This window comes from Nonomuraea sp. NPDC003707 (genome assembly GCF_053587055.1).
Genome location: NZ_JBSFNK010000010.1, coordinates 284015 through 396293, shown reverse-complemented (window position 1 = coordinate 396293; position 112279 = coordinate 284015). Strand labels below are relative to the sequence as shown.

Annotated in this window: 104 protein-coding genes and 2 pseudogenes (1 of these 106 only partly in view); 60 read left to right on the top strand and 46 right to left on the bottom strand. The window is 71.8% G+C overall.

Going from position 1 to position 112279, the window contains the following annotated elements; genetic code table 11:
* Positions 1–212: 212 nt before the first annotated feature.
* Entirely contained in the window at positions 213–728 is a 516-nt protein-coding gene (locus ACWDRB_RS27780; protein ID WP_449898385.1) for a LysR substrate-binding domain-containing protein, read from the bottom strand.
* Positions 729–1172 carry a LysR family transcriptional regulator gene (locus ACWDRB_RS27775; protein WP_449898348.1) on the bottom strand — a complete coding sequence of 148 codons (444 nt, stop codon included), beginning with the start codon at positions 1170–1172 and terminating at the stop codon, positions 729–731. It abuts the gene before it with no gap.
* A gap of 754 nt (positions 1173–1926) precedes the next feature.
* Between ACWDRB_RS27775 and ACWDRB_RS27770 the strand changes: the two are divergent.
* The 7 genes and pseudogenes from ACWDRB_RS27770 to ACWDRB_RS27740 form a co-directional block, all read left to right on the top strand.
* A pseudogene (locus tag ACWDRB_RS27770) lies at positions 1927–2286 on the top strand (helix-turn-helix domain-containing protein); the annotation flags it as partial.
* Positions 2265–2597 (top strand): hypothetical protein, encoded by a 333-nt coding sequence (locus tag ACWDRB_RS27765; protein ID WP_449898389.1) that lies wholly within the window; start codon positions 2265–2267, stop codon positions 2595–2597. The pseudogene ACWDRB_RS27770 and the gene ACWDRB_RS27765, both read left to right, overlap by 22 nt.
* 46 nt (positions 2598–2643) lie before the next feature.
* Complete coding sequence (locus ACWDRB_RS27760) at positions 2644–2790, top strand: hypothetical protein (RefSeq protein WP_449898345.1); 147 nt, start codon at positions 2644–2646, stop codon at positions 2788–2790.
* Positions 2781–2837, top strand: a complete 57-nt coding sequence (locus tag ACWDRB_RS27755; RefSeq protein WP_449898383.1) for a hypothetical protein — start codon at positions 2781–2783, stop codon at positions 2835–2837. Before ACWDRB_RS27760 ends, ACWDRB_RS27755 begins: the two co-directional genes overlap by 10 nt.
* Before the next feature lie 14 nt (positions 2838–2851).
* Positions 2852–3142 carry a hypothetical protein gene (locus ACWDRB_RS27750; protein ID WP_449898342.1) on the top strand — a complete coding sequence of 97 codons (291 nt, stop codon included), beginning with the start codon at positions 2852–2854 and terminating at the stop codon, positions 3140–3142.
* Positions 3143–3730: 588 nt separating this feature from the next.
* Positions 3731–5341 carry a phospholipase A2 gene (locus ACWDRB_RS27745; protein ID WP_449898340.1) on the top strand — a complete coding sequence of 537 codons (1611 nt, stop codon included), beginning with the start codon at positions 3731–3733 and terminating at the stop codon, positions 5339–5341.
* A 62-nt stretch (positions 5342–5403) separates the two neighbouring features.
* Entirely contained in the window at positions 5404–7818 is a 2415-nt protein-coding gene (locus ACWDRB_RS27740; protein WP_449898338.1) for a S8 family peptidase, read from the top strand.
* Positions 7819–8158: 340 nt separating this feature from the next.
* On the opposite strand, the pseudogene ACWDRB_RS27735 reads toward ACWDRB_RS27740, so the two are convergent.
* The 3 genes and pseudogenes from ACWDRB_RS27735 to ACWDRB_RS27725 all read right to left on the bottom strand — a co-directional run.
* Positions 8159–8356: pseudogene (locus ACWDRB_RS27735) on the bottom strand (response regulator transcription factor); the annotation flags it as partial.
* Between the two features lie 33 nt (positions 8357–8389).
* The gene (locus tag ACWDRB_RS27730; RefSeq protein ID WP_449898336.1) at positions 8390–9643 is read right to left on the bottom strand and encodes an acetamidase/formamidase family protein; all 1254 of its coding nucleotides are present in this window, start codon (positions 9641–9643) and stop codon (positions 8390–8392) included.
* The gene (locus ACWDRB_RS27725; RefSeq protein ID WP_449898334.1) at positions 9592–10917 is read right to left on the bottom strand and encodes an aminotransferase class I/II-fold pyridoxal phosphate-dependent enzyme; all 1326 of its coding nucleotides are present in this window, start codon (positions 10915–10917) and stop codon (positions 9592–9594) included. The genes ACWDRB_RS27730 and ACWDRB_RS27725 overlap by 52 nt, the downstream gene beginning before the upstream one ends.
* A 134-nt stretch (positions 10918–11051) precedes the next feature.
* Between ACWDRB_RS27725 and ACWDRB_RS27720 the strand changes: the two genes are divergently transcribed.
* Together ACWDRB_RS27720 and ACWDRB_RS27715 are read left to right on the top strand one after the other, a co-directional pair.
* Entirely contained in the window at positions 11052–12182 is a 1131-nt protein-coding gene (locus tag ACWDRB_RS27720) for a PucR family transcriptional regulator (RefSeq protein WP_449898332.1), read from the top strand.
* Positions 12183–12756: 574 nt separating this feature from the next.
* A complete protein-coding gene (locus ACWDRB_RS27715; protein ID WP_449898330.1) occupies positions 12757–13173 on the top strand; it encodes a DUF4189 domain-containing protein in 417 nt (138 codons plus the stop codon).
* Between the two features lie 466 nt (positions 13174–13639).
* Here ACWDRB_RS27715 and ACWDRB_RS27710 read toward each other — a convergent pair whose 3' ends face one another.
* Positions 13640–14665, bottom strand: coding sequence for a M36 family metallopeptidase (locus ACWDRB_RS27710; protein ID WP_449898327.1), 1026 nt, complete (start codon positions 14663–14665; stop codon positions 13640–13642).
* A 276-nt stretch (positions 14666–14941) separates the two neighbouring features.
* Here ACWDRB_RS27710 and ACWDRB_RS27705 point away from each other — a divergent pair, with 276 nt between their 5' ends.
* Together ACWDRB_RS27705 and ACWDRB_RS27700 are read left to right on the top strand one after the other, a co-directional pair.
* Positions 14942–16201, top strand: coding sequence for a cytochrome P450 (locus ACWDRB_RS27705; protein ID WP_449898325.1), 1260 nt, complete (start codon positions 14942–14944; stop codon positions 16199–16201).
* A 41-nt stretch (positions 16202–16242) separates the two neighbouring features.
* Positions 16243–16656: a hypothetical protein gene (locus tag ACWDRB_RS27700; RefSeq protein WP_449898323.1), complete on the top strand. Its 414-nt coding sequence runs from the start codon at positions 16243–16245 to the stop codon at positions 16654–16656.
* 309 nt (positions 16657–16965) lie between these two features.
* On the opposite strand, the gene ACWDRB_RS27695 is transcribed toward ACWDRB_RS27700, so the two are convergent.
* The 5 genes from ACWDRB_RS27695 to ACWDRB_RS27675 form a co-directional block, all read right to left on the bottom strand.
* Complete coding sequence (locus tag ACWDRB_RS27695; RefSeq protein WP_449898321.1) at positions 16966–17373, bottom strand: RNA-binding S4 domain-containing protein; 408 nt, start codon at positions 17371–17373, stop codon at positions 16966–16968.
* A 52-nt stretch (positions 17374–17425) separates the two neighbouring features.
* Positions 17426–18688, bottom strand: coding sequence for a WD40 repeat domain-containing protein (locus ACWDRB_RS27690; protein WP_449898319.1), 1263 nt, complete (start codon positions 18686–18688; stop codon positions 17426–17428).
* On the bottom strand, positions 18640–19608 hold the full coding sequence (locus ACWDRB_RS27685) for a hypothetical protein (protein WP_449898317.1): 969 nt from the start codon (positions 19606–19608) through the stop codon (positions 18640–18642). Before ACWDRB_RS27685 ends, ACWDRB_RS27690 begins: the two co-directional genes overlap by 49 nt.
* Positions 19609–19814: 206 nt before the next feature.
* Positions 19815–20423, bottom strand: a complete 609-nt coding sequence (locus tag ACWDRB_RS27680) for a TetR/AcrR family transcriptional regulator (RefSeq protein WP_449898315.1) — start codon at positions 20421–20423, stop codon at positions 19815–19817.
* 49 nt (positions 20424–20472) lie between these two features.
* Entirely contained in the window at positions 20473–21195 is a 723-nt protein-coding gene (locus ACWDRB_RS27675; protein WP_449898313.1) for a sulfotransferase family protein, read from the bottom strand.
* 213 nt (positions 21196–21408) lie between these two features.
* Here ACWDRB_RS27675 and ACWDRB_RS27670 point away from each other — a divergent pair, with 213 nt between their 5' ends.
* Positions 21409–22062 (top strand): hypothetical protein, encoded by a 654-nt coding sequence (locus ACWDRB_RS27670; protein WP_449898311.1) that lies wholly within the window; start codon positions 21409–21411, stop codon positions 22060–22062.
* A gap of 15 nt (positions 22063–22077) precedes the next feature.
* Here the strand turns inward: ACWDRB_RS27670 and ACWDRB_RS27665 are convergent, their stop codons facing one another.
* Positions 22078–24768 (bottom strand): LuxR C-terminal-related transcriptional regulator, encoded by a 2691-nt coding sequence (locus tag ACWDRB_RS27665; RefSeq protein ID WP_449898308.1) that lies wholly within the window; start codon positions 24766–24768, stop codon positions 22078–22080.
* A 160-nt stretch (positions 24769–24928) separates the two neighbouring features.
* On the opposite strand from ACWDRB_RS27665, the gene ACWDRB_RS27660 reads away from it, so the two are divergent.
* Positions 24929–34534: a LamG-like jellyroll fold domain-containing protein gene (locus ACWDRB_RS27660; protein ID WP_449898305.1), complete on the top strand. Its 9606-nt coding sequence runs from the start codon at positions 24929–24931 to the stop codon at positions 34532–34534.
* Positions 34535–34540: 6 nt separating this feature from the next.
* On the top strand, positions 34541–34897 hold the full coding sequence (locus tag ACWDRB_RS27655) for a hypothetical protein (RefSeq protein ID WP_350727313.1): 357 nt from the start codon (positions 34541–34543) through the stop codon (positions 34895–34897).
* Here the strand turns inward: ACWDRB_RS27655 and ACWDRB_RS27650 are convergent.
* Positions 34894–35583, bottom strand: a complete 690-nt coding sequence (locus tag ACWDRB_RS27650) for a DUF899 domain-containing protein (RefSeq protein ID WP_449898301.1) — start codon at positions 35581–35583, stop codon at positions 34894–34896. The two genes, ACWDRB_RS27655 and ACWDRB_RS27650, sit on opposite strands and share 4 nt — an antisense overlap.
* A gap of 66 nt (positions 35584–35649) precedes the next feature.
* Positions 35650–36240, bottom strand: coding sequence for a DinB family protein (locus ACWDRB_RS27645; RefSeq protein WP_449898299.1), 591 nt, complete (start codon positions 36238–36240; stop codon positions 35650–35652).
* 93 nt (positions 36241–36333) lie between these two features.
* Here ACWDRB_RS27645 and ACWDRB_RS27640 point away from each other — a divergent pair, with 93 nt between their 5' ends.
* Positions 36334–37611: a sensor histidine kinase gene (locus tag ACWDRB_RS27640; protein ID WP_449898296.1), complete on the top strand. Its 1278-nt coding sequence runs from the start codon at positions 36334–36336 to the stop codon at positions 37609–37611.
* On the top strand, positions 37608–38294 hold the full coding sequence (locus ACWDRB_RS27635) for a response regulator transcription factor (protein WP_449898294.1): 687 nt from the start codon (positions 37608–37610) through the stop codon (positions 38292–38294). Before ACWDRB_RS27640 ends, ACWDRB_RS27635 begins: the two co-directional genes overlap by 4 nt.
* On the opposite strand, the gene ACWDRB_RS27630 is transcribed toward ACWDRB_RS27635, so the two are convergent.
* Entirely contained in the window at positions 38260–39054 is a 795-nt protein-coding gene (locus ACWDRB_RS27630; protein ID WP_449898292.1) for a CPBP family intramembrane glutamic endopeptidase, read from the bottom strand. The genes ACWDRB_RS27635 and ACWDRB_RS27630 overlap by 35 nt on opposite strands.
* Positions 39055–39215: 161 nt before the next feature.
* Here ACWDRB_RS27630 and ACWDRB_RS27625 point away from each other — a divergent pair, with 161 nt between their 5' ends.
* The 8 genes from ACWDRB_RS27625 to ACWDRB_RS27590 all read left to right on the top strand — a co-directional run bounded on the left by ACWDRB_RS27625 (position 39216) and on the right by ACWDRB_RS27590 (position 47456).
* Positions 39216–39581 (top strand): DoxX family protein, encoded by a 366-nt coding sequence (locus tag ACWDRB_RS27625; RefSeq protein WP_449898290.1) that lies wholly within the window; start codon positions 39216–39218, stop codon positions 39579–39581.
* Between the two features lie 145 nt (positions 39582–39726).
* Entirely contained in the window at positions 39727–41217 is a 1491-nt protein-coding gene (locus ACWDRB_RS27620; protein ID WP_449898287.1) for a serine hydrolase domain-containing protein, read from the top strand.
* Between the two features lie 120 nt (positions 41218–41337).
* Positions 41338–42504, top strand: a complete 1167-nt coding sequence (locus ACWDRB_RS27615) for an erythromycin esterase family protein (protein ID WP_449898285.1) — start codon at positions 41338–41340, stop codon at positions 42502–42504.
* Positions 42505–42671: 167 nt separating this feature from the next.
* The gene (locus ACWDRB_RS27610; RefSeq protein WP_449898282.1) at positions 42672–43466 is read left to right on the top strand and encodes a S1C family serine protease; all 795 of its coding nucleotides are present in this window, start codon (positions 42672–42674) and stop codon (positions 43464–43466) included.
* 26 nt (positions 43467–43492) lie between these two features.
* Positions 43493–44482: an AAA family ATPase gene (locus tag ACWDRB_RS27605; protein ID WP_449898280.1), complete on the top strand. Its 990-nt coding sequence runs from the start codon at positions 43493–43495 to the stop codon at positions 44480–44482.
* 6 nt (positions 44483–44488) lie between these two features.
* The gene (locus ACWDRB_RS27600) at positions 44489–45376 is read left to right on the top strand and encodes a DUF58 domain-containing protein (protein WP_449898278.1); all 888 of its coding nucleotides are present in this window, start codon (positions 44489–44491) and stop codon (positions 45374–45376) included.
* Positions 45377–45407: 31 nt separating this feature from the next.
* Complete coding sequence (locus ACWDRB_RS27595) at positions 45408–46370, top strand: VWA domain-containing protein (protein WP_449898276.1); 963 nt, start codon at positions 45408–45410, stop codon at positions 46368–46370.
* Positions 46371–47456, top strand: coding sequence for a VWA domain-containing protein (locus ACWDRB_RS27590; protein ID WP_449898274.1), 1086 nt, complete (start codon positions 46371–46373; stop codon positions 47454–47456). It abuts the gene before it with no gap.
* On the opposite strand, the gene ACWDRB_RS27585 is transcribed toward ACWDRB_RS27590, so the two are convergent.
* Positions 47451–48368, bottom strand: coding sequence for an NAD-dependent epimerase/dehydratase family protein (locus ACWDRB_RS27585; protein ID WP_449898271.1), 918 nt, complete (start codon positions 48366–48368; stop codon positions 47451–47453). The genes ACWDRB_RS27590 and ACWDRB_RS27585 overlap by 6 nt on opposite strands.
* A 22-nt stretch (positions 48369–48390) precedes the next feature.
* Here ACWDRB_RS27585 and ACWDRB_RS27580 point away from each other — a divergent pair, with 22 nt between their 5' ends.
* The 4 genes from ACWDRB_RS27580 to ACWDRB_RS27565 all read left to right on the top strand — a co-directional run bounded on the left by ACWDRB_RS27580 (position 48391) and on the right by ACWDRB_RS27565 (position 49969).
* Complete coding sequence (locus ACWDRB_RS27580) at positions 48391–49002, top strand: TetR/AcrR family transcriptional regulator (protein ID WP_350727325.1); 612 nt, start codon at positions 48391–48393, stop codon at positions 49000–49002.
* A 90-nt stretch (positions 49003–49092) separates the two neighbouring features.
* Positions 49093–49242: a hypothetical protein gene (locus tag ACWDRB_RS27575; protein ID WP_449898269.1), complete on the top strand. Its 150-nt coding sequence runs from the start codon at positions 49093–49095 to the stop codon at positions 49240–49242.
* A gap of 74 nt (positions 49243–49316) precedes the next feature.
* Positions 49317–49529 carry a hypothetical protein gene (locus tag ACWDRB_RS27570; RefSeq protein ID WP_350727326.1) on the top strand — a complete coding sequence of 71 codons (213 nt, stop codon included), beginning with the start codon at positions 49317–49319 and terminating at the stop codon, positions 49527–49529.
* Positions 49526–49969 carry a MarR family winged helix-turn-helix transcriptional regulator gene (locus ACWDRB_RS27565; protein ID WP_363971507.1) on the top strand — a complete coding sequence of 148 codons (444 nt, stop codon included), beginning with the start codon at positions 49526–49528 and terminating at the stop codon, positions 49967–49969. Before ACWDRB_RS27570 ends, ACWDRB_RS27565 begins: the two co-directional genes overlap by 4 nt.
* A gap of 18 nt (positions 49970–49987) precedes the next feature.
* Here the strand turns inward: ACWDRB_RS27565 and ACWDRB_RS27560 are convergent, their stop codons facing one another.
* The 3 genes from ACWDRB_RS27560 to ACWDRB_RS27550 all read right to left on the bottom strand — a co-directional run bounded on the left by ACWDRB_RS27560 (position 49988) and on the right by ACWDRB_RS27550 (position 53335).
* The gene (locus ACWDRB_RS27560) at positions 49988–50752 is read right to left on the bottom strand and encodes an SDR family NAD(P)-dependent oxidoreductase (protein ID WP_449898265.1); all 765 of its coding nucleotides are present in this window, start codon (positions 50750–50752) and stop codon (positions 49988–49990) included.
* 16 nt (positions 50753–50768) lie between these two features.
* Entirely contained in the window at positions 50769–51851 is a 1083-nt protein-coding gene (locus ACWDRB_RS27555; protein ID WP_449898263.1) for an alanine racemase, read from the bottom strand.
* A 569-nt stretch (positions 51852–52420) separates the two neighbouring features.
* Positions 52421–53335 (bottom strand): endo alpha-1,4 polygalactosaminidase, encoded by a 915-nt coding sequence (locus ACWDRB_RS27550; RefSeq protein ID WP_449898261.1) that lies wholly within the window; start codon positions 53333–53335, stop codon positions 52421–52423.
* Between the two features lie 274 nt (positions 53336–53609).
* On the opposite strand from ACWDRB_RS27550, the gene melA reads away from it, so the two are divergent.
* Genes melA through ACWDRB_RS27530 form a run of 4 tightly spaced genes read left to right on the top strand, consistent with a single transcriptional unit; the run spans position 53610 to position 57911 of the window.
* Positions 53610–54899, top strand: a complete 1290-nt coding sequence (gene melA, locus ACWDRB_RS27545; protein WP_449898258.1) for an alpha-galactosidase — start codon at positions 53610–53612, stop codon at positions 54897–54899.
* Positions 54896–56182, top strand: coding sequence for an ABC transporter substrate-binding protein (locus ACWDRB_RS27540; protein WP_449898256.1), 1287 nt, complete (start codon positions 54896–54898; stop codon positions 56180–56182). Before melA ends, ACWDRB_RS27540 begins: the two co-directional genes overlap by 4 nt.
* Positions 56179–57105 (top strand): carbohydrate ABC transporter permease, encoded by a 927-nt coding sequence (locus ACWDRB_RS27535; RefSeq protein ID WP_355200389.1) that lies wholly within the window; start codon positions 56179–56181, stop codon positions 57103–57105. Before ACWDRB_RS27540 ends, ACWDRB_RS27535 begins: the two co-directional genes overlap by 4 nt.
* Positions 57102–57911 (top strand): carbohydrate ABC transporter permease, encoded by an 810-nt coding sequence (locus tag ACWDRB_RS27530; RefSeq protein WP_350727334.1) that lies wholly within the window; start codon positions 57102–57104, stop codon positions 57909–57911. The genes ACWDRB_RS27535 and ACWDRB_RS27530 overlap by 4 nt, the downstream gene beginning before the upstream one ends.
* 63 nt (positions 57912–57974) lie before the next feature.
* On the opposite strand, the gene ACWDRB_RS27525 is transcribed toward ACWDRB_RS27530, so the two are convergent.
* The 3 genes from ACWDRB_RS27525 to ACWDRB_RS27515 all read right to left on the bottom strand — a co-directional run bounded on the left by ACWDRB_RS27525 (position 57975) and on the right by ACWDRB_RS27515 (position 60016).
* Positions 57975–58712, bottom strand: coding sequence for an IclR family transcriptional regulator (locus tag ACWDRB_RS27525; RefSeq protein WP_350727335.1), 738 nt, complete (start codon positions 58710–58712; stop codon positions 57975–57977).
* Between the two features lie 81 nt (positions 58713–58793).
* Positions 58794–59603: an NAD-dependent epimerase/dehydratase family protein gene (locus ACWDRB_RS27520; protein WP_449898252.1), complete on the bottom strand. Its 810-nt coding sequence runs from the start codon at positions 59601–59603 to the stop codon at positions 58794–58796.
* A gap of 5 nt (positions 59604–59608) precedes the next feature.
* Entirely contained in the window at positions 59609–60016 is a 408-nt protein-coding gene (locus tag ACWDRB_RS27515) for a MerR family transcriptional regulator (protein WP_355200386.1), read from the bottom strand.
* A gap of 27 nt (positions 60017–60043) precedes the next feature.
* Between ACWDRB_RS27515 and ACWDRB_RS27510 the strand changes: the two genes are divergently transcribed.
* Positions 60044–60790 carry an MBL fold metallo-hydrolase gene (locus ACWDRB_RS27510; RefSeq protein ID WP_449898249.1) on the top strand — a complete coding sequence of 249 codons (747 nt, stop codon included), beginning with the start codon at positions 60044–60046 and terminating at the stop codon, positions 60788–60790.
* Between the two features lie 46 nt (positions 60791–60836).
* Here ACWDRB_RS27510 and ACWDRB_RS27505 read toward each other — a convergent pair whose 3' ends face one another.
* The 3 genes from ACWDRB_RS27505 to ACWDRB_RS27495 are packed head-to-tail and all read right to left on the bottom strand — an operon-like array spanning position 60837 to position 62298.
* Positions 60837–61550: a phosphatase PAP2 family protein gene (locus ACWDRB_RS27505; RefSeq protein WP_449898246.1), complete on the bottom strand. Its 714-nt coding sequence runs from the start codon at positions 61548–61550 to the stop codon at positions 60837–60839.
* 35 nt (positions 61551–61585) lie between these two features.
* Positions 61586–61828 (bottom strand): hypothetical protein, encoded by a 243-nt coding sequence (locus ACWDRB_RS27500; protein WP_350727340.1) that lies wholly within the window; start codon positions 61826–61828, stop codon positions 61586–61588.
* A gap of 5 nt (positions 61829–61833) precedes the next feature.
* On the bottom strand, positions 61834–62298 hold the full coding sequence (locus ACWDRB_RS27495) for a hypothetical protein (protein WP_449898243.1): 465 nt from the start codon (positions 62296–62298) through the stop codon (positions 61834–61836).
* A 177-nt stretch (positions 62299–62475) separates the two neighbouring features.
* On the opposite strand from ACWDRB_RS27495, the gene ACWDRB_RS27490 reads away from it, so the two are divergent.
* The 3 genes from ACWDRB_RS27490 to ACWDRB_RS27480 are packed head-to-tail and all read left to right on the top strand — an operon-like array spanning position 62476 to position 66968.
* Positions 62476–63246 (top strand): IclR family transcriptional regulator, encoded by a 771-nt coding sequence (locus ACWDRB_RS27490; protein WP_449898241.1) that lies wholly within the window; start codon positions 62476–62478, stop codon positions 63244–63246.
* Between the two features lie 49 nt (positions 63247–63295).
* A complete protein-coding gene (locus ACWDRB_RS27485; RefSeq protein WP_449898381.1) occupies positions 63296–64135 on the top strand; it encodes a fumarylacetoacetate hydrolase family protein in 840 nt (279 codons plus the stop codon).
* A gap of 22 nt (positions 64136–64157) precedes the next feature.
* Positions 64158–66968, top strand: a complete 2811-nt coding sequence (locus ACWDRB_RS27480) for an FAD-binding and (Fe-S)-binding domain-containing protein (RefSeq protein ID WP_449898239.1) — start codon at positions 64158–64160, stop codon at positions 66966–66968.
* Here the strand turns inward: ACWDRB_RS27480 and ACWDRB_RS27475 are convergent.
* From ACWDRB_RS27475 to ACWDRB_RS27460, 4 genes are all read right to left on the bottom strand, one after another.
* The gene (locus tag ACWDRB_RS27475; RefSeq protein WP_449898237.1) at positions 66958–69549 is read right to left on the bottom strand and encodes a M14 family zinc carboxypeptidase; all 2592 of its coding nucleotides are present in this window, start codon (positions 69547–69549) and stop codon (positions 66958–66960) included. The two genes, ACWDRB_RS27480 and ACWDRB_RS27475, sit on opposite strands and share 11 nt — an antisense overlap.
* Positions 69550–69572: 23 nt before the next feature.
* On the bottom strand, positions 69573–71570 hold the full coding sequence (locus tag ACWDRB_RS27470; protein WP_449898235.1) for a M14 family zinc carboxypeptidase: 1998 nt from the start codon (positions 71568–71570) through the stop codon (positions 69573–69575).
* 118 nt (positions 71571–71688) lie between these two features.
* Positions 71689–72489, bottom strand: a complete 801-nt coding sequence (locus tag ACWDRB_RS27465; protein ID WP_350727347.1) for an IclR family transcriptional regulator domain-containing protein — start codon at positions 72487–72489, stop codon at positions 71689–71691.
* Between the two features lie 70 nt (positions 72490–72559).
* A complete protein-coding gene (locus ACWDRB_RS27460) occupies positions 72560–74002 on the bottom strand; it encodes an amidohydrolase family protein (protein WP_449898233.1) in 1443 nt (480 codons plus the stop codon).
* 162 nt (positions 74003–74164) lie between these two features.
* On the opposite strand from ACWDRB_RS27460, the gene ACWDRB_RS27455 reads away from it, so the two are divergent.
* The 5 genes from ACWDRB_RS27455 to ACWDRB_RS27435 are packed head-to-tail and all read left to right on the top strand — an operon-like array spanning position 74165 to position 78446.
* Positions 74165–75373: a CaiB/BaiF CoA transferase family protein gene (locus ACWDRB_RS27455; RefSeq protein WP_449898231.1), complete on the top strand. Its 1209-nt coding sequence runs from the start codon at positions 74165–74167 to the stop codon at positions 75371–75373.
* A complete protein-coding gene (locus tag ACWDRB_RS27450; protein ID WP_449898228.1) occupies positions 75370–76257 on the top strand; it encodes a citryl-CoA lyase in 888 nt (295 codons plus the stop codon). The genes ACWDRB_RS27455 and ACWDRB_RS27450 overlap by 4 nt, the downstream gene beginning before the upstream one ends.
* Positions 76250–77113 carry a DODA-type extradiol aromatic ring-opening family dioxygenase gene (locus tag ACWDRB_RS27445; protein WP_363971463.1) on the top strand — a complete coding sequence of 288 codons (864 nt, stop codon included), beginning with the start codon at positions 76250–76252 and terminating at the stop codon, positions 77111–77113. Before ACWDRB_RS27450 ends, ACWDRB_RS27445 begins: the two co-directional genes overlap by 8 nt.
* Positions 77110–77469, top strand: coding sequence for a hypothetical protein (locus ACWDRB_RS27440; RefSeq protein ID WP_387569378.1), 360 nt, complete (start codon positions 77110–77112; stop codon positions 77467–77469). Before ACWDRB_RS27445 ends, ACWDRB_RS27440 begins: the two co-directional genes overlap by 4 nt.
* Entirely contained in the window at positions 77469–78446 is a 978-nt protein-coding gene (locus ACWDRB_RS27435; RefSeq protein WP_449898223.1) for a quinone oxidoreductase family protein, read from the top strand. The genes ACWDRB_RS27440 and ACWDRB_RS27435 overlap by 1 nt, the downstream gene beginning before the upstream one ends.
* Positions 78447–78483: 37 nt before the next feature.
* Here ACWDRB_RS27435 and ACWDRB_RS27430 read toward each other — a convergent pair whose 3' ends face one another.
* Positions 78484–79890 (bottom strand): FGGY-family carbohydrate kinase, encoded by a 1407-nt coding sequence (locus ACWDRB_RS27430; RefSeq protein WP_449898221.1) that lies wholly within the window; start codon positions 79888–79890, stop codon positions 78484–78486.
* A gap of 234 nt (positions 79891–80124) precedes the next feature.
* On the opposite strand from ACWDRB_RS27430, the gene ACWDRB_RS27425 reads away from it, so the two are divergent.
* Both ACWDRB_RS27425 and ACWDRB_RS27420 read left to right on the top strand, forming a co-directional pair.
* On the top strand, positions 80125–81906 hold the full coding sequence (locus ACWDRB_RS27425) for a serine/threonine-protein kinase (RefSeq protein ID WP_449898219.1): 1782 nt from the start codon (positions 80125–80127) through the stop codon (positions 81904–81906).
* Between the two features lie 53 nt (positions 81907–81959).
* A complete protein-coding gene (locus tag ACWDRB_RS27420) occupies positions 81960–83486 on the top strand; it encodes a serine/threonine-protein kinase (RefSeq protein WP_449898217.1) in 1527 nt (508 codons plus the stop codon).
* A gap of 9 nt (positions 83487–83495) precedes the next feature.
* Here ACWDRB_RS27420 and ACWDRB_RS27415 read toward each other — a convergent pair whose 3' ends face one another.
* Positions 83496–84095: a hypothetical protein gene (locus tag ACWDRB_RS27415; protein ID WP_449898215.1), complete on the bottom strand. Its 600-nt coding sequence runs from the start codon at positions 84093–84095 to the stop codon at positions 83496–83498.
* Between the two features lie 66 nt (positions 84096–84161).
* Between ACWDRB_RS27415 and ACWDRB_RS27410 the strand changes: the two genes are divergently transcribed.
* Positions 84162–84746 (top strand): O-methyltransferase, encoded by a 585-nt coding sequence (locus ACWDRB_RS27410; RefSeq protein WP_449898213.1) that lies wholly within the window; start codon positions 84162–84164, stop codon positions 84744–84746.
* 109 nt (positions 84747–84855) lie between these two features.
* On the opposite strand, the gene fusA is transcribed toward ACWDRB_RS27410, so the two are convergent.
* Positions 84856–86922, bottom strand: coding sequence for an elongation factor G (gene fusA, locus ACWDRB_RS27405; protein WP_449898211.1), 2067 nt, complete (start codon positions 86920–86922; stop codon positions 84856–84858).
* A 375-nt stretch (positions 86923–87297) separates the two neighbouring features.
* Here fusA and ACWDRB_RS27400 point away from each other — a divergent pair, with 375 nt between their 5' ends.
* The 5 genes from ACWDRB_RS27400 to ACWDRB_RS27380 all read left to right on the top strand — a co-directional run bounded on the left by ACWDRB_RS27400 (position 87298) and on the right by ACWDRB_RS27380 (position 91070).
* Entirely contained in the window at positions 87298–88014 is a 717-nt protein-coding gene (locus tag ACWDRB_RS27400; protein WP_449898209.1) for a GNAT family N-acetyltransferase, read from the top strand.
* Positions 88011–88919: a lysophospholipid acyltransferase family protein gene (locus ACWDRB_RS27395; RefSeq protein ID WP_449898207.1), complete on the top strand. Its 909-nt coding sequence runs from the start codon at positions 88011–88013 to the stop codon at positions 88917–88919. Before ACWDRB_RS27400 ends, ACWDRB_RS27395 begins: the two co-directional genes overlap by 4 nt.
* A gap of 254 nt (positions 88920–89173) precedes the next feature.
* Positions 89174–89713 carry an SRPBCC domain-containing protein gene (locus tag ACWDRB_RS27390; RefSeq protein ID WP_449898205.1) on the top strand — a complete coding sequence of 180 codons (540 nt, stop codon included), beginning with the start codon at positions 89174–89176 and terminating at the stop codon, positions 89711–89713.
* Positions 89710–90885 carry an MFS transporter gene (locus tag ACWDRB_RS27385; RefSeq protein ID WP_449898203.1) on the top strand — a complete coding sequence of 392 codons (1176 nt, stop codon included), beginning with the start codon at positions 89710–89712 and terminating at the stop codon, positions 90883–90885. The genes ACWDRB_RS27390 and ACWDRB_RS27385 overlap by 4 nt, the downstream gene beginning before the upstream one ends.
* 14 nt (positions 90886–90899) lie before the next feature.
* Positions 90900–91070, top strand: a complete 171-nt coding sequence (locus ACWDRB_RS27380; RefSeq protein WP_449898201.1) for a hypothetical protein — start codon at positions 90900–90902, stop codon at positions 91068–91070.
* Here the strand turns inward: ACWDRB_RS27380 and ACWDRB_RS27375 are convergent.
* The 3 genes from ACWDRB_RS27375 to ACWDRB_RS27365 form a co-directional block, all read right to left on the bottom strand.
* The gene (locus ACWDRB_RS27375) at positions 91048–91449 is read right to left on the bottom strand and encodes a hypothetical protein (protein WP_449898199.1); all 402 of its coding nucleotides are present in this window, start codon (positions 91447–91449) and stop codon (positions 91048–91050) included. The genes ACWDRB_RS27380 and ACWDRB_RS27375 overlap by 23 nt on opposite strands.
* Before the next feature lie 101 nt (positions 91450–91550).
* Positions 91551–92396 (bottom strand): hypothetical protein, encoded by an 846-nt coding sequence (locus ACWDRB_RS27370; RefSeq protein WP_449898197.1) that lies wholly within the window; start codon positions 92394–92396, stop codon positions 91551–91553.
* 3 nt (positions 92397–92399) lie between these two features.
* Positions 92400–93326, bottom strand: coding sequence for a hypothetical protein (locus ACWDRB_RS27365; RefSeq protein WP_449898195.1), 927 nt, complete (start codon positions 93324–93326; stop codon positions 92400–92402).
* Positions 93327–93409: 83 nt separating this feature from the next.
* On the opposite strand from ACWDRB_RS27365, the gene ACWDRB_RS27360 reads away from it, so the two are divergent.
* Positions 93410–94633, top strand: a complete 1224-nt coding sequence (locus ACWDRB_RS27360; protein ID WP_449898193.1) for a hypothetical protein — start codon at positions 93410–93412, stop codon at positions 94631–94633.
* Here the strand turns inward: ACWDRB_RS27360 and ACWDRB_RS27355 are convergent.
* Positions 94614–95363 carry an AMP-binding enzyme gene (locus tag ACWDRB_RS27355; RefSeq protein WP_449898190.1) on the bottom strand — a complete coding sequence of 250 codons (750 nt, stop codon included), beginning with the start codon at positions 95361–95363 and terminating at the stop codon, positions 94614–94616. The genes ACWDRB_RS27360 and ACWDRB_RS27355 overlap by 20 nt on opposite strands.
* A 94-nt stretch (positions 95364–95457) precedes the next feature.
* Here ACWDRB_RS27355 and ACWDRB_RS27350 point away from each other — a divergent pair, with 94 nt between their 5' ends.
* The 3 genes from ACWDRB_RS27350 to ACWDRB_RS27340 all read left to right on the top strand — a co-directional run bounded on the left by ACWDRB_RS27350 (position 95458) and on the right by ACWDRB_RS27340 (position 98434).
* A complete protein-coding gene (locus ACWDRB_RS27350) occupies positions 95458–95994 on the top strand; it encodes a DUF3592 domain-containing protein (protein WP_449898188.1) in 537 nt (178 codons plus the stop codon).
* A 95-nt stretch (positions 95995–96089) separates the two neighbouring features.
* Entirely contained in the window at positions 96090–96881 is a 792-nt protein-coding gene (locus ACWDRB_RS27345) for a DUF1206 domain-containing protein (RefSeq protein WP_449898185.1), read from the top strand.
* The gene (locus tag ACWDRB_RS27340) at positions 96878–98434 is read left to right on the top strand and encodes a phospholipase D family protein (protein WP_449898182.1); all 1557 of its coding nucleotides are present in this window, start codon (positions 96878–96880) and stop codon (positions 98432–98434) included. Before ACWDRB_RS27345 ends, ACWDRB_RS27340 begins: the two co-directional genes overlap by 4 nt.
* Here ACWDRB_RS27340 and ACWDRB_RS27335 read toward each other — a convergent pair.
* Positions 98411–99061 (bottom strand): phosphatase PAP2 family protein, encoded by a 651-nt coding sequence (locus ACWDRB_RS27335; protein WP_449898180.1) that lies wholly within the window; start codon positions 99059–99061, stop codon positions 98411–98413. The two genes, ACWDRB_RS27340 and ACWDRB_RS27335, sit on opposite strands and share 24 nt — an antisense overlap.
* Positions 99058–99783: a phosphatase PAP2 family protein gene (locus ACWDRB_RS27330; protein ID WP_449898177.1), complete on the bottom strand. Its 726-nt coding sequence runs from the start codon at positions 99781–99783 to the stop codon at positions 99058–99060. Before ACWDRB_RS27330 ends, ACWDRB_RS27335 begins: the two co-directional genes overlap by 4 nt.
* A 74-nt stretch (positions 99784–99857) precedes the next feature.
* Here ACWDRB_RS27330 and ACWDRB_RS27325 point away from each other — a divergent pair, with 74 nt between their 5' ends.
* Together ACWDRB_RS27325 and ACWDRB_RS27320 are read left to right on the top strand one after the other, a co-directional pair.
* The gene (locus tag ACWDRB_RS27325; RefSeq protein WP_449898175.1) at positions 99858–100739 is read left to right on the top strand and encodes a diacylglycerol/lipid kinase family protein; all 882 of its coding nucleotides are present in this window, start codon (positions 99858–99860) and stop codon (positions 100737–100739) included.
* A gap of 62 nt (positions 100740–100801) precedes the next feature.
* Positions 100802–102523, top strand: coding sequence for an FAD/NAD(P)-binding protein (locus ACWDRB_RS27320; RefSeq protein ID WP_449898173.1), 1722 nt, complete (start codon positions 100802–100804; stop codon positions 102521–102523).
* Between the two features lie 18 nt (positions 102524–102541).
* On the opposite strand, the gene ACWDRB_RS27315 is transcribed toward ACWDRB_RS27320, so the two are convergent.
* Positions 102542–103450 (bottom strand): LysR family transcriptional regulator, encoded by a 909-nt coding sequence (locus ACWDRB_RS27315; protein WP_449898170.1) that lies wholly within the window; start codon positions 103448–103450, stop codon positions 102542–102544.
* Between the two features lie 106 nt (positions 103451–103556).
* Here ACWDRB_RS27315 and ACWDRB_RS27310 point away from each other — a divergent pair, with 106 nt between their 5' ends.
* Positions 103557–104441 carry an NAD(P)H-binding protein gene (locus ACWDRB_RS27310; protein WP_449898168.1) on the top strand — a complete coding sequence of 295 codons (885 nt, stop codon included), beginning with the start codon at positions 103557–103559 and terminating at the stop codon, positions 104439–104441.
* 9 nt (positions 104442–104450) lie between these two features.
* On the opposite strand, the gene lexA is transcribed toward ACWDRB_RS27310, so the two are convergent.
* Together lexA and ACWDRB_RS27300 are read right to left on the bottom strand one after the other, a co-directional pair.
* A complete protein-coding gene (gene lexA / locus ACWDRB_RS27305; protein WP_449898378.1) occupies positions 104451–105059 on the bottom strand; it encodes a transcriptional repressor LexA in 609 nt (202 codons plus the stop codon).
* A gap of 77 nt (positions 105060–105136) precedes the next feature.
* Positions 105137–106102, bottom strand: a complete 966-nt coding sequence (locus ACWDRB_RS27300; RefSeq protein ID WP_449898166.1) for an NADP-dependent oxidoreductase — start codon at positions 106100–106102, stop codon at positions 105137–105139.
* 95 nt (positions 106103–106197) lie between these two features.
* Here ACWDRB_RS27300 and ACWDRB_RS27295 point away from each other — a divergent pair, with 95 nt between their 5' ends.
* On the top strand, positions 106198–106797 hold the full coding sequence (locus ACWDRB_RS27295; protein WP_449898163.1) for a TetR/AcrR family transcriptional regulator: 600 nt from the start codon (positions 106198–106200) through the stop codon (positions 106795–106797).
* A gap of 10 nt (positions 106798–106807) precedes the next feature.
* Here ACWDRB_RS27295 and ACWDRB_RS27290 read toward each other — a convergent pair whose 3' ends face one another.
* Entirely contained in the window at positions 106808–108097 is a 1290-nt protein-coding gene (locus ACWDRB_RS27290) for an FAD-binding oxidoreductase (protein ID WP_449898161.1), read from the bottom strand.
* 236 nt (positions 108098–108333) lie between these two features.
* Positions 108334–108816 (bottom strand): metallophosphoesterase family protein, encoded by a 483-nt coding sequence (locus ACWDRB_RS27285; RefSeq protein ID WP_449898158.1) that lies wholly within the window; start codon positions 108814–108816, stop codon positions 108334–108336.
* 102 nt (positions 108817–108918) lie between these two features.
* Here ACWDRB_RS27285 and ACWDRB_RS27280 point away from each other — a divergent pair, with 102 nt between their 5' ends.
* Positions 108919–109692: a nucleotidyltransferase domain-containing protein gene (locus ACWDRB_RS27280; RefSeq protein ID WP_449898156.1), complete on the top strand. Its 774-nt coding sequence runs from the start codon at positions 108919–108921 to the stop codon at positions 109690–109692.
* A gap of 41 nt (positions 109693–109733) precedes the next feature.
* Positions 109734–110552, top strand: a complete 819-nt coding sequence (locus ACWDRB_RS27275; protein ID WP_355200349.1) for an LLM class flavin-dependent oxidoreductase — start codon at positions 109734–109736, stop codon at positions 110550–110552.
* 21 nt (positions 110553–110573) lie between these two features.
* Here the strand turns inward: ACWDRB_RS27275 and ACWDRB_RS27270 are convergent, their stop codons facing one another.
* From ACWDRB_RS27270 to ACWDRB_RS27260, 3 genes are read right to left on the bottom strand one after another with little or no spacing between them, the layout of a single operon-like run.
* The gene (locus ACWDRB_RS27270; RefSeq protein ID WP_355200348.1) at positions 110574–110942 is read right to left on the bottom strand and encodes a DUF4180 domain-containing protein; all 369 of its coding nucleotides are present in this window, start codon (positions 110940–110942) and stop codon (positions 110574–110576) included.
* Positions 110935–111075 carry a hypothetical protein gene (locus tag ACWDRB_RS27265; RefSeq protein WP_449898154.1) on the bottom strand — a complete coding sequence of 47 codons (141 nt, stop codon included), beginning with the start codon at positions 111073–111075 and terminating at the stop codon, positions 110935–110937. The genes ACWDRB_RS27270 and ACWDRB_RS27265 overlap by 8 nt, the downstream gene beginning before the upstream one ends.
* Positions 111076–111118: 43 nt before the next feature.
* Positions 111119–111511 (bottom strand): helix-turn-helix domain-containing protein, encoded by a 393-nt coding sequence (locus tag ACWDRB_RS27260; protein ID WP_355200346.1) that lies wholly within the window; start codon positions 111509–111511, stop codon positions 111119–111121.
* Between the two features lie 105 nt (positions 111512–111616).
* Here ACWDRB_RS27260 and ACWDRB_RS27255 point away from each other — a divergent pair, with 105 nt between their 5' ends.
* On the top strand, positions 111617–112279 hold the beginning of the coding sequence (locus ACWDRB_RS27255; protein ID WP_449898150.1) for a phenylacetate--CoA ligase family protein. 882 nt of this gene lie beyond the right edge of the window; only the first 663 of its 1545 coding nucleotides appear in the window; its start codon is at positions 111617–111619; its stop codon lies beyond the right edge, outside the window.

Sequence of the window (112279 nt, the reverse complement as noted above, 5' to 3'; positions counted from 1 at the left end):
GCGGCTGACACACCGCCGGGCCTGGTGGCGTCGGAAGTCCGACCAGGCGAGGACGTGGTCGACCATGCGGGTTGCGGGCAGGAACAGCCGCGGGCCACGACGCGGCGGACCTCGGCGAGGGATAGCTGGATCAGGCCGGGTCGGCTCAGTGAGCCCGCACACCGAACGGCCAACCGAGACCGGCGAACGCGTAGAACCAAAGGAGACTGGAATCACGTCCACCGTGCGGTGACTGCCATGGAGTGCCAGGATGCCGGCGGACGACGAGCGGTGGCGCCGCGCGCGGCAAGGGTGAGCAGCGACCGCGCCGGACCGTCCAGCCGCCGCCCCTCGATCCAGACGGCCCGCAGCTTCCGCTGGAGATCGACGCCCTCGGGGGCGACGGCCACCAGCCTGCCCTCGGCCAGTTCGTCGCCGACGGCGAGCTCGCTGAGCACGGCCGGGCCCGCGCCGGAGGCGAGCGCCACCTTCACCGCGGAGTTCGGCCCGAGTTCCAGGAGCGGCTCGGCGAGCGGTCCGTAACGCGCCATCACCGTCTCGAACGTGATCCGCGTGCCCGATCCGGGCTCTCGGACGATCAGAGGCGTGGCCGCCAGCTCGCGGGGGCGCAGCGGCGTACGGCGGCGGGCCCACGGGTGCCGGGACGAGACCACGACTACCAGGCGGTCCCGGCCCACCAGCCGGGAGGCGAGGTCGACCGGCAGCGAGGGCCCCTCGGCGAAGCCGATCTAGGCCTCGCCGGAGAGCACGAGCTCGGCGACCCGGGCCGAGTTCACAACCTGCAGCCCCACGGTGACATCCGGCTCGATCGGGCGAAGGGCAATGAGCCAGCCCGGCACGAGATATTCGGCGATGGTCATGCCCGCCGCCACCGGGAGCGCGGCGCCGCGCTCGCGCCGCATCGCCGTGACACCGGTCATCAGGACGTCGGCTGCGGCGAGCACCTCGCGCGCCCAGTCGACCACCATCTGCCCCTCGGGGGTCAACCGCGAGCCGATGGGCAGGCGCTGGAGCACCGGCACGCCGAGCCGCCGCTCCAGTGTCCGCAGGCGGCTGCTCGCCGAAGGCTGGGAGATGCCGAGCTGGCGGGCGGCACGGCCGACCCCTCCGAACTCGCTCACCGTGACCAGCAGGGCGAGCGCCTCGAGATCGGGCCAGTTGTTCAGCCTCATAGAGAGACGGTCACGTCCACGGACGTGGTGTATGAATCGATCTTGGTCGACAAGGCTCTTTAGCGGTCAGGCAAGTCCGAGCGCCGCTGAGGCGACGATGGGTATGGTGGGCCGGTAGGGTGCCGTCGTGCTCGGTGCGTGCTCGTACGCCCCGTCACACGCCGTCAGAACCCGGCACTGCCGGACGCACAAAACGCGCTGAGGTGGCACGAACCATCACTCAGCGGCACGGCGCGACACTAAAAGATCTTGCTTCTAATCCGATGGCTGCTGTGCTCGTAAATCCGCTGCCTGTGTTGTCAAGGCGAGTCGAGATGATGCTTGATCTAGTCCTTGCGTTCGACAGCGTTGGCGGGCAAAGCTTGATTTATCGAAAAGTGGCGCATTGTCAATTATTTGCGGAACATGCCCGGAACTCTTTGTCCCTTGTCTCGACGGGGTTGGCCCAAGATCCTGGGGGCATCGACCGCCTAATCCGATGGCCACGTGTTCGAATCCCGTAGGGCAGCTCGCAATCATGATGCTGAGCTGGAGTAACGTGAGGCTGAGCCCTGAGCGGAATGAAGTTCTAGAGGTATGGCGCTCCATCTGTGCTCGTCTGCTCCAGGCGCCCTCAGATCCCCCCTTTTCATCCCTGGCGGCGGCTTGCTGATCACAGCATGATCGCGGGCCTGCCGTTCGTCTGACGATGTAGAGAAACTCCTGGTAGACGGGTTGATCACCACAGTCCATCCGTCACAACCAGGGGCCTCGGATGCTGTTTTATCGTGCTGTCGTCGATTGTCGCGCTCAACCCTGAATTGCGTGGCCTGTCTGATCCGCTGGTGCCGCAAGACGATCGGGTCGGCCTGGCGGCTACTCAACCCGGGACAGCAAGTCCTGCTGGTCCTGGCCTACCTGCGCAAAGGAGAGACGTTCGACGAGCTGGGCGCCGGTTTCGGAGTGTCGACGGCGACCGCTTGGCGCTACGTGGAAGAGACGGTCATGCTGTTGTCGGCTCGCTCGCCCAAGCTCCGGTAGGCCCTGCGCAAAGCGCAGAGGGACGGACTGCACCACCTGGTCCTGGACGGCACGCTGATCCACACCGACCGCGTGAAAGCCGACCGCCGGTACCTCTCCGCCCGACGGGACGATCCTGTGACCTCGGGGGCACCGCCGGGCAAGGCCCATGACCTGAGCGCCGCCCGCATCTGGGGCATCCTGCGCGCGCTGGATCAGGCCGGCATTATCACCCTGGCCGACAAGGCGTATCAAGGCGCGGCTCCGGTTCATGATCTGATGGTGTTCGTCCTGATCGCGAGCGGTGTGGCAGCAGTCGTCATTGTCTTCGTCCTGGCTGCCTGGGTGGATGGAGGCGGCGATGTCGATGCAGCCGGAGCCGGCGCCCGAGGTTGCTGCGGCGATCCGGGCCATCTACCGGGGTAAGCGGCAGGTGCCGTTACCGGTGCGGGTGCGTGATGAATGAGGCGAGGTGTTCGCCGATGAGGCGTTCGCGGGCGCCTTCGGTAGGGAGGGCCGGCCGGGCTGGTCGCCGGGACGGCTGGTGTTGATCACGGTGTTGCAGCGGGTGGACACCCTTCCGACCGGCAGGCCGCTGAGGCCGTCGCCATGGATCTGACCTGGAAGTATGCGCTCGGTCTGAGCTTGGATGACCCGGGGCTTTGATGCCAGTGTGCTGAGTGAGTTCCGCTTCCGGGTTCGCGTATGAGCTGGAGGACAAGCCGCTGGATCTGCTGTTGGCGGCGTTGCCGGAGCGGGGGTTGTCGGCCGCGGGTGGCCGGCAGCGCACCGACTCCACCCATGTGATCTCCGCGGTGCGGGATGTGAACCGGGTGGGGCTGGCGGGGGAATGCGTGCGGGCCGCGTTGGAGGCGCTGGCGGTGGCCGCGCCCGGCTGGGTGCGGCAGGTGCTGGAGGTTCCCGGCTGGGAAGGCCAAGCAGGAGGAACTCGCGCAGGTCTGCGGGGCTGATGATATGCGCTGGTCGAGGCCGTATATGCGCCGTTCTCTCCGACCTGGCTTCGGCATTTGCCGGCCATCGATGCGCTGCGCGTCATGCTGATTCAGCACTATGTGCGCCGTACCGGCCGGCGGGGACGGCAGGTGATCAAACGGCGGCAGGACCTCGCATCGGGCGGCGAGGGCCCGCCGCCGGGCAGATACCGGCTGGCCTCGCCCCACGACCTCAACCCGCTGGGTGGCCAAGGGCAGCGAACTGCTGTGGAACGGCTACAAGGTGCACATCAGCCAAACCTGCCACCCCGCCGCCGACACCCGCAGCACCGACCCCGCCATGAGAGCGCCGAACCTGATCACGAACGTGGCCACGGGACCTGGCTTGAATTCGCGTGGACCTGATCCGCTCGAAACAGCGCGAATTTCGTGTACGGCGTTCGACGGTAGGTCGGAAGTGTATTTCGCCTCCGGAGTAAACGGGTGGCGTAGAAATGACTACCACGGATGGTGGACTTCCGGCTCTAACCAGGGGTTGAAGACCGGCCGCTGATCTCTCCTTAGATTTTTAGCACCGTTTCAGTGCTGCGACGTAAGGAGAGCATCATGAGGCGATTAACCATCGTCACGGCGGTCACCACGGTGATTTTCCCGCTGTTGGCCGTCGTCCCCGGGCTGTCGGCCGTCGCCGCGGCGGCGGCCGACAGCGACCAGCCCGTCGGGCCGGGCCAGTACTTCGCCGACGCCAAGACCTTCGAGATCAGCGAGATTGACGCCGCGTCGGGCGCGATCGGCCGCAAGCACGGCGTGGCCGCCGTGGACGGCGCACTGGCCCAGCCGAAGGCGGTCCCCGCCTCCCGCGTCGACCTGTCGGTGTTCGGGCCGGGCTGGCAGGCCGAGTTCCTCGGCGGGATGACCGGCCGCAAACTGGAGACCCAGAGTGGCGCCGTCCTCGTCACCGACCTCGACTCCGGGCAGTCCGTCCGCTACGCGTTCAAGAGCGGCGCCACCTTCCCGGGCGGCGGCGGGGTGGAACGTTACCAGGCCGACGACGGCTCGAAACTCACCCAGACGACCCGCTGGGACTCGACGGCGGGCGCGATGCGCACCACGATCAGCGAGACGGTCGCGACCGACTTCGGAACGCCGGAAGCGGACGACACCGGGTTCACCGACGACGCCGGCAACCCGATCGGCGCGGCCGACCTCAACCAGACCTACACCTGGGAACAGGTGGGAGTCTCCCAGGGCGACACCTGGAGGGTGACCGGCGTCGGCACGACCGCCTTCGGGAACTCCACGGTGACCTACGACCCGCAAGGCCGCGTCTCCACCGTCACGGAACCCGCCGCGGGTGAGGACCCGCAGAGCGCGCTGTCCTTCACCTACGCCACCTCCACCACGGCCACCGGCTCGACCTCCGGCGATTACGCGGGACGGCTCAAGCAGATCAAGCAGACAACCGGCTCGGGAACGCCCGAGACCGTGGCCGCGTACGGCTACGACGCCTCCGGCCTGCTGCGGAGCATGAGCGACCCGCGCGAGAGCGGCAACGAGCCGGCGACCTACGCCTACGACGGGGCCGGACGCCTGACGGCCGTCGACTCGCACCTCAACGGCGAGTGGACACTGGCCTACAGCGGAGACTCCGCGCTGCCCAGCGCCACGGCGGCCGACGGTACCAGGCCGCCGGACGTCTCCGAGCCGCCGGCCATGGAGGTCACCCCGCCGACGGGCACGCCCGGAGGCGAGGTCTCCGGGCCGACGGCCTACCCCTCCTACTGCTGGGCCGCCGTGCACTGGATGTACTACAGCCGCAGCGGCTGCGCCGCCTACGCCGCACACTACGGCTGGCAGAAGCCGGCCTGGCGGCAGCTTCCGAGCCGCCGCTGGGTCGTGGGCATCTACTTCAGAAAGGACATCTGCGACAGCTCGCCGGACGCTCCGTCGGGCTTCAACTTCCGCGCGGCCTGCATGATGCACGACTACGGCTACGGGCTGATCGGAAACACCTGGAAGAGCTCGTACTACCCGTACCACCTCGACCGGAGCCGTAAGAACGACGTGGACGTGCTCTTCTACACGACCCTGCGCGACTGGACGTGCAACGCCTACGCCTGGTACAAGCGCGGCCTGTGCAAGTCCATCGCGTGGACCTACCGCCAGGGTGTGCGCAAGGGCAACCCCAAGAACGGCGCCAACGCGACCAGGCCCTGACCATGTGAATTCCGCGGACGTCGCCACGGCGGCGTCCGCGGAGCTTATGAGCGGAGATTGTGATGAACCGATCCCCGATTCGCCGTATCGCCGCCGTGGCGGCGGTCCTGCTCTCCTCCCTGGCGGTCATCTTCTCCTCCCTGGCGGTCACCGCCGGTGTCTCCGCCGCGTCGTCGGCGGACCCGCGGGTGGAGCCGGGCCTCGCGCGGAAGCTCGCCGGCGGAGGCCGCGTCAGGGTGAACGTGGTGACCAAGGCCACGTCCGATCTCGCGGCGGCGGCAAGCGCCGGACAGGTGCTCCAGAAACTGTCTCGATTACCGGTGGTCACGCTGCGCGCCGACCAGGCGGCGCTGGAGCGGCTGGCCGGCCAGCCGGGCGTGGTCAGCGTGTCCGAGGACCGGCCGGTGCCACCCGTGCTGGCGCAGAGTGTCCCGCTCATCGGCGGCGACCGCACCCGGGCCGCCGGTTTGACCGGCGAGGGCAGCGTGGTCGCCGTGCTCGACACGGGCGTGGCGGTCAACCATCCCTTCCTGGGCGGCCGCGTCGTCGACGAGGCGTGCTTCTCCCCGATCGACGAGGACTACGCGGCGACCAGCCTGTGCCCGGACGGCACCGACCGGCAGGAGGGGCCGGGCTCGGCCGACTCCGAGAGTGGCCCGTGCGCGGGCGGGCAACTGGACTGCGCGCACGGGACCCACGTGGCCGGTATCGTCGCGGGCGACGGTGAAGGCGTGGAGGGCGACGGCGGCAGCGGGGTCGCCCCGTCGGCCGACCTCGTCGCCGTCCAGGTCTTCAGCAAGGTCGACTCCGAGGACTACTGCGGGCTCGGCGCCGCGCCGTGCGTCCTGAGCTTCACCAGCGCCCAGCTCGCCGGGCTGGAGAAGGTCCTGGAGCTGAAGGACTCCGGGATACCCGTGGCCGCAGCGAACCTCAGCCTGGGCGGCGGCTACTACACCGCCCCCTGCGACAGCGATCCGCGCAAGCTCGCCATCGACAAGCTGCTGGCGGCCGGGGTCGCCACGGTGATCGCGGCCGGCAACAACGGCTACACCGACGCGGTCAGCGCCCCCGCCTGCGTCTCCTCGGCCGTCGCCGTCGGCAGTGTCACCGACGAGGATGCGGTGTCCGGCTTCAGCAATCGCGGCACGCTGCTGGACCTGTTCGCTCCCGGCACCGGCATCGTCTCCTCGGTGCCCGGCGACCGGTGGGCCTCCATGAGCGGCACCTCCATGGCCGCCCCGCACGTCGCCGGGGCCTTCGCGGTCATGCGCCAGGCGTTCCCCGGCCAGCCGGTGGGTGAGCTGGAGTCGGCGCTGGAGAGCACCGGCAAGAGCATCGCCTACCAGGGGGCGACGACGCCGCGGGTGCAGCTCGACGACGCCGCTCTCGGCCCGACGCTGCGGCCGGGCCCGCACCAGCTCTTCTACGCCCGGGCACGCATCGCCGACAACGTCCAGATCACCGCGAACTCCACCATGACGGTCCCGGTCGCCGGCAAGTCAGGGCTGCCCGCGCAAGGGATCGCCGCCGTCGCGCTCAACGTCAGCGCCAAGGGTGCCTGGTTCAACACCGGCTCGGTGGCGGTCTACCCGTCGGGTGAGGCGGAGCCGCAGGGCGACGCCGTCTTCTACGACACCACGCGGACCGCCTCCACCATGATCATCGCGAAGGTGGGCGCCGACGGGAAGATCAAGGTGGTCAACCGGAGCAACCAGGCCGTCCAGGTCTACCTCGACGTCCACGGCTACACCCTCGACCACGCGGCGGCCACGATCGGCGCCACGTACATGCCGCTCGCGCCGGCCAGGATCGCGAGCAAGGTCGTCGTACCGTCGTGGGGCAACTACGAGCTGGCGACCGGCGGCGCCGGCGCCATCCCCACGACCGGCGTGGACGCGGTCGCCCTCACGGCCACGCTGAGGAGCACCGGGACCGGCACCATCCGGGCGTACGCCGCCGGCGACGTCTTCCCCGCCGAGGCCAACATCGACTATCCAGCCAACACGTCGGCCCAGTTCTTCACCATCGTGAAACCCGGCACCGGCGGGAAGGTCAACATCCACAATCTGGGCGGGCAACCGGTGGAGCTGTCCGTCGACGTGTCCGGCTACTACACCTCCACACAACGCGGAGCGACCATCAGGGCGATCAACCCGGCGCCGCTGGCCGGGGAGGTGACGATCGCGCCGGGAGGCACGCGCACGCTGACGCCCGCGGGCACGGGCGGGATCCCCTCGTCCGGGGTGTCGGCGCTCGGACTCACCGTCGCCGCGCGGGGGAGCGCGGACGGCGCCGTCGCGGTCATACCGGCCGGGAGCACGAGCGGGGTCCGGGTCGTGGCCTACGGCGGCGGCAAGGACACCATCGGCTCCGCCACGGCCGCGCTGCGGCCGGACGGCACGGTCGTGCTGAAGAATGAAGGCACCTCGCAGGTGACGGTCTCGGTTGGCGCGTACGCGTACTTCGGAACGAGGTGACCGTTCGGGAGTCCCCACTGCCGGGGCGGCCGGAAGCGTGCAACGCGGGAGCTGCCTGCTCTGCGCCACCAGCACACCGTCCGGCCGCCCCAGCGGACCGTCGATCCGTCGACATGGGAGACGCCGCGATCTCGCGCCAGAAGGGCCAGTCGGCGGTGTCAAGCCCCTTGGTCATGGTCCTCGATCTGTTCAGCGGTGTAGGTGTAGCTGAACGGTCTTGTCTGACAGGCACATCGTGGGTGCCATGGACGCGATGATCGATCCAGCGGCGTGGCGATCGACGAAGAACGTTCCCATCGAACGCAAGTACTGCGGTCCCAGGTTTGGGTCTTGTATGTGATCAGCCGGTGGCCGGTTTGACCAGGCCGGAGTCGTACGAGAGGACCACCACCTGGGCGCGGCTGGTCAGCCCCAGCTTGGCCATGAGCCGGTTGAGGTGGGTCTTGACGGTGCCCTCGCTGACCGACAGGCGCTCGGCGATCTCCTTGTTGGACAAGGCGTGGCCGACCAGGCGCAGCACCTCGTTCTCGCGGGCGGTGAGGCGGTCGAGTTGCGGATGAGGGGCTGGATGTCAGCTCGGCAAGACGTCCCGGTCGAAGATGTCGATCGGCAGGTAGAGCGTCACCGTCGGATTGGGAATGGTGACGATGCAGCTGACGCGGATCTCGACGGGTGCGACGCTCAGGATCACGTACGCCTGCTCGCCGCTGTAGCCCAGCCCTGTCAGGTAGTCCACGGCCCGGCGCACCGCCTCTTGGGCGGCGAAGCTCGCGTCCTGATACCGCTGCTCCTTGCCGCGGAAGCAGAAACCGGTGAAGCCGAGATAGCGGTCGGCACCGAACTGCGCGACCAGGGGCGCCGGACGGACGATCGGCGTGGTGATTCGGTGACGGGCCATGCCGTCCTTGATCAGACGCAGCCGTAGCCAGGTGCGGCCGTCCATCTCCATCGCGTTGAAGCTGCACTCCCCGTCCGCTGCCGCGAGATGGTGGTCGCCGAGCGACAGTAGTGCGCCCTCCACGAACACGGGGAAGTAGACCGTGGCCCCCGGACCGAGGGTGTTGATATCCATGTTGCCGCCGTTCTCCCGGGGCGGCTGGGTTCGGGCCGCCATCCGGGCGGCGTCGGCTCCGAGGCCGCGCAGCAACGCGTTGCGCGGATCCGGGGGGAAGGCGCGATCGTCGGCGTACAGGGGCTTCTCGCGCTCGTTCCACAGGCGCATCAGCTCGTACGATGGCGCGACCCCCATGGTTCCGGCATGGGGCTGGGCGGGGATGCGCACGCCTGGCACCTCCGGCGACTCGGCGATGCCGCCGCGGGCGTACCACGTCGAGCGATAACCGTCAGGGAAGATCTCGCCAAGTAGCCCGGGCGTGCCGGGCAGGATGTTGGCGAAGGCGATGCCGCTCAGCGGTTCGACGCCGAGCACCTCCGCGACCAGCACGTCACCGGGCCGTGCGCCGTCGACGTGCACCGGGCCGGTCAGCGGATGCATGCGGGACAGATCGACGTGGCGCAACTCGTCGAGACTGCCGTTGTCGTGGATCTGGTAGTCGTCATAAGCGGCTGACTCCAGGATCACCTCGCCGCCTGGATCCACCGTCACGGCCGGTGGGATCTCGGGATGCCAGCGGTTGTGCCCGATCTTGGGCTGATCGGCGAGCGGGACCCCGACCTGGCAGGTCAGCCGGGGCACATCCAAATAGCGGTCGCTGTAACGTGAAAGCGGCTCCATCATGGTCCTTACTGGTCGAAAGAGGCGTGACGCGGTCCTTACCGGTGAGGGACCGCTGTGAAGCGCACTTTGGTGAAGGGCGCACGCCATGCGGTGACCTCGGCCGCCAGCGTGGCCGGCACGCTGTCGGAGGCGAGAGCACGGGCGATGAAGGCGGCCAGAGCGGGCATGTCGTCCTCGTCCATGCCGATACGGGTGATCTCCGGGGTGCCGAGCCGCAGGCCGTTCAGGTCGCCGGCCACCGGCGCCATAGGCAGGCCGATGCCGCATGCGAGCAGGTTGGCGACTCGCAGTCGGCGGGAGGCGCACTGCCCTCCGCCGAAGCGGTGGGCGGGCACGGCGAACTGGTGCGACCTGGTCCCATCCGCGAACACCGGCACATCCAGTGCTCGCAGTTCGGCCGCGAGCCGGGCCGCGTTCGCCACCATTGCCTGCGCGTAGGCGGCCCCCTCCGCCTGCCAGTCGAGCATCGTGACGGCCAATGCGGCGATGCGACCGGCGTCGGAGTTGGCGGTCAACCCGGGGTAGGCGATGGCGTCAAGACGCTGCGCCAGTTCCTCGTCGTCCGTGACCACCAGCCCGCCGGGCGGCCCCCCAAGGCTCTTGTACGTGCTCATCGTGACCAGGTGCGCGCCCTCGCGCAGCGGGTTCGGCCAGACCCCACCGGCGATGATGCCGCACATGTGGGCGGCATCGCAGAGCACGCGTGCTCCGGCGGAGTCGGCGATCTCCCGCACGGCCGCGATCGGGTGGGGGAAGAGGTTGAGGCTGCCACCAATGGTGATCAACTTCGGACGGAGCCGCACGGCCATTTCCCGCAGCCCAGTCAGGTCGACCGTGTAGCCGCCCACGTCGGTGGGGGCGGGGACGGTGGTGAGTCCGTACAGTCCGGCGGCGCCCTCAGCGTGGTGGGTGACGTGGCCGCCGACGCTCGTGGGTGGAACGATGATCGTGTCGCCGGGGCGGCAGGTCGCCATGAAGGCGTACAGGTTGGCAAGCGCGCCGGAGCCGACGCGGACCTCGGCGTAGTCGGCGTTGAAGACCTGCGCGGCCAGCTCGGCGGCGATGATCTCGATCCGTTCGATGGCCTCCAGGCCCGTCTCGTACTTCTCCGCCGGATGGCCGAGTGAGGGACGTGTGCCGAGCCCAGCCGACAGCAGCGCCTCGGCCCGGGGATTCATGACGTTCGTCGCAGGATTGAGATTGACCGCCTCAGCCTGGTGAATGCGGTCATTCCAGGCCACCAGGCGGCCGATCTCCTCCAACGTGGCGGCGGGGGATCGCCCAGCCACGGCGCCGGCCACCTCGCGCGTCAGCCGTTCGGTCGCGGCGGAGATCCAGGGACGGGGAAAGCGGGCACGCATCACGGTCTCATCTCCCGGTTCGGGCTCGTGCGGTTCGACGGTAAGCAGCGACAGGCGGCCGGCACATCGGATCGACGCCGAGATCGTGCCGTATCGGTCTCGACATTTGTCGCACGGTGGAGGGAGAGTCATGCATGGATCTTCAAGACCTGCTCGAAGACCTCGCTCAGCGGCTGGGCCGCGGACTGTTCGTCGACTCGACGGATGGCCGAATGCTCGGCTACAGCAAGCAGGACGCGCACGCGGACCCGGCCCGCGTCGCCTCGGTCATGTCGCGCCGGGTTGCGCCTGAGATTCGTGAGTGGCAGAACCGGTACGGGATCTCCAAGGCCACGGAGGTCGTCCGCCTGCCCCCGAACGCCGAGCTCGGCATACGGGCTCGCTTCTGTGTCCCCATCCGGCGTGATGGGCGATGCCTCGGCTATCTGTGGGCCTCCGCGGACGGTAAGGCGCTCGACGAGACTGCGCTCGGCGCGCTGCAGGGTGCCGCCGCCGAACTGGCCCGGGTCCTGGCAGGGCGGGGCGACGAGCGCGAGGACTTGATCCGCTGGTTGCTCGATCCGGACCGAACCGGAGAAGGAGCCCGTGATCGGCTGGCCGTGCTCGAGCCGTCGCTGCTCTCCTCCGAGGTTCTCATCTGCGCCGGCGTGCCGATCAGTCGCCACCGCCAACAGGTGCCCGCCTTGTCCGCCGCCGAGCTGGAGCGCCTCGGCACGGCTCTACCGCGGGCGCTTCCTTGCTTCGTCGCTCCCACGCACGTGACCGCCCTGCTCTTGTCCGGTCCCAGCGGTCCCACGGCCTTGGACGAGGCGCTGCGCAAGTCCGCCCGTCGTCCCTTCGCCATCGGGATCGGTGACCCGGTGCCTTTCGAAGTTCGCGCGGTGCGCGAGGCGTACGGACAAGCCAGGGCGGCGGCCGGGGTGGCCGCGCTGGATCCGGCCTTGCCGCGCGTTCTACCGTGGTCGGGCGCCGGGCCGTACCGCATGTTGCTTCCCGTCGCGCCGGGGCCTGATCCCGTGCTCGTCCCGCTTGAAAATGATGAAGAGCTTGTGCGGACCCTGGAGACGTACCTCGATGCCGGCTGTGATGTTCAGCGCACGGCGGCGTCGCTGCATCTGCACCGCACCACGGTGTACTACCGGCTCGACCGGATAGCCACGACCCTCGGGGCGGATCTTCGCGACGGGCTGGTGCGCTCCCACCTGCACCTCGCCTTGAAGGCACGTCGTCTCAGCGGCTGGCCCTCGAACGGGCACTCCTGGTGATCTGAGCGCAGACATTGATCGTGACCGCCACGACGTTCTCCTCCGGCGGGTCGTTGAAGGTCCCCGCTCCGGGAGCGGCGATCACACGCGGGTTTGGGAGCGCCGCCGTGGCTCAGGTCCTGTCACGTGGACAAGAGCCTCCCCATCGCGGTTGATCGCTCCTATGGCGCCGCGACTGCTCCGATCACCTGTTGACCGCGTGATGCCGGCACAATACGGTCCCGCCTGGTTCCGGGAAGACGAGGTTCCAGACCGCTTGGCGCAAGAGTGTCGCGGGGGTGACCAGGAACACCTCCGCGCACAGCAAAACCCCAGTTCAGAGCACGAAATCGTGTTTCTGAGCGGGCACGCATAGGCGCTTTGAAGAACGTGCAGCTCAAGCCCTGTGCAACGGGATTGGCTCGGCGCCGCTCCGCGAGGCGCGCAAGCGGCTCAACTCCTGCCCGTTCCGCTGACGGCCTTCACATGGCTCCCTGGAGCATCTATCGGTTTAAGTGGTTTGCAAGTGGCACAATACAGACTCTCCTCACCAATCACGCTGCCGTCCGCTTGGACGGCACGAAGGGAAGACATCATGCAGCTAGGCAAGAGGCTCACTACTATGGCCGCTTGCGTCTTTATGGCGAGCGGGGTGCTGGCTACGGCGTCCCCCGGGGCAGCTGTTGCGGCTACATCGGCTACTGCGGGGGAAAGTCAAGCACGTTACTATTACGGTGCCATCGCTGTGGCGCGGAACGGTCGGACCGGCAGGTCCTGGGACTACAGGACACTGGCTTCCGCCAAACGGCGGGCACTGAGAGAATGCGGCCGCTCCAGCTGCAAAGTCCTTGTCACCTTCGTCAACGGGTGCGGCGCTGTCGCCTACAATTCCAGGAGAAACGTCTTTTGGGGCGGTAGGGGGAGCACGCCCGCCAGGGCGAAGAGGAACGCCGTAGCCAATGCGGGCGGCGGTCGCTGGATCGCCTATCAATGCACCAGGCGATGGGGATAACGCTGGTACGGCAGCCATTTTTTGGTTGATTGAGCTGGATGTATGCGGTGGTCAGGCGGGGCTCGGTGATGGGATCCGGGACGGCGCTTGGCGGAGCCGCCTGAGCCAGGGCCTGATGGGCCCGATGCCGGTCGTTGAACGCCTCGTTGGCCGCCGATCTGGTACTCGTGGATGAGGCCGCCGAGGATGGCTCTGCGGTGGACTCTTGATGACCCGCAGGCCGGCGTCGGTGAACACGCAGGCCCCGAGTAACGGCGTACGATCCCAGGCGACCCTGACCGGCAGCTTGGCGCTCCTCAGCCTCGTGCTCTTCGGACGAAGGCTTCGCACCGGAAGTGATTCGAGTTTCTGAGCCTCGCAGGTCAAAACAGCGCTCCTCCATGGGCTGGAGGCTGTGTGAGGGCGGAGTAGGCGGAGGTGCCACCGCCTACTCCATCCCGATCTCGATGCCCGCGCTCCGGCAGAGCTAGAGAAGCCCTCTGGAGGTGAACGCGGCACGTACGGCTGCCGCGGCAGTGTCACCGCCGTGCCGCTGTGCCGCGTTCACCGTGGCCTCGGCCGCCGCCTTGAAGGTGGTGTCCTTGGCGAAGTCGAACTGCGCGTCGATGATGACCGTGCTGCCCAGCGTGTCACCAAGCCTGGTGCGGACGTCGTACAGGGCTGACGACCAGATCTCGCCGTCCGCGTGCACCTCGCCGACCATGTCCTCGGGGTAGTGCTTGGTGCCGTCCAGTCGGCGCAGGCAGTGCGGGGCCCTTGACGTGTAGGAGACCGAGTCCCAGTCGGCCACGCATGCCTCGGGAGTCCGCGTGGGTACGCCGGTCTTCCAACTGCTGACGGCCACGGCGAGGTAGTCGCCGAAGGCCTCACCGATCGCGCCCGACTCCAGGGTCGTGCCGAAGCCGGTCACCTGGCCGTCCTGCACGGAGTGGCCGTACTCATGGACGATCACCTCGCCGTCCTCGGCGTCGTCCACGCCACCCTTGCCGAGGGTGATGTTGGCCTTGTCCTCCCTGAAGAAGGAGTTGTCGCCGCCGTACTGGTTGATCCGCAGCTCGATCTGACGCTGGTTCACCGGGCGCAGCCGGGAGCCGAAGCCCAATGACTGGATGTACTGCTGGGCGGTGGTGACCCAGTAGTAGCCCATGACCTGCTCGAACTGGTCGGTGTCGCGGTGCCAGGTCGGGAAGGCACCGTCCACGGTCTTGGCGGCCTTGCCGGTCTCGCTCTTGACCGTGACGTAGCGCCCGGTGAGGGCGCCGGAGCTGTCCAGGTCGGTGAGGGTGACGGTGCGGTACGCCGGGGCGAAGGCCGCGCCGTCGCGGTCGTGGTCGTCGACGAGGGACTCGTCGCCCGTGCTCTGGACCGCGTTGGGGTAGAAGACGGTGGCGGTCGGCTCGGTCGTGGCCTGGGCGGTGCCCGGCGCGAGGAGCGCCGTGATGGTGCCGACCGCCAAGCAGGCCGCAGCCATACGACGTTGGGGGGTGCTCACCGTAGATCCTCCAATTGGTGGGAATCCGGTGAACTTACGGGATCAATGATCCTTTTGTCACCCCCGTGTCGGTGCGGCAACGTTTGTCCCCATCGACGTTCAGAGAGAACCGGGTCAGCAGTCGATCCCTGGTCCTGATCGAATCGACTCCCCGCATGGGAACACGGCGCCGCGGGAATGGCACCTCCTGGCCTGCAGGGCGCCGAAGGGAAGGCACTCCTCCCGGCCGGATGTACTGCCCCCGTCGCGCCACCCGATGAGACAGGAGGCTTCACCGTGAACCCCACCATGTCCGTGAGCGAAGCCGGGCGAACGTTTGCCAGCCCCGCCGCGTACACCGACGAGATCCGCCTTCACGAGGCACTCGCGCTGCTGCGCCGTGAATCTCCCGTCCATCGCGTGGAGGTCCCCGGATACATCCCGTTCTGGGCGGTCACCCGCCACGCCGACGTGCTGGAGATCGAGCGGGACCACACCCTGTGGCTCAGCGCCCCGCGCCCCGTGCTGAGGACCGCGGACCTCGACGCCGCACTCGAAACGCGCCGGGCGCGGGGGACCGCGCTCAGGAGCATCGTCCACATGGACGATCCGGAGCACCGCGTCCTGCGCGCCGTCGGGGCCGACTGGTTCCGCCCCAAGGCCATGCGCGCCCTGGAGGCGCGGGTCCGAGAGCTCGCCCGCCTGCACGTGGACCGGATGGCAGAGTACGGCGGCGCGTGCGACTTCGCCCGTCAGGTCGCCGTGCACTATCCGCTCTACGTCATCCTTACCCTGCTGGGTCTGCCCGAGTCGGACTTCCCACGCATGTTGCGGCTCACGCAGGAGCTGTTCGGCCAGCACGACGAGGAGACCGGGCGCGGCGGCAGCCCGCAGGGCCACACCTCCGTGCTGGAGGACCTCTTCGCCTACTTCCACGAGCTGACGGCCGAACGCAGGGCCAGGCCGACTGGCGACCTCGCCTCGGAGATCGCCAACGCCCGCATCGACGGCCGGCCGCTGGACGACAACACCGCCGCCTCCTACTACATCCTCATTGCCACGGCCGGGCACGACACCACCAGTTCCACCATCGCGGGCGGTCTGGAGGCGCTCATCCGGCACCCGGACGAACTGCGGCGACTGCGGGACGACCCCGGCCTGCTGCCGACGGCCGTCGAGGAGATGATCCGGTGGGTGAGCCCTGTGAAGGAGTTCATGCGCACCGCCTCCGCTGACAGCCAGGTCAACGGCACGCCGATCATGAAGGGCGAATCCGTGCTGCTGTCGTACCCGTCGGCCAACAGGGACGAGGAGGTCTTCGCCGAACCGTTCCGCTTCGACGTCGGCCGCGACCCCAACAGGCACCTGGCCTTCGGCTTCGGCGTCCACTACTGCCTGGGCGCCGCGCTCGCCCGCATGGAGATCCGCGCGCTCTTCGCCGAACTCGTCCCCAGGCTGGCGAGTGTCGAGCTCGACGGCGAGCCCGTGTGGACCGCCACCACATTCGTCGGCGGGCTCAAACGCCTCCCCATCCGCTACGTCATGAAGGACGGCTGAGCGTGCCGACTCGGGCGAGAACCTGCAATGCTGAGCAACCCATGGTGGACAACACGGTCCAGATGACCTGTGAGCGAGCCGGCGCGGTGCTTGCGCACTGCGCCGGTGGCTTCCTCGACACGGTGGCCTTCGCGGCTCTCGGCGAGCGCGACTATCTCGACATAAAGATCGTCCAGACCCTGAAATGGCCGATGGTGAGCCTGCTGCTGGAGGACGTGCGGCACGTCACCGTCGACAAGGGTCCGGACATCGCATCGTCACTCGTCGACGAGATCACTCTCACGCCGCTGTTGCGCACGGCCACGACGTGGCCCAGTGAAGCCGACGGGCTGGTGACTCGTTTCGACGGTCTGCCTGATTTGTACTGGCTAAGGTTGGTCGGGCCGACGATGATCATGGCGGTGGGAGCCATCATGACCGTCTCCACCTCCCCGGACTTCTCAACCCTGGCCTGACCCCGCCGGATCTTCACCCGCGAGCGAAAAACACGAGGAGAGGTTGGCGCAGTCCGAGCGAACGATCAGCCAGTGGTGTAGCGCGTCAAAACTCGCGCGTAGGGTCTGATCTGGGGTTTCGCTGATCGAGCCAGGCGGCTCGGCGGTACTCGTTGATCGCTTCTCCGAGTACCTCTTGGCGTTCGATCTGGCTTTCCATGGACACCACTACCTGTTCGTTTTGATCGGGTGGTCGTTGGCCGTGGTAGTGATCGATAGGTGTGGAGAAAACGCCCTGGTCTCACCCGCTTCAGCGACGCGGCCAACCGTTCACTCGGGGGCGGGCCCCCGCTCCTCGGCCGCCCGGCGTCCGAGCAGCTTGTCGATGCTGCGGCGCTCGCGTTTGGTAGGGCGACCCGCGCCACGAGCCCGGACGGCCACCGTCACAGCCTCCTCGCGCGGAGGAGGCGGAGGGCTCTTGTCGACGTAGCACTCGGTGGCCACGGCGGCGCCGACGCGCTTGGTGATGATCCGGGAGACGACCACAATGCGTTCGCGCCCCTCGTGCCGCAGCCGGACCTCGTCACCGACCCGGACGACGTGCGCGGGCTTGACCCGTACCCCGTTGACCCGGACGTGACCGCCCCGGCAGGCGTCGGACGCGATCGAACGGGTCCTGGTCAGCCGCACCGACCAGATCCAGCTGTCCACCCGCGCACTCACCTGCTCACCTGACACCCCGACACTGTACTGAGTGACGTGACAACCCGTCGATCGCGCGACAGGAGGCTCACGGCTCGGACGGCGTGCCGAGTTCCGGGACGACGCCCTGGATCTCGGTCTCGATGACGGCGATGTCGTTCTGGATCCCGATGACGAGCACGCCGCGCTCGCCGAGGGCGAATCCCCGGCAGGTGTCGGGCAGCCGGATCTCGTCCAGGGCCGTGCCGGTCGTCAGGTCCCACGTGGTCACGGGGCCGTCGTGGCTCGCGGCGAGCACGACGGGACGCCCGTGGAGCACGCCGGCGGCGAGAAAGCGGATGCGGTCCGCGCCGGTCGGGATCGTGCGCAGGGTCTGCCGCCCGGCGGCGTCCCACACGCGGAGGGTTCCCTGCGCGCCGGCCGTGACCACCACCGGCCGGCCGGCGACGGTCGTGGTCGCGACGGCGGGGGAGGCCGCCGGTTCGAGCCAGGCGAGGTGCGAACCGTCCGTGAGGTCCCAGAGGCCGACGAAGAATCTCTCGCCCATGTACTGGTGCCCCGTCAGCACCACGGCGGCCGGCCTGCCGTTCACGGCCAGCAGCGACACGGCCGCCGGCCGGTCCACCGGCTCGCGCTGCTCGTCCTCGACGCTGACGTCGACCGGCGGGCCGAGGACCTCTCCCGTGGCGAGGTCGTAGAGCCGCAGCACTGCTCCCGCCGCCACGAGCGCCGCGACCGGCCCACCGTTGAGCCGTCCGGTCGTTCCCGCCTCCACGGTCATGGCGTAGGGGGGCTCGGCCGGGTCACGGGTCGTGAGGGGTACGCCGGCCCCGGTGCCGGGGTGCTGGACCTCGGCGAAACCGATCCCCGCGAGCACCACCAGGGGATGGCCGTCGAGCTCGTCGATCCCGGCGACCTGGGTGAAGCCGACGGGCGCCCGCGCTATGACACGGCGCGCCTCGAGGTCCCACAGGAACGCGGTCTCGTCCAGGCCGACCGACAGGGCGAGGCGGTGCCGGCCGCGGTCGAGCACGGCCAACTCCATGATGTGCTGCCCGTGTCCGGGTGCCGGGGTGCCGAGCTGCTGGTCGGCGAGGGTCAGGTCCCACAGCCGTACGGTGCCGTCCCACCCGCCTCCGGTCACGGCCACCGGACGGCCCTCGACCTGCGTGACCGCGACGGCCTGGGTCCCCTGGGTGTGCCCGGTCAGCGGCCGGCCCAGGAGACGCCAGTCCAGCAGGTCCCACACCAGCAAGGTGGTGTCTTCGTCGTCGGGACCCGGTTGGTTGTGCCCGGACGAGGTCACCGCGACGGGACGGCCGCCGAGCTCGGTGACGGCGATGCCGGACACCGACCAGCCATGATCGGTCCGGGGCTCGCCCATCGCGCGGCGTTCGCGGAGATCCCAGAGCCGCAGCGTGCCGGAGCCGTCCCCGGGCCGCCGGTGACCACCAGCAGTGGCGGACCGCTCTCGAGCCAGCCACAGACCTCCCGCCGGGCCTCGGTGCGGCCGGTGAAGTACGAGGCGCCGGAGTCCGACTCGACCTCCGACCCGCGGGCCCGGGGCAACCAGTGGGTACGCAGCGCCGGGTCGTGGTCGAGCCGCCACCCCAGCAGGCCGCGCAGCCACGGCCAGGGCTCCAGCAGGGTCGCGAGCGGAAGCACCCGGGCGCCGCCCGAGCCCGGAGCGAGCAGGCCCACGACCGCGTCGGCCTCCCGGTCGAACACCGGCGCCCCGGAGAACCCGGCGTCGGACTGCCACGACGCCGCGACCGGGCGCACGCCGAACCACTGTCCTGCGGGCCCGGCCGGACCGTCGAGGACACCCCGGACCTGGGCGATGTCGTTCCCGCCGCCCGGAAACCCGTGCGTGACGAACTCGTGCCCCTCGCCGAGGGCCGGCGCGGCCAACGGCGCCCCGATGACGTCGACGGGCTCGGTCAACTCCAGCACCGTGGCGGTGGCCCCGCGCAGCGCGACCGTGGCCGAACGCCCGTGTACCCCGCCGAAAGGCAGGTCGACCAGTGTCTCGGCCGACGACGGAGACCCGAGGGCGAGAATCCGGCGCGGGCCCAGCAGTACGCCGGCCGTGCCGTCGGACAGACGGGCCAGCCACGACGGCCGCTCGGCAGCCCGGCTCCGCGGCGAGGCGGAGCGGTGCGACGGCATGTGGACGTGGACGCCGCCGCTGACGGACCCGGCCTGGACGAGGGCCCCGTGTACGTCGCCGGTCACGACGTTGACCGTGTGGTCCTGGCCCCTCCCGTCCATGCGGCCATCGTCGCAGAAAGCACCTCTCCCCGCGGGGGTTTGCGGTCGCGGTGTCCTGCCGGTGCGGCGCCGGCACTCCTCCCCGGGCGTGATCGTTTAGGGGGTAGCGGCTCCATGTTCCGCCCGCTTCGTCGGCGAGTCGTGTGGTGGTCTTGTCGTGGAAGCCGAGCGCCCCACGGTGCGTGAGGACACGCGCGAGCGGGCCGTCAGGGTTCTTGGGTGGCGGTCGCGGGCGGCGGTGCGAGGAGTTCGTGGATGAGCGGGACGGCCAGGCGCAGGACGTCGTCCAGCGGGGCGCCGGCCAGATCGGGAGTGCGCAGCAGGTGGCGGTGGAAGGTGATGCCGAACATGACGGCCCCGGCCAGCGCCGCCCGCAGCCGCGGGTCCGGGCCCTCCAGGTGGAAGGCGATGCGGTCGATGGCCTCGGCGGTGATGTGCCTGCGTAGCAGGTCGGCGGCCTCCTCGCTGGTCAGGCTGGTACGCAGGAGCACGGCCATGGGGCTGTCGGGGGCGGCGGCCCAGCGTTCGAGCATGGCGCGCAGGTACCTTTCCGCCGAGGCCGCCGGGTCGCCGTCCACGGTGAGCGCGTCCACGTTGATGCGGAGGTCGAGGGCCTCGCGGAAGAGTTGCTCCTTGGTGCCGAAATACTGGATCACCGAGGACTTGTCCACCTGCGCCTCGGCGGCGATGGCCCGGATGGTGGCGCGGTCGTAGCCCACCTCGCCGAACACCCGCCGCCCTGCCTCCAGGATGCGGCGGCGGGTGCGCTCGCCCTTTCTCTCACCGTTGCCGGCCTGCTCGATGACATCGGTCACTGCTGGTCACCTCTTCCTGCGCAGGCCGATGCTATCGACTACCGGCCTGTCAGCCGCCGGGCCGGCCGAGCGGGAAGCCGGACATGTCGCCCGCCTTCATCCGCTCGAACGCCTGCCGCATCGACTCGGCGTCGTTCAGATGCGGGAACGGCTCTCCGGCCGGGACGTCCACGCCGAGGAAGGCGCACAGCGGCTCCCACCCCTCCCGCACGTCGAACACCAGCAGCCGATCCGCCGGGATGCTCTGCTTCACCGTCTCCACGTGCCGGTTGAAGGCCGCGACGACCAGCTCCTCGTCGCCGGGGTCGTTCCCGAAGGTCCAGTCGGGGCCGAAAAGGGAGCGCCCCATCTGGTCCAGAGCGGGCCGCATGCGCTGCATGGTCGTGAAGAGCTGGCGGATCTGCTCGGGCATCTCGTCCGAAGGGGCCGGACGGTTCTCGCCGGAGAGCAGCATCCGGATGCTCGGGTGCCACTTGTGCGGGTCACGTACGGTGAGGATGACTTTCGCCTCGGGATAGGCGTCGGCCAGCTCCCGCCAGTAGAAGCTGGCGGGCCAGTCCACCTCCGCCTGGTAGCCGTCCTCGAAGACCCGGTCCCAGTCCTCCCGGGTCCGGACCTTCCCTGCGGCGGCCTCCAGCCAGTGATCGACGTGGCCGGGATGGGTCATCACCTCGACCATGTGGTAGCAGGGGGTGAAGCCCAGCCGCTCCAACGCGGCTTTCATGGACGTGGTGCCGGTGCGTGGAAGGCCCGCACCGATGACTTTCATCATGCCGAGTTCCCCTGTCGTCCGCGATGACGGTCGCCCTCAGGCTAGGAGGACGGGCAACAAAACTCAACGGCTGTACATTTTTCCGCCGGTGGGGGATCATGCCGCGATGCCCGTGATCTTTGTTGCGCTTCGATCACGATTGCCGAATCTGAATGACTCTCCCGCATGACATCGGATGATCAATGGAGTCAAGCTTCGGAGAGAGGACACTTAATGCACTTATCCGCAGTCCGGGCTGCTCTGAGCGGTGCCACCGTCGTCTGCGCGATGCTCCTCACCGCCCTCCCCGCGACCGCCTCCGTCCCACTGGCCCCGACCGCCCAGGCCGGAGTCGACCGCGGCGTGCTGCTGGCCAAGGCGGATCAGCCCCCGGCCGGCGAGTCGTACGGGGACCCATGGGTCAACCCGTACTTCGAGCCCGGCGTCACCGGCCCGACCTGCTGGGAGTACGGGCGCGACACCGGCGCGAGCGCGGGCGTCAGCGCGAGATTCTCCACGCCGACGTGGTTCCACTCCTACAACGACGTCTGGGTCTTCCCGAGCGCGGACGACGCGGCCGCCTTCGAGCGGCAATGGCGGGCCGACCTGGCGACCTGCGTCGACCGCAACCAGCCGGGCGAGAGCGGCTCGGCGGTGTTCGACATCACCCGGGCGGGTGAGGCGGACGGCGTGGAGGTCCTGCGGGTCACCGCCGCCACCAACCCGTACTCGACCCTGACTTACCACTTCTGGGTCGCCGTGGTCCGCCAAGGTCGCGCCGTGTACGCCGTCCAGCTCCTCGACTACCGGCACGGCGACCCGCAGCTCATGCCCTTCGACGGCACCGTCGCCAAGATCAAGGCCAAGCTGGCCGCGTACTACCCCTAAGGCCGCCCGCCGCCCCTACAGCAGATTCGCCAGCTCGGTCCGCGAGGTGATGCCCAGCTTGGGGAAGGCGCGGTAGAGGTGGTAGCCGACGGTCCGCGGGCTGAGGAAGAGCCGGGCGGCGATCTCCCGGTTGGACGCCCCCTGCGCGGCGAGGAACACCACGTGCCGCTCCTGCGGCGTCAGCCCGCGCAGGGCTTCCGGCAGCGGCTCCGCCGGGCTCGGCTCCCCGGCCGCGCTCAGCTCGGTCGCGGCGCGCTCCGCCCAGGGGAGCCCGCCCAGCTGCTCGAACGCGGCATGCGCGGCCCGCAGGTGGGAGCGGGCCTCGGACCTGCGCCTGGTACGGCGGAGCCACTGCCCGTAGGCGAGCTCGGTCCTGGCCCGCTGGAAGGACGCCTGGAGCGGGCCGTGCAGGTCGAGCGCGCCGACGAAGAGCGGTTCCGCCTCGCCGTCCGGCGCGACCAGCGCCCGGCACCGGAGCGCCACCGCGCCTATCCAGCGCTGGCGCGTGTCCTTCGCCCACTGCTCCAGCAGGGCGAGGGGCTCGACGGCGGCGCCGGGCAGGTCGGCCTGGACCGCCGCGTCGACCAGGTCGGCCGCGCAGCGGACCGCGATCACCGGGTGGTGCGCCGGGCCGATGACCACGCGCTCGAGGAGGTCCACAGCGGCGCCCGCCCGGCCCAGCCCCAGCTCCAGCAGGCCGAGCGCCCAGGTGGCCAGCGCCGCGCTGGCCGGCGCGTCGTGGTCGGCGCAGTGGGCCAGGCTCGACTCGGCGTAGGCCCGGCAGCGCTTCTCGTCGCCGTTCATCGCGGCGATCAGCGCGACCACGCCGCTCAGGTGGCCGACCCGGTGGGTCTGGCCGAGGTCGCCGGCGAGCTTCAGCCCCTCGGTGGCCTGCCTGAGGGCTTCGGCGTTGCGGCCGCTCAGCAGGAGCGCGTGGGACTGGAGCTGCAGGGCGTACGGCAGGAGCCCCATCAGGTCCTGGTGACGGCAGTCGGCCACCAGCGTGGAGGTGAGGCGGAGCGCCGCGCCGGCGTCGGCGGCCATCAGGCCCAAAGAGGTGGCGGTGATGGCCTGCTGGGTGGCCAGGGCGGGCGTGTGCTCGACCAGCTCGCCGATGGCGGCGAAGCCGCTGAACGGGCCGCCCGCCATGATCTTCGCCAGCGGGGGGAGCGACCGGGCCAGGGGAGCGGACCAGGTGGGCTGGGTCTCCGGCCACGCGACCTGCGAAGCCGCCGGCGCCGCCCAGACGGCGGCGGCGATCTGGCCGGCCAGCCCCTCGTCGCCGCTGTAGCCGAACAGGCGGATCGCGTCGGCGATCATGACGATGGCCGTCGCGTGGTCGTCGTCGTCGATCCTGGCCACCGAGTCCAGCAGCATCCGTGCGGCCTTGGCCGGCGAGCCGATCTCGGCCTCCACGGTGGCCAGCACGCGGGCGGCCGAGGCCAGCGTCGAGGGTGCGGTACTCAGCTTGGACGCGCGGGTCGCCAGGTCCGCCGCGCGGCGCAGGTGCCCCGCGTCGCACGCGGCGAGCGCGGCGGCGGCATGGTGCCGGGCGCGTGACTCGGGGTCGGCGGTCAGCTCGGCCGCGCGCTCCAGCGCCGACGACGTCCCGATGGCCGCCAGCTCGCGCGCGATCTCCTCGTCCGGCTCCAGCGCGGCGGCGGCGAGATGCCAGACCCGCCGCTCGGGCGACGCCTCGGCCAGGGCCCGGTGCGCGGCGATGCGGGCCGAGACCGGCGCGGACTGGTAGGCGGCGACCAGGATCAGCAGGTGGCGAGGGGTGAGCCCGGTCGGCCGCACCTCGACCAGCTGGGCGGTCTCGGCAGGCTCCAGATCGGCCGGGGTCGCTCGGGCGGCAGCGAGGAGCTCGGAGAGGGAGGCCGCGGGGTCGGCGGCGGCCAGCAGGAGGAGTGAGCGGGTCCGGTCGGGCAGCGCGCGTAAGCGCTCGCCGTACAGCTGGTCGGCCCGCCGCGAACGTCCGGGCCAGCCGGTGTGGAGGCCCAGCGGCGACAGCCTGCCCTCGACCTGCGCGGGGCCGATCCCCGCGGCCAGCTCGCGCAGGGCCAGCGGGTTGCCGCGAGCATCCGCGACGATCCGCTCACGCACCTGCGGGACGATGCCCGGCCGGCACTCGGCGACGATGTCCAGCGCCGCCTGCCTGTCGACACCCCGCAGGTCCAGCTCGTCGATCTCCCGCAGCGCGGGCAGCTCGCCCTCGGCGGCCACCAGGATCACCACGCGCGCGGCGGCGAGGCGGCGGACGCAGAAGGACAGGACCGCCAGGCTCTCCCGGTCCAGCCAGTGCGCGTCGTCGATCAGGCAGAGCACGGGCCGCCGTCCCGCCAGGTGGCGCAGGAGGTCCCAGACCGGCAGGTACGGCGAGCGCGGCCAGGCGGGTTCGCCGGGAACCTGTTCCAGGGGCTCCGGCTCGCCCAGGCGGTCGAGGAGGTCGCGTTGCCCGGCGGGCAGGTGTTTCCAGTGCGAGCGGGTGGTCGCCAGCAGCATGTGCAGGCCGCCGTACGGAAGGTGGGACTCCTCGGGGGCGCCGGAGGCGCGCAGCACGATTTGATCACTGGCGATCTCGGCCGCGAAGTCGAGCAACGCGCTCTTGCCCGCCCCGGCTTCCCCGCGGACCATCAAGGCGCCGCTCTCACCAGCGAGAAGTCGCGTGATTCCGGCCTGCTCCGCGATGCGCCCGTGCAGCACGAGGCGAGAGTACCGGACTCGTAGTGGATCTCATACCTAACCGGGAACATTCAGACGTGCTTGATCCACGTCATCCGTACTGATGTGGGACGGACGGCCCGCGATTACGGTCGCCGCCGTGAGGAACCGTTGGGCCACCCGTCTTTGCGCTGCACTGACGGTGACCACTCTTGTCATCGGCGTAGCAGGTCAGGCAGCCTACGCGGCTCCCAAGGAGCCCACGCTCCCCGAGCAGTTGCTGGGCTCGGCGGCGAACCGCGCCCACCAGGCGACGGCGGAGGCGACCCGGGCGAAGACCGAGCTGCCGGAGCGGGCCACCGCCAAGCCGCCCAAGGGGACCGTGCCGTGGGAGGCCCCGAAGCCGCCCGAGCCCGTCTCCCGGCTGTCGAACACCCCGCAGCGGGTGGGCAAGGCGACCCGTAAGCCGGGCAAGAGGGAAGCCCACGGGTTCGTCGCCGAGCAGAGCAAGGCGGTGCCCACGCTGGGAGACGCGACGTCGAAGGTCTTCCAGAACCCCGACCACACCTACACCGTGCGCACGTACTCCAGGCCAGTGCGTTATCGCACGGCCACGGGGGAGTGGGCGGACATCGACGTCAACCTGACCGGCGCGGACGGACGCTGGCGGCAGGCGGCCAACGACGTCGGGGTCGAGGTGGCCGACGACGCCGCCGACCCCAGGCTCCAATCGCTCACCCTGGACGCGGAGCACAGCCTGTCCTTCGCCCTCCAAGGCGCAAAAAGCACCAAGGCCACTATTTCGCGAAATATCGCGACATATCGGGAGGTGCTGCCTGAGACGGACATCGAGGTCGAGGCGACCTGGAACGGTATCAAGGAGTCGCTGGTCCTGACCTCGCGCCAGGCCGCGACCGGCCCCTGGGACTTCCCCTTCCAGGCCAAGGGCTTGACGGCGCGAAGCTCGTCGCAGGGCGTGGAGTTCGTGGACGAGCGGGGCGCCGTCCGCATCACCGTCCCCGCCGGATTCATGCTCGACGCCAAGGGCGCCCGCTCCGACGCGGTCCGCTACACCCTCGTCGGCGACGTCCTGCGCGTCAGCGCCGACCAGAAGTGGCTGCGCGACAAGGACCGCGCGTTCCCGGTGGTCGTCGACCCCTCCTCGTACGTGCGCACCACCAGCGGCGCCGCCTCCGACACGTACGTCGACAACCACTCCGGCGCGAACCACTCCGGCAGCGACCAGCTCCTGGTCGGCTCCCAGGACGGCACCAAGCGCAACAACACCTACATCAACTTCAACCTCGCCTCCCAGATCCCCCACGCCTACGTGACCGGCGCCGCGCTCTTCCTCTACAACACCCTGTCGAACTCCTGCTCGGCCAACCCCGTCACGGTGAAGGCCATCACCAGCAGCTGGAACGTCGGCACGATCGCCTCCTATCCCGGCGTGACGCTCGGCGACACCTGGGGCTCGGCCAGCTTCACCGGCGGCGTCACCTGCGGCGGCGCCGCCTGGGCGTGGATCGGGATCAACAGCGCGGGCCTGTCCGCCCTGTCGGACTGGGCCAACGGCGCGGGCAACAACGGCCTGGCGCTGACCGCCGACAGCTTCAAGGAGTTCGCCAGCGCCAACTCGGCCAACCCGCCGTATCTGCAGGTGGACTACAGCCCCTGGCGAGCGCTGTACGCGATCGACTCCGGCGCCACGATCGACCCGCCGGTGACCGCCAACAGCGCCGGCCGGCTCCCCGTCACGGTGATCAACAACGGGATGAACTCCTGGTCCCCCGGCACGGTCAAGCTGGGCTACAAGGTCTACACCATCGGCGGCACCTTCGTGGGCAGCTCCACCGCGGCCGCCGCGCTGCCCTCCACGATCGGCAACAACGGCTCGGCGAAGGTGAGCGCCACGATCGACCCGCTCAACCCGGGCTCGTACCAGATCTGCTGGGACATGGTGACGAACGGGCAGTTCTTCTCCGACTGGGGCGTACCCGTCTGGTGCGTGAGCCTGACCGTGCTCAACCTGCCGCCCCAGATCGACTCGATGTGGCCGGGCAGCGGGTACGTGGAGTCCACGCTGACGCCGGAGTTCACGGCCTCCGGCCATGACGGGGACGAGTGGCCCGGCGGGGAGCTGAACTTCATCTTCAACGTCTGCCTGGTCTCCGACCCCGACACGTGCCCCGCGGCCGGTCTGGTCACGGGCGACTCCAACACCGGGGCCCAGACCGCGAGCTGGGCGGTGCCGCAGGGCAAGCTCAAGTGGGGCGAGCAGTACATGTGGCGCGTCCTGGTCACCGACGGCAAGGACTCCAGCCCGGCGTCCGGGTGGAGCACGTTCCGCACGGTCGTGCCGCAGCCCCTGGTGTCCTCACACGTCTCCGACAGCGCGGGCACGGCCGCCGTCAAGGGCATCGACCCGCTGACCGGCCAGTACGCGGCCACCACCACGGACGCGAGCCTCACCAGCGCCGGTCCCGCGCTGGCGGTCACCCGCTCGTACAGCAGCCTGAACTCGCGCACGGGGATGTTCGGCGTGGGCTGGACCACCGCCTACGACATGAAGATCGTCACCGACAACGACTTCACCGGCAACGTCGTGGTCACCTACCCCGACGGGCGGCAGGCGCGCTTCGGCCGCAACCCCGACGGGACGTACGCGCCGCCCGAGGGCCGGTCGGTGAGCCTGGTGAAGACCGATCTGGCCTGGTTCCTCCGCGACAAGTCCGGCGGCGCGTACGTGTTCGACCCGAACGGCCGGCTGACCGCGATCTACGACGACGACCAGCACGCCGAGTACCTCACCTACAACGGCGACGGCACCCTCGCCAAGGTCGTGAACAAGGTCAGCGGCCGCGGCCTCTACTTCACCTGGAACAGCGGGGTGGTGACCTCGGTCGCCACCGATCCCGCCCAGGGGGCGCCCGCGTGGACCTACGGCTACGGCTACGGCCTGCTCGCCCAGGTCTGCCCGCCGGGCACGACGACGGCCTGCACGAAATACTCCTACAAAATGGTGTCGCACTACCGCACGGCCGTCGTGGACGCCGCCCCCGCGATGTACTACCGGCTGCACCAGAGCGCGTCCAACGAGGCCCGGCTGTTCGTCGGCCAGGACGACGCGGAGGCGGTCAACCTCTCCTACGGCGCGGCGGGCGCCCCGGCCGGGACCACGGACGGCTCGGCGACGTTCAACGGCACGAGCTCGTACCTGCGCATGCCGTACAGCGTCACCGACGAGACCACCTACGCGGCGGTCGGCATGTGGTTCAAGACCACGAAGGCCGGCGTGCTGTACGGCGCGCAGCTGAACACGCTGGAGGACTCCCGGGGCCCGCTGCCCTGGGGCTTCCTGCCGATGCTCTACGTCGGGACCGACGGGAAGCTGCACGGCCAGATGGCCGACGACGGCAGCTGCGGCTCGATGGCGTCGACCGCGGCGGTGAACGACGGGGCCTGGCACCACGTGGTGCTCACCTCGAGCGGGACCTGGCAGAGCCTGTACGTGGACGGGTCGATGGTGGCCAGCCGCACCAAGCAGATCAAGGCCACCCATCTGCCGTACGCCAGCGTCGGGGCCGGCTACACGACCACCTCGGGCTGGTGCCCCGCCGCGCCCGCCGACGCGCGCGGTCACTTCACCGGCCAGATCGACGACCCCGCCTTCTACACCCACCCGCTCGGTTCCACGTCGGTCGCCGCCCAGTACGCGGCCGGGCAGTACACGGGCGTGCTGGAGACGGTCAAGCTGCCCTCGGGCAAGCTGCAGGCCACGCTCGCGTACGACGCCCAGAACGACCGCGTCGCCTCGGTCACCGACGCGGGCGGCGGGAAGTGGCGGGTCTACCCCGCCCAGACGCAGGCCAGCACCGAGTACTACCCGAGCGCGGTCCTGGGCGCCCGGCCGCGCGAGTACTACCGCCTGGCCGAGTACTCCGGCACCCGGGCGGCCAGCGCGGCGTACGGCGACGGGCGCGACACCGACGCGACCTACCACAACGTCTCCCTGAACCAGACCGCGCCCATCTTCCTGGCCACCGGTGGCGACACGGCCGCCGGGTTCAACGGCACCACCTCCTACCTGGAGCTCCCCGACGGCGAGATCAAGGGTGGCGGAGATCTGTCGGCCGAGCTGTGGTTCAAGACCGCCAAGCCCGGCGTCCTGCTCGCCTACCAGGCCCAGGCCATCACCGACCCGGCCGGGCCGCAGGCGAACTACACGCCCGCGCTGTACGTCGGGACGGACGGCAAGCTGCGCGGCCAGTTCTGGGACGGCGCCGCGGTCGCGCCGATCACCACGGGCAAGAGCGTGACCGACGCGAGCTGGCACCACGTCGTGCTGACGGCCTCCGGCGGCACCCAGTGGCTCTGGCTGGACGGCGCCGTGGTCGGGACCAGGTCCAAGGGGCCGGTGTCCACCATCGCGCAGAACCACGTCTACGTCGGCGCCGGCTTCATCGCCGGCAACTGGCCCGCCAAGCCCTCGGACACCCTGGGCCACTTCACCGGCACCATCGACGAGGTGGCGATCTACTGGAGCAGCCTGAGCACGGACGCGATCGAGGCGCACTACCAGGACGTCGCGACGTTCGGCATCCCCGCCACCACCGTGCTCGCCGCCGACCCGGGCGACAAGCCGATGGTCTACAGCTTCGACCCCCGGCACGGCGGCCGCCCGACCTCGCTCTACGACGCCTCGGGCGGCACCACGCGGTACGGCTACGACCTCAACGGCAACCTGGCCTCGGTGACCGACCCGGACGGGCACACCACCCAGCTGTTCAACGACGACCGGGGCAACCCGGTCATGAAGGTGACCTGCCGGGGCCCGCGCTCCTGCCAGACCTCCTACTTCACCTACTACCTGGACTCCGGCGACCCGCTGGACCCCCGCAACGACAAGCTCACCGGCGCGTACGACGCCCGGGCCGGCGCCGGGAACGACCCGGCGCACCGTACCAGCTACACCTACGACATCTCGGGTGACCTGCTCAGCGTCACCACGCCTCCCGTGAGCGGATCCGCCGGCCGGACCACGAAATACGCCTACACCGACGGCAGCGAGGCCGCCGTCGACGGCGGCACCACCCCGGACGGGCTGCTCGCCTCCGTGACCACCCCCGGCGGCAAGACGACCCGGTACGGCTACCGCCAGAACGGCGACCTCGCCCAGGTGGTGGACCCGGCCGGGCTCACCACGAAGTACGACTACGACGGCGCCGGCCGGCCCACCGCCGTGACCGAGGTCTCCGACACGTTCCCGAACGGCGTCGTCACCTCGATGGGGTACGACGCGCTCAACCACCTCACCGCCACCGTCGGCCCCGCGACCACGGACGCGATCAGCGGCGTCAAGCACCTGCCGTGGGTCATCTACACCTACGACGTCGACGGCAACGTCTCCAAGGTCGAGCAGACGGACCCCACAGGCAAGGACGCCGCCCGCACCACGAACTACACCTACGACTCCGCGGCCCGCGTCTCGTCCGTCAAGGACGCCGCGGGCAAGACCACCACCTACGGCTATGACTCCTACGGCAACCTCACCAGCACCGTGGACGCCACCGGCGCCGACCACCGGCGCACCTACGGGCCGACCGGCCTGCTGCTGACCACCAGCATCGCCAACTGGGTGGGCGACCCGCTGGACAACGACGCCCCCAAGGAGCTCGTCCTCGAATCCCGCGCCTACGACCCGGCGGGGCGCCTGGCCACGGTCACCGACGCGATGGGCCGTACCACTCGCTACCGCTACTTCGACGACAACCTGCTCGAATCGGTCTGGGCCGAGGGCTTCCGCAACGCCGACGGGACCACCCGGGACATCCCGCTCCAGCAGAACACCTACGACAGCGCGGGCAACCTCATCCAGCGGATCACCGGCAACGGCAAGAGCACGACCGCGTACACCGTGGACGCCGCCAACCGCACCACCGAGGCCCTGCTGGACCCCACCGGCATCAAGCGCAAGACCACGTACGGCTACGACGACGACGATCACCTGATCACCCTGGTCCAGGCCCAGAACAGCGCCTACACATGGACCACGTACGACCTCGACGCGCTGGGCCGGCCCCTCTCTCAGAAGGTCTGGGACGGCGACAAATGGCTCACGACCGCCTGGACCAGGGACCAGCGGGGCCTGCCGCGGACGATGACCGACCCGCGCGGCGCGGTGACCGACTACACCTATGACGAGGCGGGCCGGCTCACCGCGACCAAGGCGCCGACGGTGGCCATCGAGCACTTCGGCGGCGCGCCGTACAACGTCAGGCCGACGACGCGGACCGGCTTCAACAGCTTCGGCGACGTCGTGACGAGCGAGGACGCCGAGGGCTACCGGACCACGATCACCTACGACGCCATGGGCCGGCCGCTCGTCCTCACCCTGCCCGCCTACACGCAGCTCGGCGCCGGAGCCACGGTGACCGGGGGCACCACCAGGACGTACGACGCGCTGGGCCGCATGACGAGCGTCGTGGACGCGCTCGGCCACGGCGACACCTACACCTACAACCAGCTGGGCAACGTGGTCGCCACCACGGACGCGGCGGGCAACCGGTCGCGGTCGGGCTTCGACGCGGCCGGCGAGTGGCTCTGGACGCGCGATCAGGCGGGCCGGGTGACCGGGGCGACGTACGACGACCTCGGCCGCCGGATCTCCACCACCGCCGTCGAACGCACACCGGCCGCGGCCGGGTACACCACGACCTACGAGTACGACGACGCGGGCAACCTGACCTACGTCAACACGCCGTCGGGCGCGCGCAGCCAGTTCGGCTACAACGCGGCGGGCGAGGTCGTGGTCGACGTCAACCCGCTGAACCAGGCCCACTGGTACACCCGCGACCACGCCGGCCGGGTGACCAAGGTCGTCAACCCGGACGGCACCGGCAGCACCCTGGCGTACGACGGCGCCGGCCGGGCGACCGCGATGGCCGACCTCGACGCGTCGGGCGGCCAGTTGCGATCGATGACGATCGGCTACGACGCGGGGGGCAACCCGGTCACCGTCAACCGCCCCGGCGGCGGGGTCGCCACCTACGACTACGACGCGCTGAACCGGATGACCGGCCAGCACGAGAAGACCACGTCCACGCACGCCGTCACCACGACCTTCGGCTACGACGCGGTGGGCAACCGGACCCGCTTCACCGACGGCAACGGCAACGCGACCTCGTACGCCTACAATCCGTGGAACCTCCAGACGGCGATGCTCGTCCCGGCGACCACGGCGTACACCACGCCCGCCCAGCGCCAGACGATCACCGACTACGACGCGGCCGGCCGCCCCTTCCAGGTCGCCAAGCCGGGCGGGGTCACCGTCGCCCGCACCTTCGACGCGCTGGACCGGCTCACCGCGGAGACCGGCGCGGGCGCCGAGAGCGCCACGACCGCCCACAGCTTCGGCTACGACGCCGTGAGCCGGCTCACCTCGGCCGGGGCCGACACCTTCGGCTACGACGATCGCGACCATCTCGTCAGCACGGCGGGGCCGTCCGGCACGGCGTCCTTCACCTACGACGCCGACGGCCGCATGAAGACCCGCACCGACAAGGCGGGCACGGCCACCTACGACTACGACGCGGGCAGCCGCCTCGCCACGGTCCGCGACCCGCTCACCGGCGGGACCGCGACCTACACCTACGACTCGATGGACCAGCTCAAGGGCGTGGACTACGGCGGCGCCAAGCGCTCCTTCGAGTACGACGCGCTGCACCGGCCCACCTCCGACACGCTCAAGACCACCGCGGGCGCGACGCTGGCCGCCATCGGCTACGGCTACGACGACGCCGACCGGCTCACCAGCAAGACCACGGCCGGTACGGCGGGTGCCGGGGCCAACACCTACGGCTACGACCTGGCGGGCAGGCTGACCTCGTGGAACTCGGTCGCCTACGAGTACGACGACGCGGGCAACCGGACCAAGGCCGGCCCGGCCGCCGCCGTCTACGACGCGCGCAACCAACTGGTCTCCGACGGATCGGCCGGCTACGCCTACACGGCGCGCGGCACCCTCAGATCCAGGACGCCGACCGGCGGAAGCGCGAGCGCGACGAGCTACGACGCGTTCGACCGGATGATCAGCGACGGTGCCACGACCTACGCCTACGACGGGCTGGACCGGCTCGCCTCCACCGCGGGGGTCGCGTTCAGCTACTCCGGGCTGGGCAACACCCCGGCCGCGGCGGGCGCCGAGCTCTACGGCAGGGACCCGGCCGGCGACCTCGTCTCCGTCGCGGGCCTGTACGCCTACACCGACCGGCACGGCGACCTCACCGCCACCTTCACCGGCGCGGGCGCGCTGACCGATTCGGTGGCCTACGACCCGTACGGGAAGGTCGTCGCGAGCTCGGGCACCAAGCGGGGCGTCGGCTACCAGGGCGGCTGGACCGACCCCGCCAGCGGCAAGGTCAACATGGCCGCCCGCTGGTACGACCCCGGCACCGGCGCGTTCCCCAGCAGGGACACGCTCGAGGTGGATCCGGTGCCGTCGATGAAGGGCAACCGCTTCACCTACGCGGACGGCGACCCGCTCAACCGGGTGGACCCGACCGGCCACTTCGGCTGCCCCGCCTTCGTGTGCGGCACCGCCAAAGAAGTGATCAAGGTCGTCAAGGTGGACATCGCCAGGCCGATCTGGAACGCGGCCGACTACATCCTCGTCGGCGGCGGGGAGGTCGGCGCGGCCGCGCGCGGCTCACGGGTCTGCGGTCCGGTCTGGCTCTACTGTCTCGCGGCGGTCGGCGTCGGCGCGGGCCTGGGCTACTTCGCGGGCAAGTGGTGGAAGAACAACTGGTGGAAGGGCTGGCCGGACGGCAGCGGGCCGTACATCGAGTATCCGGACGGCGGCAGCTCGCCGGGCAAGGGCAAGACCGGCGGCGGCCCGGGCGAGGACACCCCCGGCACGGGCGGGAAGGGGCCGCACAAGACACCCAAGACGGATCCTCCGCCACCGCCTCCGCCGCCCACGCCCCAGGAGCTCGCCGACATCGCCGCGAAGACGCGCGCGACCAGGCCAGGCCCCATCGACCACGACCGGCTGCCCGGTCCGGCGGGCACCTCGCTGGCCGACGCGCTCGACAAGGGGCTCACGCACAGGGTCGACAACGCCATCGACAAGATCCTGGACAAGGTCGGCGTGGCCTTCACGCCGACCGAGGCCGGGGCGGGCGACGGGCAGCCCAACGGCGGGTTCGCCCCGGCCCCGCACGTCGTCGGCCAGTGCTCGGGGGTGTTCGGCGCGGACGCGATGCAGGACTGCCGCGTCGATCCGGGCCCGGGCGTCCCGCAGGACCCGGCGGTGCGGCTGGACCCCTGCCGCGGCGTGACGGGCGCCGGCTCCTCCTGCCTCTCCACACCCGGTCCGCTCGGGACCGCGAGCGCCGGCGACGGATCCGGCACGGGGGCGCGCGGGCCGCTCGCCGCCGACGACCCCTTCGTGCTGGCACGCGCCGGCGACCGGCCGCGCTGGGCCGCCAGGCTCCCGATGAACATGGACACGGTCCGGAGGGTGGCCCAGGACTGGGACATCCGGATCGACGACCTGACCATCAAGATCGACAAGAGGATGGACGGGCTGGCCGGGGTGACCTATCCCGACCAGACGGTCCTGCTCCGGCGAGCGGCCTTCCGCAGCGAGGAACTGCTGGCCCGCACCCTCGCCCACGAGCGGTACCACGTGGAGGACCTGCGCCAGGGCGGCGTCTATCCGAGGTCCAAGGAAGAAGCGGGACCGTATGAGGACCGGGCCTACGCCTTCGAGGACGAGTGGTGGGCCAACCATCCACGTAACCAGTGACGGAATATGGACGTGTACGCAGAGGACAGCACCGAGGCGGACCCGTTGCCGAACACCCATGACCAGGCGCTCCGATGGGAGAGCTGGCTGCACGCCTACGAGCAGGCCCGTGACGAGCTGCCCGGACCGATCTCCGGGCCTTGCCCGAACTGCGGACGGGCCTGCCTCCGCCTGGTGTACCGGCTCCGGATCCCTCACCTGCTCGTCGGTGAGGCCCACTTCTGGTGTGACCACTGCCTGAAGGGGCCTTACCTCGGCAGCGTCGAGATCCCCGAGGCGGCCGCGGGGGAGGCGGACGAGCAGGCGTACCAGCGGCTGAAAGCCACGATCCCGGACTACGAGCTCGTCCCCCCTGCGGCCTAGGCGGTGTCCGGGCCGTAGAGCGCGGCCAGGTCCTCGGAGGTGGACCACCGGCTGTAGGTGGGCGACTGCGGCCAGCCGTCGGGCGAGTCCTGCCACTCCTCCTGCCGCCCGTACGGCAGCAGGTCGATCAGCGCGAAGGTGTGGGTGAGCTGCTCGGTGCCCCGGCCGTTGGTGTGCCAGGTGCGATAGACGGTGTCGTCGTCACGCAGGAACACGTTGACGGCGAAGCCCTCTCCGGGCGGTGCGCCGACGTCGGCGCCGAACGGGCTGTTCGCGGTGGAGTACCAGGTCATCCTGTTCCCGACCCGCCGCTTGTAGGCGAGCGCCTCGTCGATCGGGCCCTGGGTGACGACGACGAAGCGGGCATCGTAGCTGTCCAGGAACTCCAGCCGGGTGAACTGCGAGGTGAACCCCGTGCAGCCCGGGCACTGCCACTCCTTGCCCGGGAACCACATGTGGTTGTAGACGATCAGCTGCCTCTTGCCTTCGAAGACGTCCGCCAGCCGAACCGGTCCGTCCTCGCCCTCGAGGGTGTAGTCCGGCATCCTCACCATCGGCAGGCGGCGGCGCTGGGCGGCGACGGCGTCGAGTTCCCGGGTCGCGGCCTTCTCCCGGGCACGCAGTGCTTCGAGCTGACGCTGCCAGGTGTCGGCGTCGACGACGGGCGGTAGTGCCTTTGTGCTCATGGTCCCTCACTGATCACGTGCGGAGTTTGCAGGTGCATCGGTAGAGACCTGGCCCGGCCGTCAAACTCATCGGTGGCCGGCCTGCTTCTGGGCGGCCTGTTCGAGGCGTTCGCGGTAGTCAGTCCACCACGTCTCGTCGGCGCCCGGCAGGAGATCGTTGTCCTGGCGGCCGACGGCGCCGTCGATCAGCTCGCGGACGATGTCGGCGTGACCGGCGTGGCGGTTGGTCTCGGCGAGCACGTGGACGAGGACGCGGTGCAGGGAGACGGGGTTGCGCTCGGCCGGCCACCAGGCGACCTCACCGGTCGCGTCCAGGGGCAGCTCCTCGATCGTGGCGTCGGCGTGGGCCCAGGCGCGACGGTAGAGGGCGATGATCTGCTCGCGGGACTCGTCGGGCGTCGCCCACATGTCCGCGTTCTCCTCGGCGTCCTGCTCGAGCCAGGGCAGCGGCTCGCCGGACGGGCGGCCGAAGGTCTCGCCGAAATAGCCGAGCTCGACGCCGGCCAGGTGTTTGACCAGACCGAGGAGATTGGTGCCGGTCGGAGTCAGGGGGCGGCGGACGTCGTACTCGGAGAGGCCGTCGAGCTTCCACAGGAGGGACGCGCGGACGGTCTTGAGATAGTGATGGAGGTCCGCTTTCGGGTCCGATGTCTGCATGTCGGGCATTGTGCCAGGTGTCCGCGTCAGCGGCCGGGCCTCTATCCTGGGGCGGCCGCTTCGGCGGGACGGTCACGAAGGATCGGGAGCCCTTTGAGACAGCGGACTTTCCTCGCCGCACGCATCGACCAGTGGTCACGCGAGCATCCAAGGCGGCTGGATCTGGCACTGACCGGTTCGATGTGGCTGGTTTCCGGCCTGCCGAGCGCTCTTGCGGGGCTGCCCGCCTTCCTCGTCGCGACGGCGGCCATTCTCCCGCTCGTCGTGCGGCGTCGCTTCCCGGCCGCCGTGCTCCTCTGGTCGGCCGCGGTCTTCGGCGTCCAGCTCATGGTGGTGCCGATTCCGTTGCCGGCCGACATCGCGCAAGCGGTCGTCGTCTACACCGTTGCCGCGCACGTCGTCTCTCTGCCGATCCGCCTGCTCGCCCTCGGTGCCGCGCTGGCCGGGAGCGTGCTCGCCGGTCTCCGATGGAGCACGCCGCCGGAATACCTGGTCAACGTGTTCAAGAACGCGGTGGTTCTGGGGATTCTGTCGGTGCTGGTCTGGGTCATCGGCAATCTCGTCCGCGGCCGCCAGGCCAACATGAGTGCGCTGCGTGAGGCGAGTGCCCGGCTCGAGGAGAGCCGGTTGCACCGCGAACGTTTCGTCGTGCAGCAGCAACGTGTCGCCGCGGCACGGGAGATCCACGACATCGTGGCCCACTCTCTCACCGTCGTGATCGTGCAGGCCGACGGCGCGGAGTACGCCGCCGAGCACGCGCACCCCTGGGACCGCGGGGACGCGGGAAGGGTCTTCGCCACCATCGGGCGTACCGCGCGGTCGGCCCTCACCGAGGTGCGTGGCGTCATCGAGGTTCTCCGTGAGGCCGACGCCGACGGGCCGGACGAACTGCGCGGGGCCGGGCCGGGACTCGCCGAGCTGCGGCAGCTCGTCGACTCGGTACGGGCGGCGGGACTCGCCGTGGAGGTCGAAGCCGAGCCGGCCGCGTTCGACGACGTTCCCACCGCGATACGGTTTGCGGTGCTCCGTGTCGTCCGGGAGTCACTGACGAACGTGTTGAAGCACGCCGGCCCGTACGCGGCAGCGCATGTGGTGGTCGCGAGGACGCAGGGAGGGATCATGGTACGAGTCGAGGACGACGGAGTCGGTGTCGCCGACGCGATCACGGACCACGGCTCCAAGCCTGGCTACGGCCTCGACGGCATGCGGGAGCGTCTGCGCGCTCTGGGCGGGGCCCTGGAGGCAGGTCCGCGCCTCGGCGGCGGGTTCGTGGTCGATGCCGCGATCCCCGTCGCTGTTCTGCCGCCCTCCGCGCGACCCGCGGGCTCTGCCGCCGCGCCGGGCGGCACGGGCCGAAGTGGCGAGCGATGAGTCCCGGCCGCTTCGTCCGCGTCTTCCTGGTGGACGACCAGGAGCTGGTACGGACGGGGTTCGAGATGATCCTCGACGCCACCCCGGACCTGCGGGTCGTCGGCTCGGCCGCCGACGGGCAGACGGCCCTGGACGCGCTGCGGCGGCCGGAGCACCGTGCGGACGTCGTCCTGATGGACATCCGCATGCCAGGGCTCGACGGTGTGGAGACCACCAGGCGGCTGCTGGCCACACCCGACCCGCCACACGTCGTCATGCTGACCACGTTCGACGACGATGAGCTCGTCCTGGCCGCCCTTCGAGCCGGGGCGGCCGGGTTCCTGCTCAAGGACGCGGGCGCGGCGGAGCTGCTGGCGGCGATCCGGGCAGCCGCCGCCGGGGAGGCGCCCGTCGCGCCGAGGCTCGTACGTCGCCTGATCGACTCGTTCGTCCTCGCACCGCCCGTGACCACATCCGCCGAGCCCCCGCCCGCCGCCGCGTCCAGACTGGAGCGTCTCACCACCCGCGAACGGGAGATCCTCGCCTCCGTCGGCCTGGGACTCACCAACGCCGAGATCGCCGCGCGGCTTCAGCTGGCGGAGTCGACCGTCAAGACGCATCTCGGTTCGGTGCTGCGCAAGCTCGAGCTACGCGACCGTGTGCAGGCGGTCATCCTCGCGCAGACACAGGGGCTGACCGGCTGATCCCGATCGCGAGGGCGCAGACCGCCGTGCCGGCGAGCACGAACAGCCCGGTGTCACCGGCCAGGTACTCGCGCACCACCACGGGCTGCTCGGTCGAGATCGCGTGCTCCAGCAACAGGGCGAAGGTGGCGTTGTGCGCGAAGTGGGCCAGCACGACCGGCCACACGCTGCCGGACATGACGCGCAGATACCCGAAGAGGAACGAGAACGCGATCACCGAGCCGCCGAACAGCAGGAGCACCAGGCTTCGGTCTCCTTCGCTGTGGTAGTACGGCGTGAACAGGATGTACGGCAGGTGCCAGGCGATCCAGACCAGCCCGACCACGAGCATCGCCGAGCGCTCGCCCAGGAACGCGAGCCGCGGCTGCAGGTAGCCCCGCCAGCCGATCTCTTCCGCGAACGACAGGATCGGCCCGGTGACGGACACGGCGATCACCGACTGAAGCCAGTCCCCCTGCGGCGCGGTGAACCGGCCGAAGCCGAGCGCGACCGCACCCGCGGTGGCGAGCAGGCAGACGCCGGCGGTGGTGGCGAGCGCGAGCGGCCAGGTCCGCAGGCCGAGCCGTCCCATACCGAGTCGGCGCCACCCGTCTCTGGAATACCCCTCTCGGGTGATGACGAGCAGCATGGCCATCACGACGAGCAGCGGCGAGAGGGCGAGGACGAGCCCTCCGGCGATGCCGGCGGTGCCCAGCGAGATCGTGAGCACGAGGACGATGAAGATGATCGACGTAGCGCGATCAGAGAGCCGTTCGAACACAGGCAGACCTTCTTTCGGGGAATCGGCCTGGCCAGTGTTCTCGAACGCGTCGCCGCCGCCATCCACCGGCGATCCGAATTTCGGCCGCCGCTGACCTGCCCCTTCCGCCCGCGGGACTAGACCGCTGGTCCAGGAAGCCGACGCTCACTCGACGACGCCCGGTGTCACTCCGCGTCCGGTGGCAGCGGGACGTCATAGGCGTTGAGCACCATCGAGATGGCGGCGTACTGCGCGATCAGGAAGACGAGTTCCGCCGTGCCGAGTGGGTCGTGAAGCCGTTGACGGACTACGGCGTCCCCCGCTCGTGGTGGACCTGGCTCGGCGCGGCCAAGGCCGCGGGGTCCGTGGGCGTGCTGGCCGGCCTGTTCGTGCCGGTCGTCGGCGTCCTGGCCGGGATCGGCCTGGTGCTGTACTTCGCTGGGGCCGTCGTCACCGTGCTCCGGGCGCGCTCGTACTCGACCGTCGTCTTTCCCCTGCTCTACCTGGGCCCGGTGGTCGCCGCGCTGGCCCTGGGACACGTCGCATGAGGGGCCACCGGCGCGCTCGCCGTCTCGCGTCAGCGGCCGCGTCAGGGCGGCGACGGTCCGGTATCAGAGCGGTCGGGGATGGTGGACGCCATGAACGGTTCAGCGCCTGTCCGTTCAGCTGCCACAGTACTGAAGGAGCCTCCCCATGGCCGTCACCCTCACCGACCAGGACAAGCTCACCCTGCGGACCGCCGCGTACGGTGCCGTCTCGCTGCTGGCCGCGGCCGGCGCCGCAGGCTCGCCCCACAGGATCGCCACCGAGGGCTCCATCGCCCTGGCCTCCGCGACCGGCCTGGTCGGCCACGTGCTCGCCGCGAAGACCCGAGACATCAAGCTGAACGGCAAGTCCGTGGCCGAACTCGCCGACCACGTGCTGCCGGCCCTGACCGCCGCCATGAGCCTGCTCAACAAGCAGGACCCGGCCGAGGCCGGCAACTTCCGCAGCACCGTCGTCGTCGCGCTCGAAGCAGCCACCCACCAGGGCAGGCCCGGCCCCGTCGTGGCGGAGATGGTCCGCAAGATCACCGGAGCCCTCGACGCCGCTTCGGTCACCCTGCCGTCCGGGCCGGATCGCCCGGAGCTGCAGAAGGCCATCCAGGAGATCGTCGATTCCGGTTTCACGGGGGTGACGCTGCGCGTGCACGACGAGCGGGGCGAGTGGGTCGGCAGTGCCGGCCGGCGCAAGCTGGGTCAGACCGCCACACCGCCGGCGAACGGGCACGTCCGGATCGGCAGCAACACCAAGACCTTCACCGCGACCGTGGTGCTGCAGCTGGTGGGCGAGGGCAGGATCGGGCTGGACACTCCGGTGGACGACTACCTGCCCGAGTTCGGGCTGGACCGGCGGATCACGGTGCGGATGCTGCTGCAGCACACCAGCGGGGTGTTCAACTTCACCGGCGACTACTACCCCGAGCACGTGCCGGGGATCGTCTGGTCGGGCCAGGAGTGGGTGGACAACCGGTTCAGGACGTACCGGCCCGAGGAGCTGGTACGGCTGGCGCTGTCCAAGCCGGCGCGGTTCGAGCCGGGGACCGACTGGAGCTACTCCAACACCAACTACGTGCTGGCCAGGCTGCTGATCGAGAAGGTCACCGGCCGCTCGCTGGCCGAGGAGATGCGGCGGCTGATCCTGGGGCCGCTCGGCCTGACGGGCACCGTGGTGCCGGACACCTCGCCGGAGATCCCCGAGCCGCACGCCCACGCCTACTACCGGTACGGGGAGCCCGGCCGGCAGGAGACGGTCGACGTCACCCGCCAGAACCCCTCCTGGATCTCCACCGGCGGTGACATGATCTCGACCACCCAGGACCTGCACACGTTCATCTCCGCGCTGCTGGGCGGCAAGCTCCTGCCGGCCGAGCTGCTGGCCGAGATGTGCACGCCGGAGCCGAAGGTCGGCTACGGGCTGGGGGTGTTCGTGCAGGACACGGAGTGCGGCGGCACCGTCATCACCCACAACGGCGGCATCGCCGGCCACGGGGCGCTGATGTACAGCACGCCCGACGGCGGCAGGACCCTGACCGCCGCGCTGAACTACGTGGACGACGCCGAGCTGTCCCTGGCGGAGGCCTTCCAGAAGGCGACGCGGAGGCTCGTCAACGAGGTGTTCTGCGGCGGGCAGGCCGCGAGCTGAGGAACGCGCGCCGGGTACGCTCGCCTCGCGGATGCATCCTCGATTGAAGGTCCATCGCGACGATAGCGAAGATATCCGGGAAAAAGTTTACACCGAGTGTTCAACGATACGGTTTAAGGCATGGATATCAAGGACACAGCCCGGCCGGTCGATGGCGCGAACATCTCGGCGTTCCTCCGGTCGCTTCCCGCCCAGCCCCTGCTGCTCGGCCTGGGCGAGGCCAGGCACTTCGTGGGGGAGCTCGGCGAGTTGCGCAACGAGATCTTCCGGCATCTGGTCGAGCACGAGGGCTACCGGTCGTTCGCCATCGAGAGCGACTGCCTCATGGGCCTCGTGGTGGACGACTACGTGACGACGGGCGCGGGCACGCTCGACGACGTCATGGAACGCGGCTTCAGCCACGCCTTCGGCACGTCACCGGCCAACCGCGAGCTCGTACGCTGGATGCGGGCCTACAACGAGGAGCATGATGAAAAGCTCCGGTTCTTCGGGTTCGACGGCCCTCTGGAGTACTGGGCGGCGAGCCCCCGCCAGGCGCTCACCGCTCTCCACGACCTCCTCGACGGCCCGCTCCTCTGCAGCAGGGAAACCCTCGACACGCTGCTGGGCCCGGACGAGCGGTGGTCGAACGAGGCCACCGCCATGGACCCGTCCCAGTCGATCGGCCAGTCCGCCGACGCCCAGCGGCTGCGGCTGATCGCCGACGACCTGCTGGCGGCGCTCGACACGCAGGCGCCGCAGCTGAGCGCGGAGGACAGGGAACGGGCGGAACTGTACGGGCGCACCGCGATCGGCCTGCTCCGCTACCACTACTGGATGGCCGACGCCTCCCCGGAACGGTGGACCCGGCTGTCGGCGCTGCGGGCCGTGATGATGGCCGCCAACCTGCGCGCCGTCGCCGAGCACGGCCCGGCCCTGGTCTTCTCCTCCAACCTCCACCTGCAGCGGAACAAGACCCTCATGCCGTTCGGCGACCAGCAGTTGGAGTGGTGGAGCGCGGGGGCGATCGCCGCGACGCATCTGGGAGGCCGGTTCGCCTTCCTGGCCTCGGCCTTCGGCACGGTCGGCGACGACATTCCGTCCCCGGACACCGTCGAGGGCATGCTGTCCACGCTCCCGTGGGACCACTCTCTCATCGACGCCCGCCGCCTGGCCGAGGCCGTCACGACGCCCGCCAAGCGCGTCTCCGATGATTTCGCCTATTTCCCGCTGGACCCGGCCCAGCTCGACACGATCGACGGCGTCGTCTTCCTCCAGCAGGCCGTCAACCTGAAAAAGCTGGGCTGACAGGCGTGGCCTGCCCGTTGATCACGGCAGGCACGACGACCCAGTCGCGGGGCAGCACGCGGACGCCGGATCCGTGCCGGCGTCCGCGTGGGAGGCTCCACCGGTTCTCATGGAGTTCTCAGGTGGATTTTGTGGCACTTTGAGCTCAGTTTTATGACTATGGGGCGATGGAGCACGCGCCGCAGGAGGCCGATGCGGCCGAGGCTCGGGGAGCCGGGGCCGGGAGGGCTCGGCGGTTCGTCGTCGGGGGCGGCGTGCTCGTCCTCGTGGCGGCGCTGGCGTACTGGCTGGGCAGCAGCGGTGGGAACGGCGAAGCAGCCGCGCCCAGGCCGAGCCCGACGCCGACCCCCAGTGCGACGCTCACGACGGCGGAGGTCTTCCAGAGGGTAGGGCCGTCGGTGGTGGTCATCCAGGCCGGGAAGTCGCTCGGAACCGGGGTGATCGCGGCCGAGGACGGGACGATCCTGACCGCGCACCACGTCATCAAGGGCACGAAGGACGTCAACCTGACGTTCGCCGACGGCACCAAGGCGAAGGCCGTGGTCGTGTCGTCGAACCCCAAACGCGACGTCGCGGCCCTCAAGCCCGCGAAGCTGCCGGAGATCGTCGTCCCGGCGACGCTCGGCGGCGCCGTGGCCGTGGGTGCGCCCGTCGTGGCGATCGGCAACCCGCTCGGCCTGACCTACAGCGTCTCCACCGGCGTCGTGTCGGGCCTGAACCGGACCACCGAAGAAGGCGACCGCGCCCTGGGCGGGCTCATCCAGTTCGACGCCTCCGTCAACCCGGGCAGCTCCGGCGGTCCGCTCCTGGACGCTCGCGGGCTGGTCATCGGGATCGTGGTCTCGATCGCCGACCCGGGCGGCGACGAGGCGTTCGCCGGCATCGCGTTCGCGGTGCCGATCGGCGTGGCCCTGGGCGGCGGTGACGGCGACGGCCCGCCGGGCGAAGGACCCCAGATCTGACCGGACACATCTCGAGAAGGAAGACGATGACCTCGACCAAGTCCCCCGAGTCGGCTCATCCGCTCGAACAGGTGCTGTTCGAGGTCAAACGCACGATCGTCGGGCAGGACGTGCTGCTGGAGCGCATGGCCGTCGCGCTGATCGCCGACGGCCACCTGCTCGTTGAGGGCGTGCCGGGCCTGGCCAAGACGCTCGCGGTGAAGTCGCTGGCCGCCGCGATCGCCGGGAGCTTCCAGCGTGTCCAGTTCACCCCCGACCTGGTGCCCGCCGACCTCGTGGGCACGCGGGTCTACCACCAGCACTCCGGGGAGTTCAGGACCGAGCTCGGCCCGGTGTTCGCGAACCTGCTGCTGGCCGACGAGATCAACCGCGCCCCCGCCAAGGTGCAGAGCGCCCTGCTGGAGGTGATGCAGGAACATCAGGTGACGATCGGCCGTGAGACGTTCCGGGTGCCCGAGCCGTTCCTGGTCATGGCGACGGAGAACCCGATCGAGTCGGAGGGCACCTACCCGCTGCCCGAAGCGCAGGTCGACCGGTTCATGATGAAGGTGGTCGTCGACTATCCGACGCAGTCCGAGGAGCAGGCGATCGTCGAACGCGCGCTGCGTCCGCCGGAGCCGCCGCAGGCGATGGTGACGGCCGAGGATCTGATCGCGATGCGGGCCCGCGCTCAGCAGGTGTACGTCGATCCGGCGATCGTCGACTACGCGGTCCGGCTGGTCGCCGTGACGCGTTCGCCGGCGACGGCCGGGCTCGGGGAGCTGGAGCGGTACGTCACCTACGGGGCGAGTCCGCGGGCGTCGATCGCGCTGGTCACGGGTGCCCGGGCGCTGGCGTTCCTGCGCGGCCGCGACTACGTCCTGCCGCACGACCTGTCCGAGCTCGCGCTCGACGTGCTGCGCCACCGCCTCGTGCTGTCGTACGAGGCCCTCGCGGACGACGTCGACGCCGACACGATCATCACCAGGGTGCTCGGGGCCGTCCGGGCGCCCGACGTCGTCCTGCAGAACCGCTGAGCCGCCATGGCCACCGCCCCCGAAAAGCTGCTGCTCCGCCTCGAGTGGAAGGTCGTCCGCAGGCTGGACGGCCGGCTCCAGGGCGCCCACCGCACCGCGCACCGCGGCTCCGGGATCGACTTCACCGGGTTGCGCCCCTACGGCGACGGCGACGACGCCCGGCACATCGACTGGAACGTGACCGCGCGGCTGGACGAGCCGCACCTGCGCGTGTTCACCGAGGACCGCGAGCTGACGGTGTGGCTGGTGCTCGACCGGTCGGCGTCGATGCTGGCGGGCCGGCCGGGGCGAGGCAAGCACGACGTGCTGGCCGAGCTCGCGCTCGTCCTGGCCCGGCTGTTCGGCCGGGGCGGCAACCGCGTCGGCGCCCTGCTGTTCGACACGGGGATGCTGCGCGTCGTGCCGCCCGGCACCTCCCGGCGGCACGCGCTGCGGATCGGCGCCGAGCTGGAACGCACCGCCGGAACGGCGCGTGGCGGCAGCACCACCGACCTGGCGGAGATGCTCGATGCGGCCGGACGGCTCGCGCGCCGCCGCGCGCTCGTCGTCGTGCTGTCGGACTTCATCGGCGACGGCGACTGGGAGCGCTCGCTCCAGCGCCTGGCCCGGCGGCACGAGGTCGTCGCGCTGCGCATCGTGGACACGGCCGACGACGTGCTGCCCGAGGCCGGGCTGATCGTGGTCGAGGACGCCGAGACCGGCGAGCAGCTCGTCGTCGACTCCGCCGACCCGCTGTTGCGGGTGCGCTTCCGCGAGGCCGTCGACGCCCGCGACGCCCGGCTGACGGCGGGCATGCGCCGGGCCGGGGTGCCCGTACACCGCGTCGACACCGACCGCGACCTGGCCGAGGCGCTCGTCGAGGTCGTCGCCCGAACTCGGGACCGGTCGCCATGACAGGGGTTACCAACGGGCACGGAGGAGGCTCATGACCCTGTCCTCCCCGCTGCTGCTGGCCGTCGGGCTGATCGTCACGGCGGCGCTCGCCTGGGCGGCCGTCGTCTCGGCGCGCCGCCGGACGGCCGCGCTCGCCGCCGCCGGCGTCGCCGTACCGGGTGCCCGGCGGGCGTACCTCGGCAGCGGCCTGACGATCGCCGGTGTCGCCGTACTCGCGATCGCCACCGCCGGACCGGCGGCCATGGTGCCGGTGCCGCGCACCGCGGGCACCGTCATCCTCGCCATCGACGTCTCCAACAGCATGGGCGCCGACGACGTCGGGCCCACCCGGCTGGCGGGAGCGCAGCGGGCGGCCCGCGCGTTCGTGGCGGCGCAGCCGGACAGCGTCGACATCGGAGTCGTCGCGTTCGCACGGGGCGGGCTCACCGCCGCCCGTCCCGATGCCGACCACTCCATCGCGCTCAAGGCCATCGACCGGCTGAAGATCACCGGCAGCACCTCGCTGGGGACGGCCATCACAGCGTCGCTGACGCTGATCACCGGCAAGCAGGTGGCCATCGGCCGCGACGGCGCCGCGCCCGACGTCGGCTACTGGCCGTCGGCGACGATCGTGATGTTCTCCGACGGCCAGAACCAGGGCGGGGGCGGCGATCCGGCCGTCGAACAGGCCGCCGCCGTGGCCCAGAAGGCGGGCGTCCACATCCACACCGTCGGGGTCGGCACCACGGCCGGGGCGACGGTGCAGGTCGACGGCTACCGCCTGCAGACCTCGCTGGACGAGGACGCCCTCACCTCGATCGCGCAGGCCACCGGCGGCGGCTACCACCCCGCCTCCGACACCGCGCGGCTCGACGGGATCGCCGACACGATCGATCTGCGGCTCACCGTCTCCGACGAGCCGCTGCCCCTCGCCGGCGCCCTGATCGGGCTCGCCCTCGCGCTGCTCACCGCCGGAGCGGCGCTCACCGTGCTCCGGTCTGGACGGGTGATCTGAATGTCGTTGTCATGGCCGTGGGCGCTGCTGTCCGTCCTGATCATCCCGCTGATCTTCGCCATCCGCTGGTGGGCGGGGCGCCGCCGACGGCGGGCCGCCGTGCGGGTCACCTCGATCGCGCTCGTACGCAGCGCCCTGCCCGGCCGTACGCGCTGGACGCGGAAGATCCCCGCGGCCCTCTTCATCGCCGGACTCGCGCTGCTCGCGGTCGGGGCCGCGCGACCGCAGGCGTCGGTGCCGGTGCCGATGACGTCGGCGACGATCCTGCTCGCGCTCGACACCTCCGGCTCCATGTGTTCCACGGACGTCGACCCCAACCGCATCACCGCCGCGAGGAAGGCCGCCGCGGACTTCATCGAGTCGCAGCGGGGCGGGCCGCGCATCGGCCTGGTCACCTTCGCGGGCAACGCGGGGCTGCTCGTGCCTCCCACCGACGACACCGACTCGCTGATCAAGGCGCTGGACGGCCTCACCGTGTCCCGCGGCACCGCGATCGGGCAGGCCATGCTCACCTCGATCGACGCGATCGCGGAGGTCGACCCGTCGGTCGCCCCCACCGGCGCGAACCCCACCGACGGTGGCGGGGGAGGCTACGCCGGTGCCGCGATCGTCGTGCTCACCGACGGCGCCAACACCCAGGGCGTCGACCCGCAGACCGCCGCCCAGGAGGCGGCCCTGCGCCGCGTTCGCGTCTTCACCATCGGCTTCGGCACCACGAACCCGGCTCCGATGGTCTGCGACAACTCCCAGTTCGACGGCCGCGGCTTCGGCGGCTGGGGCGGCGGCTTCGGTGGCCGCGGCGGATTCGACCGAGGCCGCAACGTCCGCATGATCGACGAGCCCGCACTCAAGCAGATCGCCCAGACCACCGGCGGCTCCTACCACCGCGCCGAGAACGCCGGCCAGCTCCAGAGCGCCCTCGACGCCCTGCCCGGCACCTTCACCGTCATCCACCAGCGGGTCGACACGGCCGCCGCCTTCGCCGCCGGCGGCGCCGTCCTCATTACCGCCGCCCTGTCCCTGTCCCTCTGGTGGAACCGCCCCCGGACCACTGATAGGCCTCGTCGGTCCCCGTCGGCGTCATGAGGTGAGGACGGCGGCGGTGGCCGGCCAGCCCTCGCGGGCGCTGGGGTAGCGCGGGGCCCAGCCCGTGGCCGCGCGGAAGCGGGCGTTGCCGACCCGGAGTGAGCGGGTCAGCGAGGTGAGGCGGTGGCCGAAGAGGTAGGCGGCGCGGCCGGGGACGCTGAGCCACAGGCGGGTGTCGGCGGCGCGGGCCAGCGTGTGGGCGTACTCCCGCTTGGTCAGCGGCTCGTCGTCGACGACGTTGTACGTGCCCGCGGGCGCCCCGAGCGCGGCGACGACGGCTTCGGCGGCGTCGGTCAGATGGATGGAGGACACGTAGCCGTCGGGGTGACCGAGCACCATGCCGACGTGGTGGCGGGCCTGGGCATACATCTCCTCGCTGTGCGCGGCCCCCGGCCCGTAGAACCAGCCGAACCGCAGCACCACGCCCGCGCCGCCGCCCTCCCGGCCGAAGCGGTGCGCGCTCGACTCGGCGGCGAAGTTGCCGCGGGTCATCGGGTAGTGATCGACGGGCGCGTCCTCGTCGATCCAGCGCGCGCCCTGGTCGCGGTAGACCATGCTGACCGACTCCTGGACGACCCGGCCGACCCCGGCGGCCAGCGCGGCGTCCACGACGGCGGCCGAGCCCTCGGCGCGCACCCGGTTGTTCTGGCGGTGCGCGGTGACGCTCATGAATTTGCTCATCGGTGGGATCGCGCTGGCCAGGTTGACCACCGCGTCGAGCCCGGCGAAGGCCGAGGTCAGCGCCTCGCGGTCGAACAGTGACACCGTGACGGGGACGGCCCCCTGGCTGCTGAGGGCGGCCGCCTTCCCCGGCGTGCGGGCAAGAGCGGTCACCGTGTGCCCCGCGGCGAGCAGGGCAGGGACCGTGTGGCGGCCGATCGCGCCGGTGCCGCCCGTGATGAACACTCGCATAGAAAGAGAGTACTCTCTCACTATGGCGAGATCGACCCCGGGGGTCACCCGGCAGCGGCTCATCGACGAGGCGGTGCGGCTGTTCTCCACCCGCGGATACGCCGAGACCTCGGTCGCCGACATCCAGGCGGCGTGCGGGCTGACCACCGGCTCGGGCGCGCTCTACAAGCACTTCCCGTCGAAACGGGCGCTGCTGGAGGAGGCCGTGCGGCAGAACATGGAGGCCGTCGCCCGGCGCGCCGCCGCGGCCACGGCCGAGCGGCCGGCGGACGCGGACGGGCGCGCGGCGCTGGAGCGCATGGCGCGGGTGGTCTGGGAGTCGCTGGAGAGCGACCGCGATCTCATCCGCATCATGCTGCGCGAGTACGACGGGTTTCCCGATCTGTTCGAGCGCATGTGGGAGGGGGTGCTGGCCGGCGTGTACGCCCAGGGGGCCGCCTGGATCGCCGCGCAGAAGGAGCTGGGCAGGGCCGACGTCGACGATCCGGAGGCGGCCGGGGCCGTGCTCCTGGCGTCCCTGACCTACTATCCGCTGCTCCGGGCCATGATCGGCCACACTCCGGGCGGTCTCGACCCGGAGCGGTTCCTCGCGGCCTGGGTCGAGACCGCCGCCGCCACCCTCCGGCTGCGCTGACGGCGGTCGCTGCGCGCGTGCGGCATGCCGGCGATCTCCTCGAAGCGCTGCCGCGACTCCGCCGCTCCCACGCCGTGGGCAGTCCGGCGTGTGACAGCCCCTACTTCACTGGCGGCGTTCCCGGTCCCATTGGACTGGATGGCGGCGGGCGCTCCTGCCTTCGCCTATGACGAGGCCGCCCGCGCCCGGCTGCGGGCGGAGTCCCAGGCCGCCACCGGCCACCCCGACTGGGCCTGGTGACCCCCCCGCGCGATTACATGGCTTGCCATATACAATAGATGGCAAGCCATGTAATCCATCGTCGAGGAGTCGCCATGAAGGCCAGGCAGATCCGTACGATTCAGCGCGCCGTCCACCTGATCGCCGGGTTGGCGATCATCGCTTACGTCTACCTGGCGCCGCCCGCCGACTCGCCTGCCCATGTGGCGATACGCTGGGTCATCCTGCCCGTCCTGCTCGCCTCGGGCGTGGCCATGTGGCAGTGGCCGCGCATCCGCCGGCTGATCCGCGCAAAGGAACGTGTGTGACCTCGTTGCCCCGGCAGTCGTCCCTCGGCTACCAGATCAACCACCTGGCCAGGCTGCTCGGCAACGGGTTGCGGGTCAACATCGCCGACACGGGGGTGACGCCGGGGCAGTTCGCGCAGTTGCTGGCCCTGTTCGAGGAGGACGGGCTCACCCAGCAGGAGCTGTGCGAACGGGTGAGGATCGACCAGTCGACGATGGCCCACACGCTCAAACGCATGCAGCGTGACGGGCTGGTCGTCCGGACCGCCGACCCGCAGGACCGGCGGCGCTCCCACTACCGGCTGACCGAGCGGGCCCGCCAGATCCAGCCCGAGCTCACCCGGGGCGCGCGGGAGGCCAACGCCCGCGCGCTGCGGGGGATCGACCAGGAGGAGTTCGACGCGTTCATGCGCACGCTCGACCGCATGATCGCGAACCTGGAGGAGAGCGATCAGCGGTAGCCGCGAGCGCCCCGTGAGTCACATGATCGCGAGCTGGCCCCCGTCGATGACCAGCTCCGTGCCGTGGATGAAGGCGGCGTCGTCGGAGGCCAGGAAGGCGTAGCCGGCGGCGACCTCCTCCGGCAGCCCCGCCCTGCCGAGGGGGATGTGCTCGCGCTCGTACGAGGTGACGAAGTCGCCCGCGAGCCCGGCCGAGATCGAGGCGTTGAGCGGGGTCTGGATGTAGCCGGGGCAGAGCGCGTTGACGCGGATGCCGTGCCGGCCCAGCTCGACGGCCATCGTCTTGGTGAGCAGCAGCACGCCGCCCTTGGAGGCGTTGTAGTGGGCGTAGTCGGCCTCGCCGCCCAGCCCGTTGGTGGAGGACATGTTGAGGATGACCCCGCCCGTGCCCTGCTCCACCAGGTGGCGGGCCACGGCCTGGGCGACGAGGAACATGCCGCGCAGGTTGACCGCGATGATCCTGTCCCAGTGGCCGGGCGTGATCTCCAGGAACGGCTCGCGCCAGGCCGTACCGGCGTTGTTGATCAGGATGTCGAGGCCGCCCAGCGCCGCGATCGCGCCCGCCACCAGCCGGGTCACGTCGGCCTCCGCGCTGACGTCGCCGGCGAGCCCGTGTACCTCGCCCAGCGCGGACAGCTCCGCCACCGCGCCGTCCACCTCTTCCCGCTGAAGCCCGCCGAGCACGACCCTGGCCCCTTCCTCCAGGAACCTGCGGGCCGTGGCGGCACCGATGCCGCTGCTCCCGCCGCTGATCAGCACCCGCTTGCCGGCCAGTCCCCGCATGATGTCCCTTCCTTCGTCAGCGGACCGCGCCGCGGGCCGCGACGCGGAGTTCGGTGGTGACCTGCCCGTTCTCGACGCCGTAGGCGAGGTCGAAGAGGTTGACGGCCGAGCAGGCGTGGCTGGGGATGAGCTGCGCCCGCGTGCCGACCGGCAGCTCGCCGTGATGCCCGGGCTCCAGGTGGGCGACCGCGTGCTCCTCGTTGAGGAACTCCATGTGCAGGTACGGCAGGCCCACGGCCCTGATCCAGCCGGGCGTGCCGTACCCGTCGGAGGTCAGGCACTTGGTGCCCGCGTCGAAGACGACCCGTTCCGGCGTCGGCCTGGCGATGACAGTGGTCAGCACGCGGGCCGCCGCGGTCTGCTCGGTGGCCACGCCCAGGCGCATCATCGCGGTGTCGTTGAAGATGTACGTGCCCGGCCGGATCTCGGTCACGCCGGCCACGCCGGCCGCGTGCCGGGCGGTGGGGGTGGAGCCGACGCTGATCTCCCGCAGCTCGATGCCGTCCCGGCCGCACAGCTCGGCGGTGGCGACCAGGTCTTCGCCTTCGCGGCGGGCGGTCTCTTCGAGTTCCGCCGGTGTACGCGCGTGGTAGGCGTGACCGGCCAGCGTGAGCAGCCCCACGACCTCGACGCCGGGGACGGCGGCGATCTCGGCGACCAGGTCGGCGGTGGGACGGCCGGGCGGGCGGCCCAGCCGGTGCTGACCCGTGTCCACCTCCACCAGCACCTCCACCGGCGGGCCGCCCAACAGGCCGAGCCCGGCGGCCACCTCGGGGGAGTCGAGGCTGACCCGTATCCTTGCGCGCTCGCGCAGCGCGGCCAGGCGGCGCAGCTTGGGCTCGCCCCAGACGGGAAAGGCCAGCAGGATGTCGTCGATCCCGGCGTCGGCCATCACCTCGGCCTCGCCCAGCTTGGCGCAGGTGATGCCGCCGGCCCCGGCGTCGAGCTGCATCCGCGCCAGCTCGGGCATCTTGTGCGTCTTGATATGGGGCCGCAGCCTGACGCCGTGCCTGGCGGCCGCCTTGGCCATCTCCATGATGTTGGCCCTGACCGCGTCGAGGTCGATGACGAGCGCCGGAGTGTCGAGTTCGGGGTACATCGGTGGACCGCCCCTTCGGAAGATTCCCCGAAAATAGCACCGATTCCGAATCGTGCACCAGCGTTCCGAGATGTGGAACTGCGCTCCCTCTTGACAGCGATCTCGCTTCCTGGTGTTCTGGCACGAATTCGGAACTTCATTCCGCATCACAGAATGAGGAGCGAGGCATGAGAGTCGGCGACCCGTGGGGGCGGCGGCCCCGGCCGGAGGCGCCCGGCCACCGGCTCAGCGGGCCTGCGGCGCACCTGGAACGTTACGACGCCGCCCGGTTCGCCGCCCTCCACCACGCCGACGGGTCACACGCCGCCGAGCGGGGTTGCGACGAGCGGCCGGCTTGCGTCGGATGGACGTCCTGTGCTGGGCGAGCAGGATCCGGTGGGCGGCGTGGCTGCGGCAGGTGGTCGGGCTCCGGTGGGCGGCCGGCTCGCGCGGCCGGCGGTGGTCGGTGGTGCGGTGTGGTGATCGGCCGGTCGTCGATGCGACTGCGTGGCGTGGCCGCTGATGAGCCGGGCCGGTCCTCGCGGGCCGCCGTTACGGCGTGCGGGTCGGGATGTGGCGGTGGGTCGCCGTTACCTGCACGGCTTGTACGGCTTGTCGAAGAGCGAGTAGTCCTCGGGCTTCTTGAGGGAGTTGAACTTCAGCGTCTTCGACCCGGCGCAGAAGCTCGCCGGCGCGGTCTCGTACTCCACATGGAACACAGGCTTGCCCGCCTTCACGAAGACGCTCAGCTCGGAGCACTCGTCGAACTGGAAGCACTCCTCGTTGACCGCGTAGTCGAAGGACGACACCAGCTCCTCGGCCTGGCTGAGGTCGTTCTTCAGCGCCACCGACAGGCCCCGGTCGTGGGCCAGGCCGGCCAGCGCGCGGTTGTAGACGAGCTGGGTGGCGGGGGAGACGGTCCAGCCGGTGACCGACTTGCCCTCCTCGTGGGCGTTGACGACGTCGAACTCGACCCCGTCGAAGCCCGCCTGGACGCACTTGTCGACGCGGGCCGCCATCATCTTCAGCAGGAAGTCGCGCTGGCCCTTGTCGTTGTTGATGTTCGCCCAGCGCTCGTTCGGGAACTCGGCGCTGAACGGCTTGCCCAGCAGGGAGTTGCCGTTCTTCTTGTGGAAGTCCACGAACTGCTGGTAGTCGGGCCGGAAGTCCTCGATCGAGCCGGCGTCGATGTAGCAGATCGCCTTGGCCCCGCGGGCGTGGATGGCCTTGACGGCCGCCGTGTTGAGCGTCTTGTTGTCGCCGGCGACCTCTTCGGCGGCGTACAGGTCGATGTCGAAGACGGTCGGCCGCACGCAGGCGCCGCCGCTCTGCGGGACCCCGCAGATGTCGACGTTGACGCCGCCGGTGGCGGCGTAGGTCTTGCTGCCCTGGAGCTGGTACTGCCAGCGGCTGTCCACCGGCGGACGCCAGATCGCCGCCGACTCGGCCGCCTGGGCGGGGGTCGCGAGGAGTGTCGCGGAGGCCGGTATCAGGGCCGTGGCCACGGCGAGCCGGGTTAAGAGTGTCCGGAGGTTCAATGCATTGGTCCTTCCGCAATACGGAATGCTATTCCATGATAAGGGAAATCCATGGCTGACGAGGTGATCGATCCGATCTTGATGTTGAGAATCCCATAAGAGCAGACACCTCGCCAGCGGTATCCGCCAAACCACTATTTTCCGAATGATGGAATCCTGGTCTGCATGGTGGATGCGTGGTTATACTCACCCGCACGCAGCGGGCCCATGCCCGCCGTGCTCAATGGAGGGAAACAGCCCCATGGCACGCATCGTGTTCATCGGCGCGGGCAGCGTCGAGTTCACCAAGAACGTCCTCTCCGACATCCTGACCTTCCCCGAGCTGGGGGAGTCCACCCTTGTCCTGCACGACATCGACGCCGGGCGGCTGGCCACGGCCGAGGCCATGGCGAACTGGATGGTCGCCGAGCTCGGCCTGGGCGCCAAGGTGGAGGCGCACCTCGACCGGCGAGCCGCCGTGGACGGCGCCGACTACGTGATCAACGAGATCGCGGTCGGCGGGCACGCGGCCACCCGCGTCGACTTCGAGATTCCCCGCAGTTACGGGCTGCGGCAGACGATCGCCGACACCCTCGGCGTCGGCGGCGTCTTCCGCGCGCTGCGGACGATCCCGGTGATGGTGGCCCTGGGCACGGACCTGGCCGAACTGGCCCCGCACGCGCTGCTGCTCAACTACACCAACCCGATGGCGATGATCCCCCGCGCCGTCTACGAGGGGACCGCGTTCAGGAACGTCGTCGGGCTCTGCCATTCCGTACGCGACACCCAGGCCCGGCTGGCCTCGCTCGTCGAGGTGCCGGAGGAAGAGGTGTCGTTCGTCACCGCCGGGGCCAACCACCAGGCGTTCGTGCTGAAGTTCGAGCACAAGGGCAGGAACCTGTACCCGGTGCTCGACGAGGTCATCGCCCGCGACCCGGAGCTGCGCCGTACCGTGCGGGTGGAGATGTACCGCCGGTTCGGTCACTTCCCCACCGAGAGCAGCGAGCACGGCTCGGAGTACCTGCCCTGGTTCCTGCACCACGACGACCAGGTGGAGCACTTCCGCATCCCCGTCGAGATCTACCTGCAGTGGTCGGCGGAGAACCTCGGCACGTACGAGGAGACCAGGCGGCGGCTGGCCGCCGGGGAGGGTGTCGAGATCGCCCCCGCCGGGGAGCTGGCCTCGGACGTCATCCACTCCATCGAGACCGGCACCCCCAGGGTCGTGCACGGCAACGTGCGCAACGGCGGCCTGATCTCCAACCTGCCCGACGACGCCTGCGTCGAGGTGCCGTGCCTGGTGGACCGGGCCGGGATGCGCCCGACCCGCATCGGCGCGCTGCCGCCCCAGCTCGCCGCGCTGAACCGGACGTTCCTCAACGTCGGCGAGCTGACCGTGCGCGCGGCGCTGGAGGGCCGCCGCGACCACGTCTACCACGCCGTCATGCTCGACCCGAACGCCTCGGCCACGCTGACGCTCCAGCAGATCCACGACCTCGTGGACGACATGATCGCCGCCCACGGCGACCTGCTCCCCGAGGGTGTCCGATGAGGCGCGCGCCCGTCGCCGCCGTGCTCCTCGCCCTGGCGGTCACCGGGTGCTCGGGCGGCCGCCAGGAGCAGGCGGCCGGCGGCCCCGTGGAGATCACGATCTGGCACGGCCAGGAGGACAACTCGGCCAAGTCGATCGAGAAGCTGGTCGCGCGGTTCAACCAGAGCCACCCCGACGTCAAGGTGAAGACCGAGTCCGGTGGGGCCACCGCCGACGGGATGCTGCCCAAGCTCACCGCCGCGCTGGCCTCCGACGCCTATCCCGACATCGCCTACCTGTACGGCTCCTGGGCCCCCAACATCGCCAGGAACCCCAAGACGGCCGACCTCACCGAGGTCGTCAAGGACCCGGCGATCAACTGGCAGGACTTCTGGGCCGGCGAGCGGGAGTCCGTCACCGTCAACGGCAAGGTCATCGCCTTCCCCGCCGTGGTCGACAACATGGTGGTCCTCTACAACAGGAAACTGCTGGCCAAGGCCGGCGTCGAGGCGCCCGGACCGGACTGGACCTGGGACGACTTCCGGGCCAAGGCCAAGCAGGTCACCAGCGCCAAGGACGGCGTCTTCGGCGCCACCTGGCCGATCAGCGGCGGCGAGGAGGCGGTCTGGGGCCTGTGGCCGATGCTCTGGCAGGCAGGCGGCGACATCCTCACGCCCGACCACAAGAAGGCCGCCTTCAACTCCGCCGCCGGCCAGCAGGCGCTCGGCAGGCTGCGTGACATGGCCGTGGTCGACAAGTCGGTCTATCTCGACTCCAGCCCGGCGGAGAAGGGCCAGAAGCTGTTCGAGTCGGGGCGCCTCGGCATGTTCATGACCGGTCCGTGGGTGCTGCCCGACCTGCAGGCGGCCAAGGTCGACTACGGCGTCGCGCAGCTGCCCGGCACCGACGGCAACCACGAGACGATCTCGGGGCCGGACAACTGGGTGGTGTTCGAGCACGACGAGCGCCGGGTCAAGGCCGCGGCCACGTTCCTGGCCTGGCTGACGGCGGCCGAGCAGCAGCTGGAGTGGATGGGCGACACCGGCTCGCTGCCGATCCGCGAGTCGATCACCAAGCTGCCCGGCTATAAGGACTATGTCGCGAAATATCCGGGCATTGAGGTGATCTCGGCGAACCTGGCCAACGCCAAACGGGTCCGGCCGCCGACCACCCGATACCCCCGCGTCTCCGCCTTCGTGGCCGAGGCCATCGCCCAGGCGCTGCTCGGCAAGAGCGACGCCAAGACCGCCCTGGACCAGGCGGCCGGCAAGGCGGACGCCGCGCTGGCCGTACCGGGATCATGAGCAGCACCGCGCTCAGCGCCGCCCGCACCGGGCACCGGCAGCCCCGCGACCGGCGCAGGCTCGGCGACAACGTCGCCGGCTGGTCGTTCGCGGGCCCCGCGTCGCTGGTCATCCTCGGCTTCTCGCTCGTGCCCATGGCCTGGGCGCTGGCGTTGTCGTTCACCGACTCCGACCTGATGACACCGGGCACGAACGTGGGGCTCGCCAACTACCGGGCGCTGCTCGACGACCCCGTGTTCCTCCAGGCGGTGGCCAACACCGGGCTGCTGCTGGTGCTCTACATCCCGGCCTCCCTGGTCACCGGGCTGGTCGTGGCCGTGCTGCTGAACCGGAAGGTCCGCGGGATCGGGTTCTACCGGACCTGTTTCCTGGTGCCGTACATCGTCTCTGCCACCGCCACCGGGCTGCTCATGGGCTACATCTTCGACCGCGACTTCGGGTTGATGAACGGCCTGCTCGTCAAGCTCGGGCTGCCGGTGCAGGGGCTGCTGAGCGACCCGTCGCAGGCCATGCCGGTGCTCACGCTGATCTTCTTCTGGACGCGGTTCGGATTCGCCGTGGTCATCTACCTGGCGGCCATCCAGGAGATCAGCAAGGAGGTGCTGGAGGCCGCCGCGATCGACGGAGCGGGGTCGTGGACCACCTTCAGGCACGTCATCGTCCCGTCGGTACGGCCGATGACGATCTTCCTGACGGTGTGGGGCATGATCGACGCGCTGCAGTTCTTCGACCTGGTCATGACCACCACCAAGGGCGGCCCGGCCAACGCGACCGTGACCATCGTCTACTACGTCTGGCAGCTCGCCTTCACCTTCAACACCGCCGGGTACGGCGCGGCCGTGGCGTACGTGCTGTTCGCCGGCACCCTGGTGCTGATCGTCACGGGCCTGCTGATCGCGCGGCGGAGGGGAGCGACCGGATGAGATGGCCCAGCAAGTGGCACCTGGTGCTGGTGCCGATGTCGGCGGTGGTCGTGCTGCCGTTCGTGTGGCTGCTGCTCAGCTCCGTCATGACCCAGGCCGAGCTCAACCGGTTCCCGCCGGCGATCTGGCCCGAGGCCGTGGACCTGGGCGGCTACCGCACCGTCGTCGAGCGCTCGAACTTCCCGCGCTGGTTCCTCAACAGCGTGATCGTCTCGGGCGCCATCGTGGCGGCCCAGCTCGTGCTGTGCAGCATGGCCGGGTACGCCTTCGCCAGGATCAGGTTCGCCGGCTCCAAGACGGTGCTGATCCTGGTCATCGCGACCGCGCTGATCCCGTTCCAGCTCACGGTCATCCCGACGTTCCTGATCTTCAGCGAGGCCGGGCTGACCGACACGCTCGGCGCGCTGATCGTGCCGTCGCTGGCCTCCGCCGTGGGCATCTATCTGATGACCTCGTTCTTCCAGTCGTTCCCCAAGGAGCTGGAGGAGGCCGCGCGGATCGACGGCTGCTCGCGCTTCGGCGTGTTCTTCCGGGTCGTGCTGCCGGTGGCCAGGCCGGCGATGGCGGCGCTGGCCGTGATCACGTTCATCACGGCCTGGAACGACCTGTTCTGGCCGCTGGTGGCGATCAACTCCGAGGCCAACTACACGGTGCAGGCGGGGCTGACCACCTTCCAGGGCCAGCACCGGGCCGACTGGCCGGCCATCATGGCGGGCACGGTGCTGACCACGCTGCCGGTGCTGGCCGTGTTCCTGTTCGGCCAGCGCCGTTTCGTCCAGGCGCTGACCGGCGCGGTCAAGGGCTGAGGTTGCGGCACGGGCCGGCGGGGAGCCCGGTGAAGGCTATCGGGACCGCCGCGCCCGCGCGCGTCAGGCCTGCTCGGCGACCGCCTGGCGCAGCTTCTCGCCGATCTCCTCCATCCTGGCCGGCGACATCCGGTCCTTGAGCGCCGTCACGCTCACCGCCGCGACCGGCGCCGTCCTCCCCAGGAAGACGGGGACCGCCACGCAGCGCACGCCCGGCTCGTTCTCCTCCAGGTCGAGCGCGTAGCCGCGCGTGCGCACCTGGTCCAGGTGGGTGGCCAGCTTGGCGGGGTTGGTCATGGTGTTACGGGTCCTGGTGGCCAGCGGGCCGTACCGGGCGGCCCACGCCTTGACGGCCTCGTCCGTCGGGTACGTCCAGGCCAGCAGCGCCTTGCCGACGCCCGTGCAGTGGGCGGCGTTGCGGCCGCCCACCACGGACGTCATCGTGATCGTCCGCACCGCCTCCACCTTGTCCAGGTAGACGACCTCGCCGCCGTCCAGCATGGCCATGTGCACCGTCTCGGCGAACTCGTCGCTCAGCCGCAGGAGCAGCGGCCGCACCAGGCTGCGCAGGTCCATCGTCTCGTAGAACCTGAAGGCCGTGGCCAGCATCTCCGTGCCGAGGAAGTACGGCCCGCTGGGCTCCGGCTGCGCGGCGAACCCCCGGTGCTTCAGGGCCCCCAGCAGCCGGTGCAGCGAGCTCTTGGGCAGCCCGAGCCTGGTGGCGAGCTCGTCGAGCGTAACGCCTCTGCTGTGTTTGCCGATCTCCTGCAAGATCAGCAGCGCGCGATCGACGCTTCCCACCGGGGACTGCCCGTCCGCCACTACCCTCGCCTCCCTGTTCCGCTTCATGGAAGGCTATCGCGTATCGCGGAACCGCTCCAGTCAGCGGGTGTCGCCGGGCGGGGTCGCCCATCCGCCGTACTCGTAGCGCGTGTACCGGCCTCCCTGATGGGGCTCGGTGTAGGCGCCCAGCTCGGCCGCGAAGTCCTCCGCGTCGTCCATCGGCCGGTATCCGAGGGCGCTCGCCGCCGCGTTCTGCGTCCACCACGACCGCGTGTTGCGCGAGACGCCGTAGACGACCACGTGTCCCGAGCCGGGCGGCGCGGTCAGGCAGGCGCCGTAGAGCCGCGCCGCGTCGTCGTGGCTCAGCCAGGTGTGCAGGTGGCGCGGTTCGGTGGGCCGCTCCTCGAAGGAGCCGACGCGTACGGAGATCACGTCGAGGCCGAAGCGGTCGGCGTACAGGCTGCCCAGCGCCTCCCCGAACGCCTTGGCCGCGCCGTACAGGCCGTCGGGCCGCGCCGCCTCCTCCCCGTCGAGGGTCGCCCCCGCCGGGTGGAAGCCGGTGATGCGATTGGAGCTGGTGTTGACGACGAGCCGGACGCCCTCCCTGCGGCACGCCTCGAAGACGTTGTAGACGCCCTCCAGGTTGGGGCCCTTGATCGCGTCGAAGCCGGCCTCGTCGGAGACGCCCCCGAGGTGGATCACCGCCTCGGTGCCCCGCACGGCCGCCCGCACCTGGTCGAGGTCCAGGAGGTCGGCCGGCGCGAACTCCTCGTGCGCGGCGAGCGGGCCGACGTCGCGGAGGTCGGACAGGCGCACCCGCGCGATCTTCGGCAGCAGGGTGCGCCGCAGCACCTGGCCGATGTTTCCGGCGGCTCCGGTCACGAGGACGTGTTCGGGGAGTCTGGTCATGTTGATCACTTATCCATGATTTCCGGGATGCGGGTGGCGATCTGCTCGCGGGCGTGCTCGCACTCGGCGAAGCTGTGCGGGCAGGCGAGGGCGTGCTCGACGAGCTCCTTGGCGGCCCGGGCCCGCGAGATGCGCCGTTCCAGCTCCTGAACGTGGTGGCGCAGCAGATCACGGTGGTCCATCGGATCGGCGGCGGACAGCAGCACGCGCAACTCGCCCAGCGTGAAGCCGGCCTCCTTGCCCATCAGGATCAGCGCCACCCGCTCGAGATCGCGCTGCCCGTAGGCACGCTGACCACCCGCGCGCCGCGCGGGTGCCAGCAGGCCCATGCTCTCCCAATGGCGCAGGACATGCGTGTCCAGGCCGAACCGCTCCGCCAGCTCTCCGATGGCCATCCCCTCGCTTGACTTCATGTGTACATTAACCGGCACGGTTGCGGCATGATCAAGCCGACCGTTGCGATGACGCGGGTGGTCAACTCCTGCGTCCTGCTCGAACTCGACGGCCACGCCGTCCTCACCGACCCCTGGTTCACCGAACGGTGGTGGCTGCGCCGTGGCGAGCCGCTGGGCCTGCGCGTTCGCGACCTTCCCCCGCTCACCGCCGTCGTGGTCACCAACCTGGCCACCAACCACTGGGACCTGCGCGCGCTGCGCCACTTCCCGGCCAAGGACACCACACCGCTGTACGTGCCCACGCGCGGCATGGCCCGCCGGGCCCGAGCCCTCGGATTCCGGCGGGCGGAGCGCCTGACGTGGGGGCGGAGACTCGACCTCGCGCCCGGCCTGTCCATGACGGTCGTGCCGTCCGGGCGGACCCTCGTATGGCCCAACAACGCCTACGTCTTCACCACGGCGGGCGGCCGGGTCGTCTTCTTCGGAGGGGAGGCGGGGGAGGTCGCGCCGCTGGAGCGATACCGGGCCGATCTGGCCCTGCTGCCCGTGAACGGGCTGCGCCCCCTGTTCGGGCCCCGCCTGGTGATGGGGCCGGAACAGGCCGTCGCGGGGGCGTCCGCGCTCGGCGCCGAGGTCCTGGTCCCCGTGCATGACGCCCATGGCCACGACCCGCTGTCGCGGCTGTTCCGCACCGGCGGCACCGCCTCCGACGCCGTGGCCCTGGCGGGTCCGGAGCTGCGCGTGGTGGACCTGCCGACAGGCAAGCGGTGGGAACTCGACGCGAGTGCCTGATCCGTCCGGTGCGGGTCTTCGACGCCGCGGCGCATCCGGGCGCCGGCTACCGGCTGGAGCACGTGTCCGACGCCGGGGAGACGGCATCGGCGCCGGCCTGCTCCGCCACCGCGGGGCGGGCCGGCCGGCGCCTCCACGGCGGATCGAGCAGCCCCGGCCGGCACGCGTTCAACGCCACGTGGATCGCGGCGGGGGCCACGATGATCGAGCCCAGCGTGTCGGTGGCGTAATGCGCTCCCAGGTAGACCCGCGCCAGCATCTGGACGGCCACGAGCACGAAGCCCGCCGCCAGCACCGGCAGGTGGAAGCGGGTGTGCCTGACCAGGGTTGCGACGGCGATCACGATCGACAGGGTCAGGCACACGTGACCGCTGGGGAAGCTGCCGGAGCCGAGGCCGTACACCAGGGAGTCGGAGACCGGGGGCCGGGAACGGGCGACGACGGTCTTGAGCACCCAGCTGACGCCCCACCCGGCGGCGATCACCACCAGCACGCGCCCGGCGGCCCGCGGCCGGCCCGAGACGGCCACCCCCACGACGAGGGCGGCGGCGAGGAGCGGGCCCATGACCGTGCCGAACCCCACGTTCAGGACCTGCGCCACCGCGGTCGGCCACGGGCTCCGGAGCGACTGGACCCCGTCGCTCACGGCGGCGTCCACGGCGGTCCACGCGGGCGTACGGGCGGCGAAGCCCATCACCGTGCCGAGAACGAGGAGCGCCACCGAAACCGAAACCGGGAACCCCGCTCTGTTCGACCTCATGGTGGAACGATAAAGAGGGCCGGATAAGGCCGAGTTCAGCCTCCGGCGCGGGCGCGCGCGGTCCGCAGGACGAGCAGCCCGCCGATCCCCGGGACGAACGCGAGCAGGCGGGCGGCCGGCTGGACCGTCCAGGTGGCCGCGATCACGGCGAGGTAGGCGGTGCCGTGCAGCGGGCCGCAGAACGTGGTGATCACCTTGGCGTGCACGGTGAACAGGTTGCCGAGCAGGAGCACGAGGGAGGCGGCCTCGACGGCGGCCGCGATCCGGAGCAGGCGCATGGCGGTCAGTCCCCCGCGCCGGGCCGTACAATCATCAGGACCACGACGACCGCCCAGGCCAGGTTGTAGAAGCCGGCCAGCATGGACATCACGCGCAGCGGCCGTTCGTCGCCGGGCTCGCTGAGCGCGGCGCGCTGGCGCGGGTAGATCTGCGTGGCCAGCAGGGCGCCCGCGACGGCCGTGAGGATCATGGAGACGGTGATCCAGATCTCGCCCATCCGGCCCTGCACGCTTGCCAGGATGATCCCGGCCAAGGGGACGATGAGCCCGAAGGCGGCGTAGCCCCCGGTGATGCGGTGCAGCGCGACCGCGACACTCCGGTTGCGCTCGCCCGGATCCGGCGGCGGCTCGCCCTGTCCGCCGGTCGCGACCGGCACGTAGCGGGGGAACAGGCTCGTCGCCACGGCCGAGCCTCCCACGAACACGATGCCGGCCAGGACGTGCACCGACAGCAGGACATGCTCCAGCATTCCTCAACCTCCAACCTTCAGGGTGGCTGAAGCCTAGCGCAAGCTTCAGTCGCCCTGAAGGTCGGGAGAGCTGGGTGTGGTGATGTGTTCAAAGGGGTGGCCGGCGCCGCTGAGGTGAAGGGCCCGGAGAGGGGGGCCAACTTTCACTTTTCGGAACGATAGTCTAACGTTCGGAACATGTCCGAGATGGCTGCCGAGTCCAAGCTCGTCGGATCCGACCGCGTGCTCGCGGTCCTTGCCGAGCTGGCTCGCCACCCCGACGGTATCGGCTTGGAGGAGATGGCCCGAGCGGTGGCCAGCCCCAAGCCGACGGTCCACCGTGCCCTGGCGTCGCTGCGCCGCGCCGGATTCGCGGCGCAGCACGGCCACGGGCGGTACGTGCTCGGCGACGAGTTCCTGCGGATGGCCTTCGCCCACCACGAGGCCCGGCCTGACCACGTGCGGGTCACGCCGATCCTGCGGGCCCTGTGCGACCGCTACGGCGAGACCGTGCACTACGCGGTGCTGGAGGGAACCTCGGTCGTCTACCGCTCCAAGCTCGACCCGTCCGACGGGGCCGTCCGGCTGACCTCCGTCGTCGGGGGCCGGAACCCGGCACACTGCACCGCCGTCGGCAAGGCGCTGCTCGCCGACGCCCTGCGCACCGAGGACGCGGTGCGCGAGTGGGTGGGGGAGCGGCGGCTGGAGCTGCCGACCGAGCGCTCGATCGGCACGGTGGAGCAGCTGCACGCCGAGCTGGTGCGCATCCGCGAGCTGGGCTACGCCGTCGACGACCAGGAGAACGAGCCGGGCGTCAACTGCGTGGCGGTCCTGGCCTACCTGACCTCGCCCACCGTGCCCAGCGGCGCCGTCAGCGTCAGCGGGCTGGCCTACCGGACGTCGCTGAAGTCGCTCGTCGACGACCTGGCCGCCATCCGCGGCATCGTCGCCGGGCGGGACACCTCATGAACCTCGCCCGTACCCTCTCGACCCGAACACGGAGAAAGCGTTGTACCTGATGCGCATCGGCGCGCCCGGCGCCGAGAAGCCCGTCGTCCGCGTGGACGAGTCCCACTACATCGACGTCTCGGACGTCACGCCCGATTTCGACGAGCGTTTCTTCGCCGCGGGCGGCATCGCGTTGCTGGCCGACCGGGTCGCCGGGGGCGAGGTGCGGGCGTTCGCGGGTGAGCGGGTCGGCGCGCCGATCGCCCGGCCGCACCAGATCCTGTGCATCGGGCTGAACTACAGCGACCACGCCGCCGAGACCGGCCAGGCGGTGCCGGACGAGCCGATCCTGTTCACCAAGTCGCCCAACACCCTGATCGGCCCGTACGACGAGGTGCGCATCCCGCGCGGCTCCACCAAGCCCGACTGGGAGGTCGAGCTCGGCATCGTGATCGGCAGGCGCACCTCCTACCTCGACTCGGTCGAGGAGGCCGCCGCCGCCATCGCCGGGTACTGCGTGGTCAACGACGTCAGCGAGCGGGCCTTCCAGATGGAGCGCGGCGGCCAGTGGTCCAAGGGCAAGTCCGCCGAGACCTTCAACCCGGCCGGCCCCTGGCTGGTCACCCCGGACGAGATCCCCGACGTCAAGAACCTGGGCATGTGGCTCGACGTCAACGGCGTACGCCGGCAGACCGGCACCACCAAGACGATGATCTTCGACCCGTACGTCATCGTGCACTACCTGAGCCAGTTCATGGTGCTGGAGCCCGGCGACCTGATCAACACCGGCACCCCGCCCGGCGTCGGCATGGGCCACAACCCGCCCATCTGGCTCCAGCCCGGCGACGTGATCGAACTCGGCATCGACAGGCTCGGCAACCAGCGCCAGCAGGTCCTGGGCCCGCGGTAAGGACAGAGCGGTAAGGACAGATATGAGCGTCACCCATTCCGAGAAGCGGCGGCTGACCGCCCCGGACCCCGCCGTCCTGGCGGCGGTCGAGGCCGCCGTGCCCGGGATCACCCGTACGCGGGCCACCGACCGGCTCGGCATGGCCCATGACGCCTCCCACTACCTGCTCACCCCGCAGGCGGTCCTGGTGCCGGAGAGCGCCGAGCAGGTGGCGGCGCTCATGCGGACCGGGCTGCCGCTGACGTTCCGCTCCGGGGGCACCAGCCTGAGCGGGCAGGGCGTGAGCGAGCACCTGCTGGTCGACACCCGGCGGCACTTCCGCGGCATCGAGGTGCTCGACGGCGGCGACCGGGTCCGCGTGCAGCCGGGCGCCGTGCTGCGCCAGGTCAACGCCCGGCTGGCCGCCCACGGCCGCAAGCTCGGCCCGGACCCGGCCAGCGAGTCGGCCTGCACGATCGGCGGCGTCGTCGCCAACAACTCCAGCGGCATGACGTGCGGCACCCACGCCAACACGTACCGGACGCTGGAGTCGCTGGTCCTGGTGCTGCCCAGCGGCACCGTCGTCGACACCGCCGCCCCCGACGCCGACGCGCGGCTGCGCGCGCTGGAGCCCGAGCTGGCGCAGGGCCTGGAACGGCTGCGCGACCGGGTCCGCGGCAACCCCGAGTCGGTGCGGCGCGTCACCGCCCAGTTCTCCCTGAAGAACACCATGGGGTACGGGCTCAACAGCTTCCTCGACCACGACACGCCCGCGCAGATCCTCGCCCACCTCGCGATCGGCAGCGAGGGGACCCTGGGCTTCGTCGCGCAGGCCGTCCTGGGCACGGTCCCGGCGCACCGCCTGGCCGCGACCGGCCTGCTCGTCTTCCCCACGCTGCGCCGGGCGATGGCGGCGATGCCGCAGCTCATCACCGCCGGCCCCGCCGCCGTCGAGCTGCTGGACGCCGAGTCCCTGCGGGTGGCCCAGCGGGACCCCAGGGCCGACGACGTCCTGCGCACGCTGACCGTACGGGACCACGCCGCGCTCCTGGTCGAGTGGCAGGAGTCGGACCCCGAACCGCTCGCCGAGCACGAGCGCACGGCCGAGCGGCTGTTCGCCACGCTCGACCTGGCCGCCCCGGCGCGGCTGAGCAGGGACGCGGGCGGCCGGGCCGCTCTGTGGCACATCCGCAAGGGCCTGTACGCCTCCGTCGCCGGCGCCCGCCCCAGCGGCACCACCGCGCTCCTGGAGGACGTCGCCGTCCCGGTGCCCGTCCTGGCCGACCTCTGCGACGACCTGGCCGGCCTGTTCGCCAAGCACAGGTACGAGCGCAGCGTGATCTTCGGCCACGCCAAGGACGGCAACCTGCACTTCATGCTCAACGAGCGCTTCGACACCGACCTGGAGCGCTACGCCGACTTCACCGAGGACATGGTCGCCGCCGTGCTCGACCGGGGCGGCACGCTCAAGGCCGAGCACGGCACAGGACGCGTCATGGCCCCCTTCGTCCGCCGCCAGTACGGTGACGAGCTGTTCGAGGTGATGCGCGAGGTCAAGCGCCTGTGCGACCCCGCGGGCACGCTCAACCCCGGCGTCGTCCTCACCGACGACCCGCATGCCCACCTGCGCGATCTCAAGAACGTCGTCACCGTCGAGCCCGAGGTCGACCGGTGCGTGGAGTGCGGCTACTGCGAGCCCGTCTGCCCCAGCCGCGACCTCACCACCACGCCGCGCCAGCGCATCGTGCTCCGGCGGGAGCTGGCCGCCGCCCAGGAGGCGGGCGACCACGCGCTGGCGAAACGGCTGGAGGAGGAGTACGGCTACGACGCCGTGGACACCTGCGCCGTGGACGGCATGTGCGCCACCGCCTGCCCCGTCCTCATCAACACCGGCGACCTGACCAAACGCCTGCGCGAAGAGCGCCACGGCCGCGCCGCCCGCGCGGGCTGGAAGTCCGCCGCCAAGCACTGGGACGGCGTCACCAGGGCCATGAACCTGGCCCTCGACGCCGCCGCCGCGACACCGGCCCCGCTCGCCGAGGGCGCGAGCAAGGCCGCCCGCGCCGTGGCGGGCCAGGACGCCGTCCCGCAGTGGAGCCGCGACCTGCCCCGGGGCGGGACGCCCCGCCGCCCGGCCCCGGCCGAGGACGCCGACGCCGTCTTCGTCCCGTCCTGCCTGAACACCCTGTTCGCCCCGGCCGAGGGCGGCCCCGGCGCGATGGCCGCCCTGCTCAGCCTGGCCGAGCGGGCGGGCGTGCGGCTGCGCGTGCCCGACGGGATCGGCAGCCTGTGCTGCGGCACGCCCTGGTCGTCCAAGGGCCTCGCGGACGGCTACGAGGTGATGCGCCACCGGGTCCGGGACGCGCTGGCGGCGGCCACGGACGGCGGCCGGATCCCGGTCGTCAGCGACGCCGCCTCCTGCACCGAGGGCTTCGAACGCCTCACCGCCGCGGCCTCGCCCGCCATCCGGGTGCTCGACGCGGTCGACTTCACCGCCGAGCACCTCCTGCCGCGCCTGCCCGCCGCCCGCCGGCTGCCCTCGCTGGCCCTGCACCCGACCTGCTCCTCGACCCGGCTCGGCCTCGACGCCGCCATCACCCGCGTCGCCGAGACCGTCGCCGAACGGGTCGTCGTGCCGGACGGCTGGCAGTGCTGCGCCTTCGCCGGCGACCGCGGCCTGCTCCACCCCGAGCTGACCGCCTCCGCCACCCGGGCGGAGGCCGCCGCCGTGGCGCGGGAGGACTTCGCCGCCCACGCCTCGGTCAACCGCACCTGCGAGCTCGGCCTGACCCGCGCCACCGGCAAGCCGTACCACCACCTCCTGGAGCTCCTGGACCGGGTCACTACCCCTTGACGGCCGCGCCGGTGACCGAGGAGGCCCAGTACAGGGCCTTGGCCACCTGCGGGAACAGCCCCTTGGGGTGGTTGCGGAACATCGGCTCCGTGCCGAACAGCACCACGGCCGCGCCTCGCTCGTCCCTGCCGCTCACCACGGCCGCCTGGCCCCTGGCGGCGTCCTGGCCGCCGGTGCCGTCGGCGTCGGGCCGCCAGTGGCCGGAGACCAGCGGGCCCTCGGCCGCGTACGACTGCTCGACCGTGACCTCCGGCCCGAGGCCGGTGAACCAGCGCGGCGAGTACACGAACGAGTGGTCCGGCGATCCGCCTCCGACCTGACCGCCCGAGGAGAGCACGCGGACGACGCCGTTGGCGTCGCCGCGGCCCGCGACGGCGGTCGCGGTGAGCAGCCCGGCGGCGGCGTTGAAGGCCGCTCCGGTGCCGCCACGGGTGATCACGCCGCCGGTGGTCAGGAACGCGTCGAGCGCCGTCCTGGCCGCCGGGTTGAGCGCGATGTAGCTCAGCCCGCTGGAGACGAACAGCACGTCGGTCCCGCTCCAGTCGTAGCCCGCGTTGAGGGCCGCCGTGGAGACGGGGGTGACGGCGAAGCCCAGCTCGCGCAGCGTGAACAGCTCGTCGGCCGAGGCGGCGGCGGCGATCCTGACCTGCGAGAGCGGCGCACCGGACGCCGTGCCCGCCGGGGTGCCCGCCGGGGTGCCCGCCGGGGTGAAGACGACGCCGTAGCGCTCGGAGACCGCGCGGGCGGCCTGTCGCGCCGAGGCGGGCACGATGGCCGCGCCGTCCGCCCAGGTCACCGCCGTGCCCTGGGCCAGGAGGTCGTTCAGCGCGAGGACGTCCTTGGGGTCGGTCACCTTGAGCGCGAGCGCCCCGGGCGTGCGCGGCACGGACCCGGTCGGCGCGGCGGCCTTGACCGGGTCGGCCTGCACCCGCAGGGACGTGACGCCGTCCACGCCGGCGCCCCAGAGCAGGCCGTGGCTCCAGCCGGAGATGTCGTACATGGCGTCCACCCTGGGCGAGATGTCCGCACCCGCCTCCAGCATGACGTTGGCCAGTCCGCGCTTCGGCTGGCGCATGTCCACCACGTACGAACCGGCCGGATACGTCCTGCCGTCCGCCCGGAAGGCGTGCCTGGCCCGTTCGACCCGCACGTCGTTCGCGATCAGGTGGTCCACCAGGCGCGCGGCGGCCGCCTCCGAGCGCCGGCCGGTGATGACGTACGCCCGGGGGAAGGTGGTGGTGTAGACGTCCTCCGGCCCGAACCCCGGCACGATGCCGAGCGGCACCGTCTTGGACGGCTCCCCGGCCGCGCCGCGCCGGAACACCTCGATCTGGTCGGCGATCAGCCGGTCGTGCCGGTCGCGCACGAAGGCGTAGGTGGACCGGATGGCGGCGGCGGCCACGTCGGTGTTGATCGCGGCGCGGCGGCGCAGCTCCTCGACCGGCAGCTGGGTGTAGTCGGAGCCGTTGACCCGCAGCGGGATCTCGACGGTGTGCGCGGCCACCGCGCCGTGGAAGGGCGCGTACTGCGGGGTGAAGATCGGCGGCCAGTCGTCCCAGCCCTCCGCGGAGTCGCGGAACGGGATCTGCGCCGGGTACACGCCGTCCTTCTCGACGGTGTAGCCCAGCCCGTTCACGGCGGCCTCCATGCCGAGGCCGTTGGCGTAGGTGTTCTGGATGAACAGGTCGTACTCGTAGTTGGCGCCGTGCGGCGGCGTGGTCGGCTCGATGAGCGTGCCGTTGACGTAGCCGTGCAGGTCGATCATGGTGACCGGCTGGGCGTCGATCATGATCTGGCGCATCGCCCGCACCTCGGGCTGGGAGGCGGTGACGAAGTCGCGGTTCAGGTCGAAGCCGGCGCCGTTCTGGCGCACGCCGGTGACGCGGCCGTCGGGGTTGGCGGTGATGTTGAAGTACAGGCGGGTGCGCGCCAGCAGGTCGGCGACCTTGGGATCCTTGCTGGTGGCGAGCTCCTCGATGACGCGCAGGGCGGCGTCGGTGCCCTCCCACTCGTTGCCGTGGATGTTGGCGTTGACGAACACCGGCGCCTTGTACCTCTTGACCAGCTTCCGGTCGCGGGCGGCGGCGGCCGGGTCGTTCTCGATGCGGTCGCGGATGCGCTCCTGCTCGCGCGTCTCGGCGGCGCTCTCCGGCGCGGTGACGGTCACCAGGTAGAGGTCGCGGCCCCCGTACGAGCGGCCGATGACCTGCGCGCTGACCCGGTCGCCGCGCTGCTGCAGGTCGTTCAGCCGTGGCGCGATGCCGTGGTGGGGCACCAGGCCCAGCTTGATCGAGGCGTCGGCCGGGTTCTCGGGGGGCACCGGCAGCCGGGTCCGGCGGGGGTAGCCCCGGTCGTGCGACAGGATGCCGGGCTGCTCGGCCTGCTCGGACCGGGCGGCCGCGCGCGCCTCGGCCCGCTCGGGCACGTCGGCGGCGACCTCGTTCCGCTCCGGGCCGTTGCCGAAGTCGCGCACGGCCGGGGCCGGCGGCGCGACCGGGTCGGCCGACACCGCGTGCGGGACGAGCGGGATCACGAGGAGCCCGGTGAGCAGAGCCGGGAGCAGGGCAGGGGGCAGGCGCAAGGGAGTCCTCCAGAGGGTGCGGATCAGGGTTCCCGGTAGTCGGCGGCGACCCCCACCAGGGAGATCAGCCCGGACGCGAACTCCAGCGCCTCCGCGTGCCCCTCCGCGAACGGCGGCTGGAAGCCCACGGCCTGCCACGTCCGCGTGCCGGGGTCCCACAGGTCGGCGCCCACCTCGAAGTCCCACCCGTAGACGCCGTGGTCGTACCAGAGCTCGTCGGCGGAGTTGCCGGCCGCGGAGTAGAGCACGTCCGTCACGGGCCCGGTCTGCTGGGGCCAGATGACGGTGCCGCGCTCGGCGGCGATGGCCTGCTCGATCGTGCGGGCCGAGCGCAGGAAGTACGCCTCCTGCTGCGCCGTGGGCCTGGGCAGGGTGACGCGGCCGTCGAGCCGGTACGCGCCGGGCGGCCACATGAAGTAGCCGCCGTAGCTGTGCACGTTCATGGCGAACCTGATGTTGCGGTGCTTCTCGGCCAGCCACATGACGTTGCGGCTCTCGGGCTCGGAGTGCTCGGCGGGGCCCGCGTACGTGCCGCTCTGGCAGTTGGCCGAGGCGCCGAAGTACCCGTCGGACAGCGAGCCGACGGCGTAGTTGCGGTTGACGTCCACACCCCAGGTGTTGCGCAGCGCCGGGTCGGACTGCTGCGCCGGGCAGTGGTTCGTCATGTTCTTCCGCTGGCCGTTGAAGTCGTAGAAGCTGTAGTTGGCGCCGTCCGGGTTGACGGTCGGCACGATGAAGACGTCGGTGCGCTCCAGCAGCCTGCGGGTGGCCTTGTCGCGGGCGTAGTTGCGCAGCAGCCGCTCGGCCGCCTCGACCACGACGAGGGGCGCCACCCACTCGCGGGCGTGCTCCTGGGCGTAGGCCAGCACGCCGGTGCGGCTGCCGTCGCGGTGCGCGCCGATCCGCAGGGCCAGCACCCGGGCGGGCGCGCGGGAGACGCTCGCGGGTGCGTTGAGGAAGTCGCTGAGCTGGGTGAGCGGCGCCGTTGCCATGACGCCGTCGCCCGCGTTGGCGCGGTAGGTCGTGGCCTTGACGCCGGTGCCTGCGGTGGCGTTGATCGCGGCGGTGACCTGCGCGGCGGTGCTGGCGGGGGCGCCCGAGGCGTCGGTGGCCAGGCTGACCGTGATGAGCTTGCCGTTCACGGTGACCTGCAGCGGGCGGCCGGGCGCGCCGGGGTTCACCAGCTCGGCGGCCAGGTCGTTGCCGCCCTCGGAGCCGTACGCGTCCGAGGTGATCACGACGGCGGCGGCGGGCGGCGTGCCGATCAGCGCCTGGGCGCGCCGCCGGTAGCCGTTGGTCGGGTACGGCAGCGTGATCAGCTCGGTGAGCTTGGGGTAGCGCTGGTGCAGCGCCTTGATCCGCTCGTTGAGCTGCGCGGGCGGCATGTACTGGGTGACGAAGTCCTTCTGGTAGCCGGGGCCGGCGCGGTCCGGCTGGTCGCCGTCGGGCCACTCCCTGACCCTCGCCTCGGCCGTGCCGCCGCCGGCGGAGGTCACGGTGACCCACTGCGGCCGGGCGTCGGCGGGCACCGGGGTGCTGAACTGGTGGCCCAGGTACGCGCCCGCGTCCACGTACGCGACCATCGGCGCCTGGCCGGTCGAGCCGCCCTTGCCCTTCCACGTCACGGTGAGCGTGGCCGCCTCGCCCGCGCTGCTGGCCGCCTCCACCGACAGGAAGTAGCCGTCGCGGGACTTCATCCAGACGGCCCGTTCGATGACGAGCCGGTCCTGGGCGGTGGTGGCCTTGGCCTTCGCCTGGGGCGGCGTGCCCGGCGCCAGGGTCGCGCCGAGCGCGGCGTAGGAGGTGAGCTGGCTGGGCGTGGCCACCGCGTCCACCTGGACGCTGCCGTCCGCCTGCGGGCGCACCCGCTCGGTGAGGTCGGCTCCCGAGGCCACCAGCCGCTCCATCGCGGCGCGGTCGGGCACGGAGAGCGTGACCAGCGAGGCCGGCTCCGGGTCACCCGGCCCGGCGACCGCCGGGACGGATGGCTCCGCGGCCACGAACGTCGTGAGAACGATCAACAGAACGACTGCGGACGCCCGTAAACCACGCATCGGCCCCTCCTGGATCACCCGTATGGGGCACATTCAAGGCGGAGTTGCCCCAACCGGCAAGACCCAGGCGGGGCGGGGATGGATCTCAGGAGGCCGTGACGTGCGGGACCGCCTGGTAGAGCGCCCAGTCGGCGCTGATCGCGCCGGCCGTCGTCAGCAGCAGCGGCAGGTATTCCTCGGTCAGCTTCTCCATGGACGTCTCGGCGGCGTGGGCGTTGACGTTGACGGCCGCGATGACGTTGCCGAGCCCGTCCCTGAGCGGCGCCGCCACCGACCGGATCCCCAGCGCGAGCTGCTCGTCCGTGGCGGCCCACCCCTTGGCGCGGACCGCGCGCAGCGCCGCCTCGCGCTCCTTGGCGTCCGGGCGCCAGCGCGGCTCGATGCCCGAGCGGCCCGGCTCGGCCAGCACCCGCTCCACCTCGGCCGGTGGCAGCGCGGCCAGGAGCACCTTGCCCAGCGACGTCTGGAGCGCGGGGAAGCGGGTGCCGATCTGCACCTGGAGCGACACGATCTTCGGCACCGCGACCCGGGCTACGTAGACGATGTCGGAGCCGTCGAGCTGGGCGATCGAGGACGACTCGTTGGTCTGGGTGACGAGCCGCTCCAGGTGCGGCCTGGCCACCTCCCACAGCCCCATCGAGCGGACGTAGGTGACGCCCAGCTCCAGCACCCTCGGCGTGAGCGCGAACCCGCCCTGCTCCGACCTGGCGTACCCCAGCTCCTGGAGGGTGAGCAGGATGCGGCGGGCCGTCGGCCGGGCCAGGCCGGCGGCCGTCGCCACCTCCGTCAGGGACATGACCGGGCGCCCCGGCTGGAATGCCCTGATGACATCGAGGCCGCGGGCCAGCGCCTCGATGAAGTCAGGTCCGGTGTCACCACGTGCCATCTACGCCCTCGCCTCGCTCGGAATCCGTTCGATCAGACTCTAGACGGTCGCCCGTCCGCAGAGCGGCCGATCAGAGGCGGTGGGTGGCGTCGCTGCGGTAGTCGGTGTACGTGTACGGGTTGTCGAGGACCTTCGCCGAGGGGATGTCCGGGTTCATGCCCTTCTCCCAGGCCTCGTCGCCCATCGTCGAGCGCAGATGCTCGACCGTGCGCTCGACCTGCGCGCGGGCCCCGGCGAGGTCGACGCCGAGCAGGCGGTGCTCGTGCTTGACCACGCGCCCGTTGACGATCACGGTGTGCACGTCGCCGCGCTGGGCCTGGAACGCGACGTGCCCGAACGGGTTGAGGATCGGGAACGACACCGGCGAGTGCTCGTTCTTGACGAGCACGAGGTCGGCCTTCTTACCGGGCTCGATGACGCCCAGGTCGTCGCGGCCCAGCGCCCGGGCGCCGCCCCGGGTCGCCCACTCCACGACCTGGTCGGCGCGCAGGCCGCAGTGCGTGACCGTCTCGCCCTTGGCGTGCGCCTCCAGGTGCTCGCGCGAGCGGTCGGCGCCGAGCGTGGTGCGCATGGCCGAGAACAGGTCGCCGCTCCACCACACGCTGGTGTCCATGGACAACGACACCGGGATGCCGTGGGCGCGGACCGCCCAGGTGGGCGGGTAACCCTGGCCGGCGCTCTGCTCGCTCTCCGTGGAGACCGAGATCGAGCCGCCGGTGGCCGCGATGCGGTGGTAGGAGTCGGCCGACAGCGAGGCGGCGTGCACGTAGATCGTCTCCGGCGTCATGAAGCCGTGCTCGTGCATCAGGCGGATGCCGTCGTCGCTGGTGGCGCCCCACACGCCGGCGTGCGTGGTGACGGCGGCGCCGAGCTCGCGGGCGGCCTCGAACGCGGGCCTCTCCGGGAAGGAGGGGTCGCCGAGCACGTCGAAGGCGATCTGGAAGCCGAGCATGTCGCCGCCGGAGACACGCCGGCGCACGAAGTCGCGGAACTCGGGCGCGGCCGTCCACTCGGCGGGCGGCTGCTGGATGTTGCCGTAGGCGAGCACGTACCGGCCGGGCACGGACTCCAGCGCGTCGGCCGCGGCGTCGGCGTGGTCGACGGTCCGCAGGCCGTGCGACCAGTCCACGACGGTGGTGACGCCGGCGTCCAGCGCCTCGATCGCGGCCAGGGTGTTGCCCGCGTGGATGTCCTCGGGCCGGAACAGCTTGCCGTGCTCCAGGTAGAACCAGACGAAGTACTGGGTGAGCGTCCAGTCGGCGCCGTAGCCGCGCAGCGCCGTCTGCCACATGTGCCGGTGGGTGTCGATCATGCCCGGCATGACCAGGCCGCCGGACGCGTCGATCACGACCGCGTCCTCGGGCGCCTCCAGCTCGGGGCCGACGGCGGCGATCCTGTCCCCGGTCACGAGGACGTCCGTACGGGGCAGAACCCGCCTGCTCCCACTGGGTGACATGGGCAGCACGGTGCCGCCGCGCAGCACCACGGGCCGTCCGGCCTCGAACTCGTTCATGGCACACGCTCCTTGCGAACGATTGTCCGCTATACGGTCACAGCCACTGTGATGAGCGCTCGCCTACGTGTCAAGACGGTTGACGCGGGCTCGCGTCGGTGATGGGATCGGGGCTCAGCGGACAGATGTCCGTTGAACGGACGCGGGAAGGGGAGTTCCATCGTGCCTGAGGGGCCGCTGTCCGGCCTGCTGGTGGCCGACTTCTCCAGGGTCCTGGCGGGGCCGTACGCCACGATGCTCCTGGCCGACCTGGGGGCCGACGTCGTCAAGGTCGAGTCTCCCGGCGGGGACGACACCCGGTCGTGGACGCCGCCCGCGCGGGGCGAGGTGTCCACGTACTACCTCGGGGTCAACCGGGGGAAGCGGTCGATCGCCCTCGACCTGCGCGACCCGGCCGACGCGGAGGCGGCCAGGGAGCTGGCCCGGCGCGCGGACGTGCTGGTGGAGAACTTCCGGCCGGGCGGGCTCGCCAAGTACGGGCTGGACTTCCCGGCCGTGCGGGCCCTGAACCCCGGCGTCGTGTACGCCTCCATCAGCGGGTTCGGCGCCGGGGCGGGCGCGCGGGTGCCGGGGTACGACCTGATGGTGCAGGCCATGTCGGGGCTGATGAGCCTGACCGGCGATCCCGGCGGGCCACCGTACCGGGCCGGGATCTCGGTGTTCGACGTGATGGCGGGCAACCACGCCGTCATCGGCATCCTCGCCGCGCTGCGGCACCGGGAGGCCACCGGGCAGGGGCAGCACGTCGAGGTCAACCTGCTGTCGTCGGCGCTGACGGGGCTGGTCAACCAGAGCTCGGCGTACGTGGCCGGGGGCGTGGTGCCGTACCGGATGGGCAACGCGCATCCGAGCGTGTTCCCGTACGAGCCGTTGCCGACGGCGGACCACGAGCTGATCGTCGCGGCCGCCAACGACGGGCAGTTCCGCAAGCTGTGCGAGGTGCTGGGCATCCCCGAGGTGGCCGACGACCCGCGCTTCGCCCGCAACGCCGACCGGACCGCGCGGCGGGAGGAGCTGAGGCCGATCCTCGTGGAGCGGCTCGTGACCCGGCGGGCGGAGGAGTGGTTCGACCTGCTGGTGGAGGCGGGGGTGCCGAGCGGGCCGATCAACACGATCGACGGCGGGTTCGCGGTGGCCGAGCGGTTCGGGCTCGAACCGGTGGTCGTGGTGGGGGAGGGGGAGCGGGCCGTGCCGACGACGCGGCATCCGATCCGGTTCTCGGAGACGCCCGCGGGCTACCGGCTGCCACCGCCGGAGCTCGACGAGCACGGCACAGAACTCCGCAAATGGCTCACCGAGCCACCCACCGACCCTTCCGGTTCCGCGCCTGCGAGCGCCCCCGCCGACCCTTCCGAGGAGGGGCGGTCGTGAGCGGCGGCGACGGGGTCGGCACCGGCGGGAACGCGGAGGAGGCGGTCGTCGGGGTCGGCGGTCGTGGCGGGGAGTCGAAGGAGTATCCGACCGCGCTCGGGGCGTCCTCGCTGAAGACGATCACCCTGCTCGGCCATGACCTGGCCGCCGACGTCATGGGCGAGGTGGGCTTCGGGGAGCTGGCGTTCTGGCTGGCCACGCAGCGCCGCCCGGCCCGCGGCGAGGTGCGCGTGTTCGAGGCCGTGCTGGCCGCGCTGGCCGACCACGGGTTCACGCCCACCGCGATCGTGACGCGGCTGACGTACCTGTCGGCGCCCGACTCCGTCCAGGGAGCGCTGGCGGCCGGGCTGCTCGGCGGCGGCTCCCGCTTCCTCGGCGTCACCGAGGACTGCGGCCGCTTCCTCAACGACGTGCTGCGGGACCAGGACCCCCTCCCGGCCGACGACGCCGGCTGGGACGCCCTGGCGCTGGAGACCGTACGGGCCCGGCGCGCGGCGGGCGGGCGCATTCCCGGCCTCGGCCACCACGTGCACAAGGACGGCGACCCGCGCACGGCCCGGCTGTTCCAGATCGCGGCCGAGGAGGGCCTGTCCGGGCCGCATCTGTCGCTCTTCGCCGCCGTCGGCCGCGTGCACCCCCAGATCCTGGGCCGGACGCTGCCGCTCAACGGGGCGGGCGCGTGCGGCGCGGCGCTGGCCGACCTGGGGCTGCCGCTGGAGCTGCTGCGCGGCTTCGCGCTGCTGGCCAGGACGGCCGGGCTGATCGGGCAGCTCGCCGAGGAGCTGCGCCGTCCCGTGGCCAACGACATCTTCCTCTCGGTGGACCTCAACAACCGTCCCGTCCCGCCCGAGCCGTATGCCGCCAACGGAGGTACGCATGGCTGAACTCGTCGCGGTCATCGCATCCACCCACCACCCCTTCTACTACCGCGCCAGCACCTCCACCGGCGAGGACCGCCCGCCGTTCGCCGACGAGTGGGTGCGCAAGGTGGAGGCGTTCAGGGAGACCCTCACGAAGGCGCGGCCCGACGTGCTGGTGATGGTCGGCTCCGACCACTTCCACCAGCTGTGGCTGGACAACATGCCGCAGTTCCTGGTCGGCAAGGCGCCCTTCTACGACGCGAACTTCTACAACGAGGAACGCGAGTTCGGGTTGCCGCGGATGGTGCTGAAGGGCCAGGAGGACCTGTCGGCGTACATCCTGCGCGAGGGCCTGGACGCCGGCTTCGACCTCGCCTTCAGCAACGAGCTGCGCATCGACCACTCGATCACGTGCCCGATCATCACCCTGCGCCCCGAGGCCGACCTGCCGATCGTGCCCGTCTACACCAACATCTTCGCCCCGCCGCTGCCGCGTCCCCAGCGGTTCGTGCAGCTCGGGCGGACGATCAGGCAGCTCGTGGAGTCCTGGCCGGCGGACCGGCGGGTGGCGGTCATCGGCACCGGGCACCTGTCGCTGGAGCTCGGCGGGCCGCGCCAGTTCGGGCCGCACGGGCCCGACCCGGAGTTCGACCGCAAGGCCGTCGAGTGGATCTCCACCGGGGACATCGAGGGCTGCCTGTCGGAGGTCACCCTGGACAGCCTCCACCAGCCGGGGAACGCCACGCACGGGTTCATGGACTTCATGCTGATGATGGGGGTGGCGGGGGAGGGCCGCAAGGCCGACTACGTGGACACGTACGACCTGTTCCACACCATGGAGGCGTACTTCACCTGGTATCCGAGCGGAGGGTCTTCGTGAGCAAATATCTGCTGAACAAGTTCCTCTTCACCGTCGACCGCGACCCCGAGCTGGTCGAGCGTTACCGCGAGGAGCCGCGCGCCACCGTCGAGTGGTGGGAGTCCGAGTACGCCAACCGCATCCTCGGCTGCCACACCGGCGAGTCCTCCACCTGGTTGCGCCTCGACGACGCCGAGCGCGAGGCGCTGGCCGCGCACGACTACCCGAAGCTGTTCGAGCTGGGGGCGCACCCGTTCCTCACGCTGACCCTGTTCATCGCGATGTTCGAGCGCGACCACCCGCCGCTGGGCTTCCAGACGGAGTACGCGCGGCGGCTGGCGGGTTTTCGGCTTCCGTACCCGGACATCGCGACCTGATGACCGGCGAGCACGGCCGGATGCGCGCGGCCCGGGTCGAGACGTGCGGCCGGCCTCCCGTGGTCGGCGACGTCCCCGTGCCGGTGGCCGGGCCGGGGGAGAGCCTGGTGCGCGTACGTGCCGCCCCGGTCACGCCGCTGGACCTGCTGTGCGCGGGCGGCGCCTCCTACTTCGGCACGCCCGCCGTCCCCTACGTGCCCGGCGTCCAGGGCGTCGGGGCCGTCGGGGAGACGGCCGTGTGGTTCCCGACCTCGGCGGGGATGGCGCCCGGCGACGGGAGCATGGCCGGGCTGGCGGTGGTGCGTTCGGAGGACCTGGTGGAGCTGCCCGCCGGCGCCGACCCGTACGAAGTCGCCGCGCTCGGCCTGTCGGCCGTGGCCGCCCACATGGCGCTGACCTGGCGCGGCGAGCTCGCGGTGGGGGAGCAGGTGGTGGTGCTGGGCGCCGGGGGCGTGGTGGGCCAGGCGGCCGTCCAGCTCGCCCGCCTCGCCGGAGCGCGCCGGGTCGTCGCGGCCGCCCGCTCTCCTGAAGGCCGGGAACGGGCGAAGCGGGCGGGCGCGGACGCGGTGGTGGAGCTCGGCACGCAGGACGTGGCCGGCCTCGCCGCCCGCCTCTCGGCCGCCTGCGACGGGCCGGTGGACCTGGTGCTCGACCCGCTCTTCGGCGCCCCGGCCGCCGCGGCGGCCCGCACTCTCCGGCCGGGCGGCCGGCTCGTCAACCTCGGCGGCTCGGCCTCCGAGACGTGCCCGCTCGACTCCTCCACCCTGCGCGGCCGGTCGCTGCGGGTGCTCGGGTACACCAACAACGAGCTGACCCGGGAGCAACGCGCCCAGGCCATCACGCTGATCGCGGAACACGCGGCGCGGGGGCGGCTGTCGGTGGCCCACGAGGTGGTGCCGCTGGAGGAGGCGGGAGCGGCCTGGCGGCTCCAGGCGGCGGGCGCGGCCGGCGGCCGGATCGTCCTGCGCGTCACCTGAGGCGCCGGTCCGTCATCGGGGTGTGAGGCGCGGTCCGTCATCGGGGTGTGCGGGCCGAGGCCAGGAAGCGCTCGTAGAGGGGGACGTAGGCGGCGGCGAGCTCGGGTTCGGGCGGCAGGCGATCACGGGGGAGCACGGGTACGTCGTCGAGCGACCCGCCCGCCTGCCCGGCGACGAGCGCCGCGCCCGCGCAGACCGCGTCATCGGATCGCACCACCTCGACCGGGACAGGCGAGACCGCGGCCTTGACCCGCATCCACAGCGGGATCCTGACCTGCCCGCCGAGGACCACGAGGCGCTCGGGGGTGGTGCCGGTGACGGCGGCGAGCTCGTCGAGCATCCAGCGGGCGTGCAGGCAGGTGCCCTCGACGGCCGCCGCCAGCAGGTCGCCCGGGGTGTGCTCGGTCCCGAGCCCCGACACCGTCACGCGCCGGGCCGGGTCGGGCGCGGGCGCGACCCGGCCCCGCAGGTACGGCTCCACCACGATCCCCGTCGGCAACCGCACCCCACTCAGCAGCCCGGGCAGCGCCGCGTACCCGGCCTCGCCGTTCCCCGTGAGGGAGAGCAGCCAGTCGAGCATGGCCCCGCTGGTGGGCAGGCCGCCGACCACCACCTTGCGGGTCCCGTCCAGCGACGGGTCGGTCGTGATGCCGAGGGCCAGTCCCGTACGCGCGTCCGGGCGGGAGTCCGACAGCACCATCACCGCCTCCGCCGTGCCGAGGGAGTCGGCCACGTCGCCGGGCCGCCGCACCCCCGCCGCCCACGACCCCACCGCGTGGTCGTGGCCCGCGATCACCACGGGGACCCCGGCCGTCACCCCGCTCACCTCCGCGGTCAGCGGCCCGACCGGCTCCACGGACCCGGCCGGAGCCGGCAGCTGCCCGCCGCGCAGCCCGGCCCGCGCGAGCAGCTCCGGGTCGTAGTCTCCGGCCTCCAGGTCGTAGGCCAGGGTGCGGGCGGCCAGCGTCCCGTGCGTCCGCAGACGCCCCGTGAGCGCGTACGCCACGGCGTCCGGCACGTGCGCCCACCACCGCATCGACTCCAGCACCTCGGGCGAGTGGGCCCGCAGCCACAGCCACTTGGCCAGCGGCGATTTGGGGTCGGCGCGGCGGCCGGTCAGCGCGTACAACCGCACGGCGTCCCGGGCCAGCTCGGCGGCCTCGTGCGCGGCCCGGGGGTCGTTCCACCACAGCAGCGGGGTGAGCGGCCGCCCCGCGCGGTCGAGGGGCACGCCGGTCTCGGCCATGCCCGCGACCCCGATCGCCTCCGGCCCCCGCCCGGCCCGCGCGGCGCACTCGCCGAGCGCCCCCGTCACCGCGGCGACGAGGGCGGGCAGCTCGCGCGGGGTCGGCTGCCGCACGGCCGCGACGCAGCCGCCCCGCTCGTCGAAGAAGCCCACCTTGACATGCGTGGTCCCCACGTCGACCCCGGCCAGCAACCTCATGCTGCCACTATGGCGGACCTGATCACCCAGCCCGGCCACCACGCTCGAGATCGCCAGCCCGTCCCCCGCGACCGTCCCCCCCGCGAGCGCCGCCCGCCCCCTGTAGGGGCCAGGGCGAACACCGCGGCCGTGGCGAGGCGGTTCCCGCGGCACGTGGCGCCGACCGCGGCCTGTCCACCGGAATCATGACGTCACTCTGGCCGGTAGGTTGAACGACCACTACCCTGTGCGGTGATGAGCGTTGAAGGGCTGCTTCCTGGCGACCCGAAGCACGTCGGGCGTTATGTGTTGACGGGACGGCTGGGAGCCGGCGGCCAAGGCATCGTCTATCTGGCCGGTGCGCCAGACGGCGCCCAGGTGGCGTTGAAGGTCATCAACGCCGAGGTCGGCTCTGATGCGCGCCGCCTGTTCGAGCGCGAGTTCGCCGTTCTGCGGCGCGTCTCCAGCTTCTGCACCGCGCAGGTCCTCGACGCCGATGTGACGGCCGACCCGCCCTACATCGTCAGCGAGTACGTCGCCGGTCCATCTCTCCACGCCTTCGTCGCCGAACACGGGCCTCTCACGGGAGGCGAGCTCGACCGGCTCGCGGTGGCGACGGCCACGGCTCTCATCGCGATCCACCGGGCGGGCATCGTCCACCGCGACTTCAAGCCGCAGAACGTCCTGCTGGGGCGCGACGGGCCGCGCGTCATCGACTTCGGCATCGCCCGCGTTCTCCAGGACGGTGCCGCCCTCGCCAGCGCCCACGTGGGCACGCCCCGATACATGGCTCCCGAGCAGATCAGGGGCGAGGAGTTCGGCCCCGCCGCCGACGTCTTCGCCTGGGGTGCCACCATCGTCTACGCCGCCACCGGCCGTTCCCCGTTCGAGGCCGACACGCTTCCGGCCGTCCTGTTCCGCGTGCTCCACGAGCCGCCCGACCTCGGCCTCCTTCCAGGCCATCTCCGCTCCCTGGTAGGGCGCTGCCTTTCCAAGGACCCCGCCGACCGTCCCACGGCTTCCGAGCTCCCGCTTTCCATCATGGATCTCGGCGCCCAAGCCGAGCCACGTCACACCGGACGATTACCGACGCGAACAAAGCCGCGACGGGTGCGGCGCCGGGCGATGCTGGCATCGGGTGCCATCGTCACGGCGATCGCGCTGACGGTGGGCGCGGTCTGGCTGGCGAGAGGAAAGGAGCCGACGACGGTCACGCAGACCGTCACGGGCGACGAGCCTCCCGGGTATGCCCAGGCGGCGGCGGGGACGGCACGGACGGCCTTCGAGGCGTGGTACAGCCTCGACTACACGGACTACGACGGCGGAGCGCGGCGTACGCTGGCTCTGCTCTCCGGGGTGGCGGCGCAGGACTACCAGCACCTGGCCGGCAATTCCAAGAACGCGGTGGTGGCCGCGAAGGCGAAGCAGACGGCACGGGCGACCGCCGCGGGCATCGTATGGGCCTCGCCGCAGCGGGTGTCCGTCATCATCACCGGGCTCAGCACCATCACCCGGAACGGAACTCCCGCGCAGTCGGAGGATCCCCTGCTGTTCGCCGAGATGGTGCCCTCCGGCGCAGGCTGGAAGATGGACTACGCGCGGACCACGCCGTCCGGCTCCGCCGTTCCCGCCGACGCCGCCTGGCCGTCCGCGGACGTCCGCCGGATGGTCGCCGACGCGGCCCGCTGCCAGACCGAAGCCTTCATCAACGGGCCCCGCCTGGAAGAGCGCCCGGACTTCTTCGACCGCTGCACCACGGGACGGGCCGAGCAGTGGTGGCGAGAGCTGGCCGCGGTCCCCGACGCTCAGGTTCCTGACTGGTGGACCTGGCAGTACCGGGAGATCGGCACGGCCTTCGAACGGTTCGACGGGCCCGACGTCGCGACCTTGATCCACCTCGGAGACTCGGCCAAAGCCCCCGACCACAAGGTCGTCGGCTACCGCCTGCACCTGCGCCGGGTCGACGGGCGATGGAGGCTGGAGGACGTCACGTCGCCGAAGGACAACCGGTCCATGTTCGAGCGGCGTACGAAATGAGCCCTTTGGCCAAGCTTCGTCAAGGTGATCCGGAAGGGATCGGACGATACCGGGTGCTCGGACGGCTCGGCGCGGGCGGCCAGGGTGTCGTCTTTCTCGCGGTGGGGGACGACGGACGGCGGGTCGCCGTGAAAACGCTGCCCCGGATCTCCGACGAGGCCGCGCGGCACCGCTTGGCCGCCGAGCTCGACCTGCTTCGCAGGGTCTCCGGGTTCTGTACGGCCCAGGTGCTCGACGCCGATCTGACCGCCGACCTGCCACACATCGTCACCGAGTACGTCCCCGGCCCGTCGCTGGCCGAGCTCGTCGGGCACGAGGGCCCACGTCGCGGAGAGGCGCTGGAGCGGCTGGCCGTCGCCACCGCCACCGCGTTGACCGCGATCCACCGCGAGGGCGTCGCCCATCTCGACCTGACCCCCCGCAATGTGATCATCGGCCCGGACGGGCCCCGCGTCGTCGACTTCGGTCTTGCCCGCGCGATCCGCGGCCCCACCGCGGATGCCCTCGTCGCCGGCACTCCCGCGTTCATCGCGCCCGAGCAACTGGCCGGGCATCCGCCGACCACCGCCGCCGACGTCTTCTCCTGGGCCGCGACACTCGCCTATGCCGCGACGGGCCGTCCCCCTTTCGGCGACGACGCGGTGCCGACCGTCGTCTACCGCGTTCTCCATCAGGAACCCGACCTGGGCACGCCCACCGAGCTGGGCGGCTTCCTGCGCGCGATCCTCCAGACCTGCCTGGCCAAGGACCCGGCCCTCCGTCCGTCCGCCCAGGACCTCCTCTATCACCTTGTCGACCGCGCCCCGATCAAGCCGGCGCGGGCGCGTGCCCGGCGGCGGGGATGGATCGTGGCGGCGGCGGTGGCGGTGGCGGCGGCCGCGGTGATCGCGGGTGGGGGCGGTGCGGCGATCTGGCAAGGGTGGACCGGCGGCGGAGGCGGGCAGGCGAGCATGGAGACAGGGGGCGTGCTGCCCCCGCCGCTCTACGCCCAGGAGGCCGAAGAAGCGGCACGGCGCGCCTACGGCATCATCAACAGCTTCGACTACAAGACGCTCAACAAGGATCTTCGGGCGGTGGAGGACGCGACCACGGGACGCGCGGCCGTGGAGTACACCGGCCGGCTTCAGGACGAGGCGCGGCAGATCCGCGACGAGAAGATCGTGCAGAAGGCGGTGCCGTCCGAGAGCGGGATCGTCGCCGCACGCAGTGATCGGGTCGTCGTGCTGGTCTGGGGCCAGACGGTCACGACCAGGGATGCCACCAGCGGTTACCGTCGCGGCGGTGTGGTCATGGAGATGCGCGGCGTCGGGACCATGTGGAAGCTGGACCACGTCTGGCCGGCGAGCCCGCGGCCGGACTCGGCCGAGATGACCACAGGGGAGTGGCCGTCCGGCCGGGCGACCGCGCTGCTGTCGGCCGCATCAGGCAATGGTGCGCGCGCCGTCGCCCTGGAGGCGGTCACCTCCGCGGGCGCACGGGTGTTCCGCCTCGGCGCGGACGGGACCGTAAGCAGGCTCAACCTGGTCCCCGACGGCAGCTCCTTCCGGGTCGAGAGCAGCCGAGAGCTCGGGGCGTCCTGACCCGGTCCGCTATGACGTCAACCAGGTGGTGAACGCGACGGCGGCCTCTCGCAGATCGTCGTCGCGGCGCTCCTCGCTCAACTGATCGACGGTGAGCCGGAACTGCGGGGCGACGACCACGAACACCTGGTTGTACAGGGATCGGGCGCCGATGGCGATCTCGGTGCCGCCGGACTGCGCCTTCACGCCGAGCGCGGTCAGCTCGGGGACCTCGACCTCGGGGAAGTCCTTGTTGTACTTGGTCGGCGCCGACGGAAGGCCGATCGTCACCGCGGCGGTGGGCACCTTCTTCCCCCACGAGCAGGTCAGCTTGTCGGCCGCGTCATACCGCTTGTCGAACTTCTTGCCCTTGATCAACGCCCCCATGGCCGCGACCAGCCGGGGATCGTCGCAGTCCTTCGGCAGGGTGAAGGCCCGTGCCGGTGTGGCCGGCGCGGTCGTGGTGACCGATGCGGTCGGCGCGGTCGCCGTGGCGGACGCCGCAGGTGAGCCGGTCGTCGTGGCGGACTCAGCAGGTGAGCCGGTCGCGGCAGGGCTGCCGGCACCGCACCCCGTGAGCAGGCCGCCGAGGAGTGTCATCCCTAACGAGACCCTGGCAATCATGGACATGGGCCAAGTATCCAAGAACGCCAGGAGCCCCGCCCGGAAAGCCTTCCACCGGGGCAGAATCCGTCTATGGACGCCGCACTGCGCAAGATCATCGCTGAGCTGAACGAGGCCGCCGCCCGGCACGACGCCGGTCAGCAGGACCGGCTGGACCGGTGGCGGGTGCTCGAGCCCGACGCCGGGGAGTTCCTCTGGTTCCTGGCCCAGAGCGCCGGAGCTCGAATCGTCGTGGAGATCGGCACCTCTCGCGGCGTGTCCACCTTGTGGCTGGCCGACGCCGCCCGGGCGGTCGGCGGTCACGTCCTCAGCCTCGACACTGACGCCGATGCCCAGGGGCACGCCCGGCGCACGGTCACCGACGCCGGACTGGCCCATCACGTCGAGTTCCGGGTCGAGGACGGCGGCGCCGCGCTCGCCCGCATGCCGGACGGCTCCGTCGACCTCCTCTTCCTCGACGCCGAACGGGTCGAGTACGCCTCCTGGTGGCCGCACCCGTACCGGGTGCTGAGCCAGGGCGGGCTGCTCGTGGCCGACAACGCCCTGTCCCATCCCGAGGAGATCGCCCCGCTGCGCGAACTTCTTCTTGGGGAGCCGCGCCTTACCTGCACGACGATCAACGTGGGCAAGGGCGAACTGGTCGCCCTGCGCCGCTGAAGACGTGGACCGCCGGGCCCGCAGGTCCGGGGCCGGCCTGCGGGCCGTCCGCCGTGTGGACCCCGTTCCAGGCAGGTGGCCCCGCCCGGTGTACGGACGGGGCCACCCCCTACCGGGAGGGGGCGTAACCGGCGGGCCGGGTGGTGAACGTGCCACGGCCCTGCGTACGGCTGCGCAGCCGGGTCGCGTACCCGAACACCTCGGCCAGCGGCACCACGGCGGTGATCACCACCGTCCCGGCCCGTGCCGACGAGCCCGAGATCCGGCCGCGCCTGGCGGCCAGGTCGCCGAGCACGGCGCCGGCCGCGTCGTCGGGCACGGTGACCGTGACCTCCACCACCGGCTCCAGCAGCTCCATGGCGCTGGCCCGCAGCGCCTCGCGCAGCGCGAGCCGCCCGGCCGTGCGGAACGCCAGGTCCGAGGAGTCCTTCGGATGGGTGGCCCCGTCGGTCAGCGTGACCCGCAGGCCGGTCACCGGGTGGCCGCCGAGCGGGCCGTCGGCCAGGGCGTCCCGGCAACCGGCCTCCACCGCGCGCACGTACTCGCGCGGCACCCGGCCGCCGACGACGGTCGAGGCGAACGCGAAACCGCCTCCGTCCAAGGCACTGTCCAAGGCGCCGTCCAGCGGCTCCACGTCCAGCACGACGTGGGCGAACTGCCCGGCGCCGCCGTCCTGCTTGACGTGCCGGTACAGCAGCCCGGACACGCCGCGCACGACCGTCTCCCGGTGGGCCACCTGCGGCCGGCCCACGGCGACGTCCAGGACGTGCTCGCGCCGGAGCTTGTCCACCGCGACCTCCAGGTGCAGCTCGCCCATCCCGGACAGCAGCGTCTGCCCGGTCTCGGCGTCCGTACGGACCGCCAGCGACGGATCCTCCTCGGCCATCCGCGCCAGCCCGGAGGCCAGCCGGTCGGCGTCGGTGCTCCTGCGGGCCTCGACCGCCACGGACACCACCGGCTCGGCCGTGCTCGGCGGTTCGAGCACCAGCGGCGCGCCGGGCGCGCACAGCGTGGTCCCGAGGCGGGCCGACTTGAGGCCGACGACCGCGACGATGTCCCCGGCCGTCGCCAGGTCCACCTCGGTGTGCCGGTCGGCCTGCACGCGCAGGATGCGGCTGACGCGCTCGGTGCGCCCCGCGCCGGTATCCAGCCCGGTGACCAGCCCAGTGACCAGTACCGTGTCCCCCTTCCGCATCGTTCCCGAGTAGATCCGCACGTAGGTCAGCCGCCCGGTGGCGGTGGCGTTCACCTTGAACGCCAGCGCCGCCAGCGGCGCCTCCGGGTCGGCGGCCCGTTCCGCGCCGTCCTCGCCGCGCACCGGCGGCACGTCCAGCGGCGACGGCAGGTACGCCACCACGGCGTCGAGCAGCGGCTCGATCCCGCGGTCGCGGTAGGCCGACCCGCAGAGCACCACCAGGCCCGCGCCGCTGCGCGTGAGGTCGCGCAGCGCGCCGGCCAGCGTCCCGTCGGAGATCGACGGCCGCACGCAGAACTCCTCCAGCGCGCCGGCGTGCAGCTCGGCCACCGACTCCTCGAGCAGCCGGCGCCGCCGCCGCGCCTCCGCCAGCAGGTCCTCCGGCACCGGCCCGGCGGAGCAGCCCCCGCCCGCCCACACCAGCGAACGCATCCGCACCAGGTCGACGACCCCGGTGAACCGGCCCTCCTGCCCGATCGGCAGCTGGACCACCAGCGGGGCCTTGTGCAGCCGGCGGCGGATCGACTCGACGGCCGTGTCCAGGTCGGCGCCGGCCCGGTCGAGCTTGTTGACGAACGCGATGCGCGGCACGCCGTACCGGTCGGCCAGCCGCCACACGGACTCGCTCTGCGGCTCGACGCCCGCGACGGCGTCGAACACCGCGATCGCCCCGTCCAGCACCCGCAGCGAGCGCTCCACCTCGTCGGAGAAGTCGACGTGGCCGGGGGTGTCGATCAGGTTGACGCGGTGCCCGTCCCAGGCGAAGCTCACCGCGGCGGCGAAGATCGTGATGCCGCGGTCGCGCTCCAGGGGGTCGAAGTCGGTGACGGTCGTGCCGTCGTGCACCTCACCGCGCTTGTACGTGGCACCGCCCAGGAACAGCATGCGCTCGGTGACGGTGGTCTTGCCGGCATCGACGTGGGCGAGGATGCCGAGGTTGCGGACGATGGCAAGGGAATTGTCAGGTATTCGGGGACGCACGGCCCAAGACCCTTTCGGGAGGATTCTTCAGCGGGACAGCGCGATTCCCCTGACGAAAGGCCAGGCGGCGGGTGTCGTCAGGGCGTCGTCCAGTGGCGGCCGCGCAGCCGGCACCGGGACGACGGAGACACCAGGATCACCTCGTAGCGCGACGGGGGAATGACGGCAGCGGTGCTGTTGCGCACGGCCGTACTCCTCTCCCTCGTCGATGATCAGTGGCGAGTGTAGTGAACCGGCGGCGGGTGGAGAAAGCGATTTATCGCGTGCGTGCGAGGTTCACCACGCGGTCGCCTCGCTGACCCCGATGTGCGGCTCAGCCGTCATTTCCGCATGTCGACATAGGCGTGAGACGCTTTCAGGGAAGGACCCGCGCCCATGACGATCTCTCTTGACACCGGTCGCTACACGATCGGCATGGCCACCGGCCCCGCCGACGTCCAGGCCGCGCAGCGGCTGCGGCACGAGGTCTTCGCCGAGGAGATGGGGGCGCGGCTCGACAGCCCGGTCTCCGGCCTCGACGTGGACAGGTTCGACGCGTACTGCGACCACCTCCTCGTGCGCGACGGCCGCGAGGTCGTCGGCACCTACCGGCTGCTTCCGCCGGGGCGCACGGAGCGGCTCTACTCCGACGGCGAGTTCGACCTGGCCAACCTCGCGCCCATCAGGAAGGGGCTGGTCGAGGCGGGCCGCACGTGCGTGCACCCCGACCACCGGGGCGGCGCGGTCGTCGCGCTGATGTGGGCGGGCATCGCGCGCTACATGGTCTCCGGCGGTCACCAGTGGCTGGCGGGCTGCTGCTCGGTGCCGCTCGACGACGGGGGCGAGGTGGCCGCCGCCGTGGTGGAGCGGGTGCCGCTCGGGCCGGAGGAGTACCGGGTCACGCCGCGCGTGCCGTGGCGTCCCCGGGCCGCGGTGCGCTCCGACCGGTTCGTGCCGCCCGCCCTCCTGCGCGGCTACCTGCGGCTGGGGTCGTGGGTGTGCGGGGCGCCCGCGCACGACCGGGACTTCGGCACCGCCGACTTCTTCGTCCTGCTCTCGATGGCCAACGTGAACACCCGCTACCTGCGCCACTTCCTGGGAGAGCCGCTGTGAACACGGCCGTCGACATCCTGGCCCCGGCCCCCGCTTCGGCGCCGGCTCCGGCGGCCGCCCCCGGCCCCTGGCACCCGTTCGCCCCGTGCACCGCGCAGGCCTGCCTCGCGCCCGCCGCCCGCGCGACCAGGCCCTTCCTCCTGGTCGCCCGCCTGTGTGCCGCGCTCCTCGTGGTGCTCGCCGGGGTGCCGGTGTCCCTCGTGGGGCGGGTACGGACGGCGTGGCGGGCGAAGCTGACCATGGCCTGGGCACGGCTGCTCCTGCGCGCGCTCGGGATCCGGCTCGAGATCACCGGCGCCCCGGCCGTCTCGGACGGGGGAGCCCTGGTCGTGGCCAACCACGTGTCCTGGCTCGACCCGCTGGTCGTCGCGGCCACGCTGCCGTCCAGGCCGCTGGCCAAGCGCGAGATCGGCGAGTGGCCGGTCATCCGCACGCTGGCGAAGGGCTCGGGGGCGCTGTTCATCGACCGGGAACGGCTCTCCGCGCTGCCCGCGGCCGTGGCGGCCGTCGCGGACGCGCTCAGGGAAGGCGACACCGTCGTCGCCTTCCCTGAGGGCACCACGTGGTGCGGGCGGGGGATGGGCCGGTTCCGGCCCGCGGTGTTCCAGGCGGCCGTCGACACGGGCGCCGCGGTCCGCCCGGCCACGCTGCGCTACCGCGAAGGGACGGTGACCTCGACCCGCGCCTGCTACGTCGGTGACGACTCGCTGCTCGCCTCCATGGTCCGGGTGGCCGGGACCCGCGACCTGGTCGTGGAGGTGACGCTGTCCGCCCCCGTACCGCCCGTGCGGCTGGAAGGCAGGCGGTCCGAGCCCCGCGCGGCGCTGGCCAGGATGGCCGAGGCCCGCGTCCGCACCGGGGTTGACGATCTTGTCCACGCCGCTGCCACCAGGCATCAGCGCTGAGCGGGACCTCGTACGGGCCGAGATCGGGAGACGAGGCTCAGAGGGCAGGCAGGGGCACGCCGGCGCCGGCGGCTGCGCTGACCGAGCCGGGGATCATCGACGAGTAGCCCTCCTCGTCGGGGGACCGGTGGCTCCGTGCTCTTTCCGCGGCGGATCCGTACCTCCTCCGTGGCGATCAGGGGGTCCCCACGGATGTCCCGGCCGGTCGCGGCAGGCCAGAGTCGCAGGCAGCGAACCGACGACGAGAGGCTCCCATGATCAGGCACGCCACCTTCGTGGCCGAGCACGTGTACGCCGTCCCGCCGGTCGAGGTCTTCTCCGCCTGGGCCGACCCGGCCGTCAAGGCCCGCTGGGCCGGCGGTCCCCCCGGCTGGAACCCGGGCCTCCACCTGGACTTCCGCGTCGACGGGGTGGAGCGGTACCACGGCAGCCGGGCCGGCGGTCCCGCGCACACGGTCCAGGCCCGCTACCTCGACATCGTGCCGAGCAAACGCATCGTCTACAGCTACGACGTGCTGCTCGACCAGGTACGCGTCCTGGTCTCGCTGGCCACGATCGAGTTCGCCCGGCACGGGCCGGGCACCAGGCTCGTCCACACCGAGCAGGCCGCCTTCCTCACCGAGGACGACACCTCCCAGCTCGAGCAGCACATGCGCGAGGCGCTGAAGTCGCTGGAGGCGGAGCTGGGCGGGCCGGCGCCACCAGTCACCGGGCGGGACTCCGCCAGGCCCGCGCCACCGGCCGCCCGGCGGGACGCCCCCGGGCCTCTGCCCAGCGGGGAGTCGCGGTCATGATCACCACCGCCCGCGCGGCCGCGCGGACGCCGATCGTCACCGGGGCGCTGCTGGTGCGGATGGCCACCGTGGTGGCCTCCTCGATCGGGTTCTTCCTGCCGTTCGCCGTCGTCCCCGAGTACGCCGAGCGGTCGGCGGGCGCCACCGTCGCCGGCGCCGCGAACGCCGCGCTGCTGGTGACCACCGTGGCCGTCGAACTGGCCGCACCGGCCCTGGTGGCCAGGCTCGGCTACCGGTGGGCGCTCGGCCTGGGCCTCGTCGCCCTGGGCGGGCCCACTCTCGTGCTGCTGACGTCCTCGGACGCCGCGGCCATCATCGCCGTCAGCGCGCTGCGCGGCGTCGGATTCGCGGTCACGGTCGTGGCGGGCGGCGCGCTCACCGCCGAGCTCGTGCCGGCCGAGCGGCGCGGCGAGGGGCTCGCGCTGGTGGGCCTGGTCAGCGGGGTCAGCGCGCTCCTGGCGCTGCCCGCAGGCACGTGGCTCGCGCAGGTCGCGGGCTACGACGCCGTCTTCGTCGCCACCGCCGCAGTCCCCGTCCTGTCCGTCCTCACCGTCCCGTTCCTGCCGGGCCGTCCGGCGGTCGCGGGGCGGGCCGCGGGGGTGATGGCCGGGCTGCGCGCGCCGTACCTGATGTGGCCGGCGGCGGTGTTCGCCGCGTCGGCCGCCGGGACCGGGATCCTGTGCACCTTCGTGCCGCTCGCCGTACGCGGCGGACCCGTCTGGGTCGCGCCGGCCGCGCTGCTGGCCCAGTCGGCCACCGCGACGCTGGCCAAGTGGGTCGCCGGCCGCGTCGGCGACCGTCGCGGGCACGAGGGGCTGCTGCTCGCCGGGCTCGTCCTGTCCTCGGCCGGGATGGCCGCCGTGTCGCTGACGCACTGGAGCCTGAGCGTCGTCGCCGGAGCCGCCGTCTTCGGCGCCGGGTTCGGCGTCCTGCAGAACGCCACCATGACCGTCATGTACGGGCGCGTCCGTCCGGAGATGTTCAGCACCGTCAGCGCCCTGTGGAACGCCGCCTACGACAGCGGCATGGCCGCCGGCGCGTTCGCGGTCGGCCTCCTGGCACCCCTGACCGGCTACCCGCCTGCGCTGCTGGTCACCGCGGCCCTGATGGCGCTCGCCGGCGTCTTCGTCCCCCGGGCCCGCAGGGCCCCCTCGGCCCGTGTGGAACCATGATGACGCAACTCACCGTGAGGACATCCGCCGGCGTACGGCGTCGGTGGGCAGTGTCGTCGACGGTGTCCGCGCCGCCGCCGCCCGCGGTGACCTTCACCTGCAACGTCGTGGGCCTGGCCGGCCTGGCCGGCGTGGCCGTGCTGGTCCTGGTGCTCGTCCTCGTCAGGCGGGGACCGGACGGCTGACCCGCTGGAGCGACGGCTCCGTGGTGAGGGCCGCCTCGGTGCTCCGGCAACCCACGCAGTAGCGATAGAGGTCCACCCGGGTGAGCGTGCCGGCCGGGTTGTACCGCCGTTTGCAGTAGGCGCGCCAGATACCTGTCGCCTCGAGTCTGGCGCCCGCCTCCTGGCACTTGGCGCACGCGTTGGGGTTGTAGTGCGAGGAGTCGAAGTACCAGTCGGCCGACAGCGAGCCGTCTCCGCAGGTGACCGCGAGCGCCACGTTCGATGACGCCTGGTCGGCGCTCGCCGTCCCGCCCGCGAGCAGCGCGATGGCCGTGCTCAGCATTGCCGCCGTGCTCAGGACGATGGTCGGCCTCTTCGATCGCGATCCGGTGTGTGCCATGTCCGCCTCCTCAGGTTTCCCGCACTGATTCTCGGCACGGGGAACAGGGCCGACCAGGGCAGCAGCAGGGCATTCAACGGACTTTCTGCCGGGCCGGCGGCTCAGCGCCGGGGAACGATCTTGAGGGACTTCACCAGCGTGTCGACGTCCGGCCACAGGCGCCGGTGCGTGTCGGGAATGGTGATCCACAGGATCGCGGGCCGGGCGCGTCCCGTGTCGACCGCGATGACGACCGACAGCTCCTGCCGGGCCTTGCGGCCGTCCGGGCTCGGCGGCATCCGGATCATCCGGGCGAGCAGCCAGCCACGCCGTACCGGCTGCGAGGCGATGTCACGGCCCGTCGTCCCGGAGGGGAAGGCGCTGCCCTGCTTGTAGTCCAGCATCGCCCGGGCGGCGTCGTAGAGGCTGTCGCCGGCGTCGAGGTCGGACCACAGGTGCTGGGAGTCGATGTCGGCCCACCACTCGCGATCGCCGTCCGTGCCGTAGGTCTCGGTCAGCAGCGTCTGGCGGAGGTTGTAGCGGCCGTCCTGGATGGGGCCGTCGCCGATCGGGCGGCTCGGCCGCCACGGGGAGCCCAGCTCGGCGAACGACAGGCCGGCCCTGGGGTCGGTCACCCTGTCGATGACGGGCGAGCCCTGGCCCGGCCGGCGGGGGAGCTTGACGACGCTCCCCTCGGGGATCCTCGTGACCGCGAGCCCGCTCGGCGACGGGGTGGCCGTCGCGAGGGTGGGGGTGGGCGCCGGCTCGGCGGACGCGGGACTCGGCGGAACAGCCGTCACGCTCGGGGGAGGGCTCGGCATCGGACGGGGCTCCCGGGCGGATCCGCCGCCGACCGCCATGGGGAGGCCGATGACGAGCTCGGCGAGGAGGACCGCGGAGCCGAGGAGCGGGACCCACCTCGGGAACGGCGCCAGGAGCCGCTTCATGCGGTCGGAGGTGCGCGGCATGGGTCAGCCCTCCCGGGGGATCAGGGTGAGGCCGGCGAGCCGGGCCTGCTCGACGCTCTCGCGCAGGGACGCCTCGAGGAGCTCGGCGCGCTCGGCCAGCTCGCCGACCTCGCCGGCCGCCAGGTCGTCGCGTACGGTCCTGGAGAGCAGCTCGCGGTAGGCGTCGCCGTCATCCGCCAGGTCCCGCAGGGTCCGCCACTCCGCGTAGACCTCCTCGGCCTCCTCGGTACGCCGCGCGTACTCCTCCAGGGAGGAGATCCGCCGGGCCAGCGCGCGGGTCGCCACGTCGAGCGCCTCCTCCTGGGATTCGAGCATGGCGGCGATGCGCTCGGTGACACGTCCCGACCGCGCGTCCGCCTGCTCGCGCCGCAGCCGGGTCAGCTCGGTCAGCGTCTCGGCGATCTCCCACTCCTGACGGGGCAGGATCACCCGGTTGGCGATGCCGTCGAGCAGGCCGTCCCGATCGAGCCTGGACCGCAGGACCGTCGCGGTGGCGGCCACCGTCCGCTCCAGCAGCGCTGCGTCCAGCGGTTCCAGCATCGCGGCGGTCACGTACCTGCCGCGGTGGCGGCGGCCGTACCCCGCCACCGGCGACTCGCCCGCCAGCGCCAGGAGCGCGAGGAAGGCCGTTGCCTGCACGGCCAACCCGGAGAGGAAGAACGCCGTGAAGCCGTACCGGATCCAGACGCCGAGCATGGCCCCCTGCAGCAGCAGCCCGGTGAGGAGCACGATCCGGCCACGGTGGGCCAGGCCGACGACGAGGGGGAGGAAACCCCACAGCGCCGACTGAGGCAGGACGGCCAGGACGTCACCGAGCGTCCGCCCGCCCCAGGCGGGCCGCTCGGGAGCAGGCGGCAGGAGCTCCGGCCGGGTGGCCATCAGCCGGCGGTGCCCCTCGGGGAGGCCGGGGTCGAGGACGATCGCGCTCACGAACCGTGACTATCCCCACAAGCCGTTTCCGCGCGCTTGCGGGTCACTTGCACGTCGGGTGATCCATGGGATTTCCTGACCGGATGAGTGCCGAGCCGTCGTGGGTGAAGGCCTGGACGGGTGGGCTGCCCGCCGTTCATGTCGGCAACGCCGCCGAGTTCAACGCCGCCTTCGGCGGGATACCGGCCGCGCGTGACCACTACTCGTGCCTGGCGGCCTTCGCCGGTCCGCGGCCCGCCCTCGTCGTGCTGCCGCTGCCCGTGCCGGAGTGGTGGGTCCGGCACCTGGCCGAGACGCTGGGCTGGGACGAGGTGCGGGTACGCGGCGGGATCGCGGCGGACGGGCAGGTGTCGGCGGCTCTGGCGGGCCTGCCCGAGCTCGTCCCGCCCGGGATGGCGGTGCTCTCCTGGGGCCGCACGCCCGCGTTCGACCGGATCCGGCCCGCTCCCGCGGGGGTGATGGAGTGCGTCCGCCGCTTCGAGTCCAAACGCGGCTCCCACGAGCTCTTCCGCGAGCTGGCTCCGGGCCATCGCGGGATCCGGATCGCGGCACAGCGCCGGATCGCCGCACGCCGGGAGCTGCGAGGGGCGGCCATGCCGTACGTGCTCAAAACCGAGTACGGAGTGGGCGGCACGGGCACCCAGGTCGTGACGACGTCCCCGCCGCCCCGCAGGGTGCGCGGCCTGCTGCTGGAGGAGTACATCGCGGGCATCGCCAACCCCACGTTCGACGCCGTCGTCGCCGCCGACGGGCAGGTGCACCCGGTCGGTACGGGCGCGATGGCGATCGACGGCACCCGCTACCAGGGCGTCACCGTCGGACCCGGCACGCTGCCCGCCGAGCAGGCGCGGACCGCGGCCGCGTTCGGCGCCGACGTGGGTGCGGCACTGGCCCGCCACGGCTACCGCGGCTGGTACGACGTGGACTTCGTGGCCGACCGGGCGGGCCTGCTGGCGCCCACCGAGATCAATCTGCGGCTCACCGGACCCTGCGCGGCGTTCACCATTCAGACGGCGCTGGACGGCCTGCACGGCGCCGGGCACCTGGTGCGCACCCTGGACTGCCTGCCGCTGGGCGCCCGGCTGCCGTCGACCGCGCTGCGCGAGCACGTCACGCGGCTGGCCGCGCACTGCCGGGAGCTCGGCGCGATCCTCCTGGTCACCATCCCGACCGCCGCGTTCGACCCCTTTCCCTACCTGGGGATCGCGCTCGCCGCCCGGACGATCCGGGAGCTCGACGCGGCGGAGCGGGCCGTGCGGGCCGCCAACGAGGCGCTCGGCGCCATGTTCAGCGCCGTCCGTTGGTGACGAAGGCGACGAGCACCGCCGCGGCGATCATCAGGGTGACGTTGAACCCGTAGACCAGGGCGGCCTGTTGCGGCCAGTCGGTCTTGGCGGCCAGGCGGTAGAAGTTGTCCTGCGGCCACCACGCCAGCAGCAGCCAGGCGAGCGCCAGCCAGGCCGCCGTGGTCAGCGGTGCGGAGCGGCCCCGTCGGGCCAGCGCCGAGCGGCCCCGCAGCAGGACCATCACGCCCAGTCCGAACGAGGCGCACTCGAAAAGGTAGAGCCCGAAGAACAGTGCCGCCCACGGCAGCGGCACACCGGACAGGTCGGTGGAATAGGGCCAGAAGACATTGGTGGTCGAAAAAGCCAGGAAGCCGAACAGGAGCGTGCCCCCGACCACCATCGACCCGCTCCCGGCCGGCGCACCGCCGCCCTTGCCGCCCGCGGGCCGCTGCCCCTCCACCACCGGCAGGGGCAGCGCCGCGACGTCGATCTCGCCCTCAGGCGTGCGCGGCAACGCGGGTACCACCGCGACCACCTCGGGCAGCCGCCGCCGCGGCACCAACTCCGTCAGGAACTCGGTGACCCGTTCCCGGTCCTTCTCGTCGGCCACGACGTAGGCGATCAGCTGCTCGCCCTCGACCACGACACACTCGGTCACCGCCGGATGCCCGCGTAAGCGCTGTTCGAGCTCGCCTTCGGTCAAAGCCGCCCCCGTCAGTCCCGCCGCCGGGCCACTCGGCCCGTCGATCAACGGTACTCCGCGCCGCCGCCACCGGGATCTCCCGCCGGGAACCTGTGGCTCGCCCGGACGTTCTAAAGTGCAGGCCGACCCAAGGAGATCCGCGGTGGAAAATCTGTTCCAGTACTTCCCGCTGCTGTTCGTGGCGGTGGGCATAGTGATCGTTCTGGGCTCGATCAAGGGGACCGTCGACAGCAGGCAGTTCGTACAGCGGGCGCAGCGGGTGCCGGGCGTGGTCAGCGACGTCCGGACCACGTTCACGGGGCAAGGGGAGCACCTGAGGGCGAGGCAGCGGCCGGTCCTGACCTTCACGACCCTGGAGGGGCAGGAGATCACCACCGAAGCGGCGACCACCTCCGGCCTCGGCGTCGGCAACGAGACCGAGGTGCTCTACGACCCGCAGAACCCGACCAGGGCCGTGCCCGCGGCCAACCCCGGCGGAGGCTACGGCGGGATCATCGTCGGATGCGTCGCCGTCGTCATCGGCCTGGCCTTCTTCGCGGGCTTCTCCGGCTTTGCCGCCTCCTCCGGCCCGGGGGAGAGCGACCGGCAGGGCGACCGGCAGACCCAGTGCGAGATGCAGCGGCCCGATGGCTCCTACGAGCCCATCGACTGCCCGCCCGATCTCGACCTCGGCGAGTGATCCCGACGCTCAAATCCGCCGGTCCCGGCGGGTGAAGGTCTAGGACCCGCAATTCAGGGCAGTTCGCCGGTTTTGACGAGCTCTTGGGAGAAGTCATGACCGAAGCCGGAGCCAAGGCGAGACAGGCGGCGGACAGCCCTGCCATGGACAGGCTGGCGCGGGTCGGGCTGGTCTGCCGCGGTGTGCTGTACGGGCTGATCGGGGTGCTGGCCGTGCAGATCGCGTTCGGGGACGGCGGGCGGGAGGCCGACAAGAGCGGGGCGATCAGCACGGTCGCGTCGCTGCCGTTCGGGGCCGTGATCTTGTGGGTCATGGTCGTGGGGTTCGCCGCCCTGTCCCTGTGGCAGGCGTCGGAGGCGATCTTCGGCGCCCACGGGCTCAAGGACCGGGCGGAGGCGGCCGGCCGGGTCGTGGTCTACGCGTTCGTGTGCACCGCGCTGCTGACCATGCTGCTGACGCACGAGACCGCCTCCGACGACCAGCGGACCCAGGACCTCACGGGAAAGCTGCTCGACCTGCCCGCGGGACAGGTCCTGGTGGGCGCGATCGGGCTCGGTGTCGTCGCGCTCGGCGTCTATTGGCTGCGGTACGGCGTCAAGAAGGAGTTCCGCAGGGAGCTCAGGCCGATGCCGAGGCGGGCCGGCTCGGTGATGGACCGGCTCGGGCTCGCCGGCTACCTCGCGCGCGGGCTGATCGCCGGGCTGGCCGGCGTCTTCCTGGTCCAGGCGGCCGTCACCTTCGACCCGGACAAGGCCGGGGGCATCGACGCCACGCTCAGGGCGTTCGCCGACACTCCGGCCGGGCCCTGGCTGCTGGCGGTGGTGGCCCTCGGGCTGCTGCTGTTCGCCGGATACTGCTTCGGAGAGGCCCGCTGGCGGCGTACATGAGGCTGGACGACTGGTTTCTCACCGGCCCCGAACGCGGGAACGACGCGACCAGGCTCGCGCCCTGGACGGAGGGCAACCTGGTGCGCCCGCTCGTCCACGGCGCCACCTACTTCGCCGAGCTCGCCGCGCGGCTGGCCGGCCTCGGCGAGGACGACCTGCTGCTGTTCTCCGACTGGCGCGGCGACCCCGATGAGCGGCTCACGCCGGACGGCCCCGAGGTGGCGGCCGCGATGGCGCGGGCGGCCCAGAGGGGAGCCCTGGTCCGAGGGCTGATCTGGCGCTCGCACCTGGACTTCCTGCGCTTCAGCTCGGCCGAGAACCGGCACCTCGGCGAGGACATCGAGGCGGCCGGCGGGCAGGCGCTGCTCGACACCCGGGTGCGGCGTGGGGGCTCGCATCACCAGAAGTTCGTCGTCCTGCGCCATGACCGGGGACCGGGCCGGGACGTGGCGTTCGTCGGCGGCATCGACCTGTGCCACAGCCGCCGCGACGACGCCGAGCACCTGGGCGACCCGCAGGCGGCGCCGATGCCCGGCGCGTACGGCGATCGCCCGCCGTGGCACGACGTCCAGGTGGCGATCAGCGGCCCGGCGGTGGCCGAGGTGGAGAAGGTCTTCTGCGAGCGCTGGGAGGACCCGGCGCCGGAGACCCGCCAGCCGTTCAGGCGGCTGCGTGACCGCATGACCCGGATGGCCGACGTGCCGCCGCTGCCGGAGCCCGGCCCCGCGCCGCCGGCGGCCGGGACGCATGCCGTGCAGCTCCTGAGGACCTATCCCCACCTGCGCCACGCCTATCCGTTCGCGCCGAAGGGGGAGCGCAGCGTGGCCAGGGCGTACCGCAAGGTTCTGACGCGGGCGAGGTCGCTGGTCTACCTGGAGGACCAGTACCTGTGGTCCACGGAGGTGATCGAGCCGTTCGCCGAGGCGCTGGAGCGGGAGCCGGGCCTGCGCATGATCATCGTGGTGCCCCGCCATCCCGACCAGGACGGCTGGCTGGCCGGCCCGGCCAGCCTGATCGGCAGGTCGGAAGCGCTGGCCAGGCTGACGCGCGCGGGCGACGGCCGGGTCGCGATCTACGATCTGGAGAACCACCGGAGCACGCCGGTGTACGTGCACGCCAAGGTCTGCGTGGTCGACGACGTGTGGGCGAGCGTCGGCTCCGACAACGTGAACCTGCGCTCGTGGACGTTCGACTCCGAGCTGAGCTGCGCCGTCCTCGACGCGCAGCCCGACCCGCGTCCGCCCTCGGGAGCCCGCAGGTTCGCCAGGGAGCTGCGGCTCACGCTCGCCGCCGAGCACCTGGACCGCGACCCCGGCGACCTGGACGATCTGCTCGACCCGGAAAGCGCGTACGAGGCGTTCGCCGGGTCCGCCGCGCGGCTCGAGGCCTGGCACCGGCACGGCTGCCGGGGGCCCCGCCCGCCGGGCCGGCTGCGCCCGCATCCGCGGCCCGGGCTCGACCGCGTCCGCCGGGCGCTGGCCATGCCGCTGTACCGGATCGTCGTGGACCCCGACGGGCGGCCCTCGCGTTTACGCAGGTCGAACAAGTTCTGAGCGCCGCCGCCTCCGTGCGTACAGGATCGCCCGGGCGGCCATGACGACGCAGCCCACGCCGAGCAGCGCGCCGCAGACCACGTCGGTGAGGAAGTGCATGCCGCGGTAAAGGCGCGACAGGCCGACGGCGAGCGGAGCGGCGATTCCGAGCGCCCAGATCAGCACCTGGAGCGCTCTGTTGCGGACATGCGTGGTCAGGACGAGCGCCATCCCGCAGTAGAACGCGACGGCGGCGCTGACATGCCCCGACGGGAAGCTGGAGGTGGGCGGGGCCGGGTCGATGTGCCGCACGGGCGGCCGGTGCCGGCCGACGGCCTCGGTGACGGCCAGGAAGATGAGGGACTGGCTCCAGACGGCCGCGACGATGAAGATCGATTCGCGCAGGCGCCGGTAGACCAGTCTGAAGACGATCGCGGCGATCACGGTGAGCGCCACGATGTACGGGGTGTCCGACAGGCTGCTGCCGAAGTCGGTGAGCGTGTTCCACAGCGAGGTGCGGCCGGCGGCCAGGCTCCGGCTCACCGACGCCTCACCGGTGGGCCAGGCGAGGATCGCCCTGCCCACGCCGTACGTCACCGCGGCCATCAGGATCATCGGCAGCACGATCGATAACGCGTAGCGCTTCACTTCTTCTCATCGCCCGCTTTCACGAACTCGGGTTCCACTCCCTCGACCGGCGGCGAGGCGGGCCTGCGTCCCTGCTCGCGCCGCCACGTCTCGAACGCTGCCGCCGTCGCGGCGATCACGGCCACCCCCAGCACGATCCCGGCGACCACATCGCTCACCCAGTGCACGCCGAGCGCGATCCTCGTGTAGCCGACGGACAGCACCAGGAAGCAGGCGACGGCCCAGGCCACCACCCGCCCCCACCGGGGCAGCAGGGGCAGGACGAGCAGGACGAGCACTCCCGCGCCGAGCGTCACGTTCACCGCGTGGCCCGACGGGAAGGAGTCGCCCGGCGCCAGCGCGACGGGGTCCGGAAGGTGCGGCCTGGCCCGGGCCACGATGATCTTGAGTGCCAGGCCGAGCAGCCCGCCCACGGTGATGGTGGTGACCGCCCAGACGGCCAGCCTCGGCGCGCCCTTGTAGAGCAGCCAGACGGCGTACGCGATGACCGCGACGCGCCACGGCCACGGCCCGAACAGATCCGTCCACACGATGAGGAACCTCGTCACCTCGGGATGGGTGAGCGCATACGCGTGCAGATCCCGCGCGGCTCCCGCGTCCAGTCCGTCGACGGGCATCTTGGCCACGACGAGCAGCAGGGTGAACGGGACCATGATGAGCGCCACCGCCAAGCTGGCGAGCGTCAGCCGCCATCCCAGTGCGCGGTCGCCGTGGATACTCATTCGCGCACGGCTACCCCGGCACGCGGGATTGATTCCTCCGCCTGAAATCCGGCGCCCGGGGTAGTCCGGAACGCATGTCCCCCATCGTGGCCGTCGTCGCGCACCGCAAGAAGACCCTCGGCGCGGGTCTGGACAGGTTACGCGTGCTCATCACCGAGGAGGGCGTCGCCGAGCTCCTCTGGTACGAGGTGCCCAAGAGCAAGAAGGCGCCCAAGAAGGTCCGGCAAGCCCTCGATCAGGGCGCCGAGCTGGTGTTCGTCTGGGGTGGCGACGGCATGGTGCAGCGCTGTGCCGACGCGATGGCCGGCTCCGGCGTGCCGATGGCCGTGCTCCCCGCGGGGACGGCGAACCTGTTCGCCGCCAACCTCGGCATCCCCGCCGACCTCGACGAGGCGGTGCGGATCGGCTTCCACGGCCGGCGGGAGAAGCTGGACCTGGGGGTGCTCAACGGCGAGCACTTCGCGGTGATGGCGGGGGCCGGGTTCGAGGCCGAGATGGTCGCCGACGCCGGCGGGCGGGCCAAGAAGCGGCTCGGCAAGCTGAGCTATGTCAAGGCGGCCGTCCGGCACGTCGGCGAGCCGCTCGTGCCGATGAAGATCAAGATCGACGGGACGACCTGGTTCGAGGGCCGGGCGAGCTGCCTGCTGCTGGGCAACGTGAGCACGATCGCCGGCGGCGTCCAGGCGTTCGACGACGCGCGGCCGGACGACGGCTGGCTGGAGGTCGGCGTCTCGACCGCCCAGGGACCGCTCGAATGGGCGCGGGTGATCGGCAGGATGGCCGCGGGGCGCTCCGACGACTCGCCGCTCGTCCGGATCACGCGGGCCAGGAAGGTGTCGGCCCGGTTCGGGGTGCCGCTGACGTACGAGCTCGACGGCGGGGAACGCGAGCCCACCCGACGGCTCAAGGCCGAGGCCGCCGCGGGCGCGCTCACGGTCTGCCTGCCACCGGGTTGACGATCTTTCCCGAAATTCCTACTGTTTATGTAGGTATTATCACGGGAGAGCGGGGGGTCGGGGTGAGCGCTGTCGCGGTGATCGGGGCCGGTCCCACGGGGACGTCCGTCGTGGAGCGGATCTGCGCCAACGCTCCCGAGCTGCTCGGAGACCACGTGCTGGACGTGCACGTGGTGGACCCGTACCCGCACGGCGCGGGCCGGGTCTGGCGCGCGGGCCAACCGGACCTGCTGTGGGCCAACTCGGCGGCGGCCGACATCACGGTCTTCACCGACGGGTCGGTGCGCTGCGAGGGCCCGCTCCGTCCCGGGCCGTCGCTGGCCGAATGGCTCGGGAGCGAGCCCGGGTACTTCGCGCCGCGCCCGGTCCTCAGCCGCTATCTCTCCTTCGCCTTCGGTCAGGTGGTGCGGACCGCGCCGCCCAACGTACGGGTGCGCCTGCACCGGGCCACCGCCGTCGGCCTGGCCGACGTGCGCGGGGGCCAGCGGGTGGAGCTGTCCGGCGGGGGAGCGCTGGAGGTGGACGCGGTGGTGCTCGCGCAGGGCCACCAGGGCGCGCTGCCCTCGCCGCCGGAGGCGGAGGAGCTCGCCTTCGCCGCCCGGCACGGCCTGTCCTACCTCCCCGCCGGGTACGCCGCCGACCTCGACCCAGGCGTGATCCCGGCCGGGGAGCCGGTGCTCGTACGGGGGGCCGGGCTGGCGTTCGCCGACCTGCTGGCGCTGCTCACGTCCGGACGCGGCGGGCGCTTCACCGAACACGGCGGTGAGCTGCACTACGTGCCCGGCGGGTCCGAGCCGCGCCTGTACGTGGGGTCGCGCAGGGGAGTGCCGTACCACGCCAAGGCCGGCTACCGGCTCGCCGCGCCGCCGCCCGGCCTGCCCGGGTTCGTCACCCCGGGCACGCCTGCCGGGGAGCTGCGGCGGGCGGTGGCCAAGGAGCTGGCGTACGCGTACTACTTCGAGCTGTTCAACGGGCACCCGTCGCGGACCCGGATCGGCTGGGACGCGTTCGAGCCCGCCTTCGCGCAGGCCGAGTGGGGCGGGAAGGAGATGCGCGCGCTCGTCACCAGGTCGGTGCCGCGCTTCGCCGACCGGCTGCGGCTGGACCGGCTGGAACGGCCGCTGCACGGGATGCGCTTCGGCGACCTGGCCGGGCTGGGGCGCTGGATGGGCGGCTACCTGACGGCCGACCTGGAGCGCCGGGCCGACCCGGCGCACAGCGCGGACCTGGCCCTGATCCACGGCCTGAACGCGCTGCGCGGGGTGGTGCCGGCGGATCCCTGGTTCCAGGGCCTGTACAACTACCTTGCCAGCGGCCCGCCCGCGTCCCGGCTGGCCGAGCTGCGGGCGCTGGCGCGGGCCGGGGTGGTCACGTTCCTGGGCGAGGGCATCCGGGTCGGGCGGGACGAGCGGGCGGGGGTCTGGCGGGCGGTCAGCACGAGCGTGCCCGGCGCGGTGGAGGCGCGGGCGCTGGTGGAGGCCCGGTTACCGGAGCCGACCGTGGCCCGCAGTACCGACCCGCTCCTCGGCGCGCTCTTCGCCCGGGGCGAGTGCCGCGAGGAGTCCGGCCTCCTGGACGTCCGCCTCCCGGACCGCCGCCTCGTCGCCCGCACCGGCGCCGTCCACCCCCGCCGCTTCGCCCTCGGCCCGTGGACGGCGGGCGGCCCCGGCACGGCCGGATTCGCCCGCCCGGGCGTCGACGCCCCGCTGTTCCGCCAGACGGACGCCCTGGCCCGCACCCTTCTGAGCGTCACGACCGCCGCCCGCCTCAGCCCGGCGGCGTAGCGGAGCGGCGGGCGTTGTTCAGCTCGGGGCGGGCTGGGGCTCCGGTGCGTCCGCCGAGTGAGTGGCAGTGGCGGTGGCCGTGCGGACGAAGGCGGCGACGGCCGGTGAGCGGCTGTGGTGCGGCCAGGCCAGGGTGAGGGTGAGCGGCGCCAGATCGCTGACGATCCGGTACGCGATGCCGGGCCGGGGGTGGCGCGGCGCGACCGAGGCCGGGGGGAACCAGACGATGCTGCCCACCTCGACCAGGTTGAAGATCTCTGCCAGGTCCAGGCGTCTCGGCCGGGTCCCTGCCGTCGCCGGGCAGGCTTCCCGGCCGTCGGCGGGTGTCCCGTCGGGGAGGACCCTGCCGGTCAGGTCGGCCAGGCGCAGGCGCGAGCGGGAGGCCAGCGGATCGGAGGCGGCCAGCGCGACCAGCCGGGGCTCGGTCAGCAGCGGTTCGACGTCCAGGCCACGTGCGTCAAGGGGTTCGTCAAGGGGCGCGGGCACCAGGGCGACGTCCGCGCGGCCGTCGTGCAGCGCCGACAGTTGCTCCCCCTTCCCGCCCAGCACGAGCTCCACCGGTAGGGCGGCCGGCTCGCTCCGGTACGCGGCGAGGATCCGCGGCAGCAGCCCGCCGTCGTAGTCGGCCTTCAGCGCCAGGCGCAGCCCGGGGTCGGACCGGCCGGCGTGCCGGGCCCGCCGGGCGGCCGCGGTCACCGCGTCGAGCGCGATCCGGGCGTCGCGCAGCAGGGTCTCGCCGGCGGGGGTGAGCGCGACGTGGCGCGTGGTGCGCTCCAGCAGCGGCACGCCCAGCTGCCGCTCCAGGGCCCGGATCGCGCGGGACAGCGGCGGCTGCGCCATGCCGAGCCGCTCGGCCGCGCGCCCGAAGTGCAACTCCTCGGCGACGGCCACGAAGTAGCGGAGCTGCCGGACCTCCAGGTCATTCATACCTCGACAGTATCAATGGTGATCGGATCGGTCCTTCAGGTCTGCCGCGGCGCCGGGTTGACTGGGCTCTCGTCCTTCCCGTCCATACTTCCCTCCAGGGGTTTTCATGATCGTCGTCACTACGCCCACCGGTAAGATCGGCCGCCAGGTCCTCGACCGCCTCATGGCCGCCGGCGCACCCACCCGGGTGATCGCGCGCGAGCCCGACCGGCTGCCCGCCGCCGTGCGCGCGTACGCCGAGGTCGTCGAGGGCTCGCACCGCGAGCTCGACGTGGTCACCAAGGCGTTCGCCGGCGCCCGCACCGTCTTCTGGCTGGTGCCGTCCGACCCTCGCTCCGCGAGCGTCGATGCCGCCTACGCCGGCTTCAGCCGCCCCGCGTGCGAGGCCATCACGGCCCAGGGGGTCGAGCGGGTGGTCGGAGTCTCGGCCCTGGGCCGCGGGACGGCGGTGGCCGGGAACGCCGGGTACGTGACGGCGTCCCTCGCCATGGACGACCTGATCGCGAGCACGGGCGTGAGCTACCGGGCGCTGGCGATGCCCTCGTTCATGGACAACCTGCTGCGCCAGGCCGAGCTGATCAGGAACCGGTCCATGTTCACCTCGCCGATCTCCGGCGACCACAAGGCTCCGAGCTGCGCCACGCGCGACATCGCCGCGGTCGCCGCCGATCTGCTGCTCGACGACACCTGGAGCGGTGTCGAGGAGGTCCCGGTGCTCGGCCCCGAGGACCTCTCCTTCGAGGACATGGCGCGGATCATGTCCGAGGTGCTGAGCCGCCCGATCCGCTTCGAGCAGTTGTCGGGCGAGGCGTTCAAGGCCGGGCTGGTGGGGTCGGGGATGTCCGAAGTGATGGCCCAGGGAATGCTCGACATGGCGCTGGCCAAGGACGCCGGCCTCGACAACGGCGCCGTCCGCGCCCCTCGGACGAGCACCCCCACCACCTTCCGCCAGTGGTGCGAGGACGTGCTCAAGCCGGTCGTCCTCGCCTGACGGCGGTGCTCACACGCTGCGCAGGACCGAGACCACGATGCCCAGCACCACGGCGCCGTCGCCGTCGATGACGTCGTAGGCGGGGTTGCGCGGTTCGAGGAAGACGTGCCCGCCGCGCCGGCGGAACACCTTGACCGTGGCCTCGCCGTCGATCATGGCGGCGACGATCTGGCCCGAGTGGGCCTCGGGCTGCTGCCGCACCACGACCATGTCGCCGTCGCAGATCGCGGCGTCGATCATCGAATCGCCCCGCACGCGCAGGGCGAACACGGTGCCGCGCCCGGTGAGGTCGCGGGGCAGGGTCAGCGTGTCGTCCACGTGCTCGTCGGCCAGGATGGGGGTGCCCGCGGCGATGTCGCCGACCACGGGCACGCTCACCACGTCGCCGGCGGGCTCCGGCGCCGAGGCCCGCAGGAACAGGCGCACGTCGATCGGCCGGGTCATGGTCGCGCCCCGGCGCAGGAACCCCTTCTCCTCCAGGCTCTTCAGGTGCTTCGACACCGAGGAGGACGACCGCAGCCCGACCGCGTGGCCGATCTCGCGCGTGCCCGGGGGATAGCCGTACCTGACCACCCAGTCGCGGATCATGGCCAGGATCCGCTGCTGGCGCGGCGGCAGGGCCGAGAAGTCCAGATACTCGAACGCGTCAGGATCGTCGAAGGTGGTCACCTGCGAAATGCTAGAGGCAGGCCCGGCTAGGCGGTCACCTGCAACACGATCTTGCCCTGGATGTGACCCTGTTCGGCCCGTTCGTGCGCCTTGGCCGCGTCCCGGAGCGGGAAGACGGAGTCGACGCCGACCCGGAGGCGGCCCTCGTCCATCAGCCGGGCCAGCTCCGCCATCTGAGTCCCGTCCGAGCGCACCTGGCCCCCGCGCTTCTCGATGCCCCGCCGGGCCATCTCCTCCTCGCCGTACTCCCCGAGGAAGACGGGGCTGTAGACGCCGCCGTCCCTGATCGCGGGCAGCAGCCGGTACGCCTGGGGCCCGCCGACGGTGTCGAGCACGTAGTCCACGTCCCGGACCACCTCCCCGACGGCCGCCCGCGTGTAGTCGACGAACTCGGCCACCCCCAGATCCTTCAGGAACGCCTCATGGCGCCCGGAGGCGACGCCGATCACGTGGCAGCCGGCGTCGGCGGCGAGCTGCGCGGCGAAGTGCCCCACGCCGCCGGCCGCGCCGTTCACGAGCACCCGGCTGCCCGGCTCGAGCTTGATGTAGTCGAACAGGAACTGGTAGGCCGTGAGCCCCGCCATCGGCACGCCCGCCGCCCGCAGGTGATCGACGGACTCGGGCTTCCTGGCGAGGTCCCCGGCGGGCGAGGTGGTGTACTCGGCGTACGCCCTGGCGTCCAGGCTCGGGAAGCGGAGCAGGCCGAACACCTCGTCCCCCACCTGCCACTCGGTGACGCCGGGCCCGAGCGCGGCCACGACCCCCGACACGTCGGTCCCCGGCGTGTACGGCAGGGGCAGCTCCGGCCGCCGGTCCTCGGGGATGAGGGTGAAGCCCTTCCGGGCGTACCAGTCCGGCGGGTTCATCCCGGCGGCGTGGACGCGGACCAGGACCTCGCCCGGCCCCGGCTCGGGCCGGGCGATCTCCTCGTACACGAGCACCTCCGGGCCACCCGGAGCGTGGAGGCGCACGGCATGCATGGTCGCGGGCATGGGTTCTCCCAACGGAATCGGCTCCACTATGATGTGGAGCAGTGCTCCGGATAATAACTGGAGCACTGCTCCACTTGTCAATGGAAGGACCGTGCATGCCGGGCGAATCACCGGATACCGCCGCGCCGAAAACCTCCCCCGAGCTGCGCGCCGACGCGCGGCGCAATCGGGAGCGCATCCTCGCCGTGGCGCGGGTCGTCGTCGAGGAGCAGGGGACCGAGGCGTCCCTGCGCGACATCGCCCGGCGCGCGCAGGTCGGGCTCGGGACGCTCTACCGGCACTTCCCCACCCGGGAGGCGCTGCTGGAGGCGCTGCTGCGGCAGAGCTTCGACCGGCTCGCCGCGCGGGCGCAGGCCCTGGGCGAGAGCGAGGCGCCGTACGAGGCGCTGGTGGCGTTCCTGGAGGACCTCATCGGGGGCGCGGCGGCCTACCGGGGGCTGGCCGCGTCCATGATGGCCACGATCAACGACGAGGAGTCCCCGCTGCACGCCTCGTGCGCGGCGATGCGCTCGGCGGCCGGCCACCTCCTGGAACGCGCCCAGGCGGCCGGGCGCATCCGGGCCGACGTCGGCGGGACGGACGTGTTCGCGCTGGCCAACGCGCTCAGCTGGATCACCGACCAGGCGCCGTCCCTCGCCTCGCGCCGCGACCACCTCTTCGCGATCGTCATGTCCGGCCTCACCGCGCGGTCATGAACCCGCTCGATCAACGGGTGACGTGACCGACGCGGAAGAAGCCGTCCGGGTCGTAGGCCCGCTTGACCTCGCGCAGCCGCCGGAAGTCGCCGGTCGTGTACGCCGCCGCCGTCCTTGCCGGGTCGGCCAGGAAGTTGAGGAACGTGCCGCCGTTGGCGTACGGGCGCAGCTCCTCCGCCAGCCCCGGCACGACGGTGTCCACGATGACCGACAGCTTCGTGCCGCGGTGGCTGACCGGGCCGGCGTCCCGGCCGGGGCGGGCCATCGCGCCGCCCCAGTGGCGGATCTCCACGGTCTGCGCGTGCTCCGCGGCCCGCACCAGCGTGCCGATCACCTCGTCGGGCACCGACTCGAACATGTCCATGTGCCGGTTGGGCGTGCCGCCCATGGAGGTGGCCGCGTACGTGCTGGGGCGCGTCTCGTCCAGCAGCGCCGGTCCGGCCGCCCGCCACAGCGGCGCGAGCAGCCGCCTGGCCTCCTCGGCCTCGCCGGCGTGCACCACCTTGACCATGACGACGTGCCTGCCGCGCACCGCCTCCGGCGCGTCCTCGGGCATCCGCCTGAGCACCACCGCCGTGCTGATCTCGTCGGGGGCGTCCTCGATCCAGCTCCGGTACGCGGTCAGCGTCTCGGCCGCCGCCTCGATCGGGAAGTACGCGAACCCCGAGAACACCCGCTCGACCGGGTGGAGGCGGAACTCCAGCGAGGTGACGACGCCGAACCCGCCACCGCCGCCGCGCAGCGCCCAGAACAGCTCGGGGTGGCTGTCCGCGCTCGCCACGACGTGCCGGCCGTCGGCCAGCAGCACCTCGGCGCGCACCACGCTGTCGGCCGCGAACCCGTGCTTGCGCGCCAGCCACCCGAGCCCGCCGCCGAGCGTGTAGCCGGTGACTCCGACCGACGGCGACGACCCCGACAGCGGCGCCAGCCCGAACGGCGCGGCGGCCGCGACCACCTCGCCCCAGAGCGCTCCCGGCCCCACCCGGGCGATCCGCCGGTCCGGGTCCACCAGGACCGAGGCCATGGGGGAGGTCCTGGCCAGGACGCCGCCGTCACACGCCTCGTGCGTGCCGTGCCCGGTCGCCTGCACCGCGAACGGCACCCCGTGCTGCCGCGCCGCCAGCAGCGCGCCGCGCAGGTCGGCCACGCCGTACGCCTCGGCCACCAGGGCCGGGTGGGCGTCCACGCGCGGGTTGAGCGAGCGGCGCAGCTCCTCGTACCCGGCCTCGCCCGGCAGGTGGACGGCCCCGGCGAACCCGGGGAGCGTGATCTCGTCCTGGATGGTGTACGGCTGGCTCATCTCTCGGCCCTTCTCTCCTGTGATCTGAGATCACTGTGCTGGAGGGCGCTTACGGCTTCATTCCCGTCGGCTTACCGCGGCCCTTAAGTCCCGAGGATCCTCGCAAGCGGCGGTGACAGAATCCGCCCGCCGTCTCCGTCTCCGGTACGCCGCGGGACGTAGGGGCCCGCGCGCCGCCGCCCCCCGCACTACACCGCCGGTCGTACGGCCGGGCTGATCCGCCGTCCTTGGCGCGGTCAGGTGACGGGTACGATCTCGGCGCCGGTCAGGACGCCGTCCTCGATGGTGAGCAGGCCCAGCGTGCCGTGCGGCTGACGGCGGCGGTCGGTGGGGGAGCCGGGGTTGAAGATGCGCAGGCCGTGGCCCGACTCGTCCAGCGGGATGTGCGAGTGGCCGAAGACGACCAGGTCCGCCTGGGGGAAGCGGCGCCGCAGGCGGTCGAGGCGCCCCTTGGCCGGGCCGCTGTCGTGGATCATGCCGATCCGCAGCCCGTCCAGGGTCAGCTCCAGCGTCTCCGGCGCCACCACGTCCGGGCCGTCGTTGTTGCCCTTCACGACGTGGACGGGGGCGTACGCGGCCAGTTCGTCCAGCACGGAGGACACGCAGACGTCGCCCGCGTGCAGGATGACGTCCGCGCCGCGCAGGTGCGCGGCGACGCGGGGCGGGCAGGAACGCCAGCGCCTGGGCGCGTGCGTGTCCGACAACGCGACGACTCTCACGACCCTTCCCTGCCCGCTCCACGCTCGCGGTACCTCGCCCCGCTCTAAGATCGACCCGTGTAGGAGCCGGACATTCACGCCATAGCCGCCCGACTGGTCGAAGTGCGCGGGGTGGTGGCCGTCGTCCTGGGTGGGAGCCGGGCGCGCGGCACGCACCGGCCGGACTCCGACATCGACCTCGGCCTCTACTACCGGGGCCCGCTCGACGTGGCCGCCCTGCGCGCCCTGGCGCGGGAGGTGACGGGCGAGCCGACCGAGGTGACTGAGCCGGGCGGCTGGGGGCCGTGGGTGGACGGCGGCGGCTGGCTCACCGTGGACGGCCTGCGGGTCGACTGGATCTACCGCGACCTCGACCGCGTCCACCGCGTCTGGGACGACTGCCGCCAGGGCCGTTACGAGATCGGCTTCCAGCCCGGACACCCTCTCGGCTTCTACTCCCACGCCTACGCCGGCGAGGCCGCCCTGTGCCAGGTCCTGGCCGACCCCACCGGCGAGCTCGCCGCCCTGCGGCGGGACGTCACGGACGGATACCCGCCCGCGCTGCGCCAGGCGCTGATCGGAGGGTTGTGGGAGGCCGACTTCGCCCTGACGATCGGCGGCTACGGCGCCAAGGGTCAGGACCCGGCGTACGCGGCCGGTGCGCTCTTCCGCGCCGTCGGCGTCGCCTGCCACGCCCTGCACGCCGCCGACGGCGCCTGGCTGATCAACGAGAAGGGCATGGTCGCCGCGGCCGCCCGGCTCCCCTCCGCCCCGCCCGGCTTCGGCGAGCGGGCCCAGGCGCTGCTGGCGGAGGTGGGGCGCACCCCGGAGGAGATCGCCCGGACGATCGACGCCGCGGCGCGCCTCATGGCGGACGTGCGTGCCGCCTGCGGCTGACGCGATGATCGCTGGGATAACCTGACCCGGTGCGAATAGGCGTGAATGTTCCCAATTTCGGCCCCGGCACCAACCCTGACGTGCTGCGCAGCTGGGCGCAGACCGTCGAGGGGCTCGGATACGACCTGCTCATGGTCTCCGACCACGTGGCCATCACCTCAGACGTCGCCAAGCAGTATCCCGCGCCGTTCTACGAGCCGTTCACGACTCTGGCCTGGCTCGCCGGCTCCACCACCCGGATCGGGCTCGGCACCACGGTGCTCATCGTGCCGTACCGCCACCCGCTGCTCACTGCCCGCATGGCGGCCAACCTCAACGACCTCAGCGGCGGGCGGCTGGTGCTGGGCGTGGGGATCGGGTGGGCTCGGCAGGAGTTCGAGGCGCTCGGAGCGGTGTACGAGCGGCGCGGCAAGGTGACCGACGAATACCTCGCCGCCATCCGCACCGCCTGGGCCGACGAGGGCGACTACCGTTCCGGCGGCGTGCCGATCTGGGTCGGCGGCGGCAGCGAGGCGGGGCTGCGCAGGGCGGTGCGCTACGGCGATGGGTGGCACCCGCTCAGGAGCACCCTGCCCTGGCTGCGCGAGAACTGGTCGCGCCTGAAGGAGATCGCCGCCGAGGAGGGTCGGCCGGTGCCCGCCCTGACGCCCAGGATCCTGCTGCGCGTCACCGACGCGCCGCCGGCGGAGCGGCGCGCGGGCGAGGGCACGATCGAGCAGGTCATGGCCGACCTGGAGGAGCTGCGGCTGCTCGGCGCGGAGACGGTCGTCCTCGACCCGTTCCACTCGGACCCGGACGAGACGCTGCACCCCGAGGCGGCCTGGGAGATGCTCGCCGCCGTGGCCGCCCGCCGCACCTGAGCACCTCAGAGCAGGCTCGCCTCAGGGCCGGCTCGCGGGATCCTCGCGGGCCGGCAGCCGAGCCGCCAGCTCCTCCAGGTCGCCGACGAACCAGATGTGCCCGCCCCGGTTCGACTCGAACACCCAGTCGCGCAGCGCCGAGCTGGCGGCGGTGAAGCGGGAGATGTCCCCCACGACGGCCAGGCCGACGCGGTAGTTGACGAACTTCTGCGCGATCTCGCCCGCCACGCCCGTGCGCAGCGCGAAGAAGTCGTCGTGCAGCCGCCCGGCGGGGACGGCCACCCAGCTCGCGCCCCTGCCGAAGGCCTCGCCGAGCAGGTCGAGCGCGTCGCGGGTCTCGCGCAGCGGCTCGCCGTGCGGCTCGCAGACGTATACGCGGTCGTCAGGCATGTGCGGTCTCCAGGAAGTCCATGATCTCTTGGGTGTGGGCGGGGAGCAGGTGGCCGGTGCCGGGCAGGAGACGTACGTCCGCGTCCGGCGCGGCACGCAGCAGGTGGCGGCGGGTGCCGTACGAGTCGAGCATCCGGTCGCGGCCTCCGGTGAGGCGTAGATCGCGACCACGGGCCTCACTCCCTCACCAGCGCGTCGATGATCCTCAGGACCTGGGCGCTCTCCTCCAGCGCGCCCAGCACGATGACCTTCAGGTGCTCGCGTTCCTCGTCGTAGACGAACTCCACGCGCAGGCCATGGGGCCGGCTCGCCAGCGACCCCAGGACCATCGTGCTGACCCGGTCCATGTCGCGCCTGGCGATGCCGTCGACCTGCACGATGCTCGACGCCTCCGCGCGGCGGGGCGTGACGAGCGGAGTGCCGGTGAAGGCCGCCAGGTCCTCCTTGGCGATCCGGTACTGCTTGCCGATGCGCACGGCCGGCAGCCGCCCGTCGCGTACGTAGTTGCGGACGGTCTTGACGTGCAACCCCAGCAGGGCCGCCACCTGTTCGACGGTGTAATGCTCCATATCGCTCCCTATGATGGCACACAATAGGGAAGGATAGGGAATGTATAAAGCGGGTGAAAGTGGGCGTAAAGCGATCTTCTATCCGGCCCATTAGTCTCACCGTTCATGACCCGCCTCAGCCCGGCTCTCGGGCCGCTCACCCCCCGCCAGCGCTGGCGGAGGGCCCGCCTCCAGGCCTACTCCTGGTCCCTGACCGGCGCGTACCGGCTGGGCGCGATGCACCCCGCCATCTGGCGGCTCGTCGCCCGGAGCTACCACCCGGCCTTCGACTGGCTGGCGGCCCGGCACGCCAGGCTGGCCTGCCAGTTCGCCGCCGTGGACGTGCCCGCCTACCGGCACTTCCTGGGGGCGAACGGCGCCGGGCACGCCAGGAGGCTGGCGGACTTCCCCGAGACCAGCAAGCAGAACTACGCCGCCGTGTACGACGAGGAGAGCCGCTGCCAGGAAGGCAAGTTGCACCGACCCGGCGTGATCGTGGACGAGTCGTCGGGGTCCAGCGGCAAGCCGTACAACTGGGTACGCGGGCCGCGCGAGCTCAAGGGCATCTACCGCAACGCGGCCGGCTACATCGAGCTGGTCTTCCCCGGCAAGCGGCTGTTCGTGATCAACGCGTACTCGATGGGCGCCTGGGCCACCGGCACCACCACGGGCACCGCCATGGCGCGCGTCGCGATGGTCAAGAACACCGGCCCCGACCTGGAGAAGATCGCCGACACGCTGGAGCACTTCGGGCCCGGCTACGACTACGTGGTGGCCGCGTACCCGCCG

Excerpts from the sequence above, each read along its gene's own strand:
- ACWDRB_RS27775 (WP_449898348.1), bottom strand. The coding sequence starts at position 1,172 with ATGAGGCTGAACAACTGGCCCGATCTCGAGGCGCTCGCCCTGCTGGTC.
- ACWDRB_RS27745 (WP_449898340.1), top strand. The coding sequence starts at position 3,731 with ATGAGGCGATTAACCATCGTCACGGCGGTCACCACGGTGATTTTCCCG.
- ACWDRB_RS27740 (WP_449898338.1), top strand. The coding sequence starts at position 5,404 with ATGAACCGATCCCCGATTCGCCGTATCGCCGCCGTGGCGGCGGTCCTG.
- ACWDRB_RS27730 (WP_449898336.1), bottom strand. The coding sequence starts at position 9,643 with ATGGCGTGCGCCCTTCACCAAAGTGCGCTTCACAGCGGTCCCTCACCG.
- ACWDRB_RS27725 (WP_449898334.1), bottom strand. The coding sequence starts at position 10,917 with ATGCGTGCCCGCTTTCCCCGTCCCTGGATCTCCGCCGCGACCGAACGG.
- ACWDRB_RS27720 (WP_449898332.1), top strand. The coding sequence starts at position 11,052 with ATGGATCTTCAAGACCTGCTCGAAGACCTCGCTCAGCGGCTGGGCCGC.
- ACWDRB_RS27715 (WP_449898330.1), top strand. The coding sequence starts at position 12,757 with ATGCAGCTAGGCAAGAGGCTCACTACTATGGCCGCTTGCGTCTTTATG.
- ACWDRB_RS27700 (WP_449898323.1), top strand. The coding sequence starts at position 16,243 with ATGGTGGACAACACGGTCCAGATGACCTGTGAGCGAGCCGGCGCGGTG.
- ACWDRB_RS27685 (WP_449898317.1), bottom strand. The coding sequence starts at position 19,608 with ATGGACGGGAGGGGCCAGGACCACACGGTCAACGTCGTGACCGGCGAC.
- ACWDRB_RS27675 (WP_449898313.1), bottom strand. The coding sequence starts at position 21,195 with ATGATGAAAGTCATCGGTGCGGGCCTTCCACGCACCGGCACCACGTCC.
- ACWDRB_RS27670 (WP_449898311.1), top strand. The coding sequence starts at position 21,409 with ATGCACTTATCCGCAGTCCGGGCTGCTCTGAGCGGTGCCACCGTCGTC.
- ACWDRB_RS27655 (WP_350727313.1), top strand. The coding sequence starts at position 34,541 with ATGGACGTGTACGCAGAGGACAGCACCGAGGCGGACCCGTTGCCGAAC.
- ACWDRB_RS27650 (WP_449898301.1), bottom strand. The coding sequence starts at position 35,583 with ATGAGCACAAAGGCACTACCGCCCGTCGTCGACGCCGACACCTGGCAG.
- ACWDRB_RS27645 (WP_449898299.1), bottom strand. The coding sequence starts at position 36,240 with ATGCAGACATCGGACCCGAAAGCGGACCTCCATCACTATCTCAAGACC.
- ACWDRB_RS27635 (WP_449898294.1), top strand. The coding sequence starts at position 37,608 with ATGAGTCCCGGCCGCTTCGTCCGCGTCTTCCTGGTGGACGACCAGGAG.
- ACWDRB_RS27620 (WP_449898287.1), top strand. The coding sequence starts at position 39,727 with ATGGCCGTCACCCTCACCGACCAGGACAAGCTCACCCTGCGGACCGCC.
- ACWDRB_RS27615 (WP_449898285.1), top strand. The coding sequence starts at position 41,338 with ATGGATATCAAGGACACAGCCCGGCCGGTCGATGGCGCGAACATCTCG.
- ACWDRB_RS27610 (WP_449898282.1), top strand. The coding sequence starts at position 42,672 with ATGGAGCACGCGCCGCAGGAGGCCGATGCGGCCGAGGCTCGGGGAGCC.
- ACWDRB_RS27605 (WP_449898280.1), top strand. The coding sequence starts at position 43,493 with ATGACCTCGACCAAGTCCCCCGAGTCGGCTCATCCGCTCGAACAGGTG.
- ACWDRB_RS27600 (WP_449898278.1), top strand. The coding sequence starts at position 44,489 with ATGGCCACCGCCCCCGAAAAGCTGCTGCTCCGCCTCGAGTGGAAGGTC.
- ACWDRB_RS27595 (WP_449898276.1), top strand. The coding sequence starts at position 45,408 with ATGACCCTGTCCTCCCCGCTGCTGCTGGCCGTCGGGCTGATCGTCACG.
- ACWDRB_RS27590 (WP_449898274.1), top strand. The coding sequence starts at position 46,371 with ATGTCGTTGTCATGGCCGTGGGCGCTGCTGTCCGTCCTGATCATCCCG.
- ACWDRB_RS27585 (WP_449898271.1), bottom strand. The coding sequence starts at position 48,368 with ATGCGAGTGTTCATCACGGGCGGCACCGGCGCGATCGGCCGCCACACG.
- ACWDRB_RS27580 (WP_350727325.1), top strand. The coding sequence starts at position 48,391 with ATGGCGAGATCGACCCCGGGGGTCACCCGGCAGCGGCTCATCGACGAG.
- ACWDRB_RS27570 (WP_350727326.1), top strand. The coding sequence starts at position 49,317 with ATGAAGGCCAGGCAGATCCGTACGATTCAGCGCGCCGTCCACCTGATC.
- ACWDRB_RS27560 (WP_449898265.1), bottom strand. The coding sequence starts at position 50,752 with ATGCGGGGACTGGCCGGCAAGCGGGTGCTGATCAGCGGCGGGAGCAGC.
- ACWDRB_RS27555 (WP_449898263.1), bottom strand. The coding sequence starts at position 51,851 with ATGTACCCCGAACTCGACACTCCGGCGCTCGTCATCGACCTCGACGCG.
- melA (WP_449898258.1), top strand. The coding sequence starts at position 53,610 with ATGGCACGCATCGTGTTCATCGGCGCGGGCAGCGTCGAGTTCACCAAG.
- ACWDRB_RS27540 (WP_449898256.1), top strand. The coding sequence starts at position 54,896 with ATGAGGCGCGCGCCCGTCGCCGCCGTGCTCCTCGCCCTGGCGGTCACC.
- ACWDRB_RS27535 (WP_355200389.1), top strand. The coding sequence starts at position 56,179 with ATGAGCAGCACCGCGCTCAGCGCCGCCCGCACCGGGCACCGGCAGCCC.
- ACWDRB_RS27530 (WP_350727334.1), top strand. The coding sequence starts at position 57,102 with ATGAGATGGCCCAGCAAGTGGCACCTGGTGCTGGTGCCGATGTCGGCG.
- ACWDRB_RS27520 (WP_449898252.1), bottom strand. The coding sequence starts at position 59,603 with ATGACCAGACTCCCCGAACACGTCCTCGTGACCGGAGCCGCCGGAAAC.
- ACWDRB_RS27515 (WP_355200386.1), bottom strand. The coding sequence starts at position 60,016 with ATGAAGTCAAGCGAGGGGATGGCCATCGGAGAGCTGGCGGAGCGGTTC.
- ACWDRB_RS27510 (WP_449898249.1), top strand. The coding sequence starts at position 60,044 with ATGATCAAGCCGACCGTTGCGATGACGCGGGTGGTCAACTCCTGCGTC.
- ACWDRB_RS27505 (WP_449898246.1), bottom strand. The coding sequence starts at position 61,550 with ATGAGGTCGAACAGAGCGGGGTTCCCGGTTTCGGTTTCGGTGGCGCTC.
- ACWDRB_RS27500 (WP_350727340.1), bottom strand. The coding sequence starts at position 61,828 with ATGCGCCTGCTCCGGATCGCGGCCGCCGTCGAGGCCGCCTCCCTCGTG.
- ACWDRB_RS27495 (WP_449898243.1), bottom strand. The coding sequence starts at position 62,298 with ATGCTGGAGCATGTCCTGCTGTCGGTGCACGTCCTGGCCGGCATCGTG.
- ACWDRB_RS27490 (WP_449898241.1), top strand. The coding sequence starts at position 62,476 with ATGTCCGAGATGGCTGCCGAGTCCAAGCTCGTCGGATCCGACCGCGTG.
- ACWDRB_RS27485 (WP_449898381.1), top strand. The coding sequence starts at position 63,296 with ATGCGCATCGGCGCGCCCGGCGCCGAGAAGCCCGTCGTCCGCGTGGAC.
- ACWDRB_RS27480 (WP_449898239.1), top strand. The coding sequence starts at position 64,158 with ATGAGCGTCACCCATTCCGAGAAGCGGCGGCTGACCGCCCCGGACCCC.
- ACWDRB_RS27465 (WP_350727347.1), bottom strand. The coding sequence starts at position 72,489 with ATGGCACGTGGTGACACCGGACCTGACTTCATCGAGGCGCTGGCCCGC.
- ACWDRB_RS27460 (WP_449898233.1), bottom strand. The coding sequence starts at position 74,002 with ATGAACGAGTTCGAGGCCGGACGGCCCGTGGTGCTGCGCGGCGGCACC.
- ACWDRB_RS27445 (WP_363971463.1), top strand. The coding sequence starts at position 76,250 with ATGGCTGAACTCGTCGCGGTCATCGCATCCACCCACCACCCCTTCTAC.
- ACWDRB_RS27435 (WP_449898223.1), top strand. The coding sequence starts at position 77,469 with ATGACCGGCGAGCACGGCCGGATGCGCGCGGCCCGGGTCGAGACGTGC.
- ACWDRB_RS27430 (WP_449898221.1), bottom strand. The coding sequence starts at position 79,890 with ATGAGGTTGCTGGCCGGGGTCGACGTGGGGACCACGCATGTCAAGGTG.
- ACWDRB_RS27425 (WP_449898219.1), top strand. The coding sequence starts at position 80,125 with ATGAGCGTTGAAGGGCTGCTTCCTGGCGACCCGAAGCACGTCGGGCGT.
- ACWDRB_RS27415 (WP_449898215.1), bottom strand. The coding sequence starts at position 84,095 with ATGTCCATGATTGCCAGGGTCTCGTTAGGGATGACACTCCTCGGCGGC.
- ACWDRB_RS27410 (WP_449898213.1), top strand. The coding sequence starts at position 84,162 with ATGGACGCCGCACTGCGCAAGATCATCGCTGAGCTGAACGAGGCCGCC.
- ACWDRB_RS27400 (WP_449898209.1), top strand. The coding sequence starts at position 87,298 with ATGACGATCTCTCTTGACACCGGTCGCTACACGATCGGCATGGCCACC.
- ACWDRB_RS27390 (WP_449898205.1), top strand. The coding sequence starts at position 89,174 with ATGATCAGGCACGCCACCTTCGTGGCCGAGCACGTGTACGCCGTCCCG.
- ACWDRB_RS27385 (WP_449898203.1), top strand. The coding sequence starts at position 89,710 with ATGATCACCACCGCCCGCGCGGCCGCGCGGACGCCGATCGTCACCGGG.
- ACWDRB_RS27375 (WP_449898199.1), bottom strand. The coding sequence starts at position 91,449 with ATGGCACACACCGGATCGCGATCGAAGAGGCCGACCATCGTCCTGAGC.
- ACWDRB_RS27370 (WP_449898197.1), bottom strand. The coding sequence starts at position 92,396 with ATGCCGCGCACCTCCGACCGCATGAAGCGGCTCCTGGCGCCGTTCCCG.
- ACWDRB_RS27360 (WP_449898193.1), top strand. The coding sequence starts at position 93,410 with ATGAGTGCCGAGCCGTCGTGGGTGAAGGCCTGGACGGGTGGGCTGCCC.
- ACWDRB_RS27345 (WP_449898185.1), top strand. The coding sequence starts at position 96,090 with ATGACCGAAGCCGGAGCCAAGGCGAGACAGGCGGCGGACAGCCCTGCC.
- ACWDRB_RS27340 (WP_449898182.1), top strand. The coding sequence starts at position 96,878 with ATGAGGCTGGACGACTGGTTTCTCACCGGCCCCGAACGCGGGAACGAC.
- ACWDRB_RS27330 (WP_449898177.1), bottom strand. The coding sequence starts at position 99,783 with ATGAGTATCCACGGCGACCGCGCACTGGGATGGCGGCTGACGCTCGCC.
- ACWDRB_RS27325 (WP_449898175.1), top strand. The coding sequence starts at position 99,858 with ATGTCCCCCATCGTGGCCGTCGTCGCGCACCGCAAGAAGACCCTCGGC.
- ACWDRB_RS27315 (WP_449898170.1), bottom strand. The coding sequence starts at position 103,450 with ATGAATGACCTGGAGGTCCGGCAGCTCCGCTACTTCGTGGCCGTCGCC.
- ACWDRB_RS27310 (WP_449898168.1), top strand. The coding sequence starts at position 103,557 with ATGATCGTCGTCACTACGCCCACCGGTAAGATCGGCCGCCAGGTCCTC.
- ACWDRB_RS27300 (WP_449898166.1), bottom strand. The coding sequence starts at position 106,102 with ATGCCCGCGACCATGCATGCCGTGCGCCTCCACGCTCCGGGTGGCCCG.
- ACWDRB_RS27295 (WP_449898163.1), top strand. The coding sequence starts at position 106,198 with ATGCCGGGCGAATCACCGGATACCGCCGCGCCGAAAACCTCCCCCGAG.
- ACWDRB_RS27290 (WP_449898161.1), bottom strand. The coding sequence starts at position 108,097 with ATGAGCCAGCCGTACACCATCCAGGACGAGATCACGCTCCCCGGGTTC.
- ACWDRB_RS27270 (WP_355200348.1), bottom strand. The coding sequence starts at position 110,942 with ATGCCTGACGACCGCGTATACGTCTGCGAGCCGCACGGCGAGCCGCTG.
- ACWDRB_RS27265 (WP_449898154.1), bottom strand. The coding sequence starts at position 111,075 with ATGCTCGACTCGTACGGCACCCGCCGCCACCTGCTGCGTGCCGCGCCG.
- ACWDRB_RS27260 (WP_355200346.1), bottom strand. The coding sequence starts at position 111,511 with ATGGAGCATTACACCGTCGAACAGGTGGCGGCCCTGCTGGGGTTGCAC.